At 50.2% G+C, this 115,343-nt stretch carries 97 protein-coding genes (2 of these 97 running past the window's edge); 22 read left to right on the top strand and 75 right to left on the bottom strand.

Features of this window, described 5'->3' with window-relative positions; genetic code table 11:
- The 8 genes from K7P76_RS03585 to K7P76_RS03550 form a co-directional block, all read right to left on the bottom strand.
- On the bottom strand, positions 1 to 1,170 hold the 5' end (the start) of the coding sequence (locus K7P76_RS03585; RefSeq protein WP_232183410.1) for a TIM-barrel domain-containing protein. The gene continues 2,097 nt to the left of window position 1, outside the view; the window shows 1,170 of its 3,267 coding nt (coding positions 1-1,170); the start codon lies at positions 1,168 to 1,170; its stop codon lies beyond the left edge, outside the window.
- Between the two features lie 144 nt (positions 1,171 to 1,314).
- The gene (locus tag K7P76_RS03580) at positions 1,315 to 2,286 is read right to left on the bottom strand and encodes a peptidylprolyl isomerase (protein ID WP_232183409.1); all 972 of its coding nucleotides are present in this window, start codon (positions 2,284 to 2,286) and stop codon (positions 1,315 to 1,317) included.
- Between the two features lie 431 nt (positions 2,287 to 2,717).
- The gene (locus K7P76_RS03575; RefSeq protein ID WP_232183408.1) at positions 2,718 to 3,458 is read right to left on the bottom strand and encodes a ThuA domain-containing protein; all 741 of its coding nucleotides are present in this window, start codon (positions 3,456 to 3,458) and stop codon (positions 2,718 to 2,720) included.
- Positions 3,455 to 4,546 (bottom strand): Gfo/Idh/MocA family protein, encoded by a 1,092-nt coding sequence (locus K7P76_RS03570; RefSeq protein ID WP_232183407.1) that lies wholly within the window; start codon positions 4,544 to 4,546, stop codon positions 3,455 to 3,457. The genes K7P76_RS03575 and K7P76_RS03570 overlap by 4 nt, the downstream gene beginning before the upstream one ends.
- Before the next feature lie 28 nt (positions 4,547 to 4,574).
- On the bottom strand, positions 4,575 to 5,402 hold the full coding sequence (locus K7P76_RS03565) for a carbohydrate ABC transporter permease (RefSeq protein WP_232183406.1): 828 nt from the start codon (positions 5,400 to 5,402) through the stop codon (positions 4,575 to 4,577).
- A complete protein-coding gene (locus K7P76_RS03560; RefSeq protein ID WP_232183405.1) occupies positions 5,392 to 6,291 on the bottom strand; it encodes a carbohydrate ABC transporter permease in 900 nt (299 codons plus the stop codon). The genes K7P76_RS03565 and K7P76_RS03560 overlap by 11 nt, the downstream gene beginning before the upstream one ends.
- A gap of 213 nt (positions 6,292 to 6,504) precedes the next feature.
- Positions 6,505 to 7,878 (bottom strand): ABC transporter substrate-binding protein, encoded by a 1,374-nt coding sequence (locus K7P76_RS03555; RefSeq protein ID WP_232183404.1) that lies wholly within the window; start codon positions 7,876 to 7,878, stop codon positions 6,505 to 6,507.
- A gap of 128 nt (positions 7,879 to 8,006) precedes the next feature.
- Positions 8,007 to 9,035 (bottom strand): LacI family DNA-binding transcriptional regulator, encoded by a 1,029-nt coding sequence (locus K7P76_RS03550; protein WP_232183403.1) that lies wholly within the window; start codon positions 9,033 to 9,035, stop codon positions 8,007 to 8,009.
- Positions 9,036 to 9,412: 377 nt separating this feature from the next.
- Here K7P76_RS03550 and K7P76_RS03545 point away from each other — a divergent pair, with 377 nt between their 5' ends.
- On the top strand, positions 9,413 to 10,720 hold the full coding sequence (locus K7P76_RS03545; RefSeq protein WP_232183402.1) for a hypothetical protein: 1,308 nt from the start codon (positions 9,413 to 9,415) through the stop codon (positions 10,718 to 10,720).
- Between the two features lie 191 nt (positions 10,721 to 10,911).
- Here K7P76_RS03545 and K7P76_RS03540 read toward each other — a convergent pair whose 3' ends face one another.
- Positions 10,912 to 11,409 (bottom strand): TVP38/TMEM64 family protein, encoded by a 498-nt coding sequence (locus tag K7P76_RS03540; RefSeq protein ID WP_309244724.1) that lies wholly within the window; start codon positions 11,407 to 11,409, stop codon positions 10,912 to 10,914.
- Between the two features lie 342 nt (positions 11,410 to 11,751).
- Here K7P76_RS03540 and K7P76_RS03535 point away from each other — a divergent pair, with 342 nt between their 5' ends.
- Both K7P76_RS03535 and K7P76_RS03530 read left to right on the top strand, forming a co-directional pair.
- Positions 11,752 to 12,327: an RNA polymerase sigma factor gene (locus tag K7P76_RS03535; RefSeq protein WP_232183401.1), complete on the top strand. Its 576-nt coding sequence runs from the start codon at positions 11,752 to 11,754 to the stop codon at positions 12,325 to 12,327.
- Positions 12,320 to 13,114: a DUF4367 domain-containing protein gene (locus K7P76_RS03530; protein ID WP_232183400.1), complete on the top strand. Its 795-nt coding sequence runs from the start codon at positions 12,320 to 12,322 to the stop codon at positions 13,112 to 13,114. The genes K7P76_RS03535 and K7P76_RS03530 overlap by 8 nt, the downstream gene beginning before the upstream one ends.
- An 83-nt stretch (positions 13,115 to 13,197) precedes the next feature.
- On the opposite strand, the gene K7P76_RS03525 is transcribed toward K7P76_RS03530, so the two are convergent.
- The 5 genes from K7P76_RS03525 to K7P76_RS03505 all read right to left on the bottom strand — a co-directional run bounded on the left by K7P76_RS03525 (position 13,198) and on the right by K7P76_RS03505 (position 17,915).
- Positions 13,198 to 13,545, bottom strand: a complete 348-nt coding sequence (locus K7P76_RS03525; RefSeq protein ID WP_232183399.1) for an Ig-like domain-containing domain — start codon at positions 13,543 to 13,545, stop codon at positions 13,198 to 13,200.
- Entirely contained in the window at positions 13,545 to 14,054 is a 510-nt protein-coding gene (locus tag K7P76_RS03520; protein WP_232183398.1) for a DUF6147 family protein, read from the bottom strand. Before K7P76_RS03520 ends, K7P76_RS03525 begins: the two co-directional genes overlap by 1 nt.
- 211 nt (positions 14,055 to 14,265) lie before the next feature.
- Positions 14,266 to 15,939 (bottom strand): ribulokinase, encoded by a 1,674-nt coding sequence (locus tag K7P76_RS03515; protein ID WP_232183397.1) that lies wholly within the window; start codon positions 15,937 to 15,939, stop codon positions 14,266 to 14,268.
- A 62-nt stretch (positions 15,940 to 16,001) separates the two neighbouring features.
- On the bottom strand, positions 16,002 to 16,712 hold the full coding sequence (gene araD, locus K7P76_RS03510; RefSeq protein ID WP_304518382.1) for an L-ribulose-5-phosphate 4-epimerase: 711 nt from the start codon (positions 16,710 to 16,712) through the stop codon (positions 16,002 to 16,004).
- Positions 16,713 to 16,820: 108 nt separating this feature from the next.
- Entirely contained in the window at positions 16,821 to 17,915 is a 1,095-nt protein-coding gene (locus tag K7P76_RS03505; RefSeq protein WP_232183396.1) for a GntR family transcriptional regulator, read from the bottom strand.
- A gap of 172 nt (positions 17,916 to 18,087) precedes the next feature.
- Here K7P76_RS03505 and K7P76_RS03500 point away from each other — a divergent pair, with 172 nt between their 5' ends.
- The 3 genes from K7P76_RS03500 to K7P76_RS03490 all read left to right on the top strand — a co-directional run bounded on the left by K7P76_RS03500 (position 18,088) and on the right by K7P76_RS03490 (position 21,091).
- Positions 18,088 to 20,301: a YhgE/Pip domain-containing protein gene (locus K7P76_RS03500; RefSeq protein WP_232183395.1), complete on the top strand. Its 2,214-nt coding sequence runs from the start codon at positions 18,088 to 18,090 to the stop codon at positions 20,299 to 20,301.
- A gap of 38 nt (positions 20,302 to 20,339) precedes the next feature.
- Complete coding sequence (locus K7P76_RS03495) at positions 20,340 to 20,528, top strand: hypothetical protein (protein WP_232183394.1); 189 nt, start codon at positions 20,340 to 20,342, stop codon at positions 20,526 to 20,528.
- A gap of 65 nt (positions 20,529 to 20,593) precedes the next feature.
- Positions 20,594 to 21,091 carry a YcxB family protein gene (locus tag K7P76_RS03490; RefSeq protein ID WP_232183393.1) on the top strand — a complete coding sequence of 166 codons (498 nt, stop codon included), beginning with the start codon at positions 20,594 to 20,596 and terminating at the stop codon, positions 21,089 to 21,091.
- A gap of 539 nt (positions 21,092 to 21,630) precedes the next feature.
- On the opposite strand, the gene K7P76_RS03485 is transcribed toward K7P76_RS03490, so the two are convergent.
- Positions 21,631 to 22,299: an HAD family hydrolase gene (locus K7P76_RS03485; protein ID WP_232183392.1), complete on the bottom strand. Its 669-nt coding sequence runs from the start codon at positions 22,297 to 22,299 to the stop codon at positions 21,631 to 21,633.
- Positions 22,300 to 22,454: 155 nt separating this feature from the next.
- Between K7P76_RS03485 and K7P76_RS03480 the strand changes: the two genes are divergently transcribed.
- Positions 22,455 to 24,029 carry an IQM protein middle domain-containing protein gene (locus K7P76_RS03480; protein ID WP_232183391.1) on the top strand — a complete coding sequence of 525 codons (1,575 nt, stop codon included), beginning with the start codon at positions 22,455 to 22,457 and terminating at the stop codon, positions 24,027 to 24,029.
- Positions 24,030 to 24,153: 124 nt separating this feature from the next.
- Here K7P76_RS03480 and K7P76_RS03475 read toward each other — a convergent pair whose 3' ends face one another.
- From K7P76_RS03475 to corA, 3 genes are all read right to left on the bottom strand, one after another.
- Entirely contained in the window at positions 24,154 to 24,759 is a 606-nt protein-coding gene (locus K7P76_RS03475; RefSeq protein WP_232183390.1) for a GyrI-like domain-containing protein, read from the bottom strand.
- A 99-nt stretch (positions 24,760 to 24,858) separates the two neighbouring features.
- Positions 24,859 to 26,274 (bottom strand): allantoinase AllB, encoded by a 1,416-nt coding sequence (allB, locus tag K7P76_RS03470; RefSeq protein ID WP_232183389.1) that lies wholly within the window; start codon positions 26,272 to 26,274, stop codon positions 24,859 to 24,861.
- 150 nt (positions 26,275 to 26,424) lie between these two features.
- Entirely contained in the window at positions 26,425 to 27,378 is a 954-nt protein-coding gene (corA, locus tag K7P76_RS03465; RefSeq protein WP_232183388.1) for a magnesium/cobalt transporter CorA, read from the bottom strand.
- Between the two features lie 152 nt (positions 27,379 to 27,530).
- On the opposite strand from corA, the gene K7P76_RS03460 reads away from it, so the two are divergent.
- Entirely contained in the window at positions 27,531 to 27,935 is a 405-nt protein-coding gene (locus K7P76_RS03460) for a Fur family transcriptional regulator (RefSeq protein WP_232183387.1), read from the top strand.
- Positions 27,905 to 28,633 carry a winged helix-turn-helix transcriptional regulator gene (locus K7P76_RS03455; RefSeq protein ID WP_232183386.1) on the top strand — a complete coding sequence of 243 codons (729 nt, stop codon included), beginning with the start codon at positions 27,905 to 27,907 and terminating at the stop codon, positions 28,631 to 28,633. The genes K7P76_RS03460 and K7P76_RS03455 overlap by 31 nt, the downstream gene beginning before the upstream one ends.
- 290 nt (positions 28,634 to 28,923) lie before the next feature.
- Here K7P76_RS03455 and K7P76_RS03450 read toward each other — a convergent pair whose 3' ends face one another.
- The 4 genes from K7P76_RS03450 to K7P76_RS03435 all read right to left on the bottom strand — a co-directional run bounded on the left by K7P76_RS03450 (position 28,924) and on the right by K7P76_RS03435 (position 33,137).
- Positions 28,924 to 29,820: an RNA polymerase sigma-70 factor gene (locus tag K7P76_RS03450; RefSeq protein ID WP_232183385.1), complete on the bottom strand. Its 897-nt coding sequence runs from the start codon at positions 29,818 to 29,820 to the stop codon at positions 28,924 to 28,926.
- Between the two features lie 27 nt (positions 29,821 to 29,847).
- Entirely contained in the window at positions 29,848 to 31,164 is a 1,317-nt protein-coding gene (locus K7P76_RS03445; RefSeq protein WP_232183384.1) for a phytoene desaturase family protein, read from the bottom strand.
- Between the two features lie 147 nt (positions 31,165 to 31,311).
- Positions 31,312 to 32,460, bottom strand: a complete 1,149-nt coding sequence (gene dgoD, locus K7P76_RS03440; RefSeq protein WP_232183383.1) for a galactonate dehydratase — start codon at positions 32,458 to 32,460, stop codon at positions 31,312 to 31,314.
- Entirely contained in the window at positions 32,457 to 33,137 is a 681-nt protein-coding gene (locus tag K7P76_RS03435; RefSeq protein ID WP_232183382.1) for a FadR/GntR family transcriptional regulator, read from the bottom strand. The genes dgoD and K7P76_RS03435 overlap by 4 nt, the downstream gene beginning before the upstream one ends.
- Before the next feature lie 139 nt (positions 33,138 to 33,276).
- Between K7P76_RS03435 and K7P76_RS03430 the strand changes: the two genes are divergently transcribed.
- On the top strand, positions 33,277 to 33,432 hold the full coding sequence (locus K7P76_RS03430; RefSeq protein WP_232183381.1) for a hypothetical protein: 156 nt from the start codon (positions 33,277 to 33,279) through the stop codon (positions 33,430 to 33,432).
- A 100-nt stretch (positions 33,433 to 33,532) separates the two neighbouring features.
- Here the strand turns inward: K7P76_RS03430 and K7P76_RS03425 are convergent, their stop codons facing one another.
- The 25 genes from K7P76_RS03425 to K7P76_RS03305 form a co-directional block, all read right to left on the bottom strand.
- A complete protein-coding gene (locus K7P76_RS03425) occupies positions 33,533 to 33,880 on the bottom strand; it encodes an Rpn family recombination-promoting nuclease/putative transposase (RefSeq protein WP_255678107.1) in 348 nt (115 codons plus the stop codon).
- Positions 33,881 to 33,953: 73 nt separating this feature from the next.
- Positions 33,954 to 34,232: a hypothetical protein gene (locus K7P76_RS03420; RefSeq protein WP_232183379.1), complete on the bottom strand. Its 279-nt coding sequence runs from the start codon at positions 34,230 to 34,232 to the stop codon at positions 33,954 to 33,956.
- Position 34,233: 1 nt separating this feature from the next.
- Positions 34,234 to 34,494, bottom strand: coding sequence for a hypothetical protein (locus tag K7P76_RS03415; protein ID WP_232183378.1), 261 nt, complete (start codon positions 34,492 to 34,494; stop codon positions 34,234 to 34,236).
- A gap of 616 nt (positions 34,495 to 35,110) precedes the next feature.
- Positions 35,111 to 36,082: a thioredoxin-disulfide reductase gene (trxB, locus tag K7P76_RS03410; RefSeq protein WP_232183377.1), complete on the bottom strand. Its 972-nt coding sequence runs from the start codon at positions 36,080 to 36,082 to the stop codon at positions 35,111 to 35,113.
- 134 nt (positions 36,083 to 36,216) lie between these two features.
- Positions 36,217 to 37,449, bottom strand: coding sequence for a hypothetical protein (locus tag K7P76_RS03405; RefSeq protein ID WP_232183376.1), 1,233 nt, complete (start codon positions 37,447 to 37,449; stop codon positions 36,217 to 36,219).
- 31 nt (positions 37,450 to 37,480) lie between these two features.
- Positions 37,481 to 39,118 (bottom strand): response regulator transcription factor, encoded by a 1,638-nt coding sequence (locus K7P76_RS03400; RefSeq protein ID WP_232183375.1) that lies wholly within the window; start codon positions 39,116 to 39,118, stop codon positions 37,481 to 37,483.
- Positions 39,119 to 39,145: 27 nt separating this feature from the next.
- Positions 39,146 to 40,867: a sensor histidine kinase gene (locus tag K7P76_RS03395; protein ID WP_232183374.1), complete on the bottom strand. Its 1,722-nt coding sequence runs from the start codon at positions 40,865 to 40,867 to the stop codon at positions 39,146 to 39,148.
- Between the two features lie 77 nt (positions 40,868 to 40,944).
- Positions 40,945 to 41,823 carry a carbohydrate ABC transporter permease gene (locus tag K7P76_RS03390; protein ID WP_232183373.1) on the bottom strand — a complete coding sequence of 293 codons (879 nt, stop codon included), beginning with the start codon at positions 41,821 to 41,823 and terminating at the stop codon, positions 40,945 to 40,947.
- A gap of 23 nt (positions 41,824 to 41,846) precedes the next feature.
- A complete protein-coding gene (locus tag K7P76_RS03385) occupies positions 41,847 to 42,773 on the bottom strand; it encodes an ABC transporter permease (protein ID WP_232183372.1) in 927 nt (308 codons plus the stop codon).
- A 102-nt stretch (positions 42,774 to 42,875) separates the two neighbouring features.
- Positions 42,876 to 44,576 carry an extracellular solute-binding protein gene (locus K7P76_RS03380; RefSeq protein ID WP_232183371.1) on the bottom strand — a complete coding sequence of 567 codons (1,701 nt, stop codon included), beginning with the start codon at positions 44,574 to 44,576 and terminating at the stop codon, positions 42,876 to 42,878.
- A 128-nt stretch (positions 44,577 to 44,704) separates the two neighbouring features.
- Positions 44,705 to 45,760 (bottom strand): Gfo/Idh/MocA family protein, encoded by a 1,056-nt coding sequence (locus K7P76_RS03375; protein WP_232183370.1) that lies wholly within the window; start codon positions 45,758 to 45,760, stop codon positions 44,705 to 44,707.
- Between the two features lie 499 nt (positions 45,761 to 46,259).
- Positions 46,260 to 47,462 carry a right-handed parallel beta-helix repeat-containing protein gene (locus K7P76_RS03370; protein WP_232183369.1) on the bottom strand — a complete coding sequence of 401 codons (1,203 nt, stop codon included), beginning with the start codon at positions 47,460 to 47,462 and terminating at the stop codon, positions 46,260 to 46,262.
- A gap of 12 nt (positions 47,463 to 47,474) precedes the next feature.
- On the bottom strand, positions 47,475 to 49,349 hold the full coding sequence (locus tag K7P76_RS03365) for a heparinase II/III domain-containing protein (RefSeq protein WP_232183368.1): 1,875 nt from the start codon (positions 49,347 to 49,349) through the stop codon (positions 47,475 to 47,477).
- Positions 49,350 to 49,612: 263 nt separating this feature from the next.
- On the bottom strand, positions 49,613 to 51,622 hold the full coding sequence (locus K7P76_RS03360; protein ID WP_232183367.1) for an AbfB domain-containing protein: 2,010 nt from the start codon (positions 51,620 to 51,622) through the stop codon (positions 49,613 to 49,615).
- A 69-nt stretch (positions 51,623 to 51,691) separates the two neighbouring features.
- Positions 51,692 to 52,639 carry a glycoside hydrolase family 43 protein gene (locus K7P76_RS03355; RefSeq protein WP_232183366.1) on the bottom strand — a complete coding sequence of 316 codons (948 nt, stop codon included), beginning with the start codon at positions 52,637 to 52,639 and terminating at the stop codon, positions 51,692 to 51,694.
- A 46-nt stretch (positions 52,640 to 52,685) separates the two neighbouring features.
- On the bottom strand, positions 52,686 to 53,552 hold the full coding sequence (locus tag K7P76_RS03350; protein WP_232183365.1) for a carbohydrate ABC transporter permease: 867 nt from the start codon (positions 53,550 to 53,552) through the stop codon (positions 52,686 to 52,688).
- A gap of 14 nt (positions 53,553 to 53,566) precedes the next feature.
- Positions 53,567 to 54,436, bottom strand: a complete 870-nt coding sequence (locus K7P76_RS03345; protein WP_232183364.1) for a carbohydrate ABC transporter permease — start codon at positions 54,434 to 54,436, stop codon at positions 53,567 to 53,569.
- Positions 54,437 to 54,513: 77 nt separating this feature from the next.
- Positions 54,514 to 55,872 carry an ABC transporter substrate-binding protein gene (locus tag K7P76_RS03340; protein ID WP_232183363.1) on the bottom strand — a complete coding sequence of 453 codons (1,359 nt, stop codon included), beginning with the start codon at positions 55,870 to 55,872 and terminating at the stop codon, positions 54,514 to 54,516.
- 158 nt (positions 55,873 to 56,030) lie between these two features.
- On the bottom strand, positions 56,031 to 56,885 hold the full coding sequence (locus K7P76_RS03335; protein ID WP_232183362.1) for an AraC family transcriptional regulator: 855 nt from the start codon (positions 56,883 to 56,885) through the stop codon (positions 56,031 to 56,033).
- A gap of 212 nt (positions 56,886 to 57,097) precedes the next feature.
- Positions 57,098 to 61,378 carry a family 43 glycosylhydrolase gene (locus K7P76_RS03330; RefSeq protein ID WP_232183361.1) on the bottom strand — a complete coding sequence of 1,427 codons (4,281 nt, stop codon included), beginning with the start codon at positions 61,376 to 61,378 and terminating at the stop codon, positions 57,098 to 57,100.
- A 17-nt stretch (positions 61,379 to 61,395) separates the two neighbouring features.
- Positions 61,396 to 62,262, bottom strand: a complete 867-nt coding sequence (locus K7P76_RS03325) for a carbohydrate ABC transporter permease (RefSeq protein WP_232183360.1) — start codon at positions 62,260 to 62,262, stop codon at positions 61,396 to 61,398.
- 16 nt (positions 62,263 to 62,278) lie between these two features.
- Entirely contained in the window at positions 62,279 to 63,178 is a 900-nt protein-coding gene (locus K7P76_RS03320) for an ABC transporter permease (RefSeq protein ID WP_232183359.1), read from the bottom strand.
- 118 nt (positions 63,179 to 63,296) lie between these two features.
- Entirely contained in the window at positions 63,297 to 64,904 is a 1,608-nt protein-coding gene (locus tag K7P76_RS03315) for an extracellular solute-binding protein (protein ID WP_232183358.1), read from the bottom strand.
- A 149-nt stretch (positions 64,905 to 65,053) separates the two neighbouring features.
- Entirely contained in the window at positions 65,054 to 66,250 is a 1,197-nt protein-coding gene (locus K7P76_RS03310; RefSeq protein WP_232183357.1) for a DegT/DnrJ/EryC1/StrS family aminotransferase, read from the bottom strand.
- Between the two features lie 13 nt (positions 66,251 to 66,263).
- On the bottom strand, positions 66,264 to 67,457 hold the full coding sequence (locus tag K7P76_RS03305; protein WP_232183356.1) for a neutral/alkaline non-lysosomal ceramidase N-terminal domain-containing protein: 1,194 nt from the start codon (positions 67,455 to 67,457) through the stop codon (positions 66,264 to 66,266).
- Between the two features lie 114 nt (positions 67,458 to 67,571).
- On the opposite strand from K7P76_RS03305, the gene K7P76_RS03300 reads away from it, so the two are divergent.
- Entirely contained in the window at positions 67,572 to 68,486 is a 915-nt protein-coding gene (locus tag K7P76_RS03300) for an AraC family transcriptional regulator (protein ID WP_232183355.1), read from the top strand.
- Here the strand turns inward: K7P76_RS03300 and K7P76_RS03295 are convergent.
- A complete protein-coding gene (locus K7P76_RS03295; protein WP_232183354.1) occupies positions 68,483 to 69,439 on the bottom strand; it encodes a Gfo/Idh/MocA family protein in 957 nt (318 codons plus the stop codon). The genes K7P76_RS03300 and K7P76_RS03295 overlap by 4 nt on opposite strands.
- A 140-nt stretch (positions 69,440 to 69,579) precedes the next feature.
- Positions 69,580 to 70,506: an ArsR/SmtB family transcription factor gene (locus K7P76_RS03290; RefSeq protein WP_232183353.1), complete on the bottom strand. Its 927-nt coding sequence runs from the start codon at positions 70,504 to 70,506 to the stop codon at positions 69,580 to 69,582.
- A gap of 146 nt (positions 70,507 to 70,652) precedes the next feature.
- Between K7P76_RS03290 and K7P76_RS03285 the strand changes: the two genes are divergently transcribed.
- A complete protein-coding gene (locus K7P76_RS03285) occupies positions 70,653 to 73,400 on the top strand; it encodes a glycoside hydrolase family 2 protein (RefSeq protein WP_232183352.1) in 2,748 nt (915 codons plus the stop codon).
- Between the two features lie 395 nt (positions 73,401 to 73,795).
- Here the strand turns inward: K7P76_RS03285 and K7P76_RS03280 are convergent, their stop codons facing one another.
- From K7P76_RS03280 to K7P76_RS03245, 8 genes are all read right to left on the bottom strand, one after another.
- Positions 73,796 to 75,856 (bottom strand): alpha-L-arabinofuranosidase family protein, encoded by a 2,061-nt coding sequence (locus tag K7P76_RS03280; protein ID WP_232183436.1) that lies wholly within the window; start codon positions 75,854 to 75,856, stop codon positions 73,796 to 73,798.
- Between the two features lie 367 nt (positions 75,857 to 76,223).
- Positions 76,224 to 77,189, bottom strand: a complete 966-nt coding sequence (locus tag K7P76_RS03275; protein ID WP_232183351.1) for a hypothetical protein — start codon at positions 77,187 to 77,189, stop codon at positions 76,224 to 76,226.
- A 21-nt stretch (positions 77,190 to 77,210) separates the two neighbouring features.
- Positions 77,211 to 78,443 (bottom strand): family 1 glycosylhydrolase, encoded by a 1,233-nt coding sequence (locus K7P76_RS03270; RefSeq protein ID WP_232183350.1) that lies wholly within the window; start codon positions 78,441 to 78,443, stop codon positions 77,211 to 77,213.
- A gap of 36 nt (positions 78,444 to 78,479) precedes the next feature.
- Positions 78,480 to 79,301 carry a carbohydrate ABC transporter permease gene (locus K7P76_RS03265; protein WP_232183348.1) on the bottom strand — a complete coding sequence of 274 codons (822 nt, stop codon included), beginning with the start codon at positions 79,299 to 79,301 and terminating at the stop codon, positions 78,480 to 78,482.
- Between the two features lie 16 nt (positions 79,302 to 79,317).
- Entirely contained in the window at positions 79,318 to 80,214 is an 897-nt protein-coding gene (locus K7P76_RS03260; protein WP_232183338.1) for a carbohydrate ABC transporter permease, read from the bottom strand.
- Between the two features lie 85 nt (positions 80,215 to 80,299).
- A complete protein-coding gene (locus K7P76_RS03255; RefSeq protein WP_232183336.1) occupies positions 80,300 to 81,580 on the bottom strand; it encodes an ABC transporter substrate-binding protein in 1,281 nt (426 codons plus the stop codon).
- A gap of 146 nt (positions 81,581 to 81,726) precedes the next feature.
- Entirely contained in the window at positions 81,727 to 82,752 is a 1,026-nt protein-coding gene (locus K7P76_RS03250; protein ID WP_232183334.1) for a LacI family DNA-binding transcriptional regulator, read from the bottom strand.
- A 158-nt stretch (positions 82,753 to 82,910) separates the two neighbouring features.
- Entirely contained in the window at positions 82,911 to 85,553 is a 2,643-nt protein-coding gene (locus K7P76_RS03245; RefSeq protein ID WP_232183324.1) for a family 78 glycoside hydrolase catalytic domain, read from the bottom strand.
- Positions 85,554 to 85,693: 140 nt separating this feature from the next.
- Between K7P76_RS03245 and K7P76_RS03240 the strand changes: the two genes are divergently transcribed.
- Positions 85,694 to 86,569, top strand: a complete 876-nt coding sequence (locus tag K7P76_RS03240) for an AraC family transcriptional regulator (protein WP_232183322.1) — start codon at positions 85,694 to 85,696, stop codon at positions 86,567 to 86,569.
- Positions 86,570 to 86,753: 184 nt separating this feature from the next.
- A complete protein-coding gene (locus K7P76_RS03235) occupies positions 86,754 to 87,161 on the top strand; it encodes a DUF1761 domain-containing protein (protein ID WP_232183313.1) in 408 nt (135 codons plus the stop codon).
- A gap of 105 nt (positions 87,162 to 87,266) precedes the next feature.
- Here the strand turns inward: K7P76_RS03235 and K7P76_RS03230 are convergent, their stop codons facing one another.
- From K7P76_RS03230 to K7P76_RS03210, 5 genes are all read right to left on the bottom strand, one after another.
- On the bottom strand, positions 87,267 to 87,626 hold the full coding sequence (locus K7P76_RS03230; RefSeq protein ID WP_232183311.1) for a response regulator: 360 nt from the start codon (positions 87,624 to 87,626) through the stop codon (positions 87,267 to 87,269).
- Between the two features lie 105 nt (positions 87,627 to 87,731).
- Positions 87,732 to 88,859, bottom strand: a complete 1,128-nt coding sequence (locus tag K7P76_RS03225) for a response regulator (protein WP_232183309.1) — start codon at positions 88,857 to 88,859, stop codon at positions 87,732 to 87,734.
- Complete coding sequence (locus tag K7P76_RS03220; protein WP_232183307.1) at positions 88,856 to 91,873, bottom strand: response regulator; 3,018 nt, start codon at positions 91,871 to 91,873, stop codon at positions 88,856 to 88,858. The genes K7P76_RS03225 and K7P76_RS03220 overlap by 4 nt, the downstream gene beginning before the upstream one ends.
- Positions 91,874 to 92,004: 131 nt before the next feature.
- Positions 92,005 to 92,775 carry a TPM domain-containing protein gene (locus K7P76_RS03215; protein ID WP_232183298.1) on the bottom strand — a complete coding sequence of 257 codons (771 nt, stop codon included), beginning with the start codon at positions 92,773 to 92,775 and terminating at the stop codon, positions 92,005 to 92,007.
- 17 nt (positions 92,776 to 92,792) lie between these two features.
- Positions 92,793 to 93,356 carry a LemA family protein gene (locus K7P76_RS03210; RefSeq protein ID WP_232183296.1) on the bottom strand — a complete coding sequence of 188 codons (564 nt, stop codon included), beginning with the start codon at positions 93,354 to 93,356 and terminating at the stop codon, positions 92,793 to 92,795.
- Between the two features lie 205 nt (positions 93,357 to 93,561).
- Here K7P76_RS03210 and K7P76_RS03205 point away from each other — a divergent pair, with 205 nt between their 5' ends.
- Together K7P76_RS03205 and K7P76_RS03200 are read left to right on the top strand one after the other, a co-directional pair.
- Complete coding sequence (locus K7P76_RS03205) at positions 93,562 to 94,710, top strand: DUF4062 domain-containing protein (RefSeq protein ID WP_232183294.1); 1,149 nt, start codon at positions 93,562 to 93,564, stop codon at positions 94,708 to 94,710.
- Complete coding sequence (locus tag K7P76_RS03200) at positions 94,707 to 94,889, top strand: hypothetical protein (RefSeq protein WP_130605642.1); 183 nt, start codon at positions 94,707 to 94,709, stop codon at positions 94,887 to 94,889. Before K7P76_RS03205 ends, K7P76_RS03200 begins: the two co-directional genes overlap by 4 nt.
- A 63-nt stretch (positions 94,890 to 94,952) precedes the next feature.
- Here K7P76_RS03200 and K7P76_RS03195 read toward each other — a convergent pair whose 3' ends face one another.
- The 3 genes from K7P76_RS03195 to K7P76_RS03185 form a co-directional block, all read right to left on the bottom strand.
- The gene (locus K7P76_RS03195; protein WP_232183293.1) at positions 94,953 to 95,876 is read right to left on the bottom strand and encodes a S66 peptidase family protein; all 924 of its coding nucleotides are present in this window, start codon (positions 95,874 to 95,876) and stop codon (positions 94,953 to 94,955) included.
- Positions 95,877 to 95,954: 78 nt separating this feature from the next.
- Entirely contained in the window at positions 95,955 to 96,941 is a 987-nt protein-coding gene (locus K7P76_RS03190; RefSeq protein WP_232183291.1) for an aldo/keto reductase, read from the bottom strand.
- Positions 96,922 to 97,689: a phytanoyl-CoA dioxygenase family protein gene (locus K7P76_RS03185; protein WP_232183283.1), complete on the bottom strand. Its 768-nt coding sequence runs from the start codon at positions 97,687 to 97,689 to the stop codon at positions 96,922 to 96,924. The genes K7P76_RS03190 and K7P76_RS03185 overlap by 20 nt, the downstream gene beginning before the upstream one ends.
- Positions 97,690 to 97,903: 214 nt before the next feature.
- Here K7P76_RS03185 and K7P76_RS03180 point away from each other — a divergent pair, with 214 nt between their 5' ends.
- The gene (locus K7P76_RS03180; RefSeq protein WP_232183282.1) at positions 97,904 to 98,773 is read left to right on the top strand and encodes a VOC family protein; all 870 of its coding nucleotides are present in this window, start codon (positions 97,904 to 97,906) and stop codon (positions 98,771 to 98,773) included.
- A gap of 86 nt (positions 98,774 to 98,859) precedes the next feature.
- Here K7P76_RS03180 and K7P76_RS03175 read toward each other — a convergent pair whose 3' ends face one another.
- The 3 genes from K7P76_RS03175 to K7P76_RS03165 are packed head-to-tail and all read right to left on the bottom strand — an operon-like array spanning position 98,860 to position 102,523.
- Positions 98,860 to 99,768 carry a fumarylacetoacetate hydrolase family protein gene (locus K7P76_RS03175; protein ID WP_232183272.1) on the bottom strand — a complete coding sequence of 303 codons (909 nt, stop codon included), beginning with the start codon at positions 99,766 to 99,768 and terminating at the stop codon, positions 98,860 to 98,862.
- Positions 99,769 to 99,780: 12 nt separating this feature from the next.
- Positions 99,781 to 101,115 (bottom strand): (Fe-S)-binding protein, encoded by a 1,335-nt coding sequence (locus K7P76_RS03170; protein WP_232183262.1) that lies wholly within the window; start codon positions 101,113 to 101,115, stop codon positions 99,781 to 99,783.
- Positions 101,108 to 102,523 (bottom strand): FAD-linked oxidase C-terminal domain-containing protein, encoded by a 1,416-nt coding sequence (locus K7P76_RS03165; RefSeq protein ID WP_232183222.1) that lies wholly within the window; start codon positions 102,521 to 102,523, stop codon positions 101,108 to 101,110. The genes K7P76_RS03170 and K7P76_RS03165 overlap by 8 nt, the downstream gene beginning before the upstream one ends.
- A gap of 113 nt (positions 102,524 to 102,636) precedes the next feature.
- On the opposite strand from K7P76_RS03165, the gene K7P76_RS03160 reads away from it, so the two are divergent.
- Entirely contained in the window at positions 102,637 to 103,350 is a 714-nt protein-coding gene (locus K7P76_RS03160) for a FadR/GntR family transcriptional regulator (protein ID WP_232183204.1), read from the top strand.
- Between the two features lie 697 nt (positions 103,351 to 104,047).
- Here the strand turns inward: K7P76_RS03160 and K7P76_RS03155 are convergent.
- A complete protein-coding gene (locus tag K7P76_RS03155; RefSeq protein ID WP_232183203.1) occupies positions 104,048 to 104,833 on the bottom strand; it encodes a hypothetical protein in 786 nt (261 codons plus the stop codon).
- Between the two features lie 258 nt (positions 104,834 to 105,091).
- Between K7P76_RS03155 and K7P76_RS03150 the strand changes: the two genes are divergently transcribed.
- Both K7P76_RS03150 and K7P76_RS03145 read left to right on the top strand, forming a co-directional pair.
- Entirely contained in the window at positions 105,092 to 105,808 is a 717-nt protein-coding gene (locus K7P76_RS03150) for an ABC transporter ATP-binding protein (RefSeq protein WP_232183199.1), read from the top strand.
- A complete protein-coding gene (locus K7P76_RS03145; RefSeq protein WP_232183191.1) occupies positions 105,795 to 107,141 on the top strand; it encodes an ABC transporter permease in 1,347 nt (448 codons plus the stop codon). The genes K7P76_RS03150 and K7P76_RS03145 overlap by 14 nt, the downstream gene beginning before the upstream one ends.
- A gap of 49 nt (positions 107,142 to 107,190) precedes the next feature.
- Here the strand turns inward: K7P76_RS03145 and K7P76_RS03140 are convergent, their stop codons facing one another.
- The 6 genes from K7P76_RS03140 to K7P76_RS03115 form a co-directional block, all read right to left on the bottom strand.
- On the bottom strand, positions 107,191 to 108,417 hold the full coding sequence (locus tag K7P76_RS03140; protein WP_255678077.1) for an MFS transporter: 1,227 nt from the start codon (positions 108,415 to 108,417) through the stop codon (positions 107,191 to 107,193).
- Positions 108,418 to 108,507: 90 nt separating this feature from the next.
- On the bottom strand, positions 108,508 to 109,509 hold the full coding sequence (locus K7P76_RS03135) for an ABC transporter ATP-binding protein (protein ID WP_232183189.1): 1,002 nt from the start codon (positions 109,507 to 109,509) through the stop codon (positions 108,508 to 108,510).
- Complete coding sequence (locus K7P76_RS03130) at positions 109,506 to 110,288, bottom strand: ABC transporter permease (RefSeq protein WP_232183187.1); 783 nt, start codon at positions 110,286 to 110,288, stop codon at positions 109,506 to 109,508. Before K7P76_RS03130 ends, K7P76_RS03135 begins: the two co-directional genes overlap by 4 nt.
- A complete protein-coding gene (locus tag K7P76_RS03125) occupies positions 110,285 to 111,094 on the bottom strand; it encodes an ABC transporter permease (RefSeq protein WP_232183178.1) in 810 nt (269 codons plus the stop codon). Before K7P76_RS03125 ends, K7P76_RS03130 begins: the two co-directional genes overlap by 4 nt.
- The gene (locus K7P76_RS03120) at positions 111,091 to 112,281 is read right to left on the bottom strand and encodes a serine hydrolase domain-containing protein (protein WP_232183176.1); all 1,191 of its coding nucleotides are present in this window, start codon (positions 112,279 to 112,281) and stop codon (positions 111,091 to 111,093) included. The genes K7P76_RS03125 and K7P76_RS03120 overlap by 4 nt, the downstream gene beginning before the upstream one ends.
- Before the next feature lie 13 nt (positions 112,282 to 112,294).
- The gene (locus K7P76_RS03115) at positions 112,295 to 113,446 is read right to left on the bottom strand and encodes a serine hydrolase domain-containing protein (protein ID WP_232183174.1); all 1,152 of its coding nucleotides are present in this window, start codon (positions 113,444 to 113,446) and stop codon (positions 112,295 to 112,297) included.
- 209 nt (positions 113,447 to 113,655) lie between these two features.
- On the opposite strand from K7P76_RS03115, the gene K7P76_RS03110 reads away from it, so the two are divergent.
- Both K7P76_RS03110 and K7P76_RS03105 read left to right on the top strand, forming a co-directional pair.
- A complete protein-coding gene (locus tag K7P76_RS03110) occupies positions 113,656 to 114,888 on the top strand; it encodes an ABC transporter substrate-binding protein (protein ID WP_232183173.1) in 1,233 nt (410 codons plus the stop codon).
- 2 nt (positions 114,889 to 114,890) lie between these two features.
- Positions 114,891 to 115,343, top strand: partial view of an extracellular solute-binding protein gene (locus K7P76_RS03105; RefSeq protein ID WP_232183171.1) — the 5' end (the start) only. The gene runs 867 nt beyond the window's last position; the window shows 453 of its 1,320 coding nt (coding positions 1-453); the start codon lies at positions 114,891 to 114,893; the stop codon falls past the right edge of the window.

Genomic DNA, 115,343 nt, shown 5'->3' with positions numbered 1-115,343 from the left:
CCACTTCGGCAGCATCGTTGGCTTGTAGGTCAGATCAGAATAATTCGATATTACGTCCTTCACGTTGCTTCCGTAGACGAAATAGTAATCTAGCATCGAAGTCGACGCACCGCTCGTATTAACGGTGAAATTGTACATGTCGCTCCGATCGGTCGCCAGCTTGAACTTGGAGTAGTAGGTGGAATTGACGTAAACGCCATAACCGTTCGTATTAACGAAAAACGGGATGGACATATACGTCTTGCTACCCTGATTCTTGTACTGGTTATAGACGTAAGTGTCCACGTCGTAGCCGCGTTTCTGGAAGTTGTTGTAGTGCTCCCCGAAACCGTAGAACTGCTCCGACGTCGGAGAGTACAGGTTATCCTGCACTTTGTCGATGATGTTGCTGCCATCGGTCAGCCATGCCATATTGCGGTTGACCGTGCTGTCGTACTCCCGCGCGATAAGCGTCGTACCGTCCGGCTTGTAGACGCTCATCTTATACGGGTTTTTGTCGATGCGGATTTTCAATGCGCTTGTGCTGATCAGGTAATAAGTCGTGTTATCGGCAAAAGTATAATTGCTTAAGCCGGTTGCCATAGTCGCCGTTCCTTTGGGCGATAGCTGCACGCGGAAAACGTCGTCCGCCTGAAAAGCGATGTTGATTTTAGGCGACATCGTTCCCGTGTTCGGGCTGGCGTTCAGGACGACGTGGTTCGTCGAGTTCGTGTAGCTGCTGATGCTGGCTACCGACTCCCATCCCGTGACCGTGAACGAGAACGGCCCGATTGTTTTCTCGTTGGCACCGCTCTTGTTCGCGTGTACCGTGTAGGTGACCGCATCTCCCTTGCTGAAGCTGCCCATGTTGACTTCCCAATAGCTGTTGTTGCCGTTGTTGTATTTCCACGTGCCGTTAATAACCGTTTGCGTTACCCCGTTCTTCGTCCAGGTAATCCATGTGGCTTGTCCGGCTTCGATCGGCCACGTCGTCAGCTTCAAGTACACCGTGTCCCCGGCCACCGGGTCCCGCGGAAGACGTTCAGTCACTTGTACGTCGTAGAGGTCGTCGGTACCGTATGGCGCATGGTAAACCCCGTCGATCGCGAACACGCTGGCCGGCATGGCGATAAACAAGGCCAAGGCAACCAGAAACGCCGACATCCATCGTGATTTCCAGCGAAGTTTCATTACAGGTATTCCCCTCTCAAAATGGTTTTTTCGTATGGCGATGATGCTTGCTCGAATTGATGCTTGTCCGCTTCACCTCATCCTCGCATTGTCGATCCTGCGATATTACATATCGCATCCCTCCCCTCCCGGATCAATGCGCGTTTACTGCGCCGATACGGCGTTTGTTGCTTCGGACTGCTTCGGATTTGGATTCGGATTAGGATTCGGAATATGCACGCGTACTTCCCCGCTGGAAGTAAATTCGGCTAACCAAGCGGGCACAAGCTCGTTCAATTTCTGCTGCTTAAGCAATTCGGCGATTCTCGCCTTTGCTTGTTCCTCCGTTTCCGTCGTTGCCGACAGCTTGTCCGTAACGAGAACAAGGTGATATCCGTTCGCGGTTTGGACCGGCTCGCTGTAAGCTCCGACTTTAAGCCCGAGCGCCGCTTTCTCGATCGCGGGATCGCTTTGGCCCGCAGAAATGAAACCCAAGTCCCCGCCGTTCTCTCTTGTCGAAACATCCGCCGAGAACTGCTTGGCCAATTCGGCAAAAACCGCTCCCCGCCCGAGCTCCTTGCGCAGTTCCTCCGCTTTCTCCTTCGTTTTCACCAAAATGTGAGAGACGCGTACTTGTTCCGGATGATGAAAAGAAGCTTCGTTTAATTCGTAAAATTGCCTGATCTGCTCATCGCCGACCTGAAGCTGATCGGAGAACAGCTTCTCGATTTCGAGCTGCATGCGGATTTGATCCCGGAACTCCACCTCTCCTATTCCGTTGTCCAGTAAATAACTTTGGAACTCTTTTTCCGAAGGAAACGAATTCCGAACCTTATCCATAGTCGCCTTCAGTTCATCGGTCCCGACTACGAGATGCTTGGCCGTTGCTTGCTCGTGGGCGAACGTTCGAATGACCATTTCTTGCAGCGTTTGCCCTCCGTCCTTGCGGAGCATTGCCTCATACAACTCCGCTTTCGTAATTTCCGTTTTTCCCACGGTCGCCGCCGATCCGTTGAGAATGCTTTCCTTCTCCGTAGCTGCAACATTGCTTCCCCCGTTGCTCGACATCGCGTAAATAACGGAGGCTCCGCCAATCAACAGTACCGCCAAGAAACACGCACCTACCAGCTTCCTCACCTGTTTTCACTCCTTTCGCGCGTGAGATATGACGCAACCTTTGTTTGGACGGCACCACCTCCTTAAAGGTCAAGTTCATTTTATGCGGCTTGGCAGGTTCGGATATAAGCGCTTTACGCGCGTCGGAACCCCATAAATACTTGAAAGCGCTTACTTATATAGAGACATAAAAATCGATCAAACGACTTCGATTTCCGTCATGACAGTCTATCGACATTGCACTTATTATAGTTAAGCGTTTAACTTACCTAAATTTTACATCTAATTTAAGTCCCGTACAATAGGATGAAAGTTCGAATTCCCTTTCCCTTCAACCTCCATCATTCGCCACCGATCGACAAAGACTGTCGGGAGAGTTTAATAAGAGCGAGGTTATTGCAAAAACGGGACGAAGCAGTGTAGACCTGCTCCATCCCGTTAAATTGTTGTTATTACCCTTGTCCGCGTATGGCTTCAAGCGGTTTCGCGTTGCCGAATTGGGGAGCGGCTCCCCGTTCCGCTGCCGACCAATGGATGGCATTGGCGATAATCCGCACAACGGGTTCACGGTAATAAGTGGGGTAGGTTTCGTGCCCCGGGCGGAAATAAAAGATTTTGCCCTGTCCCCGGGTGTACGTGCAGCCGCTGCGGAACACCTCTCCGCCTTCGAACCAACTCACCATGACGAGTTCTTCCGGATCGGGAATATCGAAAAACTCACCGTACATTTCTTCCTGTTCCAGCTCGAAGTATTCCGGCAAACCGGCAGCGATCGGATGGGCAGGCTTCACGATCCAAAGCCGTTCCTTCTCGTCCGCCTCCCGCCATTTTAACGCGCAGGATGTACCCATTAGCTTCTTGAAAATTTTGGAATAGTGCGCGGAATGCAAGACGATCAAGCCCATCCCCTGCAAGACGCGCTCCCGAACTCGGTCGACGATCCGATCATCGACTTCATCATGCGCGCCATGTCCCCACCACAAGAGAACATCGGTGTCGTTCAAGACATTCTCGGTAAGGCCGTGCTCCGGTTCATCCAACGTCGCCGTCCGAATATCGAAGCCATAAGGTGTTAGTCCGCTTCGCAGCGCTTGGTGGATCCCTTCCGGATACACCTTAGCCACTTCCGGTTTCGCCCGTTCATGGCGGTATTCGTTCCATATCGTTACTCTTGGCGTTCTGTTTCCCATCATTTCTTCACTCCTATTGAATCCGATGTCGCATCAATCTCATTCAGCACGATTGTTTTTCGTTCCGCATATGATCGCTCTACGGCCTCCAGCGCACGCTGATTCAAATACCCGTCGCGCAGCGTAGCCGTCTCCTCGCGAGTCGTTCCCCGAACCATATCGACGAAATCCTGCATTTGCAGCAGCTTATACCGTTGAGGGACGGCTATCTTCTCCCTTACTTCGCTGCGCTCTTCGTTCGGATGCACCCAAGTCAGATGGTCGCCATGTACCCAATCCATATGCAAAGAGCCGTTGTCTCCATATACGGAAATCTCGAACTGGTTCTGAGAGCCGTAAGCGTTGCGAGACGTTTGGAATACAGCCGGTATTCCCGGCTCCAAAATTGCCGTGAACGCGGCGAAGTCATCGATGTCCACGTCAACCGGTTGTCCGGTCGACGGATCTTCGCGCTGAGATATCAATGTCTTCATAAGCGCGGACAGCTCGGCCGGCTCGCCGACCAGAAACCTCGCGGCATCGATCATATGCGAGCCGAGATCGCCAAGAGCACCCGTTCCGGTAACCGACCGATCCAATCGCCAGCTCATCTTCGTTTCGAATACCGGACCGCCCCACTGCTGCAAATATTGGATGAACACGTGACGGACCTGACCGATTTTCCCGCTGCGAATCATATCCCGGGCCATCCGGAACGAAGGGACGTACCGGTAAGAGAAACCGACCATGCAAGGAGTCTCGTAATTATTGGACAGTTCCAGCAGCGCTTTCGCCTCGGCGAAAGTTCGCGTGAACGGTTTTTCGGTCATAATCGGTTTGCCGTGAATCAAACAAAGGCGAATGATTTCGTAATGCACGTTATTCGGCGTTATGGACATAACGGCATCGATGTTAGGATCCTTGATCAACGCCTCGTGATCGGTGTACCGTGAGCTTGATTCGATCCGAAGACGCTCGCCCCATTCGGACACTTTGTCGCCGTCGCGGTCGCAAATAGCCGTAATGGATACCCCTTCGACTTTCAGGATCTGCTCGGCATGGACGGACGCCATTCCTCCAAGCCCGATAAGACCTAGTTGTATTTTTTTCATGATTGTAATTGCTCCCTTTATCGAAGGCTTATTTAATTCCAGTCATCGTCATTCCTTTGATGAAATAACGCTGAGCAAACAGATATACGACGAATATCGGCACGAAGCTGATGACGTTGCCCGCCATAAGAAGGTTCCATTCGGTTGACCACTTGCCTTGCAGCTTACTAAGACCGAGCGGCAATGTCATAAGCTCTTTGCTGTTGGTCGCGATGAGCGGCCACAGAAAGCTGTTCCACGAGCTCATGAAAGCAAATATGATCAATGCGGCAAGCGTCGGTTTGATCAGCGGCAAAATAACTTTCCAGAACACCCGGTAATAAGAAGCTCCGTCCATGAACGCCGCCTCAAGCAGCTCGTTCGGTATCGTCATTATATTTTGGCGCAGCAAGAAAGTACCGTATGCACTGAATATCCCCGGCAAAATCAAGCCTGCATAAGTGTCGATCAAATTCGTTTGCGAGAATAGGATGAATAGCGGCACCAACGTGACTTGAGCCGGAATCATCATCGTCGTGAGAAATACGATGAACACCGCATGCCGGCCCTTGAACGAAATTTTGGCGAAGACGTATGCCGCCATTGCGCAAATAAGCAATTGGAGGAAGGTCGTCACGATTGCAACGCCGACGCTATTTAACAAAAATCGGTATACGGGAAAAAACTTCTCGATCTGCCTGAAGTTATCGAAATTCCAATGGGACGGCAGAAGCTGCGGCGGCATCTTGACGACTTCGAGACTATCCTTGAATCCTCCGGACAGCATCCAAATAAACGGAAACACAAGCACGACCGAATCCGCGATCAGGAATAGGTGAGTCAAGCCGTTTTTAATGATCGTATTCTTATCTCTCATAGACGACCCACCTCCGTTGCAGCCATTGCATGACCATTGTCACGGAGAAGATGATTACGAAGAGCACCCAGGATTGCGCTGCGGCAAAGCCCATTTTATTAAATTGGAACGCATTCCGGTATACTTGCTCGACGATCGTGCTGGTTGCCCCGGCCGGACCGCCGTTCGTCATAATCAACACCTGATCGAACACTTGGAAAGAATTAATGAGCGATATCGTAATAATAAAAAACAACGTCGGCGACAGGAGCGGAATCGTAATCCGCCATAGTTTGTTCCAAGCGGAAGCCCCGTCCAAGTTCGCCGCCTCGTAATAGTCTTCGGAAATGTCCTGCAAGCCCGCCAACAAGATGATAGAGACGAACCCGATGTCTTTCCATATCGTTACCGCAATGATCGCTACCATCGCCCAATGATCATCCTGCAACCATATCGGCCCTTGAATACCGACCAATGACAGCAGGTAGTTGATCATCCCGCTTTGTCCGTTCAACAGCCACCGCCATACGATCGAAACGGCAACCCATGAGGTGATGACCGGAACGAAAACAGCCGCACGATAAAACTTGATGCCGCGGATGTTTCTGTTCAGTACGACAGCGAAGAAAATGCCTAGCATCGTGATGATCGGCATGTAGCCGACAAGGAAAATAAAGACGTTCTTGATGGACGTGTACGATTTCTCGTTGTTGAATACTTCCGCGTAATTATCCCAGCCGATAAAATGAATTTGAGTCCATTTACTGAGCAGATCCCAGTCCGAGAAGCTGATGAAAATCGAAGACACCATCGGCAGAAGTTGAAACGCGATTAAACCGAGGAGGGCGGGCAGCAAGAAAACGAAGGCTGCCATTCTGCGGCTCCACTTGCGTTGTCCAACCATTCGCATGTTCCTTTCTCTAAGGCGCGGAACTTAAACAAATAACCTGACCGTATATACGAAATATCGACAAGGTTATACAATAAGAGAGACGGGATCATTGTACGCGAATACAATTGTCCCATCTCCCGCATAGCCCGCGTGCCGGAACCGGATTCACTCGGATCAAGAGCCGGTCCCGACATCGGCACAATCAAACTGGATAAATCGGGTGAGGATGGGTTATTTGCTTAGCAGGTCTTCAACGCTCTTCTGCGCGCTGTCGAGAGCCTTCTGAACGCTAACGCGGCCGAGCTTCGCTTTATCCAGTTGTTCTGTCACGGCGCTTTGAAGCTCTCCCCATTTCTCCGGCTTAGGACCGACCGGCGGAAGCACGAGAGAATCCAGCGCTTCGATAACGATTTTCTTCGATTCCGGCGGCGTTTGCTTGTAGTAAGCATCAAGTACCGCGTCGTCGGCAACCGCAGGCACGCTCCAGCCAGCGGCGATCCGTTTACTGACCGAATCCGGATCGCTGGTGAAGAACTTCAGGAATCTCCATACCGCTTCGGATTGCTTCGTGTTCTTGGATGCGACGAGACCGTCCGCGAAGAAATGATGGGCTTTCTGCGTGTTGCCCGGCTCAAGCGCGATGTCCCATTTGAACGGCGCATCCTTGAATCTGCCGAAATTCCATATTCCAAAACGTACCATAGCGATTTTGCCGGCTACGAAAGCGTTCAAGTCGGCATCCGGCTGGTTAAACGTATCATCGTTCAGCGCCGGCGAAACTTTGTATTTGCTGGCTTTGTCGATCATCCATTGCAGCGCATCCACGTTAGCCTTGCTATTTAACGTAGGTTTGCCGTTGGCATCGAACACTCCCCCGCCGTTTTGCGTGATCGTTTTGTAGAATTCGTAGAATTGAATCGGCGCGTAAGTTCCCCAAACGCCGGCTTTAGGATCGGTCAATTTCTTGGCCGCTTCCAGTTCTTCCTTCCAAGTCCAAGAAGCATCGGGGTATTTAACTCCCTTAGCGTCGAACAGGTCTTTGTTGTAGTACAGAACGACGTCGGAGAAGCTTTCCGTAACGCCCATTTGCTTGCCATTGTAGTTAAACGCGTCGTAAGCCAGTTTCTTGTAGATGCCCGGATTAAACGTCGTATCGGCGGCAATAATCGGCGACAGATCAAGCAACAAGTCTTTGGCCGCGTACTTTCTGAAGTTCTCGTATCCGACTTCGTAGATATCCGGCTCGCTGCCGCTCGCTAATAGCGTGGTCAGCTTCGTGTCATAATCCGCGTAAGGAACGACCTCATAGTCCACGGTGACGTCCGGATTTTTAGCTTGGAATGCTTCGACCATCGCTTTCAGCGTTTCCTCTTGGCCGTTAGCGGTATAAGTCAGAAACTTGATCGTGACGGGCTCCTTGGATGGCGACGGAGAATCCGATGGAGATTCCGACGCGGATTCCGATGGAGACGGCGATGCCGACTCCGATGGCGAAGCGGATGATGCCGGCGCGGAGCTTTCCGCGTTATTTCCTTTGTTCGACCCGCATGCGCTAATAATGACCATAATGGCGATTAGCAGGAATACCCCGCTTTTTTTCAACATTCGAACCCTCTCCTTATTGAATGTGAGCTTCCGGTCTTTCTTAAGTTAAGGCCTATCGTCAATCTTCCGGCACACCGTTGACCCGACCACCTCCCTAACAGAATGTACATATGTTACCCTTCTATTCATTATGTCAGCTTGCGAACCGTGTCGCGATCAACGAGCGTAAGCGGCATAATCGTCGGCTCCGCCGGAAGTTCTCCATCGGTGTTTCCGATCGCCGTCAGCAGGCGGTCCGCGGCGGTAATTCCTCTGGCGATCGTATCTTGCATAATCGTCGTAAGCGGAGGAGTGCTCATTCGGGCGACGGATATATCGTCGAAGCCGATAACGGATACATGCTCGGGCACCTGCTTGCCTGCATCTCTTAAACCTCGCATCACGCCCATAGCCATTAAATCGCTCGTCGCGAACACCGCCGTAATTTCCGGGTGCTTAGCCGCAATGAGATGCGCTGCTTCCTGCCCGTATTCGTAGGTGACCGAATGCTCGAACACATAATCCGGATGATAAAAAAGGCCAGCTTCCTTAAGCGCGCGCTTGTAGCCGAGAAACCGTTTCTCCACGACTCCGTCCTTCCGGATCAACCCCGTCACGAGCGCGATGTTCGTATGACCATTATCGATAAAATGCTTAGTCGCCATATAACCGCCTAGCTCGTCGTCGATGCCGACAACATGGAAATGGCTATCGTAAATGTAGCTGTCGATCAGCACAATCGGCATCCTTACTTTCTTCAGATCCTCGTAGAAGCTTTCCTGATATATTCCCGTGATGATCGCCCCGTCTAGATTTCGTTGCATTGACGTGTCCAGGTAACCTTCCCCTTTCTCGACCCCGGAAAGAATCATATGGTAGCCGGATTGACGCAGCCTGGCTTCGATTCCGCAAATTAGCTCCGAGTAAAAAGGGTTTTGCAGAAGCAGTTGCTTCCTATCTTCCGTCTGAGGAATAACGACGCCTATAAGCTTCGATTTGTTATTGACCAGGCTCCGCGCCGAGAAATCGGGAATGTAGTTGAGCTCTTCTGCGGCGCGGCGCACTTTGAGAACGGTTTCAGGAGAAACCTTCCCTTCTCGGCCGTTCAACACGTAGGACACCGCCGCGGTCGAGACTCCGGCTTTAACCGACACGTCCCGAATGGTAATGCGTTTCATGATCGTCACCTGCTTCGAGTAATTGTCGCTCTTTAGCGTGTATTTCGTTGATTACGTTACTTAAACGCTTAACCTTATGAGGTGATTATATGACGGAAATAAAGCGATTACAAGAAGTTTTTTTCGTTAAAATTAGGACATTATGGTTTAATCGATTAACTAACAGGCTTAAAATAGCTAGTTAACAACGTTAAAACCCTAAGCGTAACCTGCTTTTGGTGTACTTTGAACGGATAAATGATTCTGCTTAGCTAATAGAAAAAAGATATGCGGGTTGCCGGGTTTCGATTGTGGTCCGTTATGCGTTGCACCTGAAACCGGATGGGCGCATATCCTGCATTAATCGTCAAATGCCTATAGGCAAAGGAGGAACAACGATGCCGAAATTACGGTCTGGGGATGCCAGACCGCTGTTGCGCAGATCAACGGCAGATCCTAAAGCCAAACTTTCATCCCGCCAAGCCTCATCTTCCCAAGCTCAACCTAAATCCGCTTCCAGCAAAAATAAAAAAGATTCTGCTAAAAGCGAAATTGTCCACTTACATCAGAATGAGGAGCAACCAGCCTATACGACACATTCGATTCCTTGGTGGGTATTTCCGCAAGAACGAGGACTCCTCGGTGGCTTGTTGGGGGGACCGGGAGGTATGATGCCCGGACCGGGTGGACCGGGTGGTATGATGCCCGGACCCGGAGGCATGATGCCTGGACCGGGTGGTATGATGCCTGGACCGGGTGGTATGATGCCTGGACCGGGTGGTATGATGCCCGGACCCGGAGGCATGATGCCTGGACCGGGTGGTATGATGCCTGGACCGGGTGGTATGATGCCTGGACCGGGTGGTATGATGCCCGGACCCGGCGGTATGATGCCCGGACCCGGCGGTATGATGCCCGGACCCGGCGGTATGATGCCCGGACCCGGCGGTATGATGCCTGGACCCGGCGGTATGATGCCTGGACCCGGCGGTATGATGCCTGGACCCGGTGGCATGATGCCCGGACCGGGCGGTATGATGCCCGGACCCGGTGGTATGATGCCCGGACCCGGCGGTATGATGCCCGGACCGGGGGGTATGATGCCTGGACCCGGCGGTATGATGCCCGGACCCGGCGGTATGATGCCCGGACCCGGCGGTATGATGCCCGGACCCGGCGGTATGATGCCCGGACCCGGCGGTATGATGCCCGGACCCGGCGGTATGATGCCCGGACCGGGCGGTATGATGCCCGGACCCGGCGGTATGATGCCCGGACCCGGCGGTATGATGCCCGGACCCGGAGGCATGATGCCCGGACCCGGCGGAATGATGCCCGGACCCGGTGGTATGATGCCCGGACCGGGCGGTATGATGTCCGGACCCGGCGGTATGATGCCCGGACCGGGTGGTATGATGCCCGGTCCCGGAGGCATGATGCCCGGACCCGGTGGTATGATGCCCGGACCCGGCGGTATGATGCCCGGACCCGGTGGTATGATGCCCGGACCCGGCGGTATGATGCCCGGACCCGGCGGTATGATGCCCGGACCGGGCGGTATGATGCCCAGTCCCGGCGGTATGATGCCTGGACCCGGCGGTATGATGCCCGGACCCGGCGGTATGATGCCCGGACCCGGCGGTATGATGCCCGGACCCGGCGGTATGATGCCCGGAACGAGCGGACCCAGAGGGATGATGCCCTGACCTGGACCATTCCCGCCGCCGTTTCCGACTGGTCTTGTCGGCTTCGGACCGGCAGGATTTATCCGTAACGTAGCCGGAATTTCTATTGTAGGCAATATCGAGGTTCACCTTCGTTACAATGGACGGGTAATTCCGCAAACGCTGCTTAATTTTCCCGCGGAACCCGGAAGCTTTATCAGCCTAGAGCTCTTCTATTCATTTACAGGATCCGTGCCGATTCCTCTCTGACCTGTCCGCGTCTCTTCCACTTCCTGCTCCACTTTGCTTCGGAGCAGGAACGGAACCGATAGCGCGACGGCAAATACGCATCCGGCGATCAGAAATTGTCGCCAGCTGCCCTTGGTTAAGCTTGCGCCTATAAAGTTGTAAGCAAAAGTACCCGGAAGCGTTCCGATAACCGTTGCGGGCAGAAACGCCCGCAACGGTACACGCGCGACTCCGGCGGCATAACTGACCAAGTCGAAGGGGACGAAAGGTGCGATTCGCAGCAGGAGCACCATCATAAACCCTCTCTTCTCCATCGCACGTTCTATTTTAGCTAACCTTGGATCTTCTTTTCCCCGGAAAAATCCCCCTCCGATTCTCCTTGCCACCAAGAAGGACAAGACCGCTCCCGTAACCGCGCCGACAACCGTGTACAGCATCCCCATCCATGTTCCGAACGCCAGCCCTCCCGCCATCGACAAAATAGACGCCGGAAGTACGAATCGATTCCGGATTCACTTTCAAATATTTGAAATCAAACCATAGCAATACGGCCACGACGACTGCCGCAGCCGCTATTTTCCAAAGTGCTGAAAGACGCAATTAGACAAACCCCTTCCACGATTCCCATACATACTTCAGCATTATACTATTGATTTATCGCCATCTTTAACAGAATTTCCACTTCTATTAACACCAAGTCGTTTTAACTAGTAAAAATTTTTAAAAATGTAACTTCTCTAGCCTTATCATTTCGACTACACTGGAAGAAGGTTCTTATAACACTTCTTTGAAATCCTGCCGTCAGAATAGGGTGAGTCCTGCACATGCAAAAAAATTTGCTCCTTCTGCTTAATTCGAATTTCCATATGTTAAACCAAACGCTGCAGGAAGAGATTTATCGCGAGTTTTACCACTTTCTCTATAAACCCATCCTATATATGATAAACGATCATTCAACTACGGAAGATATCATTCAAGAGACCTTCTTGACCACGCTAAAGAAAAGCCCGGAGGTTGAGAATGAGGAGCATATGAAAGCCTGGATCAAGGTCGTCGCCAGAAACTTCACGATCAACCATATCCGCAAAAGACAAAAAACACGTCACGATATTAGCTTGGACTCCAAGTGGGACATCGGTTCGATTACGCAAGTCGCAGCCGTGTCGGTCGAGCAGGAAGTCGAAACCAAATCTCTGGAAGAACAAATTTCCCAACACTTGCTCGCAATGAAACCCGAACAACGCGCCATCATCGAGCTGAAGTGGAAAAAGGGCTTATCCTACAAGGAAATCGCGGTCGAAACTCAAGATACGGAAAATGCCGTTCGGCACAAGCTGCACCGCGCACGGACATATCTAAAAAGAAAATTGTTCAAGGATTGGGGGGATCGGAATGAATGACGCGCAATTCAATCGGTTGTTCGATGCCGCTTTTGAAGTATCGGCCAAGCAGATCCATGATGAGGATTTCGTCGACCACCGCCCATCTTGGATGCGGGTACAGCAAAAGTTAAACTCGCAGCGCACGAGAAAAGGAATTCGCTCCAAGTTATCGAAGCTTGCGGTCGTGGCCGCCTCTCTCTTGATTGGCGCAGTTATATTCGGCAATACGCAGGCAGCGAGAGCCATTGAACCTCTGTATGCCACGCTCAAAGAATACCCTTCGGGATTCATGAGCTTCTTCTACGGCAGAGCCAAGGATACGGATACTTCCAATGCGAAGACGCAGCAGCCTCCGGATTTCGCCCAAGGCTTGAATATCGAAAAGGTGAATGATTTTACCTATACGGCAATCGTAACGGAAATCCAAGCAAGCAAGCTGTTATCCATCCGGGTACCTGTATTCCGCTTCATTCCGACGGGTTATTCCTTCAACCAAGCGCAAGTCTACTTTTACAACGGAAAAGAGAAATCCGATCATATTATTTACCAATTCTTAAACGATAAGCAAAAGATCATGAACGTGTCCTTGCAAAAGATGAAGCCCAATTCGGGACTAGGGACGAACACGGTCGAGGAAGGCGTCACCGTCAAAAAAATACAACTAAGCAACGCTCCCGCCGTCTTAACTACCGCGACTAACGGCAGCAGCTCGCTAGAGACCATAGCGGGCGGACTCCATGTTAACATGAGCGGCATCGTACCTAGCGATGAGTTGATCCGAATGTACGAGGAAATGTACGAATAATGAACAAAATAAAGGTTGGTCCGGGCTATTCCGGCCAACCTTTATTTCTTGTAGTCGCGCTGCGCGCCGCAGGTTTCCATTTCTCACCGAGTCGCAAACCGGAAGTGAAACGGAATTTCCATCCTGTTGTTCTGATAATTCGCAATTCTGCCCGTAAGGATGATTTCGATCGTATTGTTGGAGCCAGGTCGCTCAGCGTCATCCTTCAAATAAATAGTCAGCGTCCTAAAATCGGCATCATAGCGGTACAAGAAGCGATTGGAAATTAATCGGCCTCCGCGATTGCCGTCCAAGATCAAAATATTGCGAGTGTTTAACGTATTGCGATTAATATCTTGGTTAAAGATGATGGAGATTAACGTGTCTTCAGGGATCCCTCTAGCTTCCGGCTGGGGATGTGTCTCCTTAATCCAATCGTGCAAGATCTCCATTATATTCCGAGCACCGAATTGGTAAAACGTTCGCCTTCCTCATAAACACCGTTCTCGATAACCCAGTGTATCGTTCGACCCCGATAATAGTATCCCGCAGTAACGGATTTGCCGAATGAGTTGCTATAAACGCTAAGCTGATTGCCTCCGACCGTGGATCCGGATCCAACCGTCTCCCATGAGGTGCCATTCCACTTCTGCACGTAAAAGGTGACTCCGATCGAATCCACGACCTGATTTGCCGTAGTTGATCCAGAGACAGTGACCGACCCGGACGAAGCAGAGATTGAACTTGTTCCCGAGTCTAAATACAGGTGATTCGGGTTAAAGACGCTGAACGATTCGGCTGGCGGCGCCGAAGTAAGTGCCATCGGCTGGGCAACAGAAGCAGTTTCGGAAGCAGTCCCCGCAGCGTTGGCTGCTCCATTCGAATATCCGCCCACTCCGCCAATTGCGAACAAAACTGCGATTAAACCTAATGCCCATTTCCCCAATAAACTTTTGCTCATAAATGATCCACCATCCTTTTATCGTAGTTGTACACCCTATACACACGCGAGAACGAAAAACGTTGCAACAAATTTCGACAAATTTATTATTTTTTTTGTTTTTTTGCAGAACCGATAATTCATAACGTTCAAAAGCCGATTTTCTCCACGCAAAAAGGCTGCCCCCTCAAATAAATCGCTCGCGGGACAGCCTTGGTTACTATTCAATTCATTAATGCGATGCTTCGTCCTTCAACGCTTTCAGTCGCTTCATCACGTCATTGGCGCCGCGGCCGAAGTAGTCGTGCAGTTCGCTGTACTCCCGGTACAACCTCTCATAGATCGCTACATTTTCCGGGATCGGCTTGAACGTATCCTCGCGTACGCGAGCCATCGCTTTGGCCGCGTCCACTACGCTGTCGTAGCCGCCTTTGGCGCTTCCGGCCGCGACGGCTCCGAACATCGCGGCTCCGATGGCAGGCGTCTGCTTGGAATCCGCGATTTTGATTTCACGGTTCGTGACGTCCGCGTAGATTTGCATAAGCAGATGATTGCGCTGCGGCAGTCCTCCGCAAGCATAAACTTCATCCACCGGTACTCCGTTGCTGTGGAAGGCATCGATGATTTTGCGAGTACCGAATGCCGTTGATTCCAGCAAAGTACGATAGACTTCTTCCGGTTTGGTCAGCAAGCTATATCCTACGATAACGCCCGTTAAATTCGTATCCACGAGAACGGAGCGGTTCCCGTTCCACCAATCAAGCGCAAGCAAGCCCGTTTCTCCCGGCTTATAAGCCGCGGCGCGTTCCGTCAGCCATTGATGAACGCCAACGCCAGCCTTTTCCGCCGATTCCTTCACGTAAGCCGGCACCGCTTCCTCCACGAACCATTCGAAGATGTCGCCAACGGCAGACTGTCCGGCTTCGTAGCCGAGATATCCAGGGATAATCCCGTCCTCGACGACTCCGCACATGCCTTCGACTTCCACTTCTTCCGTTCCGAGCAGCATATGGCAAATAGAGGTCCCCATCGCCATGACGAGTTTGCCCGGCGTGACCACTCCGACGGCTGGAACCGCGGCATGCGCATCCACATTACCGACCGCAATAGCTATGCCCGCGTTTAACCCCGTCAGCTTCGCCATCGCCTCGGTCAATTCGCCCGCCTTCGTGCCCAGCGCCACGATGTCTCCTCTCAGCTTCGTCTCCGTCAGATTTTCCAATCGCGGATCCAATGCTTTAAAGAATTGTTTGCTTGGATAACCGTCTTGCTTATGCCAGATTGACTTATATCCTGCGGTACAGCTATTGCGGACGAAATTTCCCGTCAGTTGGGAGATAACCCAATCGGTCGCTTCCGTAAACAAGTCGGTTGCATCGTAGACGTCCGGCGCTTCGTTCGCAATCTGCCACACCTTCGCGATCATCCATTCGGAGGAAATTTTCCCGCCGTAGCGGGGAAGAAACTTCTCTCTACGCTCCGCGGCGATCGCGTTCAAACGGTCGGCTTCGTCCTGAGCCGCATGATGCTTCCATAGCTTAACCCATCCGTGCGGGTTATCGGCCCACTCCGGCTTAAAGCAAAGAGGAACGCCATTCTCGTCTACGGGCAGCATCGTACATGCCGTAAAATCGATTCCCAATCCAATAACATCGGAAGGGTCAATACCGGATTGCTTCAGTACTTCGGGCACCGAACGGCGCAATACTTCCAGGTAGTCGTCCGGATGCTGCAAAGCCCAATCATGCTCCAATGCCTGACCGGAAGTCGGAAGCTTCTCGTCGATAACGCCGTGCGGATAAGGGGTAACGTGATCGGCTACCTCAAACCCATTGTACAGATCGACGAGAACCGCCCGGCCGGACTGAGTACCGTAATCAACGCCGATAGCGTATTTGTGACTCATGAATGGAAACCTCCTAATGAATGAATGGATGGATGGATGGATGGATGGATAATGCCTAAACGTTAATGCTTCGTATCCGTATCTCCAGGCTGACCATAATAAGCATTCTCGCCATGTTTGCGTAAGTAATGTTTGTCCAGAAGCGCTTGATTCATCGAAGGAATGCCGGCATTCAATTGTCGGGTGTGGTAAGCCATTTTCGCGACTTCCTCAAGCACGACCGCGTTGTGCAGCGCATCCATCGCGTCTTTGCCCCAAGCGAACGGCGCATGGCTGTTCACAAGCACGCCGGGCACCCGATCCGGGTTTATACCGCGGAATGTCTCGACGATTACATTCCCGGTTTCCGCTTCGTAGGCCCCTTTGATTTCCGCGTCCGTCATCGGCCGTGTACAGGGAATCGTTCCATAGAAATAATCGGCCTGCGTCGTACCGAGGGCGGGAATTGCTTGACCGGCTTGCGACCAAATCGTTGCCCACTGCGAGTGCGTATGCACGATGCCGCCGATATTCGGAAAAGAACGATAGAGCACGAGGTGGGTGGGCGTATCGGATGAAGGACGCATGGTCCCTTCCACGACGTTGCCTTCCAAATCTACGACGACCATTTGTTCCGGCTTTAATTCCTCGTAAGGCACGCCGCTTGGCTTAATGACCATAAGGCCGGACTGTCGGTCATAACCGCTCACGTTGCCCCAAGTGAACGTAACTAGCCCGTATTTGGGCAGCTCCGCATTGGCGCGACAAACGTTTTCCTTAAGTTGTTCCAACAAGCAAAACACGTCCTTCCACTAGATCGATCGCTCTCCGACGACGTTACGGAAACCGCTTTACACAGCCCTTATTATACACTTGTACGTACAGGTGTGTCGATAGTTTGCTTAACGATACTCCATCGTGGATTGGCGAACGATTAGTTTCGGCGGGTACAGCGTCTCTTTGTTCGGCGGAATCGTCCCCTTCTCCAATTGCTCAATGAGTAGAGTCGCGGCTTTCTCGCCCAACGCCGACTTCGGATGTTCAATCGTCGTCAGCTTGATCTCGGTTGCCGTCGCGAGGAACGAATCGTCATACCCGATAATCGAGAGATCCTCCGGTATGCGTAAACCCAAGTCCCTAATCGTATCTAACAGAGATACGGCCAATTGGTCGTTATAGCATACGATCGCCGTTGGAGGGGACTCGGATGTAAGCAGCTCTCGGAGCATGCTTTGCGGACGCTCCCCTTTATCCTCGGTGGAGTACCGTATGATCGTGCTGGCATCCGCCGGGAGATGATATTCCCGGCAGGCGCGAATGAAACCTTTCATCCGCCGTACTCCTTGCAGGTCGTCCGTCTTGAAAAACCCCGCAACCCTTCGGTGCCCCAACTCAAGTACGTAATTCGCGGCCATAAGCCCGCCGGCATCGTCATCCACTCTTACGCTCGGGTATTCCAAATCCGGATAAGATTCGTTAATCATCAGCATCGGAATGCCATGATCCTCAATGGCGAGATAATTATCGAAGTTGGGATTGCCCTCGGCGCTCTTGGTCGGTTCTACGATAAGCCCGCAAACCGAATGGCTCAGCATCATTTCCAAGCTTTCCCGCTCCCGGTCCTTGCGATGGTCCGTGCTCGATAGAAGCAGGCGGTATCCTTTATTTTTCAAAGCCGCTTCAACGCCCCTAACAATGGACGGAAAAATATAATCGGATATCGATGTCGTAATGATGCCTACGGTGCGGTTTCCCGAGGAGCTTCGACGGTCTGCCGATAATCTGCTGACGAATGTCCCTTTGCCTTGCTCGCGGGTGAGCCAGCCTTCTTGGACGAGCTCCCCGATCGATTGGCGCACCGTCTGCCGGCTTAACGAGAATTGCTCCGCGAGCTCGTTCTCGGACGGCAGCTTGTCCCCCGGACGATAACGCCCGCCGGCAATCCATGACAATATTTCTTCCTTTAGCTGTAAGTATTTCGGCGATTGGGCGTTCATGGATGGCACCTCCAACTCAAACTGTACATGGCATTGCTCGAAAATAGTTAATGACATTATAGCATAGAAATCAACTTGTACGTACCTTTTCCGCGAATCATATTTTCGGTTGTACGGTGTCATACTAAGCCATTGCTGAGCAACTTTTCCATCCTAAGGAGATTCAAGTTTGATGAACAGCTGGCGCCTTGCATACGAAGACATGAGAACGTTATGGTCGTCCCGAGTTTTGCGGGTATCCGTTCTCGGTTTGATGGTATTGCCCTTGTTATATAGCTTTCTCTATTTGTGGGCGTTCTGGGACCCGACCGGGAAATTGCATCATCTTCCGCTTGCGATCGTCAACGAAGATACAGGGATTAACGCTCAAGGCAGGCGTTTATTATTAGGACAACAGCTAGTCGACGAACTCACCTCCGATAAGAAATTGTCATGGAAAGAACAGCCTCGCGATCAAGCGCAGCGACAGCTATCCGCTAATGAAGTTGCAGGAATCCTGCTCATTCCGAATCATTTTTCATCGGCCGCTTCAAGCGCGGGCACGGACAAGCCTGAACATCCGTTGCTTACGCTTGAGCTCAATGAAGGCCACAATCCGTTAAGCGCCAAAATCGTCCGTTCGGTCATGGAAGAGATCAAGAAGAAGCTTAACGTCAAACTAACGACCAACTATTTGGAGGTCGTATTCGACCAAATCCTTAACGGCGCGGAAGGCTTGAGCGAAGCCGCTGCCGGAGCGACGCGACTCGCCAATGGAACGGACGATGCATACAGCGGAGCGACGGCACTGTCGGACGGTCTGCAGCAGGTTAAAGTCGGAATGAGTAAGCTGACGAATGGTTTAACCGCTTTGCAGCAAGGTGCAAATGATCTGGAGAGCGGTCTCGCCAAGCTCGATTCCGCATTGGCAGGGGTGACCGGCGAAGCGGATAAACTGATCGCCGGCTGGAACCACGCCCTTGCCGGCTTGCATCAAGCCGCCAATGAGGCGGCCTCCGCCAGAGCTATGCTAACAGCAGCTATCGAATCGCTGCACAGAGAGAACTCTACGCTAACGGAGGCGCTGAACGCTTTCGTCAAAGATCGGAAGCTGTTAGAGGAAGCTCAAGGTGCTGCCGGAAATCTGCAATCGGCATTGGAGACGCAAAACGCTCGGACCAAAGAGGTCGGAGATTCATTAGATAAGATCATTAGCAGTCATCCGGAGCTGAAAAACGAGGACACATCCGATTTGAGGGGGGCTGCGGATCGGTTGCAAGCAGCGGCTTCACAGAGCACGATCGCGGGGCGAAAGCTGGCGGATAGCCTGAATAGAGCATCGTCATCGCAAGCCGGACCAGCCGCTTCGGATCGCCTTGCCGATGCTCAAGCCCGGCTTGATCAGGCAGTGCGGAATTTATCCGATTTGGCCGCCAACGTAGCTTCCGCCGGACAAGCGGCGCTTAAACGCGTTGAAGACGAAACGGGCTCCATTAAAGAGAAGCTGGGGCGCATAACGGAAATGATCAACGGGGTCAGCCGGCTTGCGCAAGGAAGCTCGCAATTGGCTGGCGGACTGGGCACCTTTGGCACCGGCTTGAATGAAGCGCGTACCGGTGTCGACCGCTTAGCCGATGGAGCATCGCGCTTGCCGCAAGGATTGGCCCAAATCCGCGATGGTCAGAGAGAATTAGCCGGGAAGCTGAGCGAAGCGGCTAAGATCGCCTCCAGCGATGGCAAAAGCGATGAGCGGATAGCCGTCATGTCCGACCCGCTCAAAGTCGAAGAGCTCAATACCCACCCCGTTCCGAACAACGGCACGGGGTTTGCTCCCTATTTTATCGCGTTGTCCCTATGGGTCGGATCACTGGTGCTCTTCTTCGTCATCGATATTCACACTGTTACCACGCGTCCACGACATCCGATCTCTTACATCGGGAGCAAATATTTGGCCCTCGGCTCCGTGAGCCTTTCGCAATCGATCCTATCGGTATTCGTGCTTCATGCGGCGTTGGGAGTGAATACGGTCATGCCATTCATCCATTTGTATGGATTGGCGGCAATAACCGGACTGACCTTCGCGGCTATTCTAATGCTGCTCATTGGCGTCCTCGGCGAGGACAAAGGGCGGTTTGCCGCCGTTGTCGTGCTGATGCTGCAACTGACCTCCAGCTCGGGCTCGTATCCTGTAGAACTAGAACCTGGGCTGTTCCGGTTCCTTCACCCATTGTTGCCGATGACCTATGCGGTAGATGGATTTCGACAAGTCATTTCCATTGGCAATCTAAGCGAGTTGCTTACAGATTGTGCGATTCTCGCAGCCTATGGCTTATGCGCCCTTGCGCTCCTCTATGTGTTAAAACGTAAATCCATTCGCGCCGAGATGCCCAATATTTCCAACATATGATATAGTTTCTGTATCTTATCTTTTGGAGGTTGTTTCTTGTGGCTAGTCAAATGATTTATTCGACGGAGTTCATTGATATTAGCGCTGATGCTGAAAAGAAGCATGTTCACATCGAGCTCTCGAGCAGCGGGTATCGGCCGAAGTACGTCTCGCTTTTTATCGAAAATCGCGCGGAATTGGAACGAATCATCGATGCCTTGCAGAGTGCGAAGGCTCATTTAGCGTAGAACGGATTGGAACGGAATGGATCGGTTACGGATTATCTTAATTAGGGGAAGGAAGTACGTACGGGATGGTCGAACTTACGTTTAAATTAAGCGATTATATGAGCAAGGGGATTAGAGATTACCATCATCATTCTCTTCGATTTTGGATTTCCAACGGGATAGGGCTGGCCGTTTTTCTGTTTGAAATCATTTTTTATTGGATGACCGGGACAACATCGTTGTTATGGATCGGATTGCTGCTGCTTTTCGTGCTTGCCCTTTCCTACGTCGGCTCCTGCTATATTCGGCCAATGAGATTCAGCAGCGACAAGAGATACAGCAAGCTATTCACCCTCTCCATCGGCGATGAAGAGGTCAGCCTGAATTCCGAAGACGCGAACTCGCAAGCAAAATGGGAGTTTATCCGCAAAGTATGGGAAACCGATAAGTTTTTCTACGTTTTCCTGGACAAAAGACAATTCTGGATCGTTCCGAGAGACCAATTCAGCGACAAAGGCCAGGAAGATTTATTCCGGCAAATCGTGGGCAAACACCAAAAGATCCAAACAGGACTCATCAAATAAGAGGTTCTCTAGCCGCACTTATTGCAGATTAACCGCAGCGGTAAAAAGTACTGCTACTGCTTGTTTTCTCGGCACCAGATCAATCGCAGCGGTAAAAAGTACTGCTAATGCTTGTTTTCTCGGCACCAGATCAACCGCAGCGGTAAAAAGTACTGCTACTGCTTATTTTCTCGGCACAAAATCAACCGCAGCTGTAAAAAGTACCGCTACTGCTCGTTTTCTCGGCACCAGACTAACCATAGCGTACAAATTTTTGTTACTAAGCGAGACTCAGTAAGTCCACATTCTGAACCTTTTTGCGTTTTCGGCACTCCTTGCGACTCGGTAGGTTCAGAATCTGAACCTATTTGTGTTTTCAGTGCTCCGTGGGACTCTGTAGGTCCAGAATCTGAACCTATTTGCGTCTTCGGTGCTCTTGGCGGCTCTGTAGGTCCAGAATCTGAACCTATTTGCGGTGCTTCGTGCGACTTGGAGTGCTAGTTACCGTGTTCTGGTTCTGTTGCTGTGTTTTCAGTATTTTGTATGGTAATGGCTTTCGACTATTTTGTGTTTTGCTCCAGCTGCCGAATGATGTCCTCGAAGGATCGTTGCTCCAGACTATTGAGGATGAGATCAGCATCATGGAAATCCATTTTGGCTGTCACTTGGTTCGGCACGGCGACTCCGAAGAGACCGGCAGCCTTGGCCGCCCGCAATCCGTTGACGGAATCTTCGATGGCGATCGCTTCGTTCGCTTTCACGCCAAGCGCTTCTACAGCCAGTTTGTACAAAGTAGGATCCGGTTTCACTTGTTCTACATCGTCGGACGAGCGGATAACTTGAAAATAGGACCTGATTCCCTGCTGTTCCAAATGCCGTTCAATCCACGCTCTGTCCGAACTGGAGGCAAGGCCAATCAACAAACCCAGCCGCTGCGCTTCCTTCAAACGGTCGATGACACCTGGGAATAGCGCAGTCTTGGCCAGGTTCGCCTCATGCACCTCGTTAAACCTCGCTTTTATCGTTGCGCGATCCATCGGACCTCCCGTCAGCCGTTCCAATTCCTCATAAGGGTCAAACCCGCCCCGCGTTCCAATTCCAACCGCCCAAGCTTCCAATGCCAGCGACTGACCATATTCCGCATAAATTCCGGTAAAAGCATCGAAAGCGCACGTTTCCGTATCCATCAATGTTCCGTCAAAGTCGAACACAACCGCTTTAATTGCCATTCTAATCTCTCCCATCACTCTCTATCTATTGTCTCTAATGTCTCCCCCTATTCTACATGATAAATAACCGGCTTACACAGGCATTAAATTACATTGCGAAAAGCGTCGAAAAATCGTACGATGGAAGTAAATTTGACTAATTGGAGACGATTCCCATGTCAGGCAGGGCTCGAAGCAATGCGGTTTCCAGCAGCAGCGCTCCTTTTGTAGGCGCACAGAGGTCGGCAGGACCAGCACGAGCTCCCATGATGGGTGCACATAGACAGCAGGAGCCCGCGCTTGAGATGCAGGAAGCCGTCGGCAATCAAGCGACCCAGCAGGCCATGGATGCGACGCCACTTAGTCCAGAGGCTTACCTATATGGCGGCGGAGGGAGCGAAGCTGCGAGCCTTGGATCGGCGGGTCCAACGCCGACGCCTGCGGCAGGGCTCGCTTCGGTAGATGCGCACTCCTATCTTTACGGTGGAGGGTCCAGCGCTGGACCCGAATTGCCTACGCCGGCAGATCCCGCACCTGCTACCGGCGGGGTTTACGGTGCATACAGGCCCCCCGAAGACAGCAGTTCTGCAGCACCAACAGCATACAGCGGCATTTACAATGCTTATAGCGCTCCCGAAAGGGCGGTAGCTCCATTGGCTCCGTCGCCCCCAAGGCTCGCAGCGCCTGCGAACGGCGGCCCAAGCCAAGCAACCGGACCGAGCAGCACTCCGGTACCGACAGGAGCAAATGCAAGCAGCGCACCCGCTCCTTCCGACAACGGGAATTTCGCGATGAAACCTATGCTCGCGGGAATGACGAGCTTTGATTCCTCCGTTCAACGGCCTAATCCTCATATGCAAACCCAGTTGCCATCAACGACATTCTATGCGGACACCGCCGAGAAAAGAGCCCAGTACGCGCGGGGTTTCAACGATAAAGGCGAGATGTCCAGCCTTTCGGACGGCAGTAATCTCAATACTATCGGAGCTGAAAGACCAGCGGCGATCGGCGCCAAGGGGGATCGCCATATTTTCACGATGGATGGGGCAGGGCAATTCTATACCGGCGACGCGATCCAAGAAAATAAGACAAGAGGGCGGGAAGCGGCGGACAGAGGAGCGTTGCAGCAAGAACGTTTTCACCACTCCAGCTTCCTAGGCGGCGAAGAAGTTGCCGGGGCCGGAGAGATGCAGGTTCGGGACGGACAAGTTGAACTCGTGTCCGACACGAGCGGCCATTATCGCCCCGGATCCAAGCAGATGATGCAGACGGTTCAGCAACTGGAGAAAAACAAAGTACAGACGGAACGCCTTGGAGTGGAATTCGTCGGGAAGAATGGAACCCAGAACATGCAGGCGTCCGCGACGGAGCTCCTCGGTTATGCCGACCATAACCCCGAAACGGCCGAAGACCAAATGCGCGAGAAGCATAGCCAGAAAAACTCCGTTCTCGGGGAGCTATTGAGCAAGTCCAGGAACAATCCCGAAGGTCAGAACTTAAAACCATCGGAATTGAACCGCAGGCCGGAGGGAGCCGCGCCGAGCGCGGCGGTCGAGCAGGAGAATGAAGGTGCTTCCGGCTTTTACATGGACGAGGAAGACAACGAAGAACCCGTCTATAACGACTTAGAAGAGATTGAAGACGAAGAAGAACAACCCGTTTATAGCGAGACTTCCGAGGAAGACGCAGTCCAGTACAGCGAAATTGAACACAACGAAGCGGAAAACGAAGAGGACACATATTACAATTAATCCTCATTCAAACCACTAAACGTTAATCTCCATAATAATACCCCGTCCATCGGACGGGGATATTTATTGCGCAACGTACTATAAATGTACCGCAGCACGGTTTGGTTGAACGATTAATTGAGAATTACATAAGCGTTTTAACAGGCTGGCGAATAATCGTTTTCATTTTCCCCGGGTCCGCTTTACGGGGATCGCTTAAGTATATTTCGTGGTGCAAGCCGTTGGCCGCAAACCCTTGCTCGTTCATATAGACGGTTATCTTCTCCATAGTCGGCCCTTCGGTATCGTATGAGCCGATGTGCATGATCTGAACGGCGAGACCCTCATCTATCGTGCACCAATTAACTTCAGACAGCAGCGGGAGCTTCTTTTTGCGAGCAACTTCTTCTCGTACACGTTCAACCAATTCGATCGTCGCTTCGTCCGGCTGGCGAATAATAAGCGTCCATCGCCAGTCCGCTTTACTCAATCCCGCAACCTCATGCGGATATAGCCCCTCCAAAGGCATCACCACGTAATCCGGCCCGCCGCTTCGTTTAATCGCAAACTTGATGCCATACGACAAACTGAATAATGCTTCCGTCGCTTGCCGGAAAGCCTCGGAAGTGTTTGGATCGCCGCTTCCTTCCACCGATAATACTTTAATCGACGGAACTTCAATCCGCTTCACCGATAATGAGGATGGCGAGTATAACGATTTGTTCGTTTTCTTGTAGTCGATTTTATCCATGATTGCCGCTCCGTTCCGAGTCTGATATTTTCAACCTCATCCTCATAGTATCCCGGCTTCCCTGACAGCGAACGTCAGCGAATACGATACGACAACGATTCATAGAATCGACCTTTTCCGTGTACTTTCCGGCGGCATGGAACGAAGCCATTCCCCTCCAAGGGATTCCCCTACTCCTTGATCCAGGGCGTACACCACTCTCCCTCGATTCATGGTCAGCGTTACTCTGCAGCGAAAACTGCGTCCTGTGTATACGCTTTGCTTATGCCGATAGAGCAGCTGCTCCGGCTGAAGCACATAAGGGGCATCAGGGTTGATGAGCACGATATCCGCATCGTAACCGACCGCCAGCCTACCTTTGCGGGGATGCAATCCTAATCGCCTGGCTGGAGCCTCGGACAACATGCGGGATAACAACGGCAAAGGAAGCCCGCGCGTTAAATACCCTTCGTCGAACATAAGCTCTAACGTGCTTTGGGCTCCCGATATGCCGCCCCATACCGCAAAATAATCTTTTTCGGAACCAAGCTTCATGTACGGAGGGCAAGGCGAATGATCCGATGCGATCCAATCGATTTTACCTTCGGCTATCCGTCCCCAGAGCCCCTCCTTTTCCCTGGCGCTGCGAATGGGAGGCGCGCATTTGGCGAGGGGACCTATTTTCTCCACATCGTCTTCTGTGAACATCAGGTAATGCGGGCACGTTTCAACCGTCACGTTAACGCCGTTCTGCTTCGCATCCCATATGATATCGACGGCCTGCGGACTGCTAATATGAACCAGATGCAATGGACAATCCGTACGTTCCGCATATAATAGCACCCGGCGCACCGCATCCAATTCCGCGGCTAGCGGCCTGGATTCCAGAAAATGACGAACGGTCCTCTTCTTGCGTTCATTAAATTTCCCGGATAAAGCGATGATGATTTCCTCGCTTTCGGCGTGTACGGCAAGAACTTTCTTTTTACCGGCGATGATCTTCATCCCTTCGAATAAAGCAACGTCGTCCACTTCCTTGAAACAGCCTTCCCCCCTCTCCCCGGGAGATGACATGAAAGCCTTAAAACCGATTACGCCAGCATCCGCCAAAGCCTCCAGATCCTCCAAATTGTCGGGAACGAGACCTCCCCATAAGGCATAATCAACGTGCGATCCTTTACTTCGAGCCGCTTCAAGCTTCTGGTTCAGCGCATCTATAGTTACTGTCGGAGGTATTCCGTTAAGAGGCATATCTATAAAAGTCGTGCAGCCCCCCGCAGCAAGCGCCGCCGATCCGCTTTCGAAGCCTTCCCATTCTCCTAACCCCGGTTCATTGAGGTGAACATGCGCGTCAATGACACCCGCCATAACATAGAGACCCTGAGCATCTATCGTTTGCTTCGAGGGGGTCTGGATATCCGGGGAAATGTCAACGATAATGCCGCCTCGAATGCCGATATCAACGATGGTCACGCGATCAGGAAGGACGACGCTCCCACCCTTGACCAATAAGTCCAATTTTATCTCTTCCTGCATGTTCATTTCCTCCCACCATGAAAAAATCAATAGCCGAGATTATGTTATATAATATAACATAATCTCGGCTATTGATTTCAAAACAACATAAAATGTTGTTATTACGTAACATAATATAACGTAAACTCATTATTTATCCCATAGTAGATATTAATCAAACCATCCCTTACGTTTAAACCATATGTACATACCGACGCCCAGCACCGACATCACTCCAATGACGACGAAATACCCCGAATGCCACTGAAGCTCCGGCATGTTGACGAAATTCATTCCGTAGACGCCCGCTATGAAGGTCAGCGGCATGAATATCGTGGTAATTACCGTTAGCGTCTTCATGATAGAGCTCATTCTGTTGGAGCGCAGGGAATCATAACTATCCCTTAAATCCGCCGTCATCTCGCGATTCGACTCGATCATCTCGGTCAGCTTCAGCAGATGGTCGTAAATATCGGTGAAATAGGCTTTCTGTTCATTAATGCCATGAACCTTATCCGAATTGATAATCCGATATAATAAATCCCGCATAGGAAATACAGTGCGTCGCAACCTTAGCAGATCGGATCGAATATCATACACCTGCTCGGTCAACTTCTGGATATCCGTTTTATTTTCCCCCTGAGCCTCCAGCTCGTTAAGCTGATCCTCTATGAGGTATAAGGTGGGGAAGTAATTATCGACAAGCTTGTCCATGATCAAATAAGCAATGTAGTTATGATCTTTCCCCTTGCGAATCAAAGGATCATGCAGCCGCCGCCAAGCCTCTTCGATTTCCGGCGATGGCGATAGATGGAACGTGACGATGCCTCTTGGCCCAATGAAAAAGTCGATTTCCTCCGCCTTCAGCGTCTCTGGTTGAAGACCGTGAACGACGAAAAAATGGGTATCCTCGTAGTGGTCGACCTTCGGCCTTTGAAGAAAATGCATGCAATCTTCGATCGCTAAAGGGTGAAAATGAAAATAGCTGTCCAAAAGCTCAATCTCCGCTTCCGTCGGACAATCGAAATCCACCCAGAACCATTTGATATTGCTATCCATCAGGTTATGAAGAGGAATTTCCTCCAACAATTCCTGATTTTCCGTCATTGCCATTATACGAAGCAAAAGCCTCACCCCTATTCGTCCATTATGCTCTGAAGAGACGGATGTTAGCAACTAATGGCAGGTGTAAACGTTTGATGCTCTTTTGGTGCCATTGACACTCCCCGCTTTATTGGATAAACTTAAACTAAGTCTAAATTAAAGGAATGATTGCGATGAGAAAAGCCGGCGTTATGACGGTACAGCGCAAAACGATATACGATATTCTGACTGCCGCCCAAGACCACCCTACGGCAGCCGATATTATCGAGAAGCTGAAGGCAAGCGGACATCATTTCGCCTATGCGACGGTGTATAATACGTTAAAATATTTAACCGAGGAAGGCCTCATCCACGAGCTTAAGCTCGAAGGCGACGCTTGCCGGTACGATGCGCGCATGGAAGATCACCAACATATCGTTTGCACCTCCTGCGGCAAAGTAGATGAAGTATTCGTAGAAACACCCTCCGAATGGCTTCATTCCATCGCGCGACAGACCGGTTATGACATTCAAGAGGAACAGTATTTGTTCAAGGGAGTGTGCGCAGCATGCAACAACACGAAGAAATCCGCTCATTAACCGAGCCCGGGTCGCTTAACCCGAACAATTTGGGATATTGTGAAATTACGAACAGAATTCTGATCATCAGCCCCCGTCCCGCCTCCCTGCGTGCGTTAGTCGCGGAGCTTGCCGAGAGATGTTATGACGTCCTTCTGCTGCATCACGCCGACGATCCGCTGCTCAGCATGGTGCAAGGAAACATAATTGTCGTCGATCGCACGGCAGATCTGCCTGCCGGTGCTGCAACAGCATTGCCTGGCGATGGAACGTCCCCCGTCTTGGCCCTAGTGAATAAAGAAGCTGCGACGGCTCCGCATGGCGAAGAATGGGTCAATTGGCCATGTCCGATCGAAGAAATCATCGGCAAAATCAATCAGCTATCCTTGAAAACTACTGTTCCAATCGAAGAGACGCGCAACTACGTATTCAAAGAAATCGTTCTCGACCCCGGTCGCATGACCGTGACTAGAGGCGGAGCGAAGGTCGATTTAACAAAAACGGAATATGATCTTCTGAGAACGTTAATTGCCGCAGACGGAAAGGTTATGACTCGGCAAGAGTTGATGAACGGAGTGTGGGGCGAGCAATATTTTGGAGGAAGCAATGCAGTCGATGTGCATATTAAGAGCTTAAGACATAAGCTTAACGACGATCCCAAGGACCCGCGTTATATCGCTACCGTTAGGGGTACGGGATACCGCTTGGCTGATCTATAATTCCAGGAGTGCCAAGGCCGCTAAGCGGCCTCCTTACGTTCGATATCCGTCTGGTTGGCCTGGCATTGTCTGCTCCAAGTCTGATTTCCGCTTTTACTCCCGCCTTACACAGGCTTGATCGTGAGTTGATATACATGACTTATGATAGTCGATAGAGGAGGTGCAGATAACCGTGTATTATGATGAAGATCGCGTTCCTTACGAGGAATTGGACGAAGTTACGACAGACTTTGAAACAGAAGAAAACTAGAAGCCCGGGTCATTATGACTAAGGATTCTAGTTTTTTTATTTATGACAGCGGTGGCAAATGAAGCAGCTTATCCGGGTTGATGACGATGTAAATATCGGTTATGAGACCATCCTCGATTTGGAATGTTATAACATTGTTCGGCTGTGTACCAAAATAGGAGACGATTGCCGGTTGATCGTTTACGGACACGATGCGATAAGAGAAATCTTCCGGCATCTTGCTCATCAGGCCGAATAGAAACAGGGAGATTCGTTCCGCTCCCAAGATCGGTCTAATTGCCGCCGTAACTTTCCCTCCGCCGTCGGAATAAAGAGTGGCATCGGCCTTTAATAGGCTCACAAGCTGTCCGGCGTTGCCGGATGCGAGCGCCTGCACGAATTGTTCTACCCGCAGCATAAGCGATTCCGACTTGGGCCGTTCCGCTTCTACCGAATCGGACAAACCGCTGACCGCTCTTTTGGCTCGATGGAAAATTTGTCGGCAGTTCGTACTGCTCTTTCCCACGATCTCGGAAATTTCATCATATTCATACTGCAATACCTCGCGCAAGACGAACACGGCCCGCTCCACCCAAGTCAACTGCTGCAACAACAGCAAGTAAGCGGTGGAAAGAGATTCCTTGTGCAAGTAAACAGAGGATGGACTGCCACGATCCAAAATATCGGTCATAAGAGGTTCGGGCAGCCAAGGTCCGACGTAAACCTCGCGTTGTTTGCTGGCTGAACGAAGACGATCGACACAGCGGTTGGTCACTATTTTGCACAAGTAGGCTTTCTCATTTTCAACCTGCTGCGGTTCGACTTCACTCCAATAAAGAAACGCTTCCTGGACGATATCTTCCGCATCCATTACACTCCCGAGCATCCGGTAAGCTAATGAAAACAAGAGCGGTTTGTACGCCTGATATAAAAATTCCGAAGATGGCTTAGCATTCATATGGACACCTCCCTGAGAAAAAAAGCACTAAAGTACAGAAGCTGTTGCCGGTAAAAGCCTGACTCCCCGCCCGTTCGCTGCCTTCACAATATGGTACGCCGCCCTTATGGCGCTTGCAGCCGAGGCATCCGCAAGCAACTCTCCATGACTTACCCAGTCCCCGGCGACATAAAGCCCCTCTATTTCCGGAACGGCTGGACCTATCGCGGATTGGGTTCGACCGAGATGAGGATAATCGTTCACGACGGTTATGTTCGGCAAATATTGTCGAGCGACAACTTCACGTTCCCAGTCCGGATGCAGCAGGCTCATCGTTTGTTCAAGCAGCTTTTCGTCCGACTTAGGATCATGCTGCCCGGGGCCGTTATATTTGGTTAAATGCACCACTATTGTACCATTATCGCTCAACTTTGCCGCTCTTGAATGATTGGAGAAAAATACCGGCTGATCCAGCCCGATGGCGAAATTACGATCCGCTGCGGGCAGGCGCTTCAGGGCTAAGTCTAAACTCGCCGCTACTGCCGGTCTGACCTCATCTTTCCATCTGCGCAGCGAGGTGCTCTCTGCATCCTTGGTTATCTGGTAAGTAACCGCTGGAGAAGCTGTGCTGATTACAGAAGAGACTTCGAGCAAAGTTCCGTCCGTACAGAGAACACCGCTGACCGCCCGTCTCTCATGCTGGATTTCGGCTGCCGATTTGTTGATCAGGATGTCAACGCCCTTCTGTATCGCTCTATCGCGAAGTTGATCGACGATCGTCTGCCAGCCCCCGTCCAAATACATAACCCCTTCTTTTAACGAACTCTTAACTTGTTTTAATACCGGACCAGCTAATTGGAAGTCCGGATCCTGCGTGTAAGTCGCTGTCCTGCACAGCGCGTAGAATATATGGCGCACCATTGGATCGTTAATTGCGGATTCCGCCCAGCTTCGTAATGAAATCGCCGCTATCTCATCCGCGTTCGTTTTGTTTATTTTTACGATCGTCGATAACAGCTTAGCTTTGCCGGACCAGCCAAGTAATCGCGAAGACAACAGCGCCATCGGATCTCCAGGCATCGGAAACAATTCATTGCGCCAAATCGCAAGCCCTTTCGTGGAAGGTTTATTACCCGTAAGCTTCAACCCGTATTCGCGGAAAACGCGGTTGGCTTCCCCGCCTAAGTAAAGCGCATGTCCGCCAAGATTGAATAAGGCGCCGCTCTTGTTTACCGTTATCGCCCGTCCGCCCACACGGCTGGACTTCTCCAGCAAAGCTACCGATTTCCCCGCTTCCGCTAATTCAATAGCGGCTATCAACCCTGCCAGTCCTCCGCCAATGATCGCCACGTCGTATTTTTTCATAGTGTCTCACCCTCCGTTAATGTATTCTGTACATTAGTCGAACGAAGAGGTAATTTTGTGACATCCATCGCGAAAAAAATAGCCCGGGAAAGGTATCCTATGATACCAATCCAAGGCCGTTGGCTGTTTGAAGCTGATTCATTCCGTTCACCACTCCGCTACGCTGCCGTCTTGATGACGCCAGACGGGACTTTTCCAATCGTGCCCGATTTCCGCCATCTTGCGGACATGCTCTTCGTTGATTTGAATACCAAGCCCCGGACCGCGCGGAATCGCTACAAAGCCATTCGTATATGCGAAAACCGTGCTATCCGTTAAATAGTCCAATAGATCATTGCCTTGATTATAATGGATGCCCAAGCTTTGCTCCTGAATAAACGCATTATGGCACGTCGCATCTACCTGCAAGCAAGCTGCCAGGGCAATGGGCCCAAGCGGGCAATGGGGTGCAAGAGCGACGTCATAGGCTTCCGCCATAGACGCAATTTTCTTGCATTCCGTAATGCCGCCGGCATGGGACACGTCCGGTTGAATGATGTCGACGTAACCGTCGGCAAGCAGCTTCTTGAACTCCCACCTTGAGAACATCCGCTCTCCTGTAGCAATGGGGATATGCGTAGCATTAGCGATTTCCCGCAGCGCCTCATTGTTCTCCGGCAGTACCGGCTCTTCGATGAATAGCGGACGGAACGGTTCTAATTCCTTGGCTAGAATTTTAGCCATCGGCTTATGCACGCGCCCGTGAAAATCGATGCCGATTCCCATATACGGACCTGCCGCATCCCTGACCGCAGCAACCCGCTCCAGCACTTGATCTATTTTCTCATAGGAGTCGACGTACTGCAGTTCCTCGGTGCCGTTCATTTTGATCGCGGTAAATCCCGCCTCCTTCGCGCGCAACGCGGACTGCCCAACGTCGGAAGGGCGATCGCCGCCAATCCAAGAGTATACCTTCATTTTCTGACGGCAAGCTCCCCCCATTAGCTGATAAATAGGCGCGTTGTGATATTTGCCCTTAATATCCCAAAGCGCCTGATCGATGCCGGCGATCGCGCTCATCAGAATCGCGCCTCCTCGGTAGAAGCCGCCTCTGTACATCACCTGCCAGTGGTCTTCTATGTCGAGAGGATCTTTCCCGATTAGATAACCGCTCAATTGTTCCACGGCGGCTTTAACCGTATGGGCTTTGCCTTCAACGATCGGCTCCCCCCATCCGATGATGCCCTCATCCGTCTCCATCCGAAGAAACAACCAACGCGGGGGTACGATAAACGTTTCCATCTTCGTGATTTTCATTGTAAGTCTCCTCTCCCATTAACTGCATTTATCATGTCTTGAATGTGGGATCTCATAAGCGAACGCGCTTGATCCGCTTGACGTTCCTCTATGGCGATTGCGATGAGGCGGTGGTAACTGGCTGCTTTCGTCTGCATATGCGGCAATTTATCCGTCTCTCTCCGTCCTCGTGCCGACAAATCCGCAAGGACAGTTAACATCTCCGCGAGCAGTGGGTTGTTTGCTCCCTCTGCGATAGCTTGATGAAACTGAACGTCCGTCGTAAAATGGTCGCTTCCTTGTCTCATCTCCTCTTCCATCCGTTCCGCCAACTCCCGAATACGTTTCGTTTGGGCAGTCGATACCCTTTGCGCGCAAAAAGCTGCCATCTCCGGCTCAACGACCAGACGGGCTTCAAGCAGTTGAAGCAGGGAACCGAATTCTAGAAGACGCATGTTTCCGGTCGGATCTTCCAGTAGGTCTGGATTGTTGCTGACGAACACTCCCCGTCCATGCTCGATGCTTACGATCCGCTGATTTTCCAATATGCGCAATGCTTCTCGAACGGCCGTCCTGCTTAGCTTGAATTCCTCCGCTAATTGCTGCATCGTGGGCAGACGCTCCCCGGGTTTCCACTCGCCAGAGACGATTCTTGCTTTCATTTGTTCGATAATTTCTTCGTGCGCTAGCTTCTTCATGTTGACCTCTCTTGGACATTAATAAGATATGATCTATTTATATTAAAGATAATATCTTTATGCGGTTCATGTCAATCGAATATCGATCTGATGAATGAGGAAATCCATTTAGGTCATTCTAACCCTAAGGGGTGATAAGATGACGGGGCGAAACAGCAAGCCTGATAATGACGGACCTGCCAGCAATCCAAGCAAACTCGACCAATTCGGGGACAAGCTCGCTTCCCAGAACGAGGAAGAATTTCAATCTGCCGCTGAACAAGCGTGCGAGATAACTGCGGAACCGGACCACTAGGTCGATTTCAGGAATGTCGATAAAAGAGGAAAGAGCTGTCATTCTTTAGGTTGATTTCAACCTCGGGATGACAACTCTTTTTTGCACCTCTCGACTAACATTATTTATTTAGTTTTTGTATCTCTTCAACCGACATTCCGGTACACTTCTCTATCGATTCTATGTCTAGTCCCAGGGATAACATGTTCTTTGCGATCTCTTGTTTCGCTTTGATTCTTCCGTTCCGCTCTCCTTTTTCCTCGCCCTTTTTCTCCCCGATTTCTACTCCCTCTTTCATTCCGGCTCTTCTGGCGGCAGATATGGAGCTCGTGTATTCAATCAATGCTTCCTCACGTGCCTCATAAAGCTGGAGCGTTTGCTCATCGCCGCTTAACCGCTGCAATCGTTCCTCGGCTGCCTTAATCGTGGAATCCATAGCGATCAACTCCTCTGATTTATCGGCTAGCATGAATGCCTTTTTGCTATCCTCACACTTCCTTTGCTCTTTGGGTTATTTTCAAATCAAATGGAATCCTTACAGACTAAAATTTTTGTTGGCTTGTATGAATGAAATACTCGATATAACATACTTCCCAATCTTTCGAGAAGGAGTAGTAGACAATATATCTATCTACAATGATCTTGTAGCTGCTTTCCCAGTCTGGTTTCTTTACAGGCATACTCTTACCCATCAAAACAATTTTATTTTCAATTCGTTCAAGTAATTGCAACTTATAAGTGATAATTTCACCTTCTGAAAAATGACTGCTCCAGATATTATTAAATGCTTTGCGAGTAGTACCTAGCCAAATAAATTTCATTCTACGCCTCGCCTCTTCGGATCATATCTTTCATTTCCTCAGAGGAATAATAATTTCCTTCTTTGATATCCTTCTTAGCCTGTATCAGAACATCCTTTAGCTCACTGTTACTCTCCATATCCTCAACTACTGACGTCCTAAAAATATCATTCTCCGCAATCACGCAGATTTCATATTTCGTCCCATCTATCTCGAAAGTCGTATCGCCATCATCAATTATTAATTTAAGCAACTCAATTTGTTGTTCCTTCAACTTTCTCATGAAATTAACCCTCCTCAATATCATGATCAATCACTTTATTATTTATGTTCACTTTATCTTATTTGTCTAATATTATACTTTATTATACATCAAGCGTAGTTCAACAAAGCATTGTTTTTCTTGAATGAGTATAAGTCAGGGATGTAACAATCGACTGAAATCGAAAAAGTGGCGTTGCAGGAATGTCCTGCTCCGCCACTTTAATTTAATTATTTATATGGCTATCAAGTTAGCTCAGGTGGACGGGAATCGAATAATCAGGATACAAACGTATACAGTCGCCCAAGGACTTCGAGACCGCTTACTAGATTTAACGGCAGGATTTGCCGCTATCTCATCACAAATGTCATTTTTCACAGGGATAACGGCAGCGATTGCCGCTATCGATCCAATTATGCCTCGAAATTATTAAGAATTCCTTGAATAACGGCAATTACTGCCACTATGAGTATGGGAACGGGTAGCAACTGTGATATAACGGCAGGATTTGCCGCTATATCAAACCACTTCGATTATTTCTTACTGCATGATTACTCTAACTGACTTCGCAGCGCCCTGAGTAAACTTGATAGCCATAATTATTTATGATGGTCGCGCGGCAACTTTCCGCTCCAAATTACATCAATACAGCCGATTGCCCCGAGCTTTCTTCGGACTCTGAATGATGAGCCGCATCCTCCAGAAATCTTTCGCAATCGAGCGCCGCCATGCAGCCTGTTCCCGCAGCGCTGATGGCTTGGCGGTATTTATGATCCTGCACGTCTCCGCAAGCGAATACGCCGGGGATATTGGTTTCGGTCGTGCCGGGATTGACGAGCAAATATCCGGTTTCATCGGTATCCAGCTGCCCGTCTAAGAAACGGGTATTCGGCGTATGGCCGATTGCAACGAATATGCCGTCGGTATCAATCACTTCTTCGAGTCCTGTTTCGTTATTCGTAACCCTCAAACCAGTAACACCGAGCGGGCCGCTCAACACTTCCAGCGGAGTCCGGTTCAGGCTCCAACTGATCTTAGGGTTGCTGCGCGCGCGATCCTGCATGATCTTCGAAGCGCGAAGCTCATTGCGGCGATTAACGAGCACGACCTCTGACGCGAAGCGAGTGAGGAAGTGGGCTTCTTCCATCGCGGAATCTCCGCCGCCAACAACGATGATCTTCTTGTTGCGGAAGAAAAATCCGTCACAGGTCGCGCAAGTGCTTACTCCTCGTCCGACGTTGTCCCGCTCGCCCGTAATCCCTAAATATTTAGCCGAAGCGCCAGTAGAGATAATGAGCGTTTCCGCGGTCAATTCACCCATGCCTTCTACGGATAAGGTGAACGGGCGCTTCGACATGTCCACTTTATTAACCCAGCCTGAACGGAATTCCGCACCGAATCGCTCCGCTTGCTTGCGCATGTTCGCCATGAGCTCAGGCCCCATGATTCCGTCCGGGAACCCCGGGAAATTTTCCACTTCGGTCGTTGTCGTCAGCTGTCCGCCCGGTTCGGGTCCCTCGATTACAAGAGGATTCAAGTTGGCCCGCGCCAAGTATATTGCTGCCGTTAGCCCCGCAGGGCCAGTTCCGATAATGATCGTTTTGCGCATCTTCATCCACATCCTTTATTTAAACTTGATCTATTTATAGATATAAAAAAATCATACCATTCACGCTAAAAAACTGCATGAAGGTATGATGAATGTTGAATGAAGATTTCATGAAGATGGAATTACTAAAGTCACTACAGTTGCTTATGGGTCGCCTTAACCGCTTCCGCGAACTCGGGCCATAGTCGATCTTCCTTGTCGTAAAGTCCGTAGTTGCCGATTAATCCGTTTCGGTCCCAGAAGTCGTACAAAGCAAACCAGTGCGACCCCACCATATACGGCAAACGAGCCGCTTGGGTTACGAACTTTCGGTAGCTTTCGCCCCGGCGCTTCTGATCCCGCACGTGGGTAAGCTGCGCACCGTTCGTAATCAGGTCGAATCCGGCGCTCCGGCCGGCGCCGAAGCTGAATTCCGTAATCATCATCGGTTTGCCGGTAATTCCATAAGCCCGATCCAAGTAATCTTTCGGTACGTCAAAGCTGTAGAAATTGACCGACATGACATCGACATACCTACCCATGACTTCCAACACGACATCGGGCGTGCTCGTGCCGACTAATCGGCAGCCCAAGATCAAATGATTGTTATCGTACATCCGCAAAATCTCGGTCGTTATACGGAAATAACTCTCGGCGATAATTTTCAGAAATTCAAGCTTATCCTGCTCATAAACCGACTCTACCGTTCTGTATTCCTTAATCCACAACAAATCCTCGAACGCTTCATATTCCGCGGCCCACAACTCGTTCAGCCTCTCGATCGTATGATAACGCTCTTGCAGGAATGCCACCCACGCCTTTTTGCCGCTGGCATCCGCCGGAAGTTTAATATAGTCCTCTACCAAATTCGTATCGTTCTTTCCTTTGCCCGGATCGTCCATCCCCCATTGTCCGGAAGTCCCCCACCAATGAAGCTCGTTATCCGTATATAATCCGATCAACGACGGGTCTTCCGCAAGATCCACGCCTTTATTGTAAAAGGTTTCGACCATGGCGTCATGCGCGGAAGCGGCGAAGCTCGGATCGAACACGTCGGGGAATCCATACCCGCCCCATCCGTTGTTAACCATCTTCGATTTCCGGGAACAGCGAATCTCAATCGTCTTAGGGATTGCCAGCTTCGCGAAGTAATTATCGTGCCAAGCGGCCAGCGTGTTGAAACCAAGCCCCCGCACCTCGTCAATCTTGTCGGCAGCCCAACGCTCATACCAACCCGGACCCCCGTATTTGCCGATCAGCTTTTCTTCCATCGGAATTCCTAGCCCGTAATTAAAACAATTGACTCCCAACGAGTAGAAGGATTTTCCCGCTCCATCCTCGAACGTCCAGCGTCCGTTCACTTGCTTAAGCGAATAATATTTACTCATATTTTATCTCCTCCATATTTCCCTCTAATGGTTAACTCTCCCGGTATTCCTGCGGGGTAACGCTGAAATGCCGCTTGAACACTTTCATGAAGTAGGTGCTTTCGTAACCGACCTGCGCTGCGATTTCATAAATTTTCAAATCGGATTGCTTCAATAAATGAGCTGCTTTGCTCATCTTCAATTGGTGCAAATAGTCGGTTAGCGTTTCACCCGTCTCCGATTTGAACACTTTAGATAAATAGACCGGATGCAGGTGAACATGATCCGCTATCGCTATAAGCGAGACATCTTCCGCAAGATGGCGCTCCACGTATTCGCGTACCTGATCCAATATCGTCGTTCTAGCGCTCTTCGTATGAATAGCCATATCTTCCTTCAACCGGCTTAATACGCGAAGGGACCAAAGCGTAAGTTGATTGCCCGAGCGTAAATCTTCCGCTTTGCCGACCATTCGATATTCGTTAGGGATTAACTGAGCCAATTGCTGCCCATTCTGGTGCGCCATGTTGGAGAAGGTAGCATAGATGACATAGAAAGCTTCCATCAGATGCTCGCGCGAATCGCTAAACCGTTCATTGATTTCACCCGAAATCCGCAGCAGCTTATTTTCCGCGTCAATCCACTTGCCCGCCTCCAGCAAATGCAGCAACGTCGGCGTACGATAGAGCTCATCAAGCGAATTAACTTTGAGCTTCTTCGGTTCATCCATCATCGTGAAAAAGTAGCCTTGATCGCTGCCGATACGCGTCCTCATTGTGGATATTGATGTCTCATAGAGCTCACGGACATCCCGGGGAAAACATCCCCACTGGCTGATCATCAAAGAAATGCGTCCTCTTAAATAGGTTTGGACGTTTTTCTGCAACTGCGCCGCCAGCCGCTCGATTAACTGTTGCTTTCCTTTGTCCGCGAGCCTGTCTTCCATTAGGAGATCAGACTTATCCGCGGCATCGAATTTAATGGAGAACACCAGAAAATCATGCGCGTCTTTGTAATACCAGAGCTTAAAGTGTTTGCCGAATATTTCCTCCGTAATGTTACAGACGGCATACTCCAACAGATGCAGGCTATTCTCGTCATAATTGACGAATTCCTCCTCTAGCCGAATGATCATCATGGCAATTTCATCCCCTTCGGCAAAAGGGATTTCCAGAAAAGCCATCTGCTCCTCGAGAAACGCGCGCGAAATATAATGGCCGTTTAATATGTCGCTTAATAATTTGCTGCGCATGAAAGGACGATGTTGATACAGCTTCGACATCGTTTGCTGAACGGAGCTCACCTGCTCCCATTCCTGCCTCAGCTTCTGCTGTACGCCCCGCACCGTTTCGATGAGCTCTTCCGTACGAATCGGCTTCACCAAGTAATCCATCGTTTGCGAACGGATCGCTTCCTGCGCGTATTGAAATTCGGCATGCCCCGATAAAATAATGCACCTGGTGCCCGTCCACGTATTAAGGATCGCATGGATCAGCTCAAGCCCGCTCATGCCTGGCATCCGTATGTCGGTGATGACAATATCGATGGAGTGCTGCTTCATCAATTCAAGCGCCTCATATCCCGAGGCAGCTTGATAGACAACCTCAACATCCAATTGACCCCATGGCACGGTAAGCGCAATGCCTTCGCGAACCGACGGCTCATCATCCACAATCATCAGCTGAAACATCCTGATCCCCCTAAGCTTTACGTGATGTTACAAGTACCAAATCAGGGTTACCGTCAGCCCGCCCTCTGCCGAATGCTCATATCGAACGCCCGATCTGTCTCCGAAGCTAAGCATGAGCCTCTGGTTTACGTTCCAAATCCCGTAGCCCATATCTTGCCGCATGGGCATGTTCAACTGTTGCGTTAATTCATCGAGCTTCTCCGGGGAGACGCCGATTCCGTTATCTTCGACTACGATTTCTACCCGGTTCCCTTCCCGTTTGCCGGATATACGAATATGGCCCCCATCGATCTGAGGTTCGATGCCGTGAATAACCGCATTCTCAACGACCGGTTGCAACAGGAGGCGCGGTACTTCCAAGCTAAGAACTTCCTGGGGAAGATCGATGGAATATTGAATTCGTTTCATTCGCAAATTTTGAATTTCCAAATAATTCACGACAAGCTGTATTTCTTCCGCAAGAGCTGCTTCCTGTTTCTCCGAGCGGGTTGTGTATTTATAATAATCCCCTAAATTCATGGCCATCTTCTCGACCGCATCCTCTTTGCCCAAGCGAACCATATTGACGATGTAATAGAGGCAGTTATAGAGAAAATGCGGATTGATCTGCGACTGAAGCTGCTTCAATTGCGCATCGCGGGTAGCCAGCTTCTGACGATATACATGGTCAACCAATTCGCCTATCTGTCCGGTCATTTCGTTAAATTGTTGAAATACGAACCGAAATTCATTATGCGACCGATTTAAGATACGCGTGGAAAAGTCGCCCCGTTTGACGCTTTTCAGACTACGCACCAAAATCCGCAGCGGAAGCTGTACATGACGGTATAACAAGAACGCGGTAATGATCCCCACAACCAACAACATTCCGATGGAAACATAGAAGAGCCGGGTGCTTTCCTTCATCGGCATCAGCACATGCTGCATCGGCACGAAGTCAACGAGCGTCCAACCGAGCGCCGGGGATAAAATACTATTGACCAAATAAGATTCCCCGTTTAATTGAAGGTTGAACGAGTCTTGCTCGTGCTTCGGGCGGCTGTTCAGAGCCTCAGTAACTTGCGCGACTACGCTCCGATCGGCAGAACTGTTGGCAATAACGCCTGTCCCTTGAAGAAACAAAAACGGGTCACCCTGCGCGGATTGCTTATAATCATCAAGCATGCTGATCAAGCTGCTGTCGGAAAAGCGGATTTCAACGATATTGTCCGCGCTTGCCGGATTATAATAGGCGGAATAGGGAGTTGACGCGTAGAAATAAAAATCGAACCTTCCGGAATCCGTACCCGGAACTTTCCATGCCTTCCATTGGCTGTTTACCCGCGATTCCAGGTATTGCTTGTCATAAGGTACAACGGAGGCAGGCGATATCACTTGCGCGGACAGCGGGAAATATACGGATATCGCCATCGGCCATTCCATCGTATTGCTCTGAACGGCAATGCGGGCTTCCAGCTGTTTTTTGAATTGAATGACGTCAAAGTATTCCTTGAAGCTGTCCAAGGAATCGACGGAACTTAAAGAAGGATCCGCGCTAAGCAGAAACCCGCTCCTTGACATGTGATTGACTTGGGTATTCAGGCGATTCTGCAAAAATGACAATCGGCTCACAAGCGACTCGCGCAGGGTGTCCTGAACGACTTTCACCGACACCAAATTGGAATATGAATAAAGAAGTACGATAGGTATTAACAAAAGCACAATGAACAGCAGGATTTTATGAAAGATCGTCCAACGTGTTTCCTTCATAGCAGCATCGCATCCCTAAGTTGGAATCTGTATTCCACTCTATTATGAATGGATTATTCTCCTGCCGCCATCACTCTCTATTCTTTGACAGCTCCTAAGATGACGCCTTTTACAAAATATTTTTGCAAGAAGGGATAGACCAAGAGAATGGGTAAGGCTCCGATAAAGATTTGTGCCGCCTTCACCGTACGATTGGAAATGTCGGCTAAAGCTTTCGGATCCATCGTGATCTTGCTGAAATCTTGCTGTACGATGATCGTTTGAAGCAGAGTAGCGAGCGGATAGTTTTCGGATTTCGTGTTATAAATCATCCCGTCGAACCAAGAGTTCCAATGGCCGACCATGGTGAACAGAGCCAGCGTTGCGATGGCCGGCAATGACAATGGCAAATATACGCGAAACAGCGTGGTAAAATGACTTGCGCCATCGATATGCGAAGCTTCCTCCAACTCTTTTGGAATATTGCGAAAGAAATTAAGCATTAGAATCAGGGAAAATACATCCACCGCGCCAGGGAGAACCAATGCCCAAATCGTGTTGTTAAGTCCAAGCTTCAGAATGAGAATATAACTCGGAATGAGTCCTCCGCTAAAAAGCATCGTAATGACGAAATACCAAATATATAAGCTGCGCCCTTTGAATACGCGCTGTTCTTTCGATAAGGGATAACTCGTAATCATCAAAAGCACAAGAAAGATTAAAGTGCCTAACAGCGTGCGGAATACCGATATTCCCATTGAAGAGACGAAATTACGATTTTGGAACGTTTTCCGGAAGGCATCGACAGTGAAGTCTATCGGCCAGAAATTAACTAGGTTGGCGTTAGCCGCAGCTTTGCCGCTAAACGCGACGGCCAGAATATGAACCATCGGCAGAATACAAGCGATAGACAAGAGCGATAGAAAGGTAACATTCACAATGGAAAAAATGCGTTGACTTGGAGATTTATAAACCATACGAGCTACCTCCTTGAAGATATCTAGAAAATGCGATAGTTAGCCCATACGTATGCCATGCGATAGGAGATTACGATCAGGAACATGCCGATAACCGATTTGAATAAGCCGACTGCCGTACCGAAACCCATATTCCCTTGCACGATAGCGGTCCTGTACACAAAGGTATCGACAATGTCTCCTTTCTCGTACACCATCGAATTGTACAGATTAAAGATTTGATCGAATCCGGCATTCAATATGCCCCCTAATGCCAGCGTCCCGATTACGATCGTAATGGGCATCATCGCAGGAATAGTAATGTGCAGTGTCTGCTTCCAACGGTTTGCCCCGTCTACGACAGCCGCTTCATACAAGGAAGGATTTATGCCTGCCAGCGTTGCTAAGAAAACAATGGTGCCGAAGCCGAATTCCTTCCAGACATGGCTGACCACGACCGTAAAACGGAACCAATCTCCGTTGCCGAGAAAAAAGATCGGTTCGATTCCGAACACGTTGTGCAAAAAGCGGTTTACCATGCCGCCGTCAACCGAAAGCATATCGATCAGAATTCCGCCGAGAATGACCCATGATAAAAAATGAGGCAAATAGACGAGCGTCTGCACGGTTCTCTTGAAAGCCAATTTGCGAACTTCGTTTAATAACAGCGCGAAGACGAATGGCACAACGAGTCCGGCCGCGATTTTCCAGGCCGAAAGAATAACCGTGTTCCAGACCACTTGAAGACTGTCCTCTTGTCCGAAAATCTTATGAAAATTATCCCACCCCACCCACTTGGAACCGCCTATGCCTAACCACGGCTTAAAGTCCTGAAACGCCATAATAACCCCTAACATCGGGACATAAGCAAAGATGAGAATCGCGACAACGGCAGGAACCATCATCGCATGAAGCTGCCAATTCCGCTTCCAGTTCCATCCGCTTTTGGTTTCATAAGCTGCTTTGTTCATCCGTGTACCTCCTCTCGCTGAGTCGAGTGCGAATAAAAACGACAGAACAATCCATGAGCTGGCATGGGCTTACCCACGGATTGTTCTGCCCGGCTTCGCCTTTTACTCGCCTTTGACCGTCTTGTACCATTCGCGAATTTCTTGAGTGAGCTGTTCTCCTCCGGCCGCGTTCCAATCTTTGACGAAATCGTCGAAAGAATCGAGGCTGGCATTCCCATACAAGATTTTCGTAAATGCCGTGATCTCCATTTTCTTCAGATTTTGCCACTTATCCTTATAGGTTGGAGTCGGCGCCCCGGTAAATAAATCATCCAACGTATATTGATGCTGGCTGACAACGATGGTCGCCGCTTCCATCTGCTGCTTCGTCGACGACATTGCGATTTTTTTCTCGTATGGGGTCGCCGGCTCCTTGCCGCCGTTAAGCTCCGCAAGAGTCTTAACGAATTGGGACGGAGTCCGGGGAGGAATGCCCAGGAAATACTTGGCAGGGTCTATATATCCTCCGGGAATGTTCGGGTCGAATACAGGCTTGCCATCAACGATGTCATAGTCATATCCTTTGGCAAATCCGTATTCGAATTCCCCTCCAGCCTCCGGGTCGTTGTAATGGTCATACAAATAATTGATATATTTGAAGTATATTTCCGGATGCTTCATCTCTTTATTAATCAACATTACTAAGCTGTGGGTTCCTTCGCTCGCTTGGCCTATTTTACCGTCAGGACCGGCTGGAAGCGGATAAGGTTTCACGATCGCTCCCGGTACATTCTTAACGACATCCTGCAGCGGCCAATTGTATAACCAGGTCGGACCGAAAGCGATGCCCGCTTTGCCGGAAATAAACAGCTCCGCGGCTTTCATCTCATCCTGCAGCGCAACTTCCTTGTGCAGATAGCCTTTGTCGATCCATTCTTTGAGTTTACCTAATGCTTGCTTGATTTCCGGTCGAACCGAGCCGTACACGATGTCGCCTTTGTCGTCTTTTTCCCATATTTGCGGAACCGCGCCATAAGCGCCGAATATTTCGCCGGTACCGATCCATGCATTATAGTTGTCCTTCAAAGTCGAAATCATGCCGTACGTATCTTTTTTATTGTTGCCGTCGGGATCTTGATTAACGAAAGCGTCCATGACCTTCTCCATCTCATCGATCGTCGTTGGCGCCTTGAGATGGAGCTTATCTAGCCAATCCTGGCGAATGAACATGGAATCATCGTGCTGCATAATATAGTCGATGCCCGGAATGGCCATCCTCTTCCCGTCACGCATATAGGGCAGCCACGCGTCCGGAACCTCAGCCATCGCCTTCTTATAGGCGTCAGAGGCGTACTTGTCGAACAACGCTCCGGCATCCTGAAATTTACCCGATTCGATTAACGCATGCGCTTCCGTCCCCTTGACTTCCAGAATGTCCGGTAACGGTTCGTTAGCCGACATGGACAACGTCAGCTTCGTTTTGAAAGCATCGTTCGCCACAGGCGTCGTCCACAAATATTTAATGTTGATTCCTAAACGTTCTTTCGCCCATCGGGTGAATACGTTGTCGTCGATTTTCTCGCCGTCTTTGAATTTGACGTCATCCCCTAGCGTACGAACGTTTGTAATCGTTACTTCTGGAGAGTATTTACCGTCTACTTCCGGCAACGCCTGATCTGCCGGTTGGCTGCTGCCCGTTTCACTGCCGCCGCTTCCGTCAGGAGATGAACCTTCATTTTTATTACCTGAACAACCAGCAAGCATTACTGCGACCAATACGGCCGATAAAGCGAGACTTGACCATTTACGCCATTTCTTATGCACACGCGACACCCCTTTGGACAAGATATTATTGCGCTACAAGATAAGTATAGGTAGCCATTAAGAACCCGTATATTGTAACCGTTTAACTTTCATTGGTTTTTGTTATCGGAAATAGAAGATGTTCATTCTCATTGTTCATTCACGTCGACGATCCTTTGCTCTCGTGCGGATCGATAGATAGCTTGCACGATTTTCAAATCTCGAAGTCCCGTTTCCGCCGATACCGGTGCGGATTCGCCGTTCTGGATCGCTCGCACGAATGCGGCATGCTGATTGTAGGGATTCGGCTCCACTTGTATATGAGTCATCGTCAGCTGAGGAAATTCCAGGTTCATCACTTGTCCAGGCTTCTCGCAGCGAATGTACTCTCCTTCGTGCGCCTCGCCCAGCATCAGTTCCACTCTGGTGTTTTCCGTGATTGTCAAGAATCCTTTCGTGCCATAAATGCTCAGAGTAAAATGATGGCTGCAATAGGACGCTTCCACGGAACCCAATATTCCGTTCGCATAATAACAGGTTGCCACCGTAACGTCGTCTCCGCCAATCAACGGTGAATGGCGGTTATGACTGAAAGCCATAACTCTCTCCACCGGACTGTCCACAAGCCATTGCACCATATTGAGCGGATGGAGCGCCAATTGAATCAATGCGCCTCCGCCCGTTTTTTCCGCTGAATTACGCCAATTGCCCGGTCTTACGAAAGTTTCGTTATTGGTTGCTGCCCGACAGCGGACGCTTGAAATTTCGCCTAGTTTTCCTTGTGTTATGATGGCATTAGCCTCATAAAACAGCGGGTTATCGAAGAAACTCATATACATCCCTGCTTGCAGTCCGTTTTTCTTGGCCGCTTGAACGATTAGCTCCGCCTCTTCGACAGTCGGCGCAAGCGGTTTTTGAATCAGCACATGCTTGCCGGCGTTTAATGCGGAGACAGCCTGCGAGGCGTGGAAGTGATTGGGCGTGCTTATATCGACGATATCGATATGCTGCGCCAGCGCATCCTCGAACTTAGTGCTCCAATGCTCTACTCCCATTTCCTCCGCCGCTTGGCGGCACACTGCCTCGTTAATATCGATGAGAAGGCTTAGCTTAGCGTTAGGAATTTGTCTATAGGCCATACGCGTGATCTCAGCCATCCCCCCGCAGCCGACAAGCGCAATTTGAATCGTCTTGTTCGTTTTCATACGCGAAATCCCTACTCTCCGAGTTAAACTTTCCTTTCCCTCATGAATACAAGGTAAGTATAAGATCGAAAAACATGGAGGCCTATTGTAATCGTTTAAGATCCATTGGTTTTTGATAAACATTATTGGCCGCCCACCGTTATAGTCGGTTTTTCCGACTTTAAGCCGAGTAGTGCTCGGTTTGCGCTCGTTATAGTCGGTTTTTCCGACTTTGAGCCGGGTGGTGCTTGGTTTCCGCTCGTTATAGTCGGTTTTTCCGACTTTGAGCCGGGTGGTGCTTGGTTTCCGCTCGTTATAGTCGGTTTTTCCGACTTTTAGTTGGGTGGCGTGCTTCGTCATCATGACCAGTAATACAAAAACAACCGCTACCGTCAATTAAACGAGGATAGCGGTTATCCATATCATCTGCCGAAATGCGAGACTGTCTGTTCGAAAATGACGTCAGACCCTGTCTCGATATCCGCCTCACGGTCGCCTATGCTGCAAAGCGAAAGCTTCATTAAGCTTCCTCGACTTTCCCACGAACGTTCTGCGCGATATCCTCTGCAAGGTTGAAACCGGCAACGTCTTCCGCCAGCCAAATGGCCGTCTTCTGGCGCTGCACGCCCGTATCGCGGATAACGTTATGTTTGAATTCATTGTCCGCCGACGCTCCGTTAACGTAAATTCCGTAGCCAACCTCTTCGTTTCCGTTATTTTCGATGATATTATTCGTCCAGACATTTCGATTTGCCCCGTTGCTTGTTTTCTCAGGCCGGAAGTAGATGCCGCTAACGGCGTTATCGCTGATCACGTTATGCGAGAACCGATTATCGGAATCCTTATGCCCGATGGAGATCCCGTTGTCCCCATTGCGCGCGAACGTATTCCTCGTGAACTCCCCATGCTGCACGCGCCAGCAAATAAACAGCCCTGACTTCCCGTTGTCGCTGCAGTCGCACTCGTTCACGCGGGTATAGAGAGATCCCGAGCCTGGATGTAAGCCCGATCCCGTACAACCGCGGACAACGCAGCGATAGAGAGAAATATCCTCCGTTATTTGCCAACTGATGCCATCGCCATGAAAATCCTCCACAGTAACGTGCTCAATCAGACAATTATTCACCTTGTGCAAATAAATCCCGCCTGCCCGGCAACCGCCAGTCGGCCAATTCGCTTCTTTATTTCCTTGAATGGTCAAATTGCAGATTTTGACGTGCTCGACCTCTACTCCTTCGATAATGGAGCAAGCGTTCGTAACCGTTCCGCCGTCATCCGAATTGTAGTCTCTCACTAAATAGCGGTCAAAGTGCAGCACGTTGCGATCTATGGAAGTAATGGTCGCCTTGCTCTCCGCCCAGCCCCACTGTTGCGATTCGTCGTAAATTTGAATTCCCATACCGACACGGAAACCGCTGCCGTCCGCCACTTCTACCCGGAGTTCGCCATAGTCGGCATCAACCGTAAAGCGGCTTCTAACACCGTCCGATTTGCGCAATATCGTTTCCGGCCCTGCTCCTGTAAACGTCAACCGATCAATCAGCCGAATCGGTCCCGTTATCTCGAACGTACCCTTGTCCAGCTTAACAATGCCGCCGCCTTGTTTGGATGCTTCATCGATCGCGGATTGGATGGCAAGCGAAGTAAACCCCGGGAAACAACTATCGGGACCGCCGACCGTGATCACACCGGCCCGGCTCAATAACACGTAATCTCTATTCATTCCTGCTCCCCCTCATATGCGCATTAAATTGATTTTAGCCGTCCCATGAATCATTGGCTCTCTCGCTTTTAATAAGATTCGATATACAGCGTTGCCCCAATTAGACTGCAGCCGTTTGTCGGTAAGCTCGATCCTCTCGAAGTTCCAAATAAAGCTTTCCGCATCATATCTGACAACGACATGCTTGCCGGGATCATATTCCAAAATAAAAGAACCACTCTTCCCCTGTACCGGCTCGCAAACAGTCATAATGCTGAAATATAATTCGTCTGTCGGTTCGTTCAGCGAATAATGGTCCGTGATTTCAACTGCCGCTTTCTTGTCCCGAACGAGGCGGAAAGAACGGCTCCAGGAAATAATGCCCGCTTCCTGGGGGTAAGCCTCGGAGATATCGACCTGCATCTCCGAATCGTTGCCGAATTGCCGATAGCTCGCCTGCTTCGCCCGGAATCGTCCGCCGTCCTGCTGCATCACGCCCCGTACGGTCGGCAAGTTATGGTAGGCGGATTGCAAATACCACAGCTCAAACCGCTGGGGACTGAACGTTTGCGAAGTGTATGCCTCTGTGCCCAGATCAATCAATACCGGCAGTCCATCGGCATACACGATAAATCCGCCTACGTCGTTGTGATTATGGGACTCCAGATTGTGGCCCCCTTTGGCCGCCAAATAGAGCCCCTTCTCGCTGCCTTCCGTCTCCCTTGCCGTCATGACCTGCGCATGCGCCATCCAAGAGTCCCTGACATAAGGGGCTTTAACGCCATATGACTTTCGTTCCTTCTCCTGAAAAATATCCCGGATGTATCTATAGAGGGGGAACCAATCAATGGCGCCCACTTTACGCCGGGAGGTGCTCGCTCCAAGCTGCATCAGATTATCGTCCTTAATACACTTCCCGTAACCGAACGCGACATCGCCCTGCATACCCGCTTTCGCATCCCCATCGGCGAAATCAACGCAATAATCGCCATGGATGTGCACCTTGTACAAATACCGTCCGATCTCCTTCACGATCGGTTCATTAAATATATTCACCTTATGCGAAGAAGCAAGGTCCAACAGTTCTAAACAATCATATAAGGAGCCGCCCGATCTGCTCCAATACATCGGGCCTTCATCGCAGCAGCCGTCCGGCGAATGGGTTGCGATAAATACGTCCAGGCTGCGCATGACTTTCAAGATGCCCCGCTCCCGAATAAACGCATCCTTTTCCAATACTAGGAAACCCATTAGAACGCTGCTATTGCACCAAGGGTTCCAGTTATTCACGCGCACGCCTTCTAGAAAACCCATCCACCAGTAATCGTCATGTTCCAAGTAAGGCATCAGCACGCGATTGCGCACTTCCCGTTCAATGCGTTGACCAATCCTTGGACTGATTGAATCGAATTGCTCTTTGAGCAAATAATACGTCCATGTGAGCAAGGCTGCCGTTTCCGAGCTGCTAAGATCGACAATATGATCCGCCTCATCCGGCAGAAGTTCCCCCAGATTCACCTTTTGCAAATACGTGTTTGCCATCGGCTGCATCCAGCTCGTTTCCTCGCAAATACAGAAAACCCCATTGATGATCTGGTCCAGATACCGCCCCTTTCCTTCGATGCACTCCGCAATCGCCAAAAAACCAAGAACGCTGCGCCGCTCCCAATGAGGATTCAAATAGCCGTGGATATCGCCTTTGCGCTTTAGCGCCATATAATGCTCCATTTTTAATGCCGGCCAATTAAAGTCGAAATATTGTTCCGCAAGGGATACCCACTGTTCCTTCGCCTCGGACGAAACGTCGTTCCATGCTCCACGGTCCGCCGCATTCGGAAAAGGCTTCAATTGATCGGCGCTCAGAAACACACCGGTTAGCTCCAATTTAGCAACCTTCTCAAGCAACATAGAAAGACATCCTTCCGCAGGGGGAATCTGATTCCGTTTAACGATAAACCCTGATCCGTTAACGGCCATCGTTATGATTATAAAATCCCCGATGCCTTTCATCTATTGTAAACATTCATTATTCATAGTCTTTTGATAGCTTTTTTGTTGTCATTCGAAGAAATCAATTGACTGGGCTCCTAGAAAGTCGAATCCCATCTTATCGTCCCATAGGTTAAAAGAAATAGGATCCGGCATCGTTCGCCGAATCCCAACATCCAATCCTATTTCACGAAGAACGTCGCGTCCTGCTGGTCTAGCGCCGTCGTAATCGAGGTGATATACAGCAGGCCGTTCATGTGCCTCATGTATTGACCCGGGAAGCCGTAGGTCTCGAATGAGACCCCCGCGGAATTCGCCAATCCCGCCCGAATATACCAGGTCGCATCGTTCTTGAACAAGGTCGTGTTGTTATTGGCGTCCATCCAGATTTCCCCGTTTCGGTGTCGCAAGAATTGGCCGGGGAAGTTAACCGATTCTAAGGATACCGCTGCCGGATTGGCCAACCCAGGAACGATCTTCCACTCGGAATCCGCGAAGTATGATGCCGGATTCGGGCTGATCTTGCCTCTGCCGGACTGGTGGCGAATGACCGTATTGGCAATGTTCAGGCTCTCGAACTGATTCTCCGGAATATCTATATCGACGCGCACCATCTTCCACTGCTGGGTATCGAGCCCGTTCCCAGTCCATAGGATGACTTGAGTTCCGGCCGGAGAGCCGGCTCCCGCATTATCCAGATAAAGGCCGCTATGCTCGTTCTTGCTCGTGTAATAGCCATTTCCGACGTAATCGAATTTCCACCTCTGCGTATCCAAATAGTTATCCGTCCATTGGTTCACCTTGGTTCCGGGTGCCGTCGCTCCGTTGGGGTCATCGAGCACGAGGTTGTTGTTCACGTTCATGACCCGGAAATAGCCGTTACTTCGGTAAGTCAATTGCCACCACTGAGTATCGAGCCCGAGATCCGTCCATTGGATCGCTCTCGTGCCAGCTGGCGATCCACCGCCTGCATTGTCCAGTACTAGGTTATTGTTCTTGTTGACGAGCTTATACTTAGCTCCGGATACGATAATGGAATCTCCGTTAATCTGACCCACATTGGCTCTAATCTCGTTACGGTTGCCGACCTTGACCGTGTTGACTTCCAGCAGCAAAGAATCGCCAAGGGGCAGCAGCGTCCCGCTCCAGCCCGGCACCGTGTTCAGGTTGCTGCCCGACACCGTGAGCGGAGCGTCGATCTCCGACCAAGTTGCGCCATTGTCATTGCTCGTGAACATCTTATTATGAGAAGAGACGACGTCCGTCATGCCCCGCACATACAATCTGCCGTATGTGCTGCCGTCGTCGACGTATGCGACCTCCGGAGCCTGGGAGGCCCGGTAATATTTCGTACCGACTACGGATCCGAGCGTTGTCGGATTCCCCCAATTGATTCCGTCCGCAGATGTCTTGAAACGAACGGCAAAGTTCGGAGTTGCGCCCAAGTGCTCATAGAACATAAAATAAGTGCCATTCTTCGCGCGGGTAACCCTTGGCATTCCGGGGCGCCAATTCCAATCGGAGGTGCTGCCCACGATGATGCTGTAATTGCCCCACGTCAAACCGCCGTCGCTTGAGATTTCCAAAGAGATCGTCTGGTTGTAGCCCGCCTGCCTCTCGTCAGAATAGTAGCAGATCAGCCTGCCGTCGCTGGCAACGGCAAATTCCGGCTCCCACGTATGGTGCGTGCCCGCTCCTCCCTGAGGAGCCAGATGGCTATGCAGCTGCCACGTTGCGCCATTATCGGTGCTTCTCCAGACATGGATGGTGTACGACGTTCCCGCACTCCAATCTGACGAAGCGAACAGCAGCGTGCCGGCCGGGTAAGCCCCGACTTGCTGCGGCAACACGTACAGCGTAGTCATCGCTTGCTGATTTCGATCCAGACCGAAGCTATTCGGATCGATTTGGCTGTAGTAAGACCACGTCTGACCGTTATCGGTGCTCCGGTAGAAATTGAACGGCTGCATTCCCGTCCACCCCGTGTTGACGGGGAATTTCCTCGTGAACGTCGCCAGCACGCTCCCGTCGCTCAGCTTAACGGCTCTCGCATAATAGGGCTCGGTCTCCGTGGCGCTGCTGTAGACGACCGATCCGGTCGTGGCCGCCTGAGCGGCCGGAATTGCGATTAATTGAGTCAACATGGCCAGCAATAAGGTCATAATTAGCATTAACCTTGATTTTCTTAACATCTCGAAACCTCCAATATAGATGGATTTGATGCCAAGCAAGCTTGCCTTCTCCTCATTTCTGACCTCCCTTCATTCTCCCGAAGGAACCGGGATATTCTGCGAGCTGCCGATCGGTCTTCCGAAGTCGGGCGTACCATCCGGCCGCCAGCCGAATTTCTGCATTCGGGTGCTGCGAAGGTTCGTATCCAATCCCGGAGCCGCTAGGGCGTGATACACAATCCAATCTTCCGTCCCGTCTGGTGATACGGTCAAGCTATTGTGGCCTGTCGCGTAAACCCCTTGTTCTTCGCATTTGCAGAATACCGGAGTCATCGATTTGTCCCATGAGGAAGGTTCCATAGGGTCGTCGCCTTCGTCCATCATCAGCAATCCCAAGGCATAATCTTCGGACCAGGTCGTACTGGCCGAATAGACGAGGAACAGCCTGCCGTTCTTATTCAGAATGACAGGTCCTTCATTGATCGCCATGCCTCCTTGCTTCTCCCATTCCAGGGTCGGCGCTGTAAGCAGTACGTTGTCCGCTTCAATCGCCCAAGGGCTGGTCATGCGTGCGATATAGATCGCGGTGCCGTATTCCGGGAAGTTGCCGTAACCGGCATACAGGAAGTACAATTGTTCACGGTGCAACATCACCGTGCCGTCTAAGCCCGGGTAAGCCGTATTGATGACCCCCCTCCATGTCCAATCGCCGTTCAAAGGATCTTCCTCTTCGTTCTCCAGCACGCAGATTCTTCGAGTTTGATCCCCTCCACCTTCGTTTGCCGTATAGTAGATGTACCATTTCCCATTAACCCGATGAATCTCCGGAGCCCAAAGATTATAGCTATAGGGACCTCCTTCCTCCGGCGTCCACACCACCTTGTTCTGTCCCGAGGCGACTCCGGTCATAGAAGCGGATTTCCGAAGCTCCAACCGATCGCCTTGGGTTGACATGAAGTAGTAGAAGCCATCGTTATGTTTGTACATCCAAGGGTCTGCAGCTCTCTCCAATACGGGATTCCGGAATGTTGCGGCCATATATGTTCTCTCCTTAGCTTAACTGTCTTAGCGTTGCTTATTGTCTCTATCCCTTCATCCCCGTCATGGTGATTCCCTCGACGAAATATCTCTGCGCGAAAAAGAACAACAGCACAGTCGGAATCAGCGCCAGTACGGATCCCGCCATAATGTAAGTCCATTGCGCGTTATAGAAGCCCTGGAACGAAGCCAGCACGAGCTGAAGAGTATATTTCTCCGTGGAATTTATATAGATTAGAGGGCCGAGGAAATCATTGTAACCCGCCAGGAAGCCGAATAGGCCTTGGGTGACCAGAGCCGGCTTAGATAAGGGCAGCATGATCCGGACGAAAATATGGAAAGGATTAAGCCCGTCGATCTTGGCCGCTTCTTCCAGTTCCGACGGAATCGTCATGAAAAATTGTCGAAGGAAAAATACCGCCGCGGCCGCCCCGAACATTCCCGGCACGATAAGCGGCATCCAACTGTCGACCCAGCCGATGCTCTTAAACACGATGAAGGTTGGAATGAGCGTAACGACGCCCGGGATCATCATCGTAGTCAGCAGCATCATGAACAAGGCGTTCTTCGCGGGAAAATTCATCCGTGCGAAAGCGAACGCAGCCAGTGCGCTCGTAAACAAGCCGATTACGCACGGCAAGGCAATAACGAGCACTGTGTTCATGAAGCCATGCAGCACGTTCGCTTCGGTGAGTACGAACGAATAATTGCTCCACGCGAAATGCTCGGGAATCCACCTCGGAGGCATCTCGAAGACGACCCCTTGCTCCTTCAGCGAAGTGGACAGCATCCAGAGGAATGGAATGGCCATCACAAGGGAGCCCAGCACGAGGAAGAAGTAGGCAATAGTCTGGCGTATGATCTCATGCGTTCTCTTCTTCTGTTGCCTGACGCCCATTACGGCATTCAACATATGCGCCTAACCTCCTATTCGTAATGAACCCAGCGTTTGGACAGCCAGAAGTTCAGCAGCGTGACCAACAGGAGCAGCAAGCCTAACGCCCAGGCCATCGCCGACGCATATCCCATGTCCATATAGCGGAAGGCATTCTGGAACAGGTAGTACACGATCGTCGTCGTCGAGTAGTTGGGGCCTCCCTCAGTCATAATCTGGAACCGAGGGAAATCTTGCATAACCGCTATAATGGAAGTAACGAGAATGAATAAAGTCGTCGGCGAGATGCATGGAATCGTAATTCGGACGAATCGCTGCCAACCGTTAGCCCCGTCTATCTCCGCGGCTTCATAAAGACTCTTAGGTACGCCTTGCAGCGCGGCCAAGTAAAGCACCATATTGATGCCGAGCCCTCCCCAGACGCCCTGGATGATCATAGCCGGCATGGCCCAGCTCTCGCTGCTGAGCCATGCCGGTCCCTGAATGCCAACCAAGCCGAGCAGATAGTTTAGCAATCCATAGTTGGAGTTGAAGATCCATTTCCACAGCAGCGTCAACGCAACAACGGAGCTGATCGTCGGCAGGAAGAAGAACGTCCGAAAAAAATAAATCCCGCGAATCTTCTGATTAAGAGCCGTCGCGATCCCCAAGGCCAGCGCCATCCCGATCGGAATGCCCAGCGCCGAGTAGAAGGTGTTGAACATCGTCTTCCAGAACAGCGGATCTTCCGCAAGCAGCTTGGAATAGTTGTCCGTACCTTGGAAGACGGGCGCATGGTAGCCGCTGTATTGCGTGAAGCTCACGTATACTGAATAGCTTAGCGGAATAAACGCGAACAGCATGAATCCCAGGATCGGAGCGGAGATGAACAGATAGGCCCACAGGTATTCTTTGCGTTTCATGTTATTCCTCCTTCTGATGCACAGGGATAGAACGGGGCGGACCTGCCAGCCTTCCCTTCTCCCGGTTACCCTGTCGTTTATTTGAACAAAGCTGGATTACCTTCTTTAATTGCCGCATCGATCTTCGGCTTCAGATCGTTCATAAGATCTGTGGCAGTCACTTTGCCTTCCCACAATGGCCCGATGTTCTGACCGAGCATATCCCACCATTTCGCATTCGGCAGATTGGTCCACGGCCCTGGAATTTCATTTTCCGCCGCTTTGATGAACACGCTCGCATGCTCCGGCTTCTGTCCGGGTTGCAGGAACACATCCGTATTAGCCATCGATTTAAAGCTTGGAATGGCGAAGCCCATAAGGGATTGCTCCTTCTGTCCTTCCGGTCCTCCCAGAAACTTCACAAGCTCGAAAGCCGCTTCGGCGTGCTTCGATTTGCTATAGATGCCGAGTCCTACGGATCCGCTCCATCCCGCCCATTTTCCATTCGTAGGCAATGGGGCTACATCCCAATCGAAGCTCAGCTTGCGGTATTCCGGCACCATCCATCGGCCCTGAATCATCATAGCGAGCTTACCCGTTTGGAACATCTGACCATCGTTCATATCCTTCAGTGCCGCCCCGTTCGGGACCACCTTGTGCTTGTTAGACAGATCCGCCGCGAATTGCAGAGCATCCGTCGCTTCTTTGCTGTTGGCCAGAAACTCTTTTCTATCGTCGCTCAACACTTTGCCGCCATTGCCGAATACAAAGCCTTCCCACCAAATCGGTCCCATGCCATATTGCTCGATTTTGCCATCATTATTAATCGTTAATTTCCGTGCGGTAGCAAGCAATTCATCGAACGTCATCGGCACATCGGCGCTTGGGAAGGGCACGTTCATTTTAGTAAAAATATCTTTATTGTAGTAGAGCACCGTCGGTCCGATATCCTTCGGTAAAGCGTATAGCTTGCCTTTCCCATTCATTGCGCCGTCATTGCGATAACGGATGAGAGAGGACTCCCACATATCGCCGATATCGATCCCGCTCGTATCGACATAATCGTCGATCGGAAGCAGCAAGTCTTGGCTGACCCAGCGGCCGAAGTCGCCGTCCGGCACGTAGAAGACGTCGGGAGCGTCTCCGCCAGCCAGAATGGTGTTCATCTTGCCGACGTAGTCGACCGGAATGTGCAGATATTCGACTTTGATGTTCGGGTTTTTCTCTTCGAAGCTTTTAATCAGCTTCGTGAACACTTCCTTCTCCGAAGGATCTCCCCAACCGGCGAACTTGATTTTTACCTGCTGGCCGTTCGCGGCTTTGCCGGGAGGAGAGGAGCTTGATTCGTTCGCCGCACCGTCGTTTCCTCGGCCGCAACCGATTACACCGCCTAGCAGCGCAATTGTTAAAGCGACGACCAGTAATCCTTTTACGGGTCTTCCTTTCCTTTTGACCATTTCATCCATTCCCCCTATTTGACTTCTTGTTTCTCCTTCATTATAAAAAACAAATTCGCCGCGCCGTTCATGAAAACGCTTTAATATTGATACAAAAAGAATCTGTAAATGTTCGTTTTCGACGGTCGGAAACGAACATTTACAGATTCACCTGCTGTCTAGGACGAATTACGGCTCCGCCATTCCGAGGGGGTCGCGCCTACAGACTTGACGAATAGATCATAGAACCTGCTGGAGGAAGTAAAACCGACCTCGGAGGAAATAAATTCGATCGCTTTGTTCGTCTGTTCGAGCAGCCTCTTGGCTTCTTCCAGACGCAGATTAATGATATATTGCTTCGGGGATATCCCCAGCGCATACGAGAATTTCCTCCGCAGAATACTTTCCGAAATGAAGTGTCTTGCGGCGATCTCATTAACGGTGATGGAAGTATTGTAGACCTGGTGGATTTCCTTGAGTACTTTCTGGATGAGAGGACCGTCGTCCGTTTTATCCGTCAGCGGCTGCGAGGTTATCTTGTTGTCGTGATAAAGGAGTAGTAGAGTCTCCAGGTTCACCCTCATGAGATCATAGGAATATTCGCCATGCCCTTCCCGTTTCCATATCACTTCCAATTGATGAAGGCTGATGTTCGCCCACTCCAGCTGATCATCGCTCAGATGGGCAATCACGATATGCTGCTGAGGGTTCTGGTAAGCGTTCTGAAGCAGAAAGTGGCAATAAGAGGGAGCTCTGTCGGAGTGGATATGCAAGGAGATTCCTTTCCACGGCTTGATGCAGACGAATCCGTGATGAAGCCCGGAGGGAATCAAGATAAGATCTCCTTTGGCGACTTTAATGTTCTGCTCCTTGGAGCTATAATACCCTTCGCCGTCCAAGATCAACGTAAGCTCGTCGCAAGGATGGGAATGCGATTGGAACAGACCTTCCCCTTGTCCTGCTTGAAATGTATGGGGCCGAAAATACTCGATACTTTCAATAATACCGTTAATCCCGTTAATATTGCACCACATCCTCACGGTTTCTAGTATCATGCGAATATTTGGTGACTTTATTGTAGTAGCGCGTTACCGAAAAAGCAATGATTGTTGCTGCTTGCCGCCTTCGAACGGGGCTCATTAAAAGGATGTTAAAATGAACAAGTTTTCTGCATAGCTTTTGTGAGAGAAGGCCAATTGGCCGGCGATCAACCCGTCGGACAATTGGCCCTCTTTAATAAGCTTTTTCAGGGTTTAAGCATAACGTCCAAAAAGTCAATCTCTGCGTAATTAGCGCCTTTGGTAAACCGGATTTTATTATGTCCGGCCGTTAAGGTTTTCTCGATTGCGGTCGTTCCCCAATTTCCCCATCCGGAATATACAATGTTGACCGCTTGACTCGTTCCCCCATTAACGGTCATGTTGTAGGTTGCGATCGGGTTGCCGTTCGTTCCGTTAGCCGTTCTTGCCAATAGGATATAAGTACCGGCCGAAGCGACGGTTACGTCGAATTCTACGTAGCTATTCGTATTGTCAATGTATCCAACCTTTTTGCGGCCTGAGGCCGTCTCGTCCTGAACTCTCTTTGCCCCGTTCGCAAGCGTCGCCTCCTCGGCTTCATATCTCTTTCTTTCGGGTTCTCCGGACGGCGCCCGGATCGGAAAGTTCGGCGAGACCGGAACGTTGAGGTTAGGCGTGTTGTCGGCATTCCAAGTAAAAGGCTGCGCCCTTACATTCCTCGTCCAACCTCCGCCTGACCATCGAGCGGCATGATAGATCAACCAATCCTCCGTGCCGTCAGGCGATTTCGTGAAGCTATTGTGCCCCGGTCCGAAGATGCCGCTTCCGCTGCTGAAAATCGACGCGCTGCTCTTCGTCCATGATGCGGCGGACAATAAGTTGGAAGTGGTGCTTGCCGTCAGCAGTCCCAAGTTGTATTGATTGCTCCAGCTGCCATCCGCCGAGTATACAAGATTAACTTTATTGCCTTTGACGATAGGCTGCGGCGCTTCGTTTACATGAGGAGACTGACTCGTCTCCCAACTGTAAGTCGGCGATGAGATTAACGTTCTGGCGCTGGACAGCGTATACGGATTGCTCATCGATGCCACATAGATATTCTGGCGATTCTGATACGGAGAATCCCATCCGGACCAGAACCAATACAACTGCCCCGCAAGATTCAACACGGTGCCGTCGATTGCCCACAAATCCGTCGAGTCGGTTATTTTTCCTTTGTCGGTGAACGTTCCTTGGAACGGATCGGCGTTCGTATTTTCCAGTACGAACATGCGATGGTTAAAACCATTATCACCGCAGGTCGTGGCCGAATAATAGGCATACCAGGCATTGTTCAGAAAATGAATTTCCGGCGCCCAGATATCCTGACAGTTAGCCGCATTGGGGTTATTGGTCGGCGGGGCCCAGATGACCTTCTTCTCGCCGGATTCAATGCCGGATAGCGTCTTGGACCTCCAGATCGTCACATTGTTTCCCGTCGTACGGGTGTAATAATAGTAACCGTCTGTATGCTTGTACATCCACGCATCGGCGCCATCCTGAGAGATGACGTTATGGAAATCGGATCGGGCAAGCAACGGCGAACGCACCTCTACTTCGGATAGCTCCACTAGACTGCTCTGGCCGCCTCCGGGAAATTTCAACCGCAAATACCTTCCCGAAGCGTTCAAGGTGTACGTGTACTTCGATGAATCGTAGCTCAAACCTTCGACAGGTACATTAGTCGCGCTCTGAACGTTAGTCCAGGTAACCTTATCGTTGCTAACCTCAAAGGTGATGTTGGTCGGCACGGTATATGCGATGCCGAAAGGATATTCCCGGAAGTATAAGGCCACATCCTGTATGGACGTCTGCGTTCCCAAATCTACCTCCCACCATGAGTTTACCGCTCCTGCGGCGGTTGAAGCCCATGCGTTCTCCGCCGTTCTGCGGGAGTGCGTACCGTCGTTTGCCTTAGAGGCCGGATACATCGTCGAATACTCCGATGAAGCCGTCGCTTTTCTCTTGAAGGCGGCATTCAGCGTCTGCCGCTGATGCTGAGGAAGCCTGCGGTTGTAGATGCCGACCTCCGACAATTGCACTAGCGTATCCTGGCCGCCGTCCTCAAACAGCAAGCGGACATATCTTCCTTGCCCGTTTACGGAATAGGAGTACGCAGAGGACCCATAGAGTTGACCATTCGCAGGAACGTTAGCCGATCGCGCGATCAGTGTCGTCCAATTCGTATTATCGTTGCTTGTCTGAATGGTAATCGTCTTAGGTACCATATAGGCCGCATTTGCGGTAAATTCCCTGAATTTCACTTCGATGGTCTTGAACTTTTCCTGCTGCCCCAGATCGACCTTCCACCAACTGTTTAGGTTCGCACCCGAGGTGCTGGACCACGCATTGTTCGGATTGGCGGTTCCATGACTATTCAACCCGTCGTTCGCCTTGCTTGCAGCGTAGGTTCCGTCAAACGCCGAGGAAGCGGAAGCCGTCTTTCCGATCGCCAGATTGGCAGGTGCCGCTACCGCTTTTTCCTGAGCGATTTCAACCTCCGACAGCTCGATCAGCGAGTTTTGCCCGCCCGTCGGAAACTTCAGTTGCACGTATCTGGCCTCCCCTTGGAAAGGATAGAGGTACACTTCGGAAGCATACGTTGAATTTTCCAGCGGAACATTCGTCGATTGATTCACAACCGTTGTCCAGTTGACGTTATCGTTGCTTATTTGCACGGTTACCGAGCTCGGAACCATGTATGCTTTTTTTTCAAATTCACGATACTTGACTCGCACGCCTTCCATCTTCTGCTTTTTCCCCAAGTCCAGCTTCAACCAGGAATTAAGCGCTGCGCCGCTGGCGGTAGCCCAAGTATTCTCCACAGAGTCATTGCTGTTAATACCGTCCACAGCTTTATTGGGTGCATAAGCAGCGCTAAACTGAGATGACGCAGTAGCCGTTTTCTTAAATCCCGGGTTGGATACGATAGTGTCCCAGTATTTCTTAGCGCGTGCAAACTCTGTCGCGTCGTTCATGTAGGCATCGGGATTCCACATCCAGTTCGCCATCGATATCGCATAGATTTTGTGCGGAGTTGTCGGCCGGAAAATATTTTCGATAACGCCTTCGGATGTATTCCGCGGCATATCGTTCCATACGTAACCGCCCGGCAATGTCAACGGTTGATACGAGGGAACTAAAGTTTTCGTTTTAAACGGAACTCTTGAATCTGTAAAGTAATAATTGTCAATCTGCCATTTCGGTACAATCGGATCGGAAAAATTCAATCTTGTATCCGCCAGTTCGTAGTCATTGTGCCAATAGAACGGCATTTTATAAGGGTTGCTCGTATAATTTCTCCAAGTGGATACGTGGGCTGGCGTTAACTCCGTCGAGAAGACATTATACCCTGTCCAAGCCGCTCCGATCTCCGGGAGCAATCCGTTCGTAAAGGTATTCAAATAAGTGCCGATATCGGGCTCCGTAAGATTATACTTCTCCGGAGTCGACAACAAGTAGAAGCCTTCATACCCTGACAAACTTTTTTGGATCTTATTGGCCAAATCCCGATGTTTCGCCGGATCCGGATAGCCCTGATCGTCAAAGGCCAACATGATCTTAGAAGCGCCTTCGTCCAATGATAATTTATACAAATCAAGCAACTTGCTAAACTCTGCATCAGTCGGCATCCCTCCCGAATAACCGGGATTAACCTCCTGCATAAACTGGATGATGCCTTTATCCCTTTCATAGTTGCTTAATTCCTTCACCGCATTCACGTAATCTACGGTCGGATTTCTCCATCCATTCTCTAACAAATGGCTGTAACATAAGCTGAACACGTTGATCTTCAGCAAAGGAAGCATATGCATCCAGTCACTAGCGTCGGAATACGAAAATTCGCCTTCATTATTAACGTAAAACTTTGTATTAATGTCCTTGATAATCCGCATATCCATATCCGGATAATCGCGGACCGATATGACCCGCAGCCGGGTTAGGGCGCCGCTTGAGTCTACCATTTGCGCCAGGCTCGTCGAACCGTAATAGGCTCCAATCGCTTCGTAACCGGTTACAAGAACGATATGCCGATTGCTAACAAGCTCCCGTTCGATTGCATAACCCTCCTTATGATCGGGAACGTCAATGGAGTAGCTGCCGTTAACGGTATTGGTATTCTTCGTTCCGATGGCGATTACTACCGAATAGGCCGAGTTGGATTGATCATCGTAGAGTATCGGAATCTGCTGCCCGTTCTTGCGGGCAATGACTCTTTGCAGCAAATTCGCGCCTTCCTCCTCCGCCGGGGATGCTTCTCGTCCGATTACGATAGCCGCTTTATAGGAAGTACCGTCATACAGCGTCAGAAACTCGTCCGTATAGCTAACCTGCTGCGGAGTTGGAACGATTTTGTCGATATCTGCAATCATCGCACTGGCGCGTTCAGATGGGCCAATGAGAAATCCGGTTGCCGCAAGAGCTAGAACAATCACCGTTTTTGCCAAATGCATTAAATATCGTTTCATTAAAAAGCCTCCTTTTATTATTCTTTAAGTGAGCCTAGCATTGCGCCTTTGACAAAATATCTTTGCAGGAACGGGTAGACGATCAGAATCGGGACCGTGGCAAAGATAATAATGCCTGCGCTCATCATTTCCGGCGTAACAGGCATATTTAGTTCGAACTGCACCTCCCCCATGAAGTTGTTCAGCCCCTTCTTGGCGACCAGATTTTGCAACAGCACCTGCAAAGGATAGAGCGTCTTGTCCCTTATGAAAATGAGTGCGGAAAAGTAAGTGTTCCATTGATAAACGGCATGAAATAGACCGATGGTAGCAATAACGGCCGTCGATAAAGGCAGCACGATGCGGAAATAGATACCCGCCTCGCTGCAGCCGTCCATCTTCGCCGCATCGAACAGTTCTCCGGATACATTCCGGAAAAAGGTTCGCATAATGATCACGTAAAACGCGCTTGTTGCTCCGGGTATCATCAATGACCAGAGCGTATCGAGCATGTGAAGGGATTTGACAAGTAGAAATCCCGGTATAAGCGGTGCGGGTAAAATAAAAGTAAGCACGATGAGCCGCATGATCCACGTTCGTCCCGGCATGGTCGTTCTTGAGAGCGCGAAAGCCATCATGGACGTGAGCGCCAATGTAATGAGCGTACCGATAACGGTAATGTAGACACTGACGCCCATCGCCCTCCACATTTCATCCATCGATATTATTTTTTTGTAGACGGCAAACTGCAGTCCCTTCGGCCAGAAATACACTAGCTTGGCCTGCGCATAGAGCGGAGAACTCAAGGAAACCGACAGGATGTGAATTAACGGAGCCAGCATGATCAGGCTTAGAGCCGTCAAAATGGTAGCCAAAAAGGCTTGTAAAGCGATAGGTTTACGCACGTCTCCACCTCCGATGTTAGTAAAGGCTCTCTCCGGTTGTTCTACGACTGATCGCATTCAGCCCGAATACGAGTACGATGCCCACCGCGGCTTTGAACAGGGCAATTGCCGTCGTATAGCTGTACTGTCCGCCTACCAAACCGAAAGTATAGACATACGTATCGAATACCTCTCCCACATCCCTAACTAGCGGATTCAGGAAAATCAGCACCTGCTCCACATTCGCGTCCAGAATATGCCCGATCGAGAGAAGCAGAACGACAACCATAGTCGGCATCAAATAGGGCAACGTAATGCTCCACATTTGCCTCCATCTGCCGGCGCCGTCTACCATGGCAGCCTCGTAGAGATTCGGATTAATTCCGGATAGTGCCGCCAGATAGAGAATGGTGCCCCATCCGACTTCTTTCCAGATCCCCGTAGAAATCAGTACGGCAATAAATGTGTTTCCTTGCGTCACATAGTCAACCTTCGCCAGACCAATCTTACTGGCTATCGTATTAACGATGCCTTCGTAAGAGAGCAGATTGATGAAGATGGAGCCAACGATAACCCACGACAGGAAGTGAGGCATGTAGACAACGGTTTGCACGATTCTCTTGAACCACATCGATTTCAGCTCATTCAACAGCAATGCCAAAATGATCGGTGCAGGGAAGCCGAACAACAGCGAATAAAAGCCGAGTTTCACCGAATTGCGAAACACTTCATAAAAATCATCGAACCCGAACATCCGCTCGAATTGAGCGAAACCCACCCACGGGCTGCGTAAAATCCCTTTGAAGATGTTATAGTCCTGAAAGGCTATGACATTGCCGAGTAATGGAACGTATTTGAATAGTAAAAAATAGAGCAATCCGGGCAAAGCAAACAAGAGGAGGACCCATTTGTCGCGTAACACCAATCGCCTATTCATAACATCACCTGCCGATTCTTGTGGATGGCCAACCAGGTTTACCAGCTTTACCAGCTTTATTGCTCATTCGCGAATTGCGCTGTATGCATTCTGCATGCAGCGCAATCCACAATTAACGTTATTTATGGAACGCATTATACCACTGCGTTGCTTCATCAATTGCTTTATCTCCGCCGCGTTTATTCCAGTCCGCAACAAATTTGTCGAAGGCATCAATCGGTTGATTTCCCGTCATGATCTTGGAGAACATCTCGACGAACATCGTTCCCCATGTAGATATTTCCGGGTTGTTCTGGAAGGTGACAAGCGGCGGCATATACAGACTATCATGCGGCATTGCAATATCCGCCGAGAGCTTATAGCCTGCAATAATCTTTTCCGATTCCGGCAACGTTTTTAATACCAGATCGTTGTTAAACCCGATTTCACGGGGATTGATGGACAGTTGGAACATTTGGAACGCATTTTTCTCAGCGTTAACGGGAGCCGATACATCATATTTGATTTCCCCGCCTACATCGGTAAAGTTGGAGCCCTCAATTCCATAGGCGAAAAACTTGTCTGCTTCCGGGGAGCTCCATGCCCAATCGAGATACTTGATGATTTCTTCGGGGTTCTTAACCGTTTCTGGAATCACCCACACGAAATAAATGCCGTCGGACACGGGTCCCAAACCTCTTTCGCCCCTTGGTCCCGTCGGTGGAGCAATCATCGAGATATTAACCTTGTCCGGTTCGTTGACGAATTTCTTCGGCGCATTGGCTGCACTGAAGTCTGGTGTGTATTGATAGACGGCGGCAGCAAAGCTTCCCGACTTGCCATTATAGATATCGGCGCGGAAGTCTGCCTCCTTCTTCGTGAACAAATCACGATTGACATAACCTTTCTCATATAGCATCTTATAAAATGCGATTGCTTCCTTCATCTTGGGGCTGATCATATCAGGAATCAGCTTGCCATCCTGCATGTGCCAAGTTCCGGGATCGACGCCGAACGATCCGAAGAACATCGAGCTCCAACCCAATCCTTCAAACATCGTATAGCCGTATTCGTCGTTCGGATCACCGTTGCCGTTCACGTCCTGAACCTTAACCTGCTCGAAATAGTTAAGCCAATCATCAATCGTTTCCGGTTGCTTCAGGCCCAACTTGTCGAGCCAATCCTGGCGGATAAAACCGATTCTGTCGTTTGCCGTCCCGACAAGAACCGGAATACCGTAAATTTTCCCGTCCTTCTGAACTCGTGGACTGTTCCATGCGGTTTCGGGAATGCGTTTTTTAAGGTTTGGACCGTACTGATCAATCAAGGGACCTAATTCTCTGAAGATGCCCTGTTCAACCGCATCCTTGTGAATCGTGGAATCGATGCTTGGCGTCCGGATCAAATCGGCCAAATCTCCGGAAACAAAACGCAGGGAGAGCTGTTGATCGTAGTCGGAATGTCCCAGAAATTCAAAACTGAGATTATAACCTGATAGCTTGTTTAACTCTTTGATATAAGGATCGTCTGCTTTTAAAGTTTTGGCATATTCCGCTTCTGCATGGGATAGCAGTACCTTAATGGATTTGTTACCCGAATCCGGGCTATTGGTTCCGCTTACATTATTGCTTTCAGTGCTTGAGTTTCCTTCACTATTCGGACTGCTCTCCTTACCTTTATTCTCATTGCTAGAACACGCGGATAGAATAAGTGCGAGTGCGATGAAGATAACCAAAATTCTCCTCATTTAGTAATACCCCTCTCGTCTAGTGTTGTTCACGATATATGTTTGCAAGGCGGTCATCTGCCTGAGGTCGCGATCCTGCAAGCATTTGGCCAATCCCCTGAAACCGAAATGGATACTGCATAGCCATACTCATTTGTAGATCTACTATTCTACAAATAGGATTGAATTACTTTGTTGATGCCGTTTGCAATATCTTCCATGTCTCTCTCAGATCCAAGAAGAACGTTCTGGTGCAGCCAGAGCAACTCATGCTCGGAAGCTCTTTCCGCCACAGGACAACTGTATAACCTATCTTCTCCAATCAGCTTGCGAGTTCGATCGATAACGGCGGTATTCTTGTTCAGCGGGACATAACCTGCCGTAACCGGTATCCCCTCCGCATTCAACTTGCGGATAAAATCCTCTTTAACAATGCTGTCTGTAACGTCTCTATCCAGCTTGAACATATAAAGGTGGTTTGCATGTTTCGTAATTCTGCTATCATACTTTACGGGATGAATTCCTTCGATTCCTTGCAATAGCCCATTCAGATCATTTGCGCTGCGCTGGCGGATTTCCATCTGTTCCTCTAGTCGGCTCATCTGCGCAAGCGCTAGTGCAGCCTGTACCTCACTGAACCTGAAGTTCCAGCCAATACGCTCGTGCTGATACCATTTTCCGTTGCGAACACGACCGCAGTTATGAATCGACCAGACATGATCGGCCAATTCCTCATCGTTGCTCACAATGACTCCGCCTTCACCGCTATTGAGATTTTTACTAGATTGGAGACTGAAGGTACCCAGATCGCCTAGAGCTCCTACCCCTTGGTCTTCCCATTTGGCGGCTACCGCCTGTGCGGCATCTTCTATTAGAATTAGTTTATATGTCTTCGCAATTTGTCGTAACCGGGTCATGTTGGCCGGTGCGCCGGCAATATGAACAGCGATAATCGCCTTCGTAGCTGGAGTGATCGCCGCTTCAACCCTATCCGGATCGATCAGCATCGACTCATCTACATCCGCAAAAACCGGAATTGCGCCGATCAATAATGCAGCTGTAGCGGTAGCAATGAACGTATAGGGGGGCATGATGACCTCATCGCCAGCATCTACGCCTGCAGCTAGTAAGGCAATGCTTATGGCAACTGTGCCATTGTTGACTGTTATAGCGTATTTCGCATCATGCAGACGAGCAAACTTTTCCTCGAATGATTTGATTTTATCCGGATTCACACCTCCCCAGTTCCCCGATCTGACGGCCTCCAACATAAGCTTCTCTTCTAATTCTCCGAAGATCGGCCACTCGGGAAATGGGTGCGTTCTTATCGGACTCCCACCGTCTACCGCTAATCTTGACTTCTGCATGCTATTACTCCTCCTAGGTTTGTTCGTCGATTATAGCCATAAGTTGGTTTTTCACCTCCGCCTCAACAGCAGGGTCGAAGGGACCAGGAAGGCCGAAATAAGTGACGGATTCGATCGGTTCATATCCGCCTTCCTGCAGCTGTATGGCGGTTGTAATATACCCGATCATTCCATTGCTATAAGCCAGAGGGATCAAGCCAGGGGAGCGGCTTTTCAAGAACAAGCCGTATTCCACGACCATCTCGCCATTCATAGCTATAAATGTTAACCCGTCGGCTATAGTTAGCTTGGTTATTTCAAATCGGGCTTGCGCAGGTATTCCTGCAAAGGGAAGTCCTGCAATCGACCGCCTGCCAGCCAATATAGTCGGTTCCAGCCGTTCAAGCTCTCCGGATAGGATCGCATCCACATCGTCGGCAAATCTTTGTCCTACGATGGAAATGACATCCTGGTTGCTTTCGACAACTTCCGGCCTAACGGGATCAATATCGCCGCAGCATCCTTGTATATAAGCGCACACCGTCAAAGGGTCGTGACGGCTCTCCAGCCTTTCCATCGCGTAACCGCAAAATTCAGAGGATACCGAATTGCGATCCGATAGCGTGGGATGGCAAGCGTAATGGGTAAGCACGCCCTTCTTCTTCCCTGCGGAAGTCGTAAAGACGTATACCCTTAGTTCAGGATCGGTCAGTCCATCGGCGTTTGGGGCCAACATCATTTGGTTCCCAACCCATTTCCTGCGATTTACGCTGATTCTGGATACTCCTTTTCCCATCTGTATGCTCACAGGCTCGGCATCGGCTACTGCCTGATCCACACTCTGGATTACTGCCTGCTCCAAAAAAATAAGGTAATCCAGATCAGGATCTCCTAGTCCAACTGTTCGCATTGAAATGGACGGACCAGAGTGCGTATGAGTAGCATGTAGAATAATGGCGTCTACCGCGATTCCCCACTGTCGCTCAATGCGCCTGCGCAACTGATCAGTCAGCTCTTCCGACCAGAACAAAATATCGGCAGACACAAGCAGCGCCTGTAGCTTCGAACCATCCGCAGTGTGCTGTTGAAAATAAAACGTTCGTACGTACAAGCGGCTATCGATGGTCTCGAACTTTCGATTTTCCCGGCTGGCAAAGCCCGCGAGCGGTAAAGCGAATGGCGGGGTGATGTCGATTTTGGCTGTACCGACACTCAATTGAAGCTCCACAGGATCACACCTTCCGATTTCTATGTTATAATACATTCCATTAAGAATTCGGTCATTTTTTTTATTTACCCGGTCAATAGAAAGAAAACAGAGAAGAAAGCGGGGTAAATCAACATGGTTATGTTTCCGGAATATGAAGATGTTTTATCTTTATCTGGAGCCGTGAGCCGCAAGTTTTCCTGCGTAGTTACAACGCATACGCTCCATAAGCATTACGCTTTGCACCACCATGATGTGCTCGAACTTGCCCTCGTCGTTAGCGGAACCGGGACCGAATTCATTAATGGGAGTCCGCATAAGCTTCAACCGGGAACAGTCACTTTTTTACGCCCCCATGATATGCACGAAATATTTTGCGATGATGCGGGTGTAGAAGTGATCTGCTGCATGTTCGATATAAGCCTGCTGTTCGGATCAACAATGGAGGCGGATTTCGGCACGATCATTCTGGGCACGAATGACGGATCTACATCCTATGTAGATCTCGATCCTCAACCTTACGCCGAAATGAAAGACTGCCTTGGAAAAATGCGGTTAGAATACCTAGACGACAAGCTGGCTAAAAATTCGTATATTCGCAGCAAGCTAATTGAAGCTCTGATTATCTATTTCCGCGCTCAGCAGAGAAGCAATAATCTCACTCCGTCCAGTTCCAATTATCGTACTAAAAAGCTGATATGGAATGTCATTCAATACGTGAACACCCACTATATCAACGACTTATCCCTTGAAATGCTCTCCAGCCAATTCGATGCCAGCGTATCGGCCATTAGTCTTTCGTTCAAGGAAGTAATGGGAACGACTTTCCTTCATTATTTGCACAGCCTTCGGATCAGGAGAGCAACCGGTCTGCTTCTGAACACGAGCATGTCTATTCTTGATGTCGCCTTGGAAACAGGCTTTCAATCCTTCCGCACCTTTTCCCGGGTATTCGTGAAAATCGAAGGACTATCGCCCCGTGAATACCGTTTGAAGTACATGAGGGAGTCGGCAACCTTACCCCCTCTGTCCGATACTTCAAAGGATTAAGTTTTGATGCACTCTAAAATCCGATTCGCTATTGTGATGGCCGAACAAGCTTCTTCCGCCGTAATAGGGAGCGGACCGTTCGTTTCGATTGCTTCGATAAAACTCGACAACTGACAATAATAGGGGTCTTCAAGCTCTGAAGCTTCAGGTATAATGACACCTCGATCCGATGAATTCTCATGAACCGCCTTATTGTCGCTCTCAATGTCCTCTTTGATACTGCCGAAACTAAGAACCCCCTGATCTCCCGTAATATCAAACCCGGCATGAAAGTTGGACGCGCCCCAAACAGCCTCTAAACTAACTATAGTTCCGTCAGCGTAATAGAGCCATGCCAACGCTTGCTCCACTCCCTCGCGAGCTATAATTTCCGCTCTTATGTTCGTGATTTGATCTCCAAGAAGCCACAACACATAATCGATATCATGAATCATAAGATCAAACACAACGCCGCCGCTTTTTCGCTTATCCAGAAACCAGCTGTTCTCCGCCGGCATTAGACTAGCTCTTGTTGTACGCATGGACTTGACCGCCCCAACTTCACCTGAGCGCAACCGCATGCGGGCATCTCTATATTCCGGAAAAAATCTAACCACATGAGCGACACACAACCTAACACCTTTTGCTCGGCTTGTCTCTATTAATTCCCAGCAATCCTCTTCGGTCAATGTAAGCGGTTTCTCACAGATAACATGTTTTCCAGCTTCCAGAGCTTGCAGCACATATTCCTTATGCAAATAAGTCGGCAAAGTCACGCAGATGATATCGATATCCGGACGTGCGATCATTTCGCTGTAGGATTCATAGATACTTGCCTGCAGCAATTCAGCTAAAACGGCTGCTTTCGCCCGCTCGGGATGGCAGACTGCGGTTACCCGAACTCCATTCATCCTTATCAAACGATCGACGTATACTCTTCCCATTGCCCCGCACCCAACTAAACCGATGTTCATGTCTACCATCCTCCTCTTATTTCTACTTCATTTTATTGAAATCTGCTAAAAAGGATGGTCAATTTTATTTCGTAAGCAGTCAATTCTGATATTTCGGAGGATCTGTCTCCAGATAAAAAAAAGAGCCAACCGGCTCCCATTTAAGTTTGATGAACGAACGTCAGCTTTAACCCTTGCGGATAATCTCCGAAATGCTCTCCGAATAAGTTAAGTCCTCTAACATTGGCAGCATCCTCCCGGACGCCGATTCGAACGATGACAGGGCGACTGAAATGCAAATCTAAGTCGCCAACGCATACAGATGAAGATTGGACACCGTTGACGCTGCTCTTCTCCGTGTCGACCTCCCACTCCGTCAGCTTCCCGTATTGGGTCATTCCCAGCCAGCGGCTAGGGGTTAACTCGCCTTGACGATCGCCGAAATCGCTGGGGCTCGTCCATTCTCCGATGAAGTTGCCGTTAATCCACAAGCCGATGTCGGAAGGCCATTCCATATCGAAGCCCGGAGCCTCGGAGCATAACTCGGCGCTTAAACGCAATTGTTTCAATTCGACACCCGGAGGAACCGGATTGGGAAAATGGTATTCCACGTACCCCGAGCCACCGAACCACAGAAGCTCCGCCCCCCAGCGCTGAGGATCATAGAATACTCTAGGATCATCCGGACAACCGATCATCTCTTCCGGTCCGAGTATGCCGCATGGAGATTCCACCTTGCACCCCGTATACATCCCGATTCCCATATGGATTTCCTCGGCACCGTGCAGCCCTTCACCCGGCCTCATCGGCAGATCGAAAATAATCGTATCATACGTTCTGAAGCATATTTTTTCCCTGTTAATGCCTTGCTTTGATTCAACAAGACCTGCTGATTCAAGCATCTGCACATTAATAGTAACGGTCGGCTGGGCCACGCCAAGCGTTTCGGCCAATTGGGAAATGCTCATCTCGCGCTCGCCCAACGCCTCGATAATTCTTAATCGCAAATCACCCGCTAAAGCTTTGGCTACCTCTTGTACGTTCATTTTCGAAATTTTCTTCACATTATCTAGTTGACCGCTCACCATAACTCTCCCCCTTAACTAAGTCTATATCGCTCTATTATAACAGCCATAGTCATTTTACAAACAGTATTGAATATTCATAATACATATTATATTATTACTATAATAAACATCATTAATTCCCTATACTTAAAAAAGGATGTGTACAGATGACTTCCGCACAAAGCAGCGTTATACCTACGACCACGATACCCAAACCCGAGCATCCCCGTCCGGATTGGCAGCGTTCAAGTTGGTTGAATCTGAACGGCGAGTGGGGCTTTCGGTTTGACGCCGACAATCTCGGTCTTAATGAACAATGGCAGGGTAGGCAGCAATCGACGTTTAACGAAACGATCGTTGTCCCTTTTTCTTGGGTTAGCCCGCTGTCCGGAATAGGCGACAATCGCAAAGGCATTGCTTGGTATAGCCGAAACGTTCGGTATGCCGACATAAAAACGGGAGAACGGCTATTCCTTCACTTTGGCGCTGTCGATTACAGCTGTACCGCATGGGTCAATGGGCAGCAGGTTGGTACGCATACCGGAGGATATGGCGCATTCGCGTTCGACGTTACGGAAGCTTGGCAGGCGGATGGAGACAACCATCTGGTCGTCCGCGCGGAAGATCAGGATGCCGAACATCAGACACGAGGCAAACAAGGCTACGGAGAAATTCGTGGCATATGGCAAACGGTATGGCTGGAAGTTCGCCCCTGCAACTATGTGGATTCCGTTCGAATCGTTACGAAACTGGACGGCACGATCGCGATTACCGGCTCGATTCAGTCGGGCGGTGTTGAGGAATCGACTCTGATCTTCGAATTCGACGGGGGAAGCGTTCGACACGAGGCGGCACTTCGATTGAACGCGGGGGACAATAAGTTCAGTACGTCTTTCCAAGTTCTCCAGCCGAGGCTTTGGAGTCCTGAGGATCCTCACTTGTACGAAGGAACGATTACATTGAAGACGAACGGCTCCTCGGATACGATCGCTACCTATTTCGGAATTCGCGAAATCGGGTCCGCTTTGTTCGACGACAGGAGCTATCGCTGGATTACGCTTAACCGCAAACCTGTTTACTTAAACGGAACATTGGATCAGGCGTTTTATCCGGTCGGTCATTTCACCGCTCCTTCCGACGAGGAACTTCAGGATGAGATCTGGCGTTTAAAAAGGCTAGGACTTAACTTGGTCAGGATCCACATTAAGCCGGAAGAGCCGAGAAAGCTATATTGGGCCGACAAACTAGGCATTATGGTCATGGAAGACATGCCTTGTTTCTGGGGAGAACCGGATGAAGCGGCTCGAACCGCTTATGAAGCGGAAGCGAGGGAAATTCTGAATCGTGATTACAACCATCCGTCTATCGTTTCTTGGGTTATTTTTAACGAGACTTGGGGTTTATTCACCACGCGCGATGGAGTAAGAAGCTTCCGCCCCGAGACGCAGGAGTGGGTTCGCAACACATTCCGATGGGCGAAGTCCGAAGATCCGACCCGGATAATCGAAGACAACTCCCCATGCAACTGGGATCACGTGGAAACGGACCTCAATACTTGGCATTTCTATAAAAATGGATACAAAATCCTGCGCGACCATGTCCAAGAAGTCGTCGACAAAACGTTCCCGGGATCCGATTTCAACTACATTGGCGGCAACTTACAAACCGACGCCCCGCTCATGAACAGCGAATGCGGCGCAGTGTGGGGAATCGAAGGCAGCGCGGGGGATAGCGACATTGCTTGGCAATACCGGTACATGATTAATGAGCTTCGCCGCCATGACAAAATGTGCGGATTCGTCTTCACGGAATTCCATGATGTCGTGAACGAATATAACGGTTATTACCGCATCGACGGATCGGATAAGGATTTCGGTTATGACGCCTTCGTGCCGGGAATGTCGATCGCCGACCTGCACTCTCCTGATTTCATCGTCATCGATGCGCCCCCGTGCGAGACGGTGAAGGTCGGGCAGCGGCTGGAAATCGCCTTGCTTCGTTCCAGCTACTCCGATCGTTATCATGGCCAGACTTTGCGATTGGAGTGGGAGCTATGGCACGATCGATTCGGAAGCAAAGCCGTTGCCGACCAAGGATCGCAAGCCATCGAATGGAACGGCTACGGCGTCGCCGCATTGAATAACGTGACGGTGAACATGCCCGCAACCGATTCCGTAGCCGTGTTCGCGGTTACGTTGCGCAATGACCAAGGAGATGCGATAACGCGAAACTTCATTACTTTCGACGTGCGCAGCGATGATTCTAACGGCATCTATGACCTGGAAGGCAAATGGTTGTCGGTACCGGTCAACCACTATGCCCGTCAAGAGTGGCCATATGCTTGGCATGCCTTGAATAATCATAAGGTAAACGGGGGGTTGCAGGGCTTCGTGGAATTCGAAATTAAGCTGCCTGCGGATGCTCTCGTCAGTTCGCTTGGCAACATGGAGATCTTCTTCGAGGCAGGGGCCAAGGTTGTTTTGCGCAAGGACAAGGAAAATTCGGAAGCGAAAGCGATCGACCTCGATTTCATGAGCGGCGTTACGCCGGATCCGGATTTGAACCCGAGCACCTACTATATGACCGATGAGTCCAAACATCCTTCGCTTGTAAAAGTTTCGATAGACGGCCACTTGGTTGAGAGCTTGAATCTTCCCGATGACCCTGCGGACAGCCGCGGCGTATTATCCTGGCATTACCAACCCAAAGATACGAAGCTTGAGGAAGCGGGTTCTTACGGTTACTTGCACAAAGTAACTGTACCTAGCCGATTGATCAAGCCGATCGTCAGGGCAGGCGGCTTCACCTTAAGGCTTAAAGTCGATGGAGATATCCCGGCGTTAGCCGGCGGTCTCGCCTTATACGGTCGCAATGCCGGTCGCTATCCGATCGAACTGCTCGTTCGTTATTGTTAAAACAAAGAAAGAGAGCAAGCGTTCATTCGCTTCTCTCTTTCTTACTTTTAGTCGTAAATGGGGCTGTCTCACAAGTAATTATCTTGTTTCTAGTTTTATTTTGATTCAAAATCCCAATTAGCTCTCTATTTTATTTGCTGGACAAACTGTAAAAAGCGCAGGTTGTTTCGTCAAAAACTGTTTTTAGAACCGTTGAGATGTAAAAGCTGCAGGTGTTTGCGGCAAGTTCGAGTCATTCTTGCCGATTTGGGCTGAACACCTGTATGAAATGCAGGTTGATTGGCGAATATCTCATTTTTAGCCAATATTAACTGTAGTAAATACAGGTTCCACCAAAAAACAAGGGCTATCACTCAGGTCATTAAAGACCTTCTGGGACAACCCAATTGTTCAAGTTACGGCTTCATTACAATCGGTAAAGCGGTTGTTCCTCCTGCATCCGAGATTACAGCATACTTATGCCCTGTCGTATAACCGGTCAAAGTAGCGGTGAGGTCATAGGTTCCCGCACCGGATACCGGGATGAGATAGTAGCCGCTGCTGTTCGTAATTGCGCTTCCTCCGCCAATCACCTGAACGGTCGCTCCGGCAAGCCCCGTGCCCGAAGCGTTCACGACTTTCCCTACGATGGACGGTACCGTCGTGGCGCTTGCCGATACGGTAATCTTGATTACAGTGTAGGAATGGGCCGGGAACGTATAGGTAAAGCTGCTCCCTACACCGCTGATCGTGTTTGTGGCGAGCGGAACGGCGTTCGGATTTTGCCAAGTATTTTTAGTCAAATACCCCGCCCCTCCGCCGACGGAATAAACGGTCGCCGTTGCGCCAATCGTTCCGGTATTGCTTAAATTGAGCGTCGTGGCTTGTGCGTTTGTTTCGTCGCGGTTAACGACGGAGATGTACAATTCAGTTCCATCCGCGGATTTAGTAGCCGCGGCGTCCAGCATAGGAATACCCGAAACGGCTGGTAAATTGCCCATCGCCGGAGCGTTGTAGGTCGGCGAACCGCTGACCGACGTCTGTACGGATATGGGCCCCCGGTAGTTGCCGAACATCTTCAGCACATGATAGGCCGGGGTAACCAGCATGCCGCGAACGCTCGTACGAATCGATCCGCCATCCCAGAAATTGGCCACTTCGGAATAGTGATTAAAATCCGCGAAATGCGGATTTCTTACCATCGAATTCAAGAAACCGGCTACCTGCAAAGCAGCCTCCGTGCTGCGAGTCCTACGTTGATCATCGTGGAAATACATCGCGTTGTACTCCTCGATCGCTAACTTAATGTTGCGGTCCGTCGCATTAAGCACCGTGTTCTGCGTCGCCAGCATCCGGCTCGCATAAGTGACGGGCGCACCGACCGACGCGCGATACACGTCAAGACTCGAATAACCTTGAGGCAAGCCCTGCGGCGAATAATAATGGATCGCCAGATTGTTCATCCGAGAAGCATTGTTCTGCAATAATACCTGATTCCAAGTATTGCTGTTGTTATTGCCGTCGCCGCCCTCGGCCGTGAAATTAAGCGTCGGATCCTGCGCGGCCATGGCCGTCTGAATAGCGGTATACCCCGAGGAAAACACATTCGGGTCACTCGTCCAACCCGGCGTCCATGCGCCCCAAGTTTCGTTGCCGATACCCCAGAACTTCACTGCATACGGAATGGCGTGCCCGTTTGCAGCGCGCTGCGCTCCATACGCTGTCGAAGTCGCGCCATTCGCGTATTGCACCCAGTTAGCTGCCTCGGTAGGCGTTCCCGTCCCATAGTTCACATTCAGGAACGGGGTGATCCCGTGATTCGCCGTAAATTTGAGAAATTCGTCCGTTCCTACGTCGTTGGACATCCATACGGAGTCCCACTGCCCGTAATAGATAGGCGGCCTGCTATCCCGGGAGCCTACTCCATCCTGCCAATGCTGCCAGTCGGCGATAATACCTCCCGGCCAGCGGAGCATATTCGGCTTCGCATCCACCAAAGCGTTCACCCAATCTGTCCGGAATCCTCCGTCGGATACCTCGGACGCATGAGTCGGCATGAGCGACGGCATATCGAGCCACAACGTGCCCGTCGCACCGAACCCAATGAATAGCTTTGCCTGCTGGTTAGACGTATTCGGCGTCAAAGTGAGCGTGTACTTTGCCCAATTGCCTGTGACTCCCGTTATCGAACCCGTCGCATATGGCACGTAGGAAGCTGAATCGCCCATAGAAGGTCCAAGCGTAACGGTAACCGGTCCCGTCATCGCATTTTGCCGCAACCAAATGCTGAAAGTATAAGGGTGACCGGCCGTTACTTCAATGTCCGGAATGCTGATTCCTTTACGCCCGTTCGTATGCTGAGTCAGATCGATTCGCGCGGAATAGCGACCGTTGTAAGCATTAACTGAGTCGATGCTATAGGCCGCTCGGTCTGCATACCCGTCCTCCTGCCAATCCCCCCAGCGCTCAGGCGACATAAAATCCCACGTCGTGGTAGACGCGCCATAGCCGTAGAGAAATACCTGATAGTCTTTGTTCGGCAAATGCGTATCATTTTTCAGTGAATAAACCAATGAGTTGTTATAGTAAAAATAAATCGTCCTTCCGCTGGGCCCATACGGTCCTGCTTCAATCGTCAGCAGCGCAGGGGTGCTGGCCGCGGGTCCCGACCAGTTGCCGACCGCATCGGAAGTGTACACCTTGAGAACGCCGCCTTCGATTCCAAACTCGACAAAGTTGCTGAAGTCTCCCCTGCCGCTGCCTGAGTACAAATTCATTAAAGCGTTCGTTCCGCTGTAACTCACTAAGCGCGAGGATACCGTGTAACCGTATAGGTCAGATTCTTCAAGGGTTGGATACATCGCCCCGTAACGGCTTCCCGCCGCCCCGTTGATCGTCAGATTGCTGTTGCTGGAACTGAACGATCCCCAAGACGAGCCTTCGAGCAGTTCCATCTGCCATTCGCCGGCCAAACCTTCGAAATGCGGAGCGAACTGTTCGTTGAAATGCTGGGTCTGCACGCACGTAATCCCACTTCGTGACCGAAGACCCGTAACCATAGAGGAAAAGCCGGAAATCCGGAGCATGCACGTCCTTGATGTCGGTCAAGCTGTAGACGAGATTTCCGTTCCAGTAAAAGCGGAATTTGCGTCCGCCCGTGTAATACGGCGTTACCTGCACCGATAACGTCCCGGGCGCGCTCACCGCACCGCCGGTCCAGTTGCCTACGCCGCTTGAAGTAAATACTTTAAGTACCCCTCCTTCAATGCCGTACTCGACGAAATGCGAGAAATCACCTGCTCCCGTTCCCCCGTAGATGCTCAAGAGCGCATTCGTTCCTGATATCGCGGTCACTTTCGTTTCGATGGTCGTGCTTTTCCTAGCCGTGTTCGGGATATCGTTGCTTAACATGCCGAATCTGGCCGTCGCGCCCGCTCCCGAAAGGGTTAGCTTGCTGTTCGAGACGGCAGCCGTACCTGAACCCGTTCCCGCCAATAGCACCGGTGTCCACCGGCTCGCATCGACGGTGGCCAAATCGAAATCATCGTAAAGCGGGCTTCTCCGAGCATATACGGATTCATTCTCGAAGGAACGATTCAATACTCTCTCCGCCCAGACGCCGTTCATTTCGTTGTTAGCCCATTCGAACATCCCCCCTGTCACTTTGGGGTCGATAATTCCTTGAACTTTGGATGCGTCGACAGAGATGGAAGGACCCGCGGCCTGCGCGGGTCTAATAGGGAACATCGTAAGCAATAGAACGAAGATCAATGCAGAAACAAGAACGCTTCTTACGTTGACCAATCTCATCCGATTACACTCCCTTTCCTTTCATATCTTCGAGCGGCCTTGCACTTCCTGTTCGAATCTGTCGCACACGGCGTTTTTTCTGCGGGCTAATGTGCCATCGGGCTGCTCTTCCAGCGTATACAACCCGAACGTCGCCACGTTGTCCCGGAAGGGGAGCCCATTCGTCCGATAGGGCCAATCCACCATATCCAGAAATGGGAACCAAGTTATACCTGCCAGCTCTATGCCTTCACTCGTTAATTGACGACCGGCATCGATAACGTCTTCCAGCCAAGCGATCCGCTCTTCTTCAGAGCCCCAATAGCTTGTTTCCGTAATAAATACCGGTTTTCCGTACTTGCCGTTAATGTCTCGGACGATTTCCACCAAATCTTGTTTGCCGCCGTGCACGGGTTGAGGAATTTTCTGCTGCCGGACCACCTCCTTATCGATGGCGTTAACGGAAAATTGCGGGTAAAAATTAATTCCGACAACATCCAACTCGATTGCATGTTCAAGGTACCAAGATAGATCCGCTTCCGAAACGCCATTGCGAATCAACCAATTCCTCAGCGGGTGATCTCCCTCCACATTGCCTTGGACAAGCTCCCACATGACATAACGGATTTCGTTCCATAACTTCGTCTCTTCGATGAGGCTCTCGTCCGCAGCCACGAACTTTTTTGCGGCTTCCACATGTATCATCGTTGAATCAGGTTGAATTTCCCGTATGCCCGTTACCGTCCGGATAATCCCTTTGCACAACTGATTCATGATGGATACAAACCCATCATGCCCTTTTAAGTAGGGAGGCCATGTCCCGGACCAACCGCACCATTCCGAATTGATGAAGGGTTCGTTCAGCGGAGTATAGTAGGCGACGATGGAAGAGTATCTTTGAGCGAAAGCCGTTGCATACCGGGCAACGTATTCGGGGTATGCGGCATTCATGAATTCGCGATCCATCCATAACGGCGTACCGTAATGCATTAAATCTATGATGGGCTTCAGATCACGATGTTCGGCGAAATAAGCCATTACTTCATCCGTCCACTCCCAATCGTAAACGCCCGATTCCGGCTCAACCTTATACCACGGAATTCCGTAACGGATCATGGTCGCTCCAGTCTGGCGAACACGTTCCAAATCTTCTCTCCAGAAACGATAATGCTGCGTAATCTCATACTCGTCGAGAACCCTTTCGCCCCGAGCGGTCTGAGCGATAAACGTATTTTCGAAGCCAACGGCCCAAATCCAAGGCGCTGATGCCGACATGGTCGTTTCTCTCCTTTTCTCTCTCGTTCAATTGCGCTACTCCTTTAATCCGGTAAAAGCGATTCCTTGCACGAAATAAGTTTGCGCGCACAAGAAAGCGATGACGAGCGGCGCAATCGAAATGGTGACCCCGGCCGTTAGAACCCCGTATTCCACGACATGCTGTCCCATGAACAGAGCCAGGCCCGCCGGAATCGTTCTCATCTCTTTGGAAGTCGTAATGATAAGCGGCCACATCAAGTCGTTCCAGTTGTACATTAAATGGAATATCGCTAGACTCGCGATAGCAGGCTTAGCCAACGGGATAATAATACGCGCATACAGACGAAGCTCCGAACATCCATCCATGCGGGCCGATTCGTCCAGTTCCTTCGGGAGTCCGATGAAAAATTGCCGCAGCATGAAAATACCGAAAGCGTTCGTGGCGCGCGGAACCATCAAGCCGAGAAACGTATCGATCCATCCCCAATCGTTCAGCATGAGGAATAGCGGAATCATCGTCACCTGAACGGGAATCATGAGCGCGACCAAGATTAGCACGAACGCTTTATCTTTTCCAGGGAAACGAAGCCGTGCGAAAGCAAACGCGGCCATGGAGTCGAACACGAGCGATACGACGGTAACGCCGACCGAGAAAATAACGCTATTCTTGAATAAAGTAAGGAACGGGATTCGGTTCCATATGTTCTTATAGGATTCAAGCGTGAAATGATCCGGAAACAGCTTGGGCGGAAAACGGACGATTTCCGTCTCGGGCTTAAGCGAAGTTAGAATCATCCATAGGAAAGGAAACAAGATAGCGGCGGCGGCCAATACCAGAACGAGGTAAGGAGCGCCGCGTCGCAATAATACAGCCATGCAGGCATTCCTCCTCTTAATCGGTCTGGTCAAAGCGGAACAACCGCAGTTGAACGATAGTGATCAGGAATACGACCATGAACAATAGCCAAGCCATCGATGATGCATATCCCATATCCAGCAATTCAAAGCCTTGATGATAGATGTAATACACGATTGTTTCGGTCGTATTAAGGGGGCCGCCGCGCGTCATGACATACACTTGGTCGAATACCTGAAAGGACGAAATGACCGATATGATGACCACGAACAGCAGCGTATGGCGTAAAGACGGCAATGTCACGCTCCAAAATCGTTGGAAAGCGTTAGCTCCATCCAGTTTAGCCGCCTCGTATAAGCTAACGGGTATTCCTTGGAGACCCGCAAGCAGGATAACGAGGTTAAACCCGACGTTTTTCCAAATCGCAACGAGGATGACCGCGGGCATGGCCCAAGTCGTACTCCTCAGCATATCCGGCATATTCAGCCCTATTTTGTTCAAATAGTAGGTTAATAGACCAATATCGGGATCCATCAAGAAACCCCAGACGATAGATATGACCGCGAATGAAGTAATGACGGGCAAGAAATAGATCGCCTTAAATACCGACAATCCCCTCAACGCCGCATTGCATAACAAAGCAAGTCCAAGAGAAGCCACAATGCAAAGCGGCACGGTTCCAAAAGTGTAATAGACGGTATTGTACACGGAATTCCAGAAGCGCTCGTCTTGCATCAGCACCCGGTAGTTGTTAAAGCCGATGAATTCACGGCCGGCCTCCATCAGATTCCAATGCCGAAAGCTAAGCCAGAAGGAATCGACGATTGGCCAGAAGACGAACAAACAAAGCGTTACCATCGAAGGCAGAAGGAACCAGATCGCCGCTCGGGTTTGCCGGTCAGGCGTGAATTTACGTCGTTTCAAGGAAATCATCTTGTCGTAAAGCCTCCTTCAGGCCGAATCGTCGCGAGGAGACCCGGCCTTCCGATTAGGTTGGCAGTATGGAATAGATCATTGTTTATTTGCCTTGCAGCAAATCGTTCAATTTCTTGTCCGCATCTTTCAGGACGTCTTCTACGGAGCCCTTCTTGTTCGTAATCGTTTGGATGGCCGGAATAAAGAGATCGTTATCGATCTTGCTCGCTTGCTCCTGACCTCCCAAGTAAAATCTCGCATCGTTGGCAACTGTAGCGAATTGGGCAGCGAACGCATTTTTCTTCAGTCCCGGATCGTTGGCAAGATCGGTACGTGCGGGCGGGAATCCGCTTTGAACGGACAAAGTGATTTGTTGCTCCTTGCTGTTCCAGAACTTCATGAATTCGAATACGGCTTCCTTATGCTTGGTGTTCTTCCCGCCAACAAGCGCGACGGAATCGGCGAGCGTAACCGGTCCTCCGGGTCCGACCGGAATCGGAGCGACCGCATAATTAAGCCCGGCCGCCGTAAATCCAGGAGTCATCCAAGGCCCCGTAACCGACATTGCCGCTTTGCTGGACAAGAACAACTTATCCGCTTCCGCGCCCGTCAGGTTTACCGGTGAAATTCCATCGTTGATGACAAGATCGGACCAGAATTTAACGGCAGCAATCGTCTTGCTATCCGCCAATAGGGAAGACTTACCGTCTGCGGAGGTAATGTCACCGCCACCGCCCCATATGAGAATCGGCCAGTTCGGTATCGTAGCGTGGTCTCCGATAACGAGACCGTACTGCTTGTCGCTTCCTTCCGACTTGGTCGTCTTTAAGATAGCGTCTTTCCATTCGTCCCACGTAGCCGGCGGTTTCTCGGGATCGAGACCTGCAGCCTTAAATAGATCTTTGTTGTAATACATCATCAGCGTGGCGAAGTTAGCTGGCGCCCCGAAGAATTTCCCGTCGAACTGCATCTGCTTGACCAGACTTGGCGGCAGCACAGATTGATCGATGTCTTTGGAAGAGTACAGGTCTTCCAGCGGCAAAATATTGCCGGCCTTCGCATATTGCGGAATGAGCGAAGCGTTAAATGCCGCGATATCCGGCCCCTTGCCACTGACAAGCGAAGTTGGCAGCTTGGCGAGAAGCGTATCCCAAGGCTGAATGTCCATCTCGATCTTAATCTTTGGGTGCGCTTTCATAAACTCGTTAACCATAGCTTCGTATGCTGGGCGATCCGGGCCCGTGAAGCCGTTCCAGAACGTTAGCGTTACTTCCTCGTCCGATTTTCCTTTGTTATTGCAAGCTGCTAGCAATGTACTTACGAGCAGGAGCAGCGCGAGTGCCGCAATCCATGGTTTACGGGTTTTGCTCATCGTTCGAATCATTGATCTTGCCTCCTTGGGATAAATGCTGGAAGACGGTACGTCAGGTTAATACGATGACCCCACATGCAGCTATTTCCGGCTGTTGACTGCGCCATCACCTCCTTAAATATTCATTTAAACCGGTTTAATTTTTACTGAAAATTTTTTTAATTTATTTCGCTCGACTCTCTAATAACAAGTTCGGTCGTCACTTTCGATTGAACTTCCGCGACTTCCTGTCCGTTCAATACGGCCATGAGCTTCTCTGCGGCCAATACGCCGATCTGCTTCATTGGCTGATGAACGGTTGTCAGCATAGGTGAAACGACGGAAGCCATCTCGATGTCATCGAATCCAACGATGGAAACGTCTTGCGGAACTTTCACTCCCTGCTCTTTGAAAACTTTAAGGACGCCAATGGCCATTAGATCGTTTCCTGCGAATACGGCATCGAATTCCCTTTTTTCCCGCAACAATTGTAAACCGGCTTCGTAGCCTGCGGCTCTGGAGAAATCTTTCTCTATAACCAGATTTGATTTAAATAAAATCTCGTTATCGTTAAGAGCTTTCTTATAGCCTTCCAAGCGATCCAACGCTTCCTGATGGTCAAGGGGACCGGAAATATGCACGATTCGCTTCCGTCCAAGCCGGATTAAATGTTCTGTCGCCTGGTATGCGCCGCCAAAGTCATCCCTTTCCACGGTTAATACGTCGGGATGAAGCCACCTGCCTAAGTATACGACGGGAAAACCCGACTCCACTACGCGAAGCAAATTGCGATCGTTAATCGACGCCGAGGAAAGGATAATCCCGTCGGCTCTGCGGTTCCGCAGGATTTTGTCATAGGCAACCGCTTCTTCCGCCTCAGAAGGCGTTGTCGACAGAAGCAAGTTATAGCTGTACCGGTTTAATACTTCGGTCATTCCTTCAAGCAGCTGGGCAAAATAAGGATGAGAAAACACATGCTGCGAGGTGTTCGGAATAATGAACGCGATCGCCCCGATTTTCTGCGAGCGCATGATGCGTCCGATTTCGTTCGGGGTGTATTGCAGTTTCTCGACCGTCTCCAGCACGTGAATTCTAGTTTTCTCATTGACGCGCGCATCTCCGCCAAGCGCAAGCGATACGGTGGCGGGAGATACGCCTGCCAGCTTCGCCACGTCCCGAATCGTAACTTTCCGGTTTTCTTTCATGTCTAGCGCTCCTGATGTCCCGATTCTTTAAACCGGTTTAATAACTTTATCCTAGAACGCTTTCCTCCATTTGTCAATCCACATTTTTTTTATGCAAAAATGAGGTCGACCAGAATGATCCGGCGACCTCATAATGTGAATCGTGATCAGCATTCAGCTTACCAACTAAACTTGTAATCCCCGGAGCCCACCGTGAGAACGACTCCTTTATCCGTCTGCTCGGTTGAATCCACGCCTGTTGCCTTATTCAAGGCAATCCCGCTCTCTTTTACGGAATCCGATCCCGCTCCCGGAAGTTGAATTTCCGCCGTTGTATTCGGAGGAATACTAACCTCAAGCTCCATTCCGCCTTGCTCCGTTTTCTTCCAAGAAGAACGAATCTTCCCGTACATCGTATCCAATCGGCCCTCCGCCCAGGTCAATCCTTCTCCAGGCTGAGGCCGGATGAATATGCGCTTATATCCCGCTGCTTGTTCATCCGTATCGATGCCGGCTACAGAGCGGTAAAGCCAATCGCCGATCGCTCCATAAGCGTAATGGTTAAACGAGTTCATGTCTTTGCTCCAGAAGCTGCCGTCTTCCTTGATCCCGTCCCAATGTTCCCAAATCGTCGTCGCGCCCTTGGTTACTTGGTACAGCCATGATGGGTAATCCTGTTGGAAAAGAAGCTTATAAGCCGCATCAAGATGGCCGTTGTCGCTTAGGACATGATTCAAATACGGGGTACCGACAAACCCGGTCGTCAAATGGAACTTGCTCTCTTCCAATAGCTCCATTAGTTTGTCGTTTGCCCGTTTCTTGGCTTTTCCTTCGAGCAGGCCGAACATGAGCCCCAGCACTTGGGCAGTTTGCGTCGGCACCGACAAACGGCCGGAAGGCGTAACGAATTCCTCCGTGAACGCTTCGACGATTCGTTCATAGAGCTCACCATAATTCAAAGCATCCTCTGTTTTACCAAGAACGGCAGCGGACTTCTGAAGCAGCGATGTCGAATAGGCATAGAAAGCGGTGGCAATGTAATCCCTGTCCGTTGCGCCGATATAGGTGTCAGGCTTGGAATCGAGACCGAGCCAGTCGCCGAAGTGGAAACCCGTATTCCACAAATACTCGTTATCCCCTTGGCTCCGAATATAACCGACCCACGCTTGCATGCTGTCATACTGCTCTTCCAATATTCGTTTATCCCCGTAACATAAGTATATTGTCCAAGGGCAGATAACGGCTGCGTCACCCCAAGCCGCAGAGGAGTGATCTTTATCGGACAACACTTGCGGGATAACGAAAGGAACGCCGCCGTTCTCCGTTTGATCCGCCGCTAAGTCCCTGCTCCATTTCGTAAAGAAAGGAGCAATGTTCTTCAAATAAGCAGCCGTACGGATGAACATCTGGGCGTCGCCCGTCCAGCCGAGCCGTTCGTCCCGTTGCGGGCAATCCGTCGGCACGTCGAGGAAGTTGCCTTTCAATCCCCATTCGATGTTGTGCTGAAGCTGATTGACGAGCGGGTCGGAACACTCAAATTCACCTGTTGAAGCCATATCGGTATGCAGCACGATGCCCGTGAAATCTTCCAGCCGAACCGCTTCGCCGAACCCGACTAAACGAACATACCGGAATCCTTGGAAAGTGAAGCGCGGCTCATACGTCTCTTTATCCCCGCCCTTCAGAATATACCGGATCGTCTGCTTCGCGGAACGTATGTTATCGGTATAGAAATTTCCTTCCTGGTCGAGAACTTCCGCATGGTGAATTTCAACCTCGCTGCCCGCCACGCCCTGTACCGTAAAACGCAGCCACCCCACCATGTTCTGACCGAGATCGATGACGGTTTCACCTTTAGGCGTCTTTATGAGCTCGATTGGTTTAATCTCTTCGATCTTCTTGACCGGATCGTTCTCTTGGGCGATCAGAACGTCGTTCGATTGTGATACTGCCTCCACGGCTTGCCAACCGCTGTCATCAAATCCGGCGCAACTCCAGGCCGGCAACTCCAACCGTGCGTCATACGTTTCTCCATGATAAATTTCGGACATGAGAACAGGGCTTCCCGCCGTTTTCCAACTTCCATCCGTTATGATTATTTCTTCTCTGCCATCTTCATAAATAAGATGCAGTTGCGCGAACAACGCCTGACGATCCCCGTAAAGGTTGCGCCTATCCCCCCAAGTAAGATACCCTTTGTACCATCCATTTCCGAGTGTCGCTCCAATGACATTTTCTCCACGGATAAGCTGTTCTGTAACGTCATAGGTTTGCACTTGAAGCCGATGCTTATAGCTGGTCCACCCCGGGGTAAAATAGCTGTCCCCTACTCGGGTACCGTTAAGTTCCAGCTCATAGAGCCCTAGCGCGGATGCGTATATGCGGGCTTGTTTAATTCCACCCGTTACTTCAAACCCTTTACGCAACAATGGACATTGTTCGGATTCGGAGTTTTGAGCCGTGCCAATCCATTGCGCCTGCCATTCCTTCTTATCCAGAATTCCCGTCTCCCAATAAGCTGGTTCCGACCAGCCGGAACTGTCACCATTCTGGTTCCAGCCTTTTACGCGGTAGTGGTAGCGCTTGCGAGAAACGACATTCAACCCGTCTAATTCCACATGAACGGACTGATCCGAGATCACCTTCCCCGAGTTCCACACGCCGTTCTCGAAGGATTGGTCATCCGCCACTTCAATCTCGTAAACCGATTGCTTGATAGATCTTTGATCCGACTTAAGCTTCCAGCTAATGCGGGGGTTTATTACGTCGATGCCTACCGGATTATTCTTATACTCGCAACGCAGCTCAATGACTTCCAACATAGATGAATAAGCTCCCTTCAAAATACAACCTTTTGTTACCTATGATATAATGGAGCCGTTGCGATGTATTGCGGTAAAACGGACATCTTATTGCGGGCAAACAGCCATTTCAAATTTCTCGGAAAGGGATGCTTCTGCGAATGAATCGACCTATTGAAACGTATAAAGGCGAAATTTATTTTCTTAACGACTTGCTTCTATATGTTAACCGAGCTACTGAGGACTTCACAGCTCCGATGCATAATCATGATTTCATTGAATTTGCTTTTATCGCGGAAGGCAATGGCTTCCACCATATCGGAGATGAGGTACATGAGGTTCGTAAAGGGCAACTGTTCTACATCCCCATCGGGATTTCCCACGTGTTCCGTCCCGTATCCACAGACTTGGCCAAGCATCCTCTCATCGTGTACAACTGCGTGTTCTCGCCGCGGCTTCTTACCAAATTGGGTGAATTCGCTTCCGATAGCAACATTCGCGAATATATAGCATCATTAATTGATGGTTCCGAATCTTACTTCTATCTTCTTGATGCAAGCGATTCAATCGAGAAGCTGTTTCTATTGCTTCACCGCGAATATGCCTTGCCAAGAGAAGGCTCTTTCGACTATCTCTACACGCTGCTTCTTCAGCTGCTAATCGTCGTTCATCGGATGAAGGAAGACCCGCAATCCCCGCCTGCCCGCAAGCTCACCCACTTTGATCATCTGTTAACGTATATGGAACAGAACTTGTCCAGCGAGCTCACTTTGAGCCATCTGTCGGAGATTAGCCGATGGAGCGAGCGGCATCTCCAGCGCCTGTTCAAGCAGCATACCGCGCAGTCCTTCAACCGATACCTCCAGTCGCTGCGCATACAGAAGAGCTGCGAGCTCTTAAGAAGTACAGCATACAAAATCAGTACAGTCGCCGAGATGGCGGGTTACAAAGATATCGCATCATTCATCGCCGTATTTAAGCGCAACGTGGGCAATACGCCCAGCGGTTATCGGAAAGCGGCAAGCCAGCTTTCCTGAACATAAAGTCGCTTTTTCCGACCATAGTGCGGCGCTTCGGCCAACTATCCTGCTCATAGTCGCTTTATCCGACCATAGTGTGGCGCTTCCTCCAATAAAGAGGGAATTGCCCCGCTCGCTTTCCGTAGAAAAACCATGGGACATGTGTAACAATGAAGACAAATATAAACGAGGAGGATTTAAAATGATTGATTGGTCAGAGGTTAACTATTGGGCTGTGCTTGCTGCGACTGTTTCAACGATGATACTCGGATTTCTATGGTATTCGCCCGTTTTGTTCGGCAACGCATGGATGAAGCAGATTGGCAAGAAGAAGGAGGAGATGTCGGGGGGAGGTCCGCTTACATATATTCTCACAGCTGTTACGGCACTAGTAGGTGCATGGATGTTAGCTCTGCTGTTGACGTTGGCCGATAAGACTACGATCTCTTCCGGACTAACCGTCGGTTTGTTGGTCGGTTTGAGCATCTCCGCTAAAATCGGAATGAACTATTTATTCGAAGGCAAGAAAATAGGATTATACCTCATCACGATCGGATATCATTTGGTTTCCTATCTCGTAGCGGGACTTATTATAGGGGCGATGCAATAGATTCCGGCTAATTGTTCTTCACCAGCCGCCGTGGCATACGAAAATCCGCTTTGCTCCTATGCGAGCAAAGCGGTTACGTTATTTTCTATAATGATCCGGTCCGCGTTAAGCTAGTGCCTTGTCCACGGCTTCCAGCACGCGGTTGGACTGAAACGGCTTAATGATAAAGTCCTTGGCTCCGCTTTGGATCGCTTCGATAATCAAATTTCTTTGCCCCATAGCGGAGCACATGACGATATTAGCCTTCGGATCCAGCTTACGGATTTCCTTCACGGCTTCAACGCCCTCCATGACAGGCATCGTAATATCCATTGTCACCAGATCAGGACGCATTGCCTTATACCTGTCCACCGCTTCTTGGCCATTCGCGGCTTCGAATATAACCTCGTGTCCGGCCTTCACCAATATATCTTTAAGCATAGCCCGCAAAAACGCGGCATCGTCGACTACCATTATTTTCGCCATCTGCAAGACCTCCCGGTCAGGGAACAAGCCCTAGTATGGCAGTTGCGTTCATTCTGCCTTTCTTCGATCATAACCGACAGAACTTAACAAATTCTGAACAATCGCTTAAGAGGACTTGCGATCGTTCCAGTCGTCGAACCATTTCGTAATGCTTTCATCCGGATGCATCCCGAAATCCGCGGCAAGCATACGCGTAAGGTTGGCATATTGATGCTGAACCTCGGAAGTATTTCCAAGCTTATCGAATAACCTCATCAGCCCGAAATAGCTTTCCTCGATCTCGGGAAATCGCTCCTGAATTTGCTGATGCAAAGAGATGGCATTGCTGAACAGTGCCGATGTTTCCATCTGCGATGCATTCTTAAGCGCATGCTCAAGCCACAACGCCCTTAAGCGTTCTCTCTCGCTTTCCGCCCACAGGTATCCTTCCGTCTCCAGGTAATCCCCGCGATACTCCGTCAGCAGCAAATGATGCATTTTCTCGGGATTTCCTTCATTCGCCGCTTCCCGCACAGCCATCTCCCACATTCGCGTGTCCACTTGCATGCCGGACGCGAGGTCAAGGCAATACCGGCCCTCTTTGTATTCGATCCTTAGGGGAATGCAGGCATTTTTCAGCGTTTGACGGATTTGATAGATCGTCGTATGAAGAAGCGTGACGGCTTTCTCTATATGCACGTCCGGCCAAATTCGATCAAGAAGCTCATCCTTATTCGGCGTTCTATCCCCAAGATGAATCATATAGGCGAACAGTTCCTTAGCCTTCGTCGTTCTCCACGGGATCTCAAGCGAACCTCCCTGCGAATCCAGAAAGCTCATATGGTGAAACAAACGAAGCTTAGTTACGGACTGCTCTCGGGATTCGCGTCCGGAACCGGGGCGCATCGCCTGAAGCCGCTTCAAGGTGATATCCAATCTTTTTAATTGTATCGGCTTAAGCAAATAATCGACGGCCGCCATTTCGAATGCCTCGATCGCGTATTGCTCGTAAGCGGTCACGAACACGATATGCAGCTCCGGATTAACGGACTGAAGGCGCGAAGCCAACTCCAAGCCGTTCATCTCGGGCATTTCGATATCCATGAAAGCAACTTCCGCGCCAAGGCTTTCATGATGCTTTAGAGCTTCCCTCGGATCTTGAAACGTTCCCGCCACTTCTACGTCAAAACGCTGCAGCATGCGGACCATGCTTTCGAGCGCTAAATTCTCGTCATCGATCACGATAACCTTCATGCCGATTCCTCCTTCATGATTGGGATTCGGAAGCTCACTTCAGTGCCAAGACCCGCTTCGCTTACGATCTTCAGCCCCGAGCCATGCGCATTGATTAAACGCCGATGCACGTTCATAAGTCCGATTCCCGCACGGTAATCTCCCGACATTACGGCTTCCAGCCTGCCCGGCGCGAATCCGACTCCGTCGTCGCGTACTTTAATTAAATAACCGTCCGGCTCCGCCGCCACTTCGATGTGAAGATGGCCCCCTTCAAAACGGGGCAATATTCCATGGCGGAGGGCATTCTCTACGATCGGTTGAATCGAAAGCGGGGGAAGATGGAACAAAATATGCTCGGGTATCAAGACGGACAACCGCATCCGATCCCCGAATCGGGCTTGTTCAATCTGCAAATAGGATTGCACAAGCATCCACTCCTTGGTAAAGGGAACGCGCTTGTCCAAGTTTCTCATATCAAAGCTGCTTCTAAGGTATCTGCCGAAATCGTTCAATAGCACCCGGGTTCTTTCCGGGTCGATCTCGCTTAAGCTGGCGATCGTATTCAAGGTGTTGAAAAGAAAATGAGGTTTAATTTGCGCTTGGATAAGCGCCATCTCCATATGAAGCTGATCGCGGATCGACTGTTTCATTCTAAGCAAAGTTCGCGTTCGCGCCCTAAATTCGGAAACGTCGATCGGCTGGGTGACATAATCGTTCGCGCCGGCATTAAAGCCGACTAGCAGGTCTGCCGGCTGATTGCGTGACGTTAGGAAAAGTACGGGCAATTCATAGAAGGATTTCCTTTCGCGAATATGGCGGCACAGTTCATAACCGGACAGACGGGGAAGCATGACATCGAGTACAACCAAGTCCCAGTCCGATTCCCGCTCCCATGCTTTCAAGCCCTGCAAGCCATCCGAGACGGCTGTTACGCGCAGTCCCTCTTGCCCAAGAATATCCGCCATGATCTTAAGGGTAGTCGGATCATCGTCTACGATCAATACCTTCGGTGCATCAGCGGGCAAGCTAGATTGGGCACCAGCAGCGGCAACTTCGGATTGTGCTTCATCCGATTCATCTGTCCCCCATGCAAGCGAATCAGACAATTTGAGCTGTTCCTCAAATATGGGAAGCGAGAATCGAAGCTCTATTAACGAGGGGGAAAAGGATGGATTCGTATTCAAGAAGCCCCCATGCATCTCGATCAATTTGCGGCTGATCTCCAGATTTAACCCGGATTCCGATATTTGCTCACCTTGCTTGTTTGCGCTGCCTGGAGCACTTATCGTCACAGAAACCTCATCTTGTCCTTCGGCCCATTCCGCCTTCACGGCAATGATACCCTCGGCGCCAGACTTGGCTGCGTAATGAAGCAGGTTAAACAAAATTTGCATCAAACGCTGTTCGTCGGCTTTAACGTAAGGAAGGCCGGACTCCGTGCGATTCTCAAAGCGGGTCGTGGCGTTGCCCGTCATATAACGCATAACTTCAAGAACCCCGTTAATCGTCATGCGGACATCAACCGCCCTCAACTGCAATTCGAACCCGCCATCGTTGAGCTTGGACAAATCCATAATATCGTTTAACGAATGGGCTAGTCTTCTCCCCGTCGCAACCATCAGGGCAAGGCGTTCTTCCTGCCGCTCATCCTTTAGGCCGCCTTCGTCGATCATAATCTGAGCTAGATTTACAATGCCATGCAGGGGTAACCGGATTTCTTGGGAGGTGTTCGCCAGGAAGTCGTTTTTAAGCCTATCGGCGACTAATAAACGTTTCGATATAATTTCCACTTGCTCCATATTGTTAAAAAACCGCTTCGCTATGAACATAGCCATCGTTAATACGAACAAAATCCGTTTATACGGCAGTACCCCTGTTTCCGGGGCTAATCCCAAATAATTAATGGCTTGGTCTAAGCTCTCCATTAGAATGCACATAGCCGCGATTAAGGAGTACGTTGACCCGTCTTCTCTTTTTAGACCGCTAATGAGCAGAATGTAAAAGGAATAGGAAAAGAGAACTCCATAAACACCCATCATGATCAATTCGAATTGGGAAAACACGTAAACCTTCGTAAATAAAACGAAACAGACGTCAGCTGCGGTTAAGATTCCTATGAACTTAACCGTTCGCCGCCGGCCTATTCCCGGGAACATCGAGAGGACGAACATAAACAAAGACAGGTACACCCCGATAGAGGGCAGCATCTGCAATTTGGTTTGCCATTCGTAGTCGATTTGCGGGAACAGCCAGAACAAAAGCCGATCCTCATGCGTCGCCCAGAAGAGTAACGACATCCAAAAAAACAGACTGAAATACAGCAGTTCTTTATTGGATCTGCGAAAGAAAAAGAGAAACAAAAAATAGACGCCGCTTATGATATAAAATCCCATTAAAAGATTGTTCCCAATGAATCCGAGCTTGTAGCTGCGATCTATCGCTTCCGACGATCCGAATCGAATATTGTGAAAAATACCGCCGAAGCTCCCATAATCAAAGTTAGCCGTTGCAATAACAAGCTCCACTTTGTCTCCGTTCGCAGAGAACTTTGCCGTGTAAGGCATAACTCGAGGTTTCGTGCTGGCGCTGTCCGTTCCCGGTTCCCCTTCTTGTCCGACGAGTTTGCCGTCGATATACATTCGGTGGGCGGTTCTGATGATCTGCGCATTTACGGCATATTCTAAATCCTTTTGACGGGGCATAATGATTTCTAACTTATACGTACCATAACCGAATGGAGTCGGCTTATCGGGAGAGATCGCGCGATCCCAAGCGCCCGGCACTTTCAAAAATTGTGCTTTCTCTATGCTGGATAGAAGCTGCCCCGGCTTCGGTTCAAGAAGCATTCCCGGATAGAACGCCCATTGTCCCTGCAATGGAATAACTCCGCCCTCTCGAGCGTCCCACTTGGACAAGTCCAATATGCCCGCCTTCGCTTGCGGTGCGTTACGATCTCCCTCGTAAACCCGATAAAACCGTATGCCGAAAAAAATAATAAAAATAATAACGATTATCCCGATTTTCGCCTTCATTCCGCCTGTCACCTATATTCCCGATCCGTCATTCGTGCTTTTTCTATAAATTTCTACAAAGAGATAGCAGGTTCCTGCCAATAAGAAAGAGCCCGGAACCTAAAGTCCGGACTCTAATCGCCGCCTTGCTGTCATCTGCTGGCTCCGCCGCCGCCCGAAGAACCTCCGCCTCCGCTGCCTCCGCCTCGTCCCCCGCCTCCTGATCCGCCCCTGCGGCCGATCAAGTTGAGTATGGTGAACGTAATCGCGCCGCCCGTAAACTTGAAGTCCAGGAAAATGAGCAAAACGACGCCGAGCCCCAGCAATATTTTCACGAACCCAGGCATACTTCCGAAAAACCCGTTGCCGTCATGAGTACCAAGCGGGGGCAAGTTATCATCGGTCACTCCGGACGCATCCAATCCGTATTCCGCCGCAACCTCGTTCACGATAGCACTTTGCGTCTGGGAGAAAGCAAGATCGATATGGCCCGCATCGCGATTAGGGACAAAATATTGGTCGAGTATCGCCCCGGCTTTACCATCGGGTATACGCCCCTCCAGACCGTAGCCGACTTCAATGCGCACATGCTTGTCAGAAGTGGAATAGAGGAGGAGCACGCCATCGTTACGTTCCTTGTCTCCCAGACCCATCTCCCGGAATCGGGTTACCGCGAAATCTTCAAGCGTCTGCCCGTTAAGCGAGCTAACCGTCACTACCCCGACTTGAGCCGTTCCCGTCTGTTCATGAAGCCAGATGGCGCGGTTATAGAGTTCATTCTTCGTTTGCTGAGAGATGACATTCGCTTCGTCTTGTACATATACGCCATATACGGAATCCCCTTTCGCCGATGCTCCGCCCGCTGTCATGGACATGGCGGCTAATAGAAGTAAACCGAATACCGCATATAATTTATTATGCAAACCTAGGCGAGCCATCGTTAAAATTGGACTTCAGGCACGGTTTCCGCACCCGGTGCCGCTTTGAAAAATTCCTTCTTCTCGAAACCGAACATAGAAGCATAGATCGCAGCCGGGAACCTCTTGATTTTCGTATTATAGGCGGTTACGGAATTATTATAGTCTTGGCGCGCGACCGCGATGCGGTTTTCCGTCCCCGATAATTCATCCATTAGACGGGTAAACTGCGCATCTGCTTTAAGATTCGGATAATTCTCGACGACGACGAGCAGTCTCGACAGGGCGCCTTCCAATTGGTTGTTCGCATCCGCCTTCTCTGCAGTCGTACCCGCGCCGGCAAGCTTGCTTCTCGCATCGGCAATCGCTTTGAATACTTCCTTCTCATGTGCCGCATACCCTTTGACCGTACTCACCAGGTTCGGGATCACGTCCTCCCGGCGCTGAAGCTGCGTATCGATTTGCGCCGCCTTATTGTCCACCGTCGTTTCCGAAGAAACCAACCTGTTATAGGATCCTACCGCCGAGAAAATCACGATTAATACGATTGCCCCAACCACTAGCCATGTCATCGTTGAACGTTTCATTTGAACTCCTCCATCAATGTGTAAATTACCGACTTCAACTTAGCGGACTTTCCCGTCTTTAACCAGCTTGTCCATCGCCCGTGTATCTCACAACTCCATTTTTCCAGCATCTAGATGATTTAGCGTATGCTCGATACGATGTTCAGATAACACCTATTGGGCTATAATGGAAGGAAACTTACTCGGAACGGGGGCGTGTTGACGATTGGCCAAAACAAAGATATTTATTAGTTCAGTCAACGAGGATGGACTTAAACGTCTGCGTAAAGAGGCATTCACGGAATTAAGGGATCTCGGACACGAACCTCTGATGTGGGAACAAAATCTTGGCCCCTGGCCGGCAAATATAGATCCTGTCGTCAAATGCTTGGAGGCCGTTGATGAGGCCGATATTTTCCTGCTGTTTATTGGCAATAACGGCGGCACTTATTACAAGGACGCCCAGCGAACCGTCACCCACATGGAATTCATCAAAGCTTACGACAAAGGTAAAACGATTCTTATTTTCGTCGATACTACGGTTAAAAACATTTTCTTCGAAACCGTCAAGAGATGGATGGATGAATTTCTCGAGCAATACATAAGCGAATCCCATCAACATCCCTCACCTGAAGTCATCCTATCCGCTCTTAAACAAAATCCGGACATTCCAAACCACATAGATGCTTATGTCTGGTTTCTGCTTCATGACCTAACTATCCGCAATGTTTACTTGGATGACTTATCCCTCGGCGTCAGAATCGATTGGAAAGAGTATTTCAGCGATTTGCTTCGCAGAGGTTCCATGCTGCTTCCTCTTCAGCATTCAATCGTGGAGAACGGCAGGAGGCTAGAGCAGTCTGAAGATGCATTCCGATTGCTGTCGGAACTGTCTTTGCTCATGCAAACATCCGAGAAACCTAATTACGAGTCAATTTTAAGAGCCATTATGAATAAAATGTCAGGCGGAATTATCGAGCAGCAGTATGGACAGTATATGTCTGAGGTTATAGGTTCCTATAAAGCCTGTATCGGAGCGACGCTGTATGTAAACGATAACGACAAGATGAAATATGTCGCCAAATGCGCCGATGTCGCCTGGAATCGTTCCTTCAGGCTGGACGATCAAAGCTCGTACGTCGCCTTGACCTATAATATGAATAAGGATACCGTTCATTATACGCAAGCAAAACAAATGTTCTATTACTGCTTCAAACGGGGTAAATACGTTCTAACCCTGCACTTTCCCTCGGAATCGGATTGGGACAACCGGAAGTACATGATCTACCAAGAAAGCGTGAATGATGCTATAATTAATAAAAATCCTTACTTGGTCGAGATTATCAAAATGATCTTAGGAGGCATGCAGCCATGAGTGTATACGTATCGAAGAACGGCAAAGTAAGCCTTGCGGTCGGCGATCAACCGAAGGACGCGCTCTTGTTCGCTCCTTCCAAGAAATCATCTGCGCAATTAGTCAAAGAGGATTTATCCGCTTGGAAACTAAGCAACTCAATCATTCAGGAACGCTTCGCCAAAGCCACGAAGCGCTAAATAGACAAATACATAAACACCCGCAAGGTCATTCATGACTTTGCGGGTGTTTATGTATTCAAGCTAATACCGTACCGCCGGCTCCAAAAAGGTGATTAAACCGTTGGAAGCGTTCATGTTCGCGAATGCTCCGATCGGAATAGCCGCTTTGTAAACGCCGTGCCCTGAAGCAAGGTTCGTCAGCAACGGTTTGCCCAGCGGTACGATAAAATCGTTTATCAAGTCCTCATAGGTTTGACCGTATGCATCCATACAGTTCGTACACTCCCCCAAGAGAATACCGCTGCAATCGTTGAATTTACCCGCAAGCTTAAGTTGTTCCACATAGCGGTATACCGTATTCACGGGTTCATGAGTTTCTTCGAGCAACAGAATTTTCCCCGTCGTATCGATTTCGAAAGGCGTGCCCAGAGAACCGACCAACGAAGTCAGGTTGCCCCCAACGATCGGACCGCTTGCACTGCCAGGCACTTTACCCGAAAGCGGTTTTTCGGGGGGATTGTTAAGAGGACGAGGTACGACGACGGATGAGGTTGCCGTGAAAAATTGCTCGAAGTTGTAGGGGGGAGTCCCCGGTCTAAAATCGATGAGAAGCAAGCTATGGAGAGTAACGATACCGGAAAACTGCGTCAGCGCGTTCAACAATACCGTGATATCGCTATATCCGCTGACGATCTTGGGATGGCCGCGAATATAATCGTAATCCAGGTATGGCAATATCCCTTCTACGCCTACGCCGCCGCGAGAAGGCAAAATCATTTTCACCCGTTCGTCCGCGAACATATTCATTAAATCCTCGGCACGTTCTTGATCGGTTCCCGCCAAGTATCCGTTCTGCGCGTAAACATACTTCCCTGCGATGACCTTTAGCCCCATCGATTGCAAATAAGCGATTCGCCTGTTGATGACATCGGCATCCAAAGGACTGCCTAACGTCACGATGCCTACCGTATCACCCTGTTGCAACGCCAATGGTTTAATTGCCATTCGCACCCTCCCCCCGCAACTCCCCGTCGTTTCCATGTTATGTGGGAAAGCAGGTAAATAGGATGATCAGCTTAGCGATTACCAGTACTTATGCTCGTACAAATTCCTCACCCAGCGATGATGATATCTCAGCTCTTCGAACACATCCGCTGGAAGCGGCCCCGCGTTCAGGGCTGCCATGTTCGAATCGGCATGCTGCTTCACGTGCATAGACACGACAGCCGTCGTGACGCCCGGATCCTGCAGCGCGAACCGCAACGCCAATTCAGCCAAACTGCCCGCATGTTGAGGAACAAAGCTCTTCAATCTCTCCGTTCTCCGAATATACTCTTCCCGCGGGCCGGCATCGAAATAGCCGTTCCTGAAATCGTCTCCCGCAAATTCCGATTCAAGCGTTAGGAACCCGGTTAATCCCCCTTCGTCCAAGACGCATCGGGCAATGAACGCCACGCCGAGCTTGCGGCACAATGGAACCAAATTATCCAGAGCAATCGGATCGAACACGTTCAAGATCGATTGAACCGAATCTATGGCGCCCGATTGAATAAGATGCAGCGCCATATCGTGACGGTGATCCGGAACCGAAATGCCGATAAAACGGATTTTGCCCTGCTCCTTCAACTGCAACAGCTCATCCATCCAGTAATCGCTGTAATCCCATAGCGGCCAATACTGATGCATCTGTACCAAGTCTATGGCTTCCACCCCAAGCTGGACAAGCGATGTTTCCACGCTCTCTGACAACGATCCCGGTGGGTAAGCTTCCATTACTTCCACCGGTCTTCCCCACCCATTAGCGTGAGGCTGAACTTTGGTTGCAAGGAACGGCCGTTCACCCCTCCACTCTCTTAGGGCTTTGCCGATAAGCGCTTCCGAATCCCCGTATAATCTTGCCGTATCCACGAGATTGATTCCGCTCTCCAAGCTGTGCAATACGGCTTCGACCAAAGCCTTCTCCTCGAAACGGCCGAACGTCCCTTGCGCCAAACCCATCGCTCCGAAGCCCAGCCTCGATACTCGTACGTTCTCAAAACGTCCAAATGAACTAAACTGCGTCTGCTTCATCAAAATGATCCTGGGCTTTAATATTGGAAATATCCAGAAACGCTTTGCCGTCTTTGGCAATAACCATCTTCTTGAAAGATTTACCGTTCTTCAAATTCGTCGTGTGGGTCGGAAAATATTGCAGAATATACCCTTTACGGACGTTGTCGCTTACGTTAGGTCCGCTGCGGTGAAAGAGCAAGGATGAGAATACGACCATGCTGCCTTTCTTCAACTCCACCGGCGTTCCCGGATCGTCCCCGAAATAACATTGCCACCCGATCGGAGTGTTCTTATGCTCAACGATACCTTGCTTGTGCGTTTTCTCCTTGATCCAGATGCAGCCGTTCTCGACGGTGGCGTCCTCTAGGGCGAGCCAGCAAGTTACGTATTCGTCCGACAGCACGTTGCCATAGCCGTTATCCTGGTGCCAAGGGAAATCCTTCAGCGTCTCCGGCCGTTTATATACCGCTTGATCCCAATACAAAGCGATGTCCGGACCGAGAATCGCCGTCGATATGTCCACGAACCGTTCGTCCCCGCAAAATCGTTGGAATACTTCGCCTTTTTTCACCAGGTTCGTCGTAAACGTAATTTCCTTCGCCCGGCTCATTCCTTCGGTTACTTCCTTGGCAAGCAGTGCTTCCTCGTCCTCTTTAACGATATTGTCGATTGCTCGGGTAAGCTCGTTCATTTCCTTTTCCGTAAACAAGTTTTCCAGAATAAAATAACCGTCCTCTTCGAATTTGCGCAACTGTTCCGCATTCATGTTATTCAGCAGCTCCTTTGTTTAAGAATTGCTTACATCATAAAGCGAGCTATGCTAGGAGAACTATGGCGAAACAAAACTTTGTTTTGTACTTTTCGTACTTTCTGGGCATTCCGGATAAAATAAACGGAGCTCGACCGATTTACATAACACAATTTATTTGCTATAGTTACTTACATAAAGTAACCATTATAATTTCCTTGGAGGAATGATTATGTCTCGATCGATACATGCAGATACCGTACTCGGAGTACTCAAGCTGAAGATTAGCAATCTCGAGCGTTCGATCCAATTTTACCGCGAGGTCGTCGGTTTTCAGGTGCTTAGCCAAGACGCCACAACTGCCCGATTAACGGTGGATGGGCATAAAACCTACCTTATCCTCGAAGAAGTTCCGAATGCCGCCGTCGTTCCGAGAAGGTCCGCGACGGGGCTGTATCACTTCGCCATTCTTGTACCGACAAGAGAGCAACTAGGCTTGTCCTTGCGTACGCTGATCAAATCCGGCATCCATATCGGACAAGGCGATCACATGGTGAGCGAAGCTCTGTATATTTCGGACCCGGATAACAATGGAATCGAAATTTATTGCGATCGTCCTCGGTCGGAGTGGAAAAAAGATGCGGAAGGCAACTATATTATGGGCTCGGATCCGGTCGATATCGAGGGCTTGCTGAAGCTGGCGGGGGATAAACCTTGGTCGGGATTAGCGGCGGAAACGATCTTGGGGCATATCCATTTGCATGTCAGCGAGCTCTCCAAATCCAAGGCGTTCTATTGCGATATTCTGGGATTCGATCTCGTTGCGGACGCCTCGAAAATGATGGGTGCGTTGTTCATTTCCGCGGGAGGTTATCACCACCATATCGGAATGAACATATGGGCAGGGGTCGGAGCGCCGCAACCCCCGGCCAACGGCACGGGATTAGCTTATTATACGATCGTGCTCCCCTCACCCGTAGAGTTAAACGTTACGTTGGAGAAGCTTAGGAATGCCGATATACCTGTCGCTGAACAGGGCGATCATTGGGAGTTGAAAGATCCTTCCGGCATTGAAATTAGACTGATGGCCTCGGCGGCTTAACTTCACTTCGACGGTGAAAAAGGACAGGTAAAGTCATTACGACTTTGACCTGTCCTTCCTTTTGCCGTGCTAACACTAACCGTCTTCTACTCCGCCACCATACGATTCGTCAGTTTACCCAGCTTCTCGATCTCGATGGTTACAACGTCTCCATCGCGAAGATAAATTTGTTTCTCGGGTGGGTAACCCATGACTACGCCTTCCGGAGTTCCCGTCAAAATGATGTCTCCCGGGACCAATGTCATGTGCTGAGAAATGTAGCTGACGATTTCATCGCAGCGGAAGATCATATCGGATGTATTGGATTTTTGACGCACTTCCCCATTAACGACGGACGAAATGTCCAGATTGTTCGGATCGCCGACTTCGTCAGCCGTAACCAAATAAGGCCCGAGCGGGGAAAATTTGTCGCACGTTTTGCCAAGCAGCCATTGATTCGTTCGCAATTGCAGATCGCGCGCCGAAATATCATTGACATTGCAATAGCCGAACACGTAATCCAACGCATCTTCTTTGCTGACTTCCTTGGCTTTTTTACCGATTACGATAACTAACTCGGCTTCATAATCTACCTTTTCCGAAACTTTAGGCAACGGAATATCATCGCCATCACCCGTTAGCGTGTTGTTAAATTTATTGAAAAGAATCGGATACTGCGGAATAGGCATATTCGTTTCTTCGGCATGCTTGCGATAATTCAATCCGATGCAGATGATTTTATTCGGATGGGTTACGCATGGTCCGAGCTTGAGAGTTGCTTCATCAAGCCAGTATTGCCCATATCCCTGACCGGCTTCTACACGGCTAATACATTCTTTCAAAGCGCTAATCGCCGAAGCTCCCCGTTCGATAACCTCGTGCACGCCGCTCGGCACATTAAGGCCATCGGCAACTGCAGGGACAGCAGATACGACCGCGCTAACATCCAAGACTCCCCTGTCTGTTTTCACGCCAAGATTGAATGATTCGTTTTTAATAAAAGTAAGCAGCTTCATCGTTTAATCCCCCTAATTTTTTACGAGACGATCGTGTAAAAAATCCACAATATGAACCGACTGTACGCCATCGTTCTTAGCATGCTTGTCGATCCCGAGTTTCATTTGCAGCAAACAACCGGGATTGCTCGTCAGCACATAATGCGCTTTCGTCGTCTTGACGTTTTCCATTTTGCGATCGAGAATTTGATTCGCCATGTCCGGCTGGGTAAGGTTATAAATGCCCGCCGACCCGCAACAGGAACCGGCGTCCCGCATTTCGACGAACTCGATATCGGACACCCGCTTCAATAATTGCCGCGGGGCGCCGCTGCCCTTCATTACGTTGCGAAGATGGCAAGATTCCTGATACGTAACGCGGACGCCATCCTCCTCATTCTTCTGCTTGGCAAATTGCAGCGGACGCCCTTTTTCCATAAGCAGAGTACTGACGTCGTAGACCCGTTTCGCAAACCATTCGGCCTGCTCGCTCAGCTTCGGATCATCATGAAGCAGATGATCGTATTCGACCAAGATCGCGCCGCAGCCGCCGGCATTGGATACGATATAGTCCACGTTCGCTTGCTGGAAAGCATGAATGTTGTTCCTAGCCAGCGCCTGGGCCTGGGCGGTTTCCCCGCTGTGCGCATGCAGCGCGCCGCAGCAATTTTGCGTCTCCGGAATGACGACTTCGAATCCGGCTTCCGTGAGGAGCTTGACCGTATTCTTATTCGTTTCCGTAAACAACACGTCCATTAGACAGCCTCGGAATAAGCCGACGGTGCCTATCTTCTCGCCTTTCGCCGGAATGCGGGTGCCCATCTGTTCAATAACGCCTTTACCGGAAGCATCGGGAAGAATCCGTTCCATGGCCGACATCTGTTTAGAAAACACTCCGACTATACCTGTTTTTCTAACGAGCGTTTGAAGTCCGGTCTTCTGATACATCCGAAGCCCTTTGCCTAGCAGCTTCATTCTATTTTGATGCGGAAACACTTTCTTGAACATCACTTTACGTACGGCTTTTACCCAGAGACGATGCTGATCCGTATGATCCTCGATGGCATCTCTCGCCTGCTCGATTAATTGGCCATACTTAACGTCCGCGGGGCATGCCGGTTCGCACGCTCTGCAGCCCAAGCAGTGGTTCATTTGATCCTCGAAACGGGCATTCGGTTCCATGACGCCGTCTACAACGGCTTTCATAAGAGAAATTCGCCCGCGCGGGGATTCGGCCTCGACGCCGGTTTCTTGAAAGGTAGGACATGCCGGCAAGCAGAAGCCGCAGCGCATGCAATTCGTTAATTGATCGTAATCCAGCTTGATCGACAATGTTTCCTTCAGTGAGGCTCCCGTTGTTTTAGCCATGATCGATCACCACCCTGCGCCGCGTTTCCTTCGCGAATATTTTGCCGGGATTCAATAGACCTTGCGGATCAAAGGCATGCTTAATATTTTTCATAATTTCGATTCCCGCGCTGCCTACTTTCCATTCTAAGAACGGTGCCTTAACCATCCCTACGCCGTGCTCGCCGGTTATTGTTCCTCCGAGGCGAATCGCCGCTTCGAATATTTCCTCGAAAGCGGCCTCGACGCGATGAATTTCTTCCTCGTCTCTTGCATCGGTCGTCGCCGTAGGATGAAGGTTCCCGTCTCCGGCATGGCCGAACGTACATATTTGCACATTGTGTTTTTGCGCGATGCGATTAATCTCCAGCACCATATCGGCGATTCTGGAACGAGGCACGGTCGCATCCTCTAAAATCGTGGTGGGACGAAGCCGAGCCAAAGCCGTAAACGCGCTGCGCCTTGCGGTCAACAGCTTTAAGGCTTCCTCTTGGGAGCTGGCGACACTTACTCTATCCGCCAATTCTTCTTTGCAGATTTCCGCCATCTTGGCAATATCCCGTTCGACCATTTCCAATTCCCCGTCTTGCTCAATGAGAAGAATAGCGGCTACATCAAGCGGAAGTCCGAGCTTAGAGAAATCTTCTACGACGCGAATCGTCGGATTGTCCATAAACTCGAGCGTCGCGGGAATGATTTGATTTTCGATAATTTTGGATACCGTGCGGGCTGCGCCGTAAATATCCTTGAACATCGCCAGCATCGTCTTCTTGTATTTCGGCGGCGGAATGAGCTTAAGAGTCGCTTCGGTAATGACAGCCAGCGTGCCTTCCGATCCGATCAGAAGCTTCGTCAAATCGTAACCAGCCACGTCCTTGGTTAATTTCCCGCCCGTCCGAAGCACCTCGCCAGACGCCAGTACGCATTCAAGACCGATTACGTAGTCTTTGGTTGTACCGTATTTCAAGCCGCGCAGACCTCCGGAGCACTCGGCAATATTTCCTCCGATCGTCGAAATAGCCATACTGCTCGGATCGGGAGGATAGAACAAACCTAAATTTTCAATATGCTCTATGAATTTCTTCGTGATGATTCCCGGCTGAACGGTCGCCGTTAAATTCTGCATATCCACGTCCAGTATCGCATTCATCCTGTGCATGACCATAACGATCCCGCCTTGCACAGGAACGGTGCCTCCGCACAGATTCGTGCCTGAACCCCGGCTAATTAAAGGAATTCCATATTTGCCCAACACTTTAATAATTTGCGATACTTGCTCGGTATTCTTCGGATAGATGACTCCGTCCGGCAGCTTCTGAAGCATAGGCGTGCCATCGTAAGAATGAGTGACCAGGCTTTCCGCATCATCTTTGAAAAATGCATCGCCTACGATACTGCGAAGTTCTTGTTTGTAAGGTTCTTCTCGCATAAGACCCTCCATAAGAAAGATTTGTTTTTAATTTGATCATGTGATCTGATGACTTTTCATTTAGTTTAGCTTATGATTGAATTGTTGTATACGATTTTTTTTGGAGGTACCCGATGGTATTTCAGCAAATTAGTCCCCAGAAGGGCTCGGAAATTGTGATGCAGCAAATTAAACAGCAGATTGAATCCGGCGAGTTCGCTCCTAGTTCGAAGCTTCCGACCGTTGTTGATCTTGCTGCTAGCTTTAACGTAGGCCGCTCCACTATCCGCGAAGCGCTTAGCGGTCTCAAAGCCATGGGGTGGGTAACCATTCGTCATGGCGGCGGTACATTCGTCAGCAGTCAGTTGCCGAGAGAATCCAATGCCGAAGCCGGCGGAGGTTTCTTCTATCAAACGCAAATGCTGCAAGAGGTACTTGAAGTCCGTAAATTTATCGAAGTTGGCTGTGCCTCGCTTGCCGCGCAGCGCCGTACCGATGAGGATATGAAAGAGTTAAGCGACATTTTGGTTCAAATGGAAAACACGTTGGATCAAGATGATGAGAATGAGCTTGCGGATATTCGTTTTCACCTGTGCATCGCGAAAGCTTCGCATAACTCATTGCTCATCGCCATGATGGAGTCATTGACGGAGCGGTTGCAGGTTAGCATGAAGGAATCTCGCCGCCTGTGGTTTTTCGCGGATCGCACCTCGGCCGAAGGGCTTCTTGAGGAACATCGGATGATTTACGAGGCGATTGCGGCCATGGACGAAAAATTAGCGGCCGACAGAGTCATGCAGCATATTGCGAAGGTAGATACGATTGTTCAGAAGCTTATGGTTAAGTAGCGGAGCGGAGCTGGGTTTGCGTCAAAAGGGCAGAGGGTGAGGCTGCGCTAAGGGGTAAAGGCAGAGGCTGGACGCTACCGGTGCAAAGTGGATTAGCGGCACCGAGTGCCGCTAATGAGACAAAACCGCCTCCTTTACACAGCCGTAACGGCAACGCTTGCCGCTATTTTGTTAATTCATGCTATATTCAGGTAGCAAGGTGAATCCAATAACGGCAGCGCGTGCCGTTAACATGAATTTTGGTCCGCCCATCATGAGGAATAACGGCACCGCGTGCCGCTACCGAATTTCTCAATGGCTCAATGATATAAAAAGGCTGAGTTCTGCTCAGTTGTTGCTTAACAGTGAATCAAAGTGTATAGAAAGTTACAAAGTGATCATGAAAAGACCTGAAACGGTCAAATTGACCGCTACAGGCATCATTCCGTGTGAAAGTAGTTCGTAACGGTCAAAATGACCGCTACGAACCAAGGAAATGGCATTCTGCGCTAATAATTGGGCGCGTAACGGTCAAAATGACCGTTACGATCAATAGGCAGCTAGAAAATCCGCTTGAAACGGTCAAAATGGCCGTTACAGATTAATCGATTTTGTTAAGCAACAACGTTCTGGAACACAGCTTATAAAAAAGACTTGTCGGAGCTTCTCGATAAAGAGAGAAGCAGCCCAACAAGTCTTTTTCATTGCCTATTGCCTATTAAGACGAAGCGGATGGTTCAGCCGCTTCCGCGTCAGACGGCTTCTCGCCGCCGAATCCCCGGCCGTGGCCGCCGCCGTGACGATGGCCTTCGCCGAAACCTTTGCCATTGACGATCTTCTCGGCGATATTGGCTACGTCCTTCAATTGCTTGTCCGCTTCCGTTTGCGTCAGCTTGCCGTCTTTAACCGCTTGGTTAATGCTGCTTGTCAAAGCCGTTTTCTCCGCATCGATCAGCTTCTGCACGTCCACGCCCTTGTCTGTGGCAAGATCGGCTAACGATTTGCCTGCGCTAAGCTGCTCCTTCACTTGATCGGCGCTAAGTCCGAGCACTTTGGCGGCAGCAGAGAAATCCAGCGGAGCCCGGAAGCCGCCACCCCGTATATCCACCTGCAGATCGGAGTCGATCATCTTGTCCAAATTATCCGCGAAATCCTTCTTCCGCTCTTCCAGTTTCTTATTAAACGAATCGGTCATCGCTTTTTTCAAGCTATCGCGGGATACTCCTTGTCCCTCGGCAATCTTGGCTAAAGTCATGCCTGCCTTGATTTTCTCGTTAAACGCGGCCTTATCGAGCTTCAGCAAATCGAGTACTTCTTGACTCACGAATTGTTTTTGGCGTCCGAACCCTCCGCGATCATCCAATGCGTCACCCTTGACTGACACTGCGGACACGGCCTTGTTTCCCGTAGTAGAATCGCTCGATGTCGTTGCCGCATAGGCGGTGAGCGGAATCATGACGGCTATCGCAGCCGTAATTCCTAACGTTCTTACTTTGTTCTTCATCTTCATTCCTCCTGTTCCGTTAATTAGCCTTACAACCCCCATTATTCTCATCTTTCCTGAAATTAGGCTGAAGTCAGCCTTAACGGAACATAAGGATTAGCTGAAAGAAAACTGAACGCCGCACCATTGACTGAGCGACCGCAGCGGTCATACCCTTTTTCGCCCATATGCTAGCAATCTTAAGAAAATCTTAAGAAGTTATTTCCATTTTATTAAACTATTGAGAGGTATAATCAGATCTGAATGGAGGGATCGCCCGTGATTGAAATGAATCGAATTAACCATCAATTCGCCATCGGCAAAAAAGGCAAAGAACGGGTCATTCCCGTGCTGCACGACATCGACATGCAAGTTAAGCAAGGAGAAATCGTCGCGATCGTCGGACGGAGCGGCTCAGGCAAATCGACGTTGCTCAATCTGATGTCCGGATATATCCGGCCTACTTCCGGAGAAATCCGCGTAGCCGGTCAAGCGGTAACCTCCCTAAGCGAAGGGGAGTGGGCTAACTTCAGGCTTGCCCATCTCGGTTTCATGTTCCAAAGCTTTCAGCTTATTCCGAGCATGACCGCCTTCGAGAACGCCGAGCTTCCCCTAGTGCTCAAAGGGATCGGGTTGGCGCAGCGCAAGAAGAAGGTCATGGAAATGCTAGAACAGGTTGGAGTTGCCGAATACGCCGGGCATTATCCGGGAGAATTGTCGGGCGGCCAGCAGCAGCGGGTTTCCGTTGCGAGGTCTTTAATTCTGAATCCGCCTATCGTACTTGCGGACGAGCCAACGGGAAGCTTGGATAGCGACAACGAAAGCCAACTGCTCTCGATGATCCAACATCTGAATCAGGATAGAGGCACGACGTTCGTCCTCATTACCCACGACGAGCAGGTCGCCTCCATCGCGCACAGGACGATAACCTTGAAAGACGGGCGCCTGCTGAATGCATACGCGACAGGAGGGACTCTCGTCTATGAAACTCACTGATCAATTCCGGTTTGTCCGGCAAAATATGAAGAAAAACAAAACCCGGCTGTTCATGACGGTATTAGCGACGGCCATGGGCTGTTCCTTCCTCATCGTGCTCGCTTCCGTCGGGTTCGGCCTGCAGAAAAGCATCGTCGACAAAGTCGTCGGGGACCGTCTCGTAACCGCGATAGATATATACGGAATCGAATCCGTTAAGGATATTAATCGGATAATCGGCAAGGAAAACCTGGACTACCTACGCTCGGTCGATCATGTCAAAGCGGTCACCTACCGCAACTATGTTCAGCAATCGCTGAGCCCGACCGTTGAGGGTGTGGCGGCGAATAACAACGGAGTCATTAACGTTGACTTCGATGCGGAAACCAAAGCGGGCTTCGGGTTAAGCGCCGGCAGGCTCCCGCAGAACCCTAACGAGATCGTCGTTGGCTTCAACATTCGAGAGTCCCGAGACGGGAAGCAACCGAAAGAAAATACACCTCCCGCTAAGGAATGGCTAGGTAAAGTCATGAATCTTGAAGTTCAACAGCTTGCCGAAGACGGTACGAAGCAGAAGCAAACGATACCGGTAACGATCGTCGGAATCAGCAAACAGCCGTCGCGCGAATGGCAGACGGACACGATGGTGTACATCGGCAACGGACTTCTAACCCAGATCGAGACTTTCACCCAAACTCAATGGGGCGCAATTCGGCCTCCGAAGGCGGATAAAGACAATTCCGACCAGCCGCCGGGCAATCAGCCGCTCGGGCTGCAGGATCCCCGCCAATACAACTCCGTGCAGGTCATTGCCGACGGTGCTAATCACGTAAAAGCCATTGCCGAAGAAATCCGGTTGAAAGGGTATTATAGCCATTCCATTGCCGACGAGCTTAAGCAGATTAACCTGGTATTCCTGATTATGAAAATAGGGCTGGGGTTTGTCGGCACCATCGCCGTGCTGATCGCTTCGATCGGTATCTTCAATACGATGACGATGGCCGTTACCGAACGCGCCCAGGATATCGGCATCATGAAGGCGATCGGCGCTCATCCTTCCGCGATCCAGCGAATTTTCCTGCTTGAAAGCAGTATGATCGGCTTGCTCGGGGCTATTATGGGGACGATTGTCGCTTACCTCATTTCTTTCGCCGTGAACGCCGGACTGCCGATAGTCATTAAAGGATTCATGAATGAGAACATTCCCGACGATTTCCGCTTCTCAATGATTCCGCCTTCTCTAGCTATCGTGTCCTGCCTCATCTCGCTGGGCGTCGCTTTGCTGTCAGGCTCCCGCCCGGCTAGACGGGCAACCCGCATCGACGTGCTTCGTGCATTGAGACGGGATTTATAACGAAAAAATCGCCATGCAAGCTGCCGATCCGGCTCTTGCTTGGCGATTTTTATTTCTTACGATCCGAAGGAAGCATTATTGCGCATAATCCGACTAGTGGAAGGAAGCTGCAAAATAGCATGACGTCCGATAAACCGAACACATCCGCGGCTTTGCCAAGCGCTACCGCACCGATGGCTCCCATCCCGAAAGCCAAGCCGGTCGTCAATCCTGATGCCATTCCCACATTGGCGGGCATGAGGAATTGCGCATAGACGACGCTCACGGAGAATCCCGATAACACGACGAACCCTAGTAACGCAATGACCGGATACACTAAAAATAAAGGGAGGTGCGGCAGAATAAGAGCGATCGGCGAAGCTCCGGCTATGGAAAAGACGATCATGTTTTTTAACCCGAACCGGTCCGCCAACACACCCCCGAAATAAGTTCCGAGCACGCCCGCGGCAAGAAACAGGAACACCGGAATTTGCGCTTGTTGAATCGTTAAGCCATAGTGCTCCTTAAGGAAAAACTGATAATAGCTGCTAATACCCGCATGGTACCAAGAACGGGCAAATACGAGGAACACCAACATTCCCATCGCGAATTTGACCCGGGGATGACTCATTTTCTCGACAATCGTCGAGCCTGCTTTTCCCGATGCCTTGTTCGCTCGATCCGTTTCCCATTCCGTAAGCTTGCGTTTATACCAAGGAAGCACCCCGAGCAGCACCGCTATCGCGAAGCCAGCGAACAACGTCCCCCAGATGGCCCCGAATTGGCCGAGAGGGACGAAGATGAATATCGTCATCAGCGGTGCCAACGAGCTGCCCGCATTGCCTCCAACCTGGTAAACCGATTGGGCGAATCCGCGTCTTCCGCCTGCTGCGAAATAGACGACCCTGGAGCCTTCAGGGTGGAAGATTGCCGACCCCAATCCGATGAACACGACCGCAAGCAGCAAATACCAGAATTGCGGAGCGAAAGCGATGCCCACCATGCCGATCAGGCTAAGCCCCATTCCGATCGGCAGCATATTAGGCAAAGTACGACGATCCGAGTACGCGCCGACTACGGGCTGCATAACGGAAGAAGTCATATTAAGCATGAAGCCGATCCAGCCTACCTGCACATAAGACAGGTTTAGCGACTTTTCCAGAATCGGATACAAAGCCGGTACGACGGCCTGCATGGAATCGTTCAACAAATGCACCAAACTTATGGCGAAGAGTACGGGTAATACGGCTTTGGTCGAATCCGATGCCGCCGTTCGCGATCCTGCGATTGAAGCCAAAGGGGTCCCTCCGATGCGATAACGCCTATGAACTCCAAGTTTAGAAGGGGAACGCCTCGAAGTCAAGGCAAATACTGTTTCGCACCGCTGCTAAGATAATGGTGAACCTATATACAATTCTTTCATTACCGCTTCAATCGGCAACGGCTCTATGGACATATCGCGGATGCCGTAGGTTTCATTAAACTGCCGAATGAAATGCTTTAATGGCAAAATGTCGGTATCGATTTCAAGCTCCGCCTCTGAATCGTGAATTCTCTTTAACAACGTGACTCCCGGCATAGACTCATCGGGAAGCGGTAGGTCAGTCGTCAACCGAACCGCTTTTTTCTCACCAAGCCTGCCTCTTAGTACATTCAACCCGTCATCAAACACGATCTCACCGTGATTAATAACGATAACTCGTTCCGCAAGTAATTCCACATCATCCAAGTCGTGCGTTGTCAAAATAAAGGTGACCCCTTGGCGGTTCATATCCTTGATGAAGTCACGGATATTTTCCTTGGCAATGACATCGAGTCCGATTGTCGGCTCATCCAGGAACACAAGCTCCGGACCATGAAGCATCGCCATAATAAATTCGCACTTCATCCGTTCGCCCAGCGACAGCTGCCGGGTTGGCTTGCGCATGACATCGCCGACGTCCAATAACGTCGTTAGACGATCGAGCGTCTGGGCGTATTCCCGCTCCGGCACGCCGTATATCGCTTTGTTCATATAGAAGGCATCGACGGGGGGAATGTCCCAGAGAAGCTGCGATTTCTGCCCGAACACCGCGCCGATGCGCCTAACATATTCGCTCCTCTGCTTCCATGGAGTCAGGCCCAAAGCTCTAACTTCCCCCGATGTCGGATGCAGCACGCCGGTAAGCATTTTAAGAGTTGTCGACTTTCCAGCACCATTAGGCCCAAGAAAAGCAACCATCTCTCCTTGTTCGACCGTAAAAGAGATATCCTTGACCGCCTGAACCTCTTTCATCGGTCTGCGGATTAAGTTAGCCGCAATTTCCCGCAGGGTGTGCCCACGTTCATGGGTCATGTAAGTTTTGGTTAAGTGACTGACTTCGATCATGGATAATCTTCTCTCCTTCATCCGCCCGCGCTCGTATATCCACGCAACATGCGATGCCAATACACGATACCTGCAATCAAGAACAGCGCCGCGGCTGCCCCCGCACCCGCCGTCTCCCATCCGGCACGTCCGAGCAGAGCGGAAGCCGGTACGAAAGCAATGATGCCTACCGGTATGACGTAGGTCATCAGCTGCTGAAATGATTTAGCGTAAATCGTGCCCGGGTACATCCCGAAGCTCGTAACCGAATCGAAAATATCATAAACCCGGCTGCTCCCTACCCAACGAAACAACAACCCGGACAACAAAAGCGAGAATGCACACAATACTGCCAAGGATGCCAGAAACAACCCCGCGAACTGGATCCAACCGTTAAACTTAGGTGCCGGCAGGCCGGATAAAGCATAACCGAACAGCACTCCTCCGCTAAGGAGCCTGCCGAAATCCTCCGGATCCAGTCCGTTTAGCATCGTCATGAATAAGGCAGGCCGCGGTTTAAGCAGCAAAAGATCGAATGTCCCTTCCCTTACCAAAGATAACGTGCTGCCTACCATTCCGAAAAAAATAGGAAAAGCGATTCCTTTCGCGAGCCCGAATACGCCTTGAATAAGAAGTGCCTCATGCAGTGACCAGCCTGGAAAAGAAGCTCCCGATCGATAGACGAGCAGCGTAATCATCGGCACAAGCAAATCGCCTGCGACCAGAAGGATAACGCTTAGGAAGAAGTGACTTCGGTATGCCATCTGCTCCGCAACTTTCGTACGCAACACGGAAGCAATACAAGCGAATACTCCCTTCATACCCCCACCCCCGTGAACCGTCTCATCGCAGCATGATAGAGCAGCAGCATCAAGACCGCCATAAGCGCCGTTGCACCGACTTGAAGCGCAACGAGAGCCGGGATGCCTATCGAATAACCCGCTAATTCATATTCGCCGATGAACACCCGGGTCGGAACATAAGTAATAAATTGAAACGGCAGGAAAAACAACACTTTCTGTGTCCATTCCGGAAAAAAGGTGAGCGGCACGAACAGGCCTGCGCTAATATCTTTAAGCAGCAAGAATACCCTTCGCACACCCTCGGCACGAACGAGCCAGAAGGCGGTTAACCCTACGCAATAATTAACCATGAAGTTCATCAGAAAGCTGAGCGCAATGGATATTACGGCCCACATCGGCGCTGCAGGCCAGAGCTTAACTCCAAATACAAATAGAAAGATAAGGAAAATGGGCACGAATTCAATCATGAATCCCAGCGAACGATGACCTAATTTCTGCGCCAAAGCGAACAGCCAATGCGGCATGGGCCGCAGCGCGAACGTAATGAATTTCCCGGTACGTACGAGCATCTGCAAATTCCAGTCGGCAAAATCGAATGTCAGATAATTGATAACCGCCGCAATACCGAAATAGGACAGCATTTGCTCCAGCGTAAAGCCATTTAATGTGTCCGTCCCTTCAAAAACAGCGCGCCATATGAAAAATTGCACCAGAAAATAGACGGGTCCGACGAGAAGCGATACCGCCATATGCGAGCGATAGGCGGCCCATTCCTTGTACGTTGCAAAGCCGATCGCTTGAATGGAGCCGATTACTCTGATCATTGCCACCCAGACCATATCAACTGTTGAGGATGAATGATCGATTCCGGCACCCAATCCAAATTAGACGGTACAATGTAGACGATGACAGCATTCTGCTTCGGATCGACAATGAGCTTGCAGCGGCCAGCCCCCTCGTGACCGAATGAACCTGGCGATACCCACTCATTTTCTACCGTCACCCCCGGTCCCATCCCGTACGGCATCGAAGCGATTTTACCGCCCCAGCAATATGCAAACAAATCCCGTCCTTCGAAATGGTTGCGCGTCATCCGTTCCACGGATTTGCGAGATAGTATGCGCTGCCCCTCGTAGGTCCCCTTATTCAGCAGCATTTGACCGAACCGGAACAGATCTCCGAGCGTGGAGTATAATCCCCCGCCCGTTCGCGGCGGCTCATAAGTTCTATCTCGCTTAACCAACCGCGATTCGTCCCAATCGTTCGTCACGCACACTTCCCCGTGCAGCTCCTCCGGTACATCGAAGAACGTCCGGGTCATTCCTAGCGGTTCCGCGATGTTCTTCATCACGTATTCCTCAAAATGAAGGCCGCTGGCGCGCGTAACGATTTCGCCGACCAAGGCATATCCGGCAGATGAGTAGTTCCAGTTTTCCCCCGGTTTGCACACCGGCTTCATGGATAGGATAGCGCGGATCCATGCCGACTTCTGAAGCTTCAACCGTTCGTCTTCATCTGTTATTGCGTGAGGGCCTTCCGTATCCGGATCGAAAGCGAATCTTACATCCCAATGGCCAAATGGATTAGGCTCGGCATAATAACCCGGGTCTGGCCACAATCCGGACGTATGCGTCAGCAGATGCCAGATTTGGATTTTCTCGAACATCGGATGCTTGAACACCTCGATCCATTCGGCTACAGGCTGCCTCAAAAACAGTTTACCTTGCTCGATAAGTTGAAATATGGCCGTTGCTCCGAACAGCTTGGTAACGGATGCAACTCTCCGAATGGTGTCCGTAAGCATCGGGGATTCATCTTCATCCCTGTATGTACGCAGTCCAAAAGCGTTGCTTGCGAATATTTTCCCGTCTTTAGCCAGCAAATAGGAAGCGCTCTGCACTTTATTATCGTTAACAAGGTTCCGAAAATGTTGTTCCAGTCTAGCAAGTACCTCCGGACGGTAAGAAGCTTCCTGAAGCGTCGAGGTTTGAAGCGTTTCGGTAACAGCCATCTTGGATTCCCCCCTATAATAATCCTGACCAAACGATCGCTTTCGGAATGACGACGGACTCCGTTGTGAAGCCGCGGGTACTCGGAACTAAAAACGCGAAAACGAGCTGTTCAGCCGGGTCAACATATAGCCCGCAGTGGCCGAAACCTTCATGGTTAAATGTCCCAGGCGAACATAGATCGAAATCATCCAGCGCGAAACCAAGCCCGTGGCGAAAATCTTTCTCGTCGCTTCCCCACCCTTGCATGCGCACCCCGGACAATTGGTTTTGGGTCATCATTTCCACCGCGCGTTTGGAAAGAACGGTCACCCCGTCCAGCGTACCGCCGCTGAGCAGCATTTGACCGAACCGCATTAAATCCGCCAGTGTGGAATACAGACCGTTTCCACCTTTTGGCGGCTCATTGGGGTCAACCTCGGCAACCGATACTCCTTTTTCCTCCCACGGACCGGTTACGCAAACCTCATCTCTCCATCCCGGGGGGACGAGGAAAAATGATTGCTCCATGTCCAAAGGCGCTAAGATTTCTTTCTCGATATATAGATGATAAGGACTGCCGGAAACACGCGCGATGATTTCTCCGAGAATCGCATAGGTCGCAGTCGAGTAGTGCCACTCCTTGCCAGGCGGAGCCATGACGGGGCCTGTTAAAATAAGCTGTATCCAGTCGGTAGAAGGATCGATTTTCTTCCTCTCATGATAAGCCCATTCAAACCATGGCAAATGATGCGGCTCTAAATAGGACCCCGGATCCGCTCGCAATCCCGATGTGTGCGTTAATAAATGAAAAATAGTGATCTCGCGGTGCATGGGATTATCGAACTGCTTCAACACGCTGCTTACGGGTTGATGGAGATAAATCAATCCGCGTTCGATCAGTTGCATAATGGCTACCGCCGTAACGATTTTGGTAATGGAATACGTCTTGCGAATGGAGCCGGGCAGCAAATCTGAACTATCTTCCTTGTGCGTGAGATTGCCCATCGACGTATGCGCGAACACTTTGCCATAGCGGGCCAGTACGAACGACGCGCCTTGAATCGTCTTTTTACCGATCAACGACGCATAGTGGTCATTTAATCGCTGCAGGGCGGTCGGATTGAAACCCACTTCTTCCGGTTTAGCTTCCGTTCTTCCTTGATGTAACGTGATCGTCTCCATCATGACACCGAAAAACCTCCTTGAACCAATTGGTTAAAAGTGGAAGGACTTTAAGAATGTCACCATTGTAAGCGATCACATGTTCGGTTGTCTACAGGAAAAAATCAATTAGAAAATTATAATTATACTGCTCTATTTGTTAGATTATTGATAGTATGAAAAAAAGGGCGAAATTGGAAGAGGTGTGTCGTCTGAGGAAATTAAGATTGTTTATGTGCGCTCTTATTCTGTTCTCGGCATTCGTAACCGGCTGTAACAGTCCGAAGGCTGTGCCTCTGATTGACAAGGACGATATCACGCTTAACATAGGTTACCTATCAGAAGAAGCTTTCGAGCAGAGGTATGCGAATATATTGCAGCGCGAGTATCCGAAGCTCAGAGTCAACATCATCCCTATGAAGGAATTAATACGCGGTGAAGTAACCGTCCAACAATGGGTTAAATCCCACTCTGTCGATCTCCTGTACATACCCGACCATTTATTCGAATCCTTCATTGATTCAGGGCAGATACGGCAATTGGACGCTTATATCGATCGGGACTCTTATTCGCTAGATGACAGGGTACCCGAAGCGATTGAGCTGACTAAGCTTTACGGTACCGGAAAAATATACGGGCTTCCGCCAACTTTCACCGGACGAGCCCTTGCCTATAACAAAGACCTTTTCGATCAATACAATGTTAGCTACCCGAAGGATGGCATGAGCTGGAACGAGTTGATCACCCTTTCGCAGCGGTTCCCTCAGGGCTTATCCATTACGGACAGGACACCTTGGGATTGGGTGCAGGATATGGGAATGACGCTGAATCTGCAGCTTTACAACAAAACTTCCCGGACAGTAACCTTTAACAGCCCCTCTTGGCTGAAGGTATGGGAGTCGGCGATCGAACCTTTGCGGAACAACAAAGTATGGTTTGACGATATCAATAAAAATCCGTTTCGCACCGGCGAACGTGCAATGACGATCATTTCCAGCGATCAATTGAGACGGCTGGAAGAGGGACAACTGGGTTTCAAATGGGATCTAGTCACGATGCCCGTCAATCCAGCGCAGCCGGATGTTACCGCTAATCTATTTGCTGATGGCTTTTACGCGGTTACTCAGACTTCTTCCAACCCCGATGATGCTTGGGAAGTCATGCGGTTTTTACTTTCGGATCGAGTAGCCAAGTGGGTTTATGGAGATTGGTATGGCTTTACGACCCTAGCGGATCAGCTTGGAATTAACGCGGAGGAGAAAAAGCACCGTGCCGTATTCCATCGACTGCGACCGGTTCTTCCGAATTATGATGTTCTGCCAGACTCTCTGCGGGGATTAGCCATTCAAACGCTCGATCAGTTGTTGGCGGGCTCCGATCCGATAACTGAATCTTCGTTAACCGATCTTCAGCAAAAGGCGGAAGCGCTGCTTCGATCAGATAAATCTAGCGGGAAGGAGAAGTGATCATGCGCTTTAAATCATCCCGGCTACTGATCCTACTCTTCTCGTCCCTGATTATCTTATCGGGTTGCCTAAACTCCAAGCCTGAGAAGCCTATCGTTCTTAAGGTCAGCGCTCCTTCCGTCCAACAATTTTACAGAGATTACGGTTATGGCTTTGAGAAGAAATACCCCCATATCCAAGTTCAGGTTGTTCCCTATGATTCCAAGTCGGTGGATCCTTATCAGGACGCGGACATTAGGTATATGTACAATTTGCCGTTGCTTCGGCAACAGATCGAGCAAGGCCAATTGCTTTCTTTATCATCGCGCTTCCAGAAAGAAGAAAATTCGGAGCTTGGCAAGCTTTCCCCTATCGTCACCACTTTGCTCAAATCGGCTGCCGATAATGGCGAGATGTACGGAGTTTCACCAACCTTTCAAGGAGTCGCGCTGTTTTACAACAAAGATCTGTTTAAG

It is taken from the genome of Cohnella silvisoli, assembly GCF_021190915.1.
Taxonomy (GTDB): Bacteria; Bacillota; Bacilli; order Paenibacillales; family Paenibacillaceae; genus Cohnella; species Cohnella silvisoli.
The sequence above is the reverse complement of the archived record's forward strand: the minus strand, read 5'-3'. Positions and strand labels throughout refer to the sequence as shown.

Bases quoted from the DNA above. Each gene is read 5' to 3' on its own strand.
- K7P76_RS03575 (WP_232183408.1), bottom strand. From the start codon at position 3,458: ATGATGGGAAACAGAACGCCAAGAGTAACGATATGGAACGAATACCGC.
- K7P76_RS03570 (WP_232183407.1), bottom strand. From the start codon at position 4,546: ATGAAAAAAATACAACTAGGTCTTATCGGGCTTGGAGGAATGGCGTCC.
- K7P76_RS03565 (WP_232183406.1), bottom strand. From the start codon at position 5,402: ATGAGAGATAAGAATACGATCATTAAAAACGGCTTGACTCACCTATTC.
- K7P76_RS03560 (WP_232183405.1), bottom strand. From the start codon at position 6,291: ATGCGAATGGTTGGACAACGCAAGTGGAGCCGCAGAATGGCAGCCTTC.
- K7P76_RS03555 (WP_232183404.1), bottom strand. From the start codon at position 7,878: ATGTTGAAAAAAAGCGGGGTATTCCTGCTAATCGCCATTATGGTCATT.
- K7P76_RS03550 (WP_232183403.1), bottom strand. From the start codon at position 9,035: ATGAAACGCATTACCATTCGGGACGTGTCGGTTAAAGCCGGAGTCTCG.
- K7P76_RS03545 (WP_232183402.1), top strand. From the start codon at position 9,413: ATGCCGAAATTACGGTCTGGGGATGCCAGACCGCTGTTGCGCAGATCA.
- K7P76_RS03535 (WP_232183401.1), top strand. From the start codon at position 11,752: ATGCAAAAAAATTTGCTCCTTCTGCTTAATTCGAATTTCCATATGTTA.
- K7P76_RS03530 (WP_232183400.1), top strand. From the start codon at position 12,320: ATGAATGACGCGCAATTCAATCGGTTGTTCGATGCCGCTTTTGAAGTA.
- K7P76_RS03525 (WP_232183399.1), bottom strand. From the start codon at position 13,545: ATGGAGATCTTGCACGATTGGATTAAGGAGACACATCCCCAGCCGGAA.
- K7P76_RS03520 (WP_232183398.1), bottom strand. From the start codon at position 14,054: ATGAGCAAAAGTTTATTGGGGAAATGGGCATTAGGTTTAATCGCAGTT.
- K7P76_RS03515 (WP_232183397.1), bottom strand. From the start codon at position 15,939: ATGAGTCACAAATACGCTATCGGCGTTGATTACGGTACTCAGTCCGGC.
- K7P76_RS03505 (WP_232183396.1), bottom strand. From the start codon at position 17,915: ATGAACGCCCAATCGCCGAAATACTTACAGCTAAAGGAAGAAATATTG.
- K7P76_RS03500 (WP_232183395.1), top strand. From the start codon at position 18,088: ATGAACAGCTGGCGCCTTGCATACGAAGACATGAGAACGTTATGGTCG.
- K7P76_RS03490 (WP_232183393.1), top strand. From the start codon at position 20,594: ATGGTCGAACTTACGTTTAAATTAAGCGATTATATGAGCAAGGGGATT.
- K7P76_RS03485 (WP_232183392.1), bottom strand. From the start codon at position 22,299: ATGGCAATTAAAGCGGTTGTGTTCGACTTTGACGGAACATTGATGGAT.
- K7P76_RS03480 (WP_232183391.1), top strand. From the start codon at position 22,455: ATGTCAGGCAGGGCTCGAAGCAATGCGGTTTCCAGCAGCAGCGCTCCT.
- K7P76_RS03475 (WP_232183390.1), bottom strand. From the start codon at position 24,759: ATGGATAAAATCGACTACAAGAAAACGAACAAATCGTTATACTCGCCA.
- allB (WP_232183389.1), bottom strand. From the start codon at position 26,274: ATGCAGGAAGAGATAAAATTGGACTTATTGGTCAAGGGTGGGAGCGTC.
- K7P76_RS03460 (WP_232183387.1), top strand. From the start codon at position 27,531: ATGAGAAAAGCCGGCGTTATGACGGTACAGCGCAAAACGATATACGAT.
- K7P76_RS03455 (WP_232183386.1), top strand. From the start codon at position 27,905: ATGCAACAACACGAAGAAATCCGCTCATTAACCGAGCCCGGGTCGCTT.
- K7P76_RS03450 (WP_232183385.1), bottom strand. From the start codon at position 29,820: ATGAATGCTAAGCCATCTTCGGAATTTTTATATCAGGCGTACAAACCG.
- K7P76_RS03445 (WP_232183384.1), bottom strand. From the start codon at position 31,164: ATGAAAAAATACGACGTGGCGATCATTGGCGGAGGACTGGCAGGGTTG.
- dgoD (WP_232183383.1), bottom strand. From the start codon at position 32,460: ATGAAAATCACGAAGATGGAAACGTTTATCGTACCCCCGCGTTGGTTG.
- K7P76_RS03435 (WP_232183382.1), bottom strand. From the start codon at position 33,137: ATGAAGAAGCTAGCGCACGAAGAAATTATCGAACAAATGAAAGCAAGA.
- K7P76_RS03430 (WP_232183381.1), top strand. From the start codon at position 33,277: ATGACGGGGCGAAACAGCAAGCCTGATAATGACGGACCTGCCAGCAAT.
- K7P76_RS03425 (WP_255678107.1), bottom strand. From the start codon at position 33,880: ATGCTAGCCGATAAATCAGAGGAGTTGATCGCTATGGATTCCACGATT.
- K7P76_RS03420 (WP_232183379.1), bottom strand. From the start codon at position 34,232: ATGAAATTTATTTGGCTAGGTACTACTCGCAAAGCATTTAATAATATC.
- K7P76_RS03415 (WP_232183378.1), bottom strand. From the start codon at position 34,494: ATGAGAAAGTTGAAGGAACAACAAATTGAGTTGCTTAAATTAATAATT.
- trxB (WP_232183377.1), bottom strand. From the start codon at position 36,082: ATGCGCAAAACGATCATTATCGGAACTGGCCCTGCGGGGCTAACGGCA.
- K7P76_RS03405 (WP_232183376.1), bottom strand. From the start codon at position 37,449: ATGAGTAAATATTATTCGCTTAAGCAAGTGAACGGACGCTGGACGTTC.
- K7P76_RS03400 (WP_232183375.1), bottom strand. From the start codon at position 39,118: ATGTTTCAGCTGATGATTGTGGATGATGAGCCGTCGGTTCGCGAAGGC.
- K7P76_RS03395 (WP_232183374.1), bottom strand. From the start codon at position 40,867: ATGAAGGAAACACGTTGGACGATCTTTCATAAAATCCTGCTGTTCATT.
- K7P76_RS03390 (WP_232183373.1), bottom strand. From the start codon at position 41,823: ATGGTTTATAAATCTCCAAGTCAACGCATTTTTTCCATTGTGAATGTT.
- K7P76_RS03385 (WP_232183372.1), bottom strand. From the start codon at position 42,773: ATGAACAAAGCAGCTTATGAAACCAAAAGCGGATGGAACTGGAAGCGG.
- K7P76_RS03375 (WP_232183370.1), bottom strand. From the start codon at position 45,760: ATGAAAACGAACAAGACGATTCAAATTGCGCTTGTCGGCTGCGGGGGG.
- K7P76_RS03370 (WP_232183369.1), bottom strand. From the start codon at position 47,462: ATGAATAGAGATTACGTGTTATTGAGCCGGGCCGGTGTGATCACGGTC.
- K7P76_RS03365 (WP_232183368.1), bottom strand. From the start codon at position 49,349: ATGTTGCTTGAGAAGGTTGCTAAATTGGAGCTAACCGGTGTGTTTCTG.
- K7P76_RS03360 (WP_232183367.1), bottom strand. From the start codon at position 51,622: ATGTTAAGAAAATCAAGGTTAATGCTAATTATGACCTTATTGCTGGCC.
- K7P76_RS03355 (WP_232183366.1), bottom strand. From the start codon at position 52,639: ATGGCCGCAACATTCCGGAATCCCGTATTGGAGAGAGCTGCAGACCCT.
- K7P76_RS03350 (WP_232183365.1), bottom strand. From the start codon at position 53,552: ATGTTGAATGCCGTAATGGGCGTCAGGCAACAGAAGAAGAGAACGCAT.
- K7P76_RS03345 (WP_232183364.1), bottom strand. From the start codon at position 54,436: ATGAAACGCAAAGAATACCTGTGGGCCTATCTGTTCATCTCCGCTCCG.
- K7P76_RS03340 (WP_232183363.1), bottom strand. From the start codon at position 55,872: ATGGTCAAAAGGAAAGGAAGACCCGTAAAAGGATTACTGGTCGTCGCT.
- K7P76_RS03335 (WP_232183362.1), bottom strand. From the start codon at position 56,885: ATGTGGTGCAATATTAACGGGATTAACGGTATTATTGAAAGTATCGAG.
- K7P76_RS03330 (WP_232183361.1), bottom strand. From the start codon at position 61,378: ATGAAACGATATTTAATGCATTTGGCAAAAACGGTGATTGTTCTAGCT.
- K7P76_RS03320 (WP_232183359.1), bottom strand. From the start codon at position 63,178: ATGAATAGGCGATTGGTGTTACGCGACAAATGGGTCCTCCTCTTGTTT.
- K7P76_RS03315 (WP_232183358.1), bottom strand. From the start codon at position 64,904: ATGAGGAGAATTTTGGTTATCTTCATCGCACTCGCACTTATTCTATCC.
- K7P76_RS03310 (WP_232183357.1), bottom strand. From the start codon at position 66,250: ATGCAGAAGTCAAGATTAGCGGTAGACGGTGGGAGTCCGATAAGAACG.
- K7P76_RS03300 (WP_232183355.1), top strand. From the start codon at position 67,572: ATGGTTATGTTTCCGGAATATGAAGATGTTTTATCTTTATCTGGAGCC.
- K7P76_RS03295 (WP_232183354.1), bottom strand. From the start codon at position 69,439: ATGAACATCGGTTTAGTTGGGTGCGGGGCAATGGGAAGAGTATACGTC.
- K7P76_RS03290 (WP_232183353.1), bottom strand. From the start codon at position 70,506: ATGGTGAGCGGTCAACTAGATAATGTGAAGAAAATTTCGAAAATGAAC.
- K7P76_RS03285 (WP_232183352.1), top strand. From the start codon at position 70,653: ATGACTTCCGCACAAAGCAGCGTTATACCTACGACCACGATACCCAAA.
- K7P76_RS03280 (WP_232183436.1), bottom strand. From the start codon at position 75,856: ATGTCGCCTGAGCGCTGGGGGGATTGGCAGGAGGACGGGTATGCAGAC.
- K7P76_RS03275 (WP_232183351.1), bottom strand. From the start codon at position 77,189: ATGAGATTGGTCAACGTAAGAAGCGTTCTTGTTTCTGCATTGATCTTC.
- K7P76_RS03270 (WP_232183350.1), bottom strand. From the start codon at position 78,443: ATGTCGGCATCAGCGCCTTGGATTTGGGCCGTTGGCTTCGAAAATACG.
- K7P76_RS03265 (WP_232183348.1), bottom strand. From the start codon at position 79,301: ATGGCTGTATTATTGCGACGCGGCGCTCCTTACCTCGTTCTGGTATTG.
- K7P76_RS03260 (WP_232183338.1), bottom strand. From the start codon at position 80,214: ATGATTTCCTTGAAACGACGTAAATTCACGCCTGACCGGCAAACCCGA.
- K7P76_RS03255 (WP_232183336.1), bottom strand. From the start codon at position 81,580: ATGATTCGAACGATGAGCAAAACCCGTAAACCATGGATTGCGGCACTC.
- K7P76_RS03250 (WP_232183334.1), bottom strand. From the start codon at position 82,752: ATGAAAGAAAACCGGAAAGTTACGATTCGGGACGTGGCGAAGCTGGCA.
- K7P76_RS03245 (WP_232183324.1), bottom strand. From the start codon at position 85,553: ATGTTGGAAGTCATTGAGCTGCGTTGCGAGTATAAGAATAATCCGGTA.
- K7P76_RS03240 (WP_232183322.1), top strand. From the start codon at position 85,694: ATGAATCGACCTATTGAAACGTATAAAGGCGAAATTTATTTTCTTAAC.
- K7P76_RS03235 (WP_232183313.1), top strand. From the start codon at position 86,754: ATGATTGATTGGTCAGAGGTTAACTATTGGGCTGTGCTTGCTGCGACT.
- K7P76_RS03230 (WP_232183311.1), bottom strand. From the start codon at position 87,626: ATGGCGAAAATAATGGTAGTCGACGATGCCGCGTTTTTGCGGGCTATG.
- K7P76_RS03225 (WP_232183309.1), bottom strand. From the start codon at position 88,859: ATGAAGGTTATCGTGATCGATGACGAGAATTTAGCGCTCGAAAGCATG.
- K7P76_RS03220 (WP_232183307.1), bottom strand. From the start codon at position 91,873: ATGAAGGCGAAAATCGGGATAATCGTTATTATTTTTATTATTTTTTTC.
- K7P76_RS03210 (WP_232183296.1), bottom strand. From the start codon at position 93,356: ATGAAACGTTCAACGATGACATGGCTAGTGGTTGGGGCAATCGTATTA.
- K7P76_RS03200 (WP_130605642.1), top strand. From the start codon at position 94,707: ATGAGTGTATACGTATCGAAGAACGGCAAAGTAAGCCTTGCGGTCGGC.
- K7P76_RS03195 (WP_232183293.1), bottom strand. From the start codon at position 95,876: ATGGCAATTAAACCATTGGCGTTGCAACAGGGTGATACGGTAGGCATC.
- K7P76_RS03190 (WP_232183291.1), bottom strand. From the start codon at position 96,941: ATGAAGCAGACGCAGTTTAGTTCATTTGGACGTTTTGAGAACGTACGA.
- K7P76_RS03185 (WP_232183283.1), bottom strand. From the start codon at position 97,689: ATGAATGCGGAACAGTTGCGCAAATTCGAAGAGGACGGTTATTTTATT.
- K7P76_RS03180 (WP_232183282.1), top strand. From the start codon at position 97,904: ATGTCTCGATCGATACATGCAGATACCGTACTCGGAGTACTCAAGCTG.
- K7P76_RS03175 (WP_232183272.1), bottom strand. From the start codon at position 99,768: ATGAAGCTGCTTACTTTTATTAAAAACGAATCATTCAATCTTGGCGTG.
- K7P76_RS03170 (WP_232183262.1), bottom strand. From the start codon at position 101,115: ATGGCTAAAACAACGGGAGCCTCACTGAAGGAAACATTGTCGATCAAG.
- K7P76_RS03165 (WP_232183222.1), bottom strand. From the start codon at position 102,523: ATGCGAGAAGAACCTTACAAACAAGAACTTCGCAGTATCGTAGGCGAT.
- K7P76_RS03160 (WP_232183204.1), top strand. From the start codon at position 102,637: ATGGTATTTCAGCAAATTAGTCCCCAGAAGGGCTCGGAAATTGTGATG.
- K7P76_RS03155 (WP_232183203.1), bottom strand. From the start codon at position 104,833: ATGAAGAACAAAGTAAGAACGTTAGGAATTACGGCTGCGATAGCCGTC.
- K7P76_RS03145 (WP_232183191.1), top strand. From the start codon at position 105,795: ATGAAACTCACTGATCAATTCCGGTTTGTCCGGCAAAATATGAAGAAA.
- K7P76_RS03135 (WP_232183189.1), bottom strand. From the start codon at position 109,509: ATGAAGGAGAGAAGATTATCCATGATCGAAGTCAGTCACTTAACCAAA.
- K7P76_RS03130 (WP_232183187.1), bottom strand. From the start codon at position 110,288: ATGAAGGGAGTATTCGCTTGTATTGCTTCCGTGTTGCGTACGAAAGTT.
- K7P76_RS03125 (WP_232183178.1), bottom strand. From the start codon at position 111,094: ATGATCAGAGTAATCGGCTCCATTCAAGCGATCGGCTTTGCAACGTAC.
- K7P76_RS03120 (WP_232183176.1), bottom strand. From the start codon at position 112,281: ATGGCTGTTACCGAAACGCTTCAAACCTCGACGCTTCAGGAAGCTTCT.
- K7P76_RS03115 (WP_232183174.1), bottom strand. From the start codon at position 113,446: ATGATGGAGACGATCACGTTACATCAAGGAAGAACGGAAGCTAAACCG.
- K7P76_RS03110 (WP_232183173.1), top strand. From the start codon at position 113,656: ATGTGCGCTCTTATTCTGTTCTCGGCATTCGTAACCGGCTGTAACAGT.